The organism is Brevibacterium sp. K72 (genome assembly GCF_050562175.1).
Taxonomy (GTDB): domain Bacteria; phylum Actinomycetota; class Actinomycetes; order Actinomycetales; family Brevibacteriaceae; genus Brevibacterium; species Brevibacterium casei.
In genome coordinates, this window is record NZ_CP191582.1 from 228678 (window position 1) to 342340 (window position 113663).

At 68.3% G+C, this 113663-nt stretch carries 102 protein-coding genes, 2 tRNA genes and 1 pseudogene (1 of these 105 only partly in view); 48 read left to right on the plus strand and 57 right to left on the minus strand.

The genetic code is table 11. The features are described from left to right. The 4 genes from ACQ1RG_RS01055 to ACQ1RG_RS01070 form a co-directional block, all read right to left on the minus strand. Positions 1-663: the 5' portion of an enoyl-CoA hydratase-related protein gene (locus tag ACQ1RG_RS01055; protein WP_430600428.1), read on the minus strand. The gene continues 96 nt to the left of window position 1, outside the view; the window shows 663 of its 759 coding nt (coding positions 1-663); its start codon is at positions 661-663; its stop codon lies off the left edge, out of view. 139 nt (positions 664-802) lie between these two features. Further along, entirely contained in the window at positions 803-1375 is a 573-nt protein-coding gene (locus ACQ1RG_RS01060; RefSeq protein WP_009376393.1) for a GNAT family N-acetyltransferase, read from the minus strand. Continuing rightward, positions 1368-2639, minus strand: a complete 1272-nt coding sequence (locus ACQ1RG_RS01065) for a trans-sulfuration enzyme family protein (protein ID WP_009376394.1) — start codon at positions 2637-2639, stop codon at positions 1368-1370. Before ACQ1RG_RS01065 ends, ACQ1RG_RS01060 begins: the two co-directional genes overlap by 8 nt. A 108-nt stretch (positions 2640-2747) precedes the next feature. Continuing rightward, on the minus strand, positions 2748-3668 hold the full coding sequence (locus tag ACQ1RG_RS01070) for a LysR substrate-binding domain-containing protein (protein WP_009376395.1): 921 nt from the start codon (positions 3666-3668) through the stop codon (positions 2748-2750). 86 nt (positions 3669-3754) lie between these two features. Here ACQ1RG_RS01070 and ACQ1RG_RS01075 point away from each other — a divergent pair, with 86 nt between their 5' ends. Then, positions 3755-4786: a YeiH family protein gene (locus ACQ1RG_RS01075; RefSeq protein WP_009376396.1), complete on the plus strand. Its 1032-nt coding sequence runs from the start codon at positions 3755-3757 to the stop codon at positions 4784-4786. A 137-nt stretch (positions 4787-4923) separates the two neighbouring features. After that, complete coding sequence (locus ACQ1RG_RS01080; RefSeq protein ID WP_009376397.1) at positions 4924-6330, plus strand: SLC13 family permease; 1407 nt, start codon at positions 4924-4926, stop codon at positions 6328-6330. 11 nt (positions 6331-6341) lie between these two features. Here the strand turns inward: ACQ1RG_RS01080 and ACQ1RG_RS01085 are convergent, their stop codons facing one another. Next, positions 6342-6929: a GNAT family N-acetyltransferase gene (locus ACQ1RG_RS01085; RefSeq protein WP_009376398.1), complete on the minus strand. Its 588-nt coding sequence runs from the start codon at positions 6927-6929 to the stop codon at positions 6342-6344. A gap of 123 nt (positions 6930-7052) precedes the next feature. Here ACQ1RG_RS01085 and ACQ1RG_RS01090 point away from each other — a divergent pair, with 123 nt between their 5' ends. The 3 genes from ACQ1RG_RS01090 to ACQ1RG_RS01100 all read left to right on the plus strand — a co-directional run bounded on the left by ACQ1RG_RS01090 (position 7053) and on the right by ACQ1RG_RS01100 (position 9846). Further along, on the plus strand, positions 7053-7373 hold the full coding sequence (locus ACQ1RG_RS01090; protein ID WP_009376399.1) for a GNAT family N-acetyltransferase: 321 nt from the start codon (positions 7053-7055) through the stop codon (positions 7371-7373). A 225-nt stretch (positions 7374-7598) separates the two neighbouring features. Beyond that, positions 7599-9056 (plus strand): NAD-dependent succinate-semialdehyde dehydrogenase, encoded by a 1458-nt coding sequence (locus tag ACQ1RG_RS01095; RefSeq protein ID WP_009376400.1) that lies wholly within the window; start codon positions 7599-7601, stop codon positions 9054-9056. Positions 9057-9336: 280 nt separating this feature from the next. Continuing rightward, a complete protein-coding gene (locus ACQ1RG_RS01100; protein WP_009376401.1) occupies positions 9337-9846 on the plus strand; it encodes a putative immunity protein in 510 nt (169 codons plus the stop codon). A 69-nt stretch (positions 9847-9915) separates the two neighbouring features. Here ACQ1RG_RS01100 and ACQ1RG_RS01105 read toward each other — a convergent pair whose 3' ends face one another. Then, complete coding sequence (locus tag ACQ1RG_RS01105) at positions 9916-10947, minus strand: Lrp/AsnC family transcriptional regulator (RefSeq protein WP_009376402.1); 1032 nt, start codon at positions 10945-10947, stop codon at positions 9916-9918. 106 nt (positions 10948-11053) lie between these two features. On the opposite strand from ACQ1RG_RS01105, the gene ACQ1RG_RS01110 reads away from it, so the two are divergent. Together ACQ1RG_RS01110 and ACQ1RG_RS01115 are read left to right on the plus strand one after the other, a co-directional pair. Further along, a complete protein-coding gene (locus tag ACQ1RG_RS01110) occupies positions 11054-12607 on the plus strand; it encodes an AbgT family transporter (RefSeq protein WP_430600430.1) in 1554 nt (517 codons plus the stop codon). Continuing rightward, on the plus strand, positions 12607-13839 hold the full coding sequence (locus tag ACQ1RG_RS01115) for a M20 family metallopeptidase (RefSeq protein WP_009376404.1): 1233 nt from the start codon (positions 12607-12609) through the stop codon (positions 13837-13839). Before ACQ1RG_RS01110 ends, ACQ1RG_RS01115 begins: the two co-directional genes overlap by 1 nt. A gap of 86 nt (positions 13840-13925) precedes the next feature. Here ACQ1RG_RS01115 and ACQ1RG_RS01120 read toward each other — a convergent pair whose 3' ends face one another. The 3 genes from ACQ1RG_RS01120 to galU all read right to left on the minus strand — a co-directional run bounded on the left by ACQ1RG_RS01120 (position 13926) and on the right by galU (position 17567). After that, the gene (locus tag ACQ1RG_RS01120) at positions 13926-15902 is read right to left on the minus strand and encodes a hypothetical protein (RefSeq protein ID WP_009376405.1); all 1977 of its coding nucleotides are present in this window, start codon (positions 15900-15902) and stop codon (positions 13926-13928) included. 74 nt (positions 15903-15976) lie between these two features. Beyond that, positions 15977-16615, minus strand: a complete 639-nt coding sequence (locus ACQ1RG_RS01125) for a GNAT family N-acetyltransferase (RefSeq protein ID WP_040341324.1) — start codon at positions 16613-16615, stop codon at positions 15977-15979. A gap of 49 nt (positions 16616-16664) precedes the next feature. Next, positions 16665-17567 (minus strand): UTP--glucose-1-phosphate uridylyltransferase GalU, encoded by a 903-nt coding sequence (gene galU / locus ACQ1RG_RS01130; protein ID WP_009376407.1) that lies wholly within the window; start codon positions 17565-17567, stop codon positions 16665-16667. Between the two features lie 46 nt (positions 17568-17613). Here galU and ACQ1RG_RS01135 point away from each other — a divergent pair, with 46 nt between their 5' ends. From ACQ1RG_RS01135 to mscL, 4 genes are all read left to right on the plus strand, one after another. Next, positions 17614-18339, plus strand: a complete 726-nt coding sequence (locus ACQ1RG_RS01135) for a 5-formyltetrahydrofolate cyclo-ligase (RefSeq protein ID WP_430600432.1) — start codon at positions 17614-17616, stop codon at positions 18337-18339. 231 nt (positions 18340-18570) lie between these two features. Further along, positions 18571-18891 (plus strand): FmdB family zinc ribbon protein, encoded by a 321-nt coding sequence (locus ACQ1RG_RS01140; protein WP_009376409.1) that lies wholly within the window; start codon positions 18571-18573, stop codon positions 18889-18891. 144 nt (positions 18892-19035) lie between these two features. Further along, positions 19036-19674 carry an SAF domain-containing protein gene (locus ACQ1RG_RS01145; RefSeq protein WP_063248869.1) on the plus strand — a complete coding sequence of 213 codons (639 nt, stop codon included), beginning with the start codon at positions 19036-19038 and terminating at the stop codon, positions 19672-19674. Between the two features lie 171 nt (positions 19675-19845). Beyond that, positions 19846-20310, plus strand: coding sequence for a large conductance mechanosensitive channel protein MscL (gene mscL, locus ACQ1RG_RS01150; RefSeq protein WP_009376411.1), 465 nt, complete (start codon positions 19846-19848; stop codon positions 20308-20310). Between the two features lie 111 nt (positions 20311-20421). Here mscL and ACQ1RG_RS01155 read toward each other — a convergent pair whose 3' ends face one another. Both ACQ1RG_RS01155 and ACQ1RG_RS01160 read right to left on the minus strand, forming a co-directional pair. Continuing rightward, on the minus strand, positions 20422-20754 hold the full coding sequence (locus tag ACQ1RG_RS01155) for a hypothetical protein (protein ID WP_009376412.1): 333 nt from the start codon (positions 20752-20754) through the stop codon (positions 20422-20424). Position 20755: 1 nt separating this feature from the next. Continuing rightward, a complete protein-coding gene (locus tag ACQ1RG_RS01160) occupies positions 20756-25885 on the minus strand; it encodes a DUF4011 domain-containing protein (RefSeq protein ID WP_430600433.1) in 5130 nt (1709 codons plus the stop codon). A 107-nt stretch (positions 25886-25992) separates the two neighbouring features. On the opposite strand from ACQ1RG_RS01160, the gene ACQ1RG_RS01165 reads away from it, so the two are divergent. After that, positions 25993-26068 (plus strand) — tRNA-Arg (locus tag ACQ1RG_RS01165). Between the two features lie 44 nt (positions 26069-26112). Here ACQ1RG_RS01165 and ACQ1RG_RS01170 read toward each other — a convergent pair. The 7 genes from ACQ1RG_RS01170 to pdxH all read right to left on the minus strand — a co-directional run bounded on the left by ACQ1RG_RS01170 (position 26113) and on the right by pdxH (position 33796). After that, positions 26113-27189, minus strand: a complete 1077-nt coding sequence (locus ACQ1RG_RS01170) for a permease (protein WP_009376414.1) — start codon at positions 27187-27189, stop codon at positions 26113-26115. 4 nt (positions 27190-27193) lie between these two features. Continuing rightward, positions 27194-28258 carry a universal stress protein gene (locus ACQ1RG_RS01175; protein WP_009376415.1) on the minus strand — a complete coding sequence of 355 codons (1065 nt, stop codon included), beginning with the start codon at positions 28256-28258 and terminating at the stop codon, positions 27194-27196. A 178-nt stretch (positions 28259-28436) separates the two neighbouring features. Further along, positions 28437-28937, minus strand: coding sequence for an HNH endonuclease (locus ACQ1RG_RS01180; RefSeq protein ID WP_009376416.1), 501 nt, complete (start codon positions 28935-28937; stop codon positions 28437-28439). Positions 28938-29418: 481 nt separating this feature from the next. Continuing rightward, positions 29419-30252 (minus strand): C40 family peptidase, encoded by an 834-nt coding sequence (locus tag ACQ1RG_RS01185; RefSeq protein WP_009376417.1) that lies wholly within the window; start codon positions 30250-30252, stop codon positions 29419-29421. A 368-nt stretch (positions 30253-30620) separates the two neighbouring features. Next, positions 30621-31307: a metal-dependent transcriptional regulator gene (locus ACQ1RG_RS01190; protein WP_009376418.1), complete on the minus strand. Its 687-nt coding sequence runs from the start codon at positions 31305-31307 to the stop codon at positions 30621-30623. Between the two features lie 145 nt (positions 31308-31452). After that, the gene (locus ACQ1RG_RS01195) at positions 31453-32934 is read right to left on the minus strand and encodes an aldehyde dehydrogenase family protein (protein WP_009376419.1); all 1482 of its coding nucleotides are present in this window, start codon (positions 32932-32934) and stop codon (positions 31453-31455) included. A 190-nt stretch (positions 32935-33124) separates the two neighbouring features. Beyond that, positions 33125-33796 (minus strand): pyridoxamine 5'-phosphate oxidase, encoded by a 672-nt coding sequence (pdxH, locus tag ACQ1RG_RS01200; RefSeq protein WP_009376420.1) that lies wholly within the window; start codon positions 33794-33796, stop codon positions 33125-33127. 153 nt (positions 33797-33949) lie between these two features. On the opposite strand from pdxH, the gene serC reads away from it, so the two are divergent. Continuing rightward, positions 33950-35110, plus strand: coding sequence for a phosphoserine transaminase (gene serC / locus ACQ1RG_RS01205; protein ID WP_009376421.1), 1161 nt, complete (start codon positions 33950-33952; stop codon positions 35108-35110). Between the two features lie 435 nt (positions 35111-35545). Here the strand turns inward: serC and ACQ1RG_RS01210 are convergent, their stop codons facing one another. From ACQ1RG_RS01210 to ACQ1RG_RS01230, 5 genes are all read right to left on the minus strand, one after another. Then, complete coding sequence (locus tag ACQ1RG_RS01210) at positions 35546-36043, minus strand: DUF456 domain-containing protein (protein ID WP_009376422.1); 498 nt, start codon at positions 36041-36043, stop codon at positions 35546-35548. A gap of 288 nt (positions 36044-36331) precedes the next feature. Then, positions 36332-37591 (minus strand): MFS transporter, encoded by a 1260-nt coding sequence (locus tag ACQ1RG_RS01215; protein ID WP_009376423.1) that lies wholly within the window; start codon positions 37589-37591, stop codon positions 36332-36334. A gap of 8 nt (positions 37592-37599) precedes the next feature. Continuing rightward, entirely contained in the window at positions 37600-38571 is a 972-nt protein-coding gene (locus ACQ1RG_RS01220) for a DUF3027 domain-containing protein (RefSeq protein WP_040341243.1), read from the minus strand. Continuing rightward, a complete protein-coding gene (locus ACQ1RG_RS01225; protein WP_009376425.1) occupies positions 38571-38951 on the minus strand; it encodes a cold-shock protein in 381 nt (126 codons plus the stop codon). Before ACQ1RG_RS01225 ends, ACQ1RG_RS01220 begins: the two co-directional genes overlap by 1 nt. A 425-nt stretch (positions 38952-39376) precedes the next feature. Beyond that, on the minus strand, positions 39377-39607 hold the full coding sequence (locus tag ACQ1RG_RS01230) for a hypothetical protein (protein ID WP_009376426.1): 231 nt from the start codon (positions 39605-39607) through the stop codon (positions 39377-39379). A gap of 71 nt (positions 39608-39678) precedes the next feature. Here ACQ1RG_RS01230 and ACQ1RG_RS01235 point away from each other — a divergent pair, with 71 nt between their 5' ends. Then, complete coding sequence (locus tag ACQ1RG_RS01235; RefSeq protein WP_009376427.1) at positions 39679-41871, plus strand: helicase-associated domain-containing protein; 2193 nt, start codon at positions 39679-39681, stop codon at positions 41869-41871. Positions 41872-41903: 32 nt separating this feature from the next. Next, positions 41904-43538 carry a DNA repair helicase XPB gene (locus ACQ1RG_RS01240; protein WP_009376428.1) on the plus strand — a complete coding sequence of 545 codons (1635 nt, stop codon included), beginning with the start codon at positions 41904-41906 and terminating at the stop codon, positions 43536-43538. Positions 43539-43595: 57 nt separating this feature from the next. On the opposite strand, the gene ACQ1RG_RS01245 is transcribed toward ACQ1RG_RS01240, so the two are convergent. Together ACQ1RG_RS01245 and ACQ1RG_RS01250 are read right to left on the minus strand one after the other, a co-directional pair. After that, on the minus strand, positions 43596-45275 hold the full coding sequence (locus ACQ1RG_RS01245) for an ABC-F family ATP-binding cassette domain-containing protein (protein WP_009376429.1): 1680 nt from the start codon (positions 45273-45275) through the stop codon (positions 43596-43598). 64 nt (positions 45276-45339) lie between these two features. Continuing rightward, positions 45340-46299, minus strand: a complete 960-nt coding sequence (locus ACQ1RG_RS01250; RefSeq protein WP_227007167.1) for an EamA family transporter — start codon at positions 46297-46299, stop codon at positions 45340-45342. Positions 46300-46536: 237 nt separating this feature from the next. Between ACQ1RG_RS01250 and ACQ1RG_RS01255 the strand changes: the two genes are divergently transcribed. The 9 genes from ACQ1RG_RS01255 (at position 46537) to pspAB (ending at position 55771) form a co-directional block, all read left to right on the plus strand. Then, positions 46537-47139, plus strand: a complete 603-nt coding sequence (locus ACQ1RG_RS01255) for a CGNR zinc finger domain-containing protein (protein ID WP_040341326.1) — start codon at positions 46537-46539, stop codon at positions 47137-47139. A 247-nt stretch (positions 47140-47386) separates the two neighbouring features. Then, positions 47387-48142 (plus strand): response regulator transcription factor, encoded by a 756-nt coding sequence (locus ACQ1RG_RS01260; protein WP_009376432.1) that lies wholly within the window; start codon positions 47387-47389, stop codon positions 48140-48142. A gap of 30 nt (positions 48143-48172) precedes the next feature. Continuing rightward, on the plus strand, positions 48173-49960 hold the full coding sequence (locus tag ACQ1RG_RS01265; RefSeq protein ID WP_009376433.1) for a sensor histidine kinase: 1788 nt from the start codon (positions 48173-48175) through the stop codon (positions 49958-49960). After that, on the plus strand, positions 49957-52131 hold the full coding sequence (locus tag ACQ1RG_RS01270) for a S1C family serine protease (protein WP_009376434.1): 2175 nt from the start codon (positions 49957-49959) through the stop codon (positions 52129-52131). The genes ACQ1RG_RS01265 and ACQ1RG_RS01270 overlap by 4 nt, the downstream gene beginning before the upstream one ends. Before the next feature lie 290 nt (positions 52132-52421). Continuing rightward, positions 52422-52709, plus strand: coding sequence for a WXG100 family type VII secretion target (locus tag ACQ1RG_RS01275; RefSeq protein ID WP_009376435.1), 288 nt, complete (start codon positions 52422-52424; stop codon positions 52707-52709). 314 nt (positions 52710-53023) lie between these two features. Then, positions 53024-53767 carry a PspA/IM30 family protein gene (locus tag ACQ1RG_RS01280; protein WP_009376436.1) on the plus strand — a complete coding sequence of 248 codons (744 nt, stop codon included), beginning with the start codon at positions 53024-53026 and terminating at the stop codon, positions 53765-53767. Beyond that, positions 53767-54051 carry a PspA-associated protein PspAA gene (pspAA, locus tag ACQ1RG_RS01285; RefSeq protein ID WP_009376437.1) on the plus strand — a complete coding sequence of 95 codons (285 nt, stop codon included), beginning with the start codon at positions 53767-53769 and terminating at the stop codon, positions 54049-54051. Before ACQ1RG_RS01280 ends, pspAA begins: the two co-directional genes overlap by 1 nt. A 145-nt stretch (positions 54052-54196) precedes the next feature. Next, positions 54197-55108, plus strand: a complete 912-nt coding sequence (gene htpX / locus ACQ1RG_RS01290; RefSeq protein WP_009376438.1) for a zinc metalloprotease HtpX — start codon at positions 54197-54199, stop codon at positions 55106-55108. 66 nt (positions 55109-55174) lie between these two features. Then, positions 55175-55771, plus strand: coding sequence for a PspA-associated protein PspAB (gene pspAB, locus ACQ1RG_RS01295; protein ID WP_009376439.1), 597 nt, complete (start codon positions 55175-55177; stop codon positions 55769-55771). 6 nt (positions 55772-55777) lie between these two features. On the opposite strand, the gene ACQ1RG_RS01300 is transcribed toward pspAB, so the two are convergent. From ACQ1RG_RS01300 to ACQ1RG_RS01315, 4 genes are all read right to left on the minus strand, one after another. Beyond that, positions 55778-56416, minus strand: coding sequence for a M23 family metallopeptidase (locus tag ACQ1RG_RS01300; protein WP_009376440.1), 639 nt, complete (start codon positions 56414-56416; stop codon positions 55778-55780). A 49-nt stretch (positions 56417-56465) separates the two neighbouring features. Continuing rightward, the gene (locus ACQ1RG_RS01305; protein ID WP_009376441.1) at positions 56466-56684 is read right to left on the minus strand and encodes an RNA-binding S4 domain-containing protein; all 219 of its coding nucleotides are present in this window, start codon (positions 56682-56684) and stop codon (positions 56466-56468) included. Continuing rightward, entirely contained in the window at positions 56684-57526 is an 843-nt protein-coding gene (locus ACQ1RG_RS01310; protein ID WP_009376442.1) for an OadG family protein, read from the minus strand. Before ACQ1RG_RS01310 ends, ACQ1RG_RS01305 begins: the two co-directional genes overlap by 1 nt. Before the next feature lie 141 nt (positions 57527-57667). After that, positions 57668-58417 (minus strand): sulfite exporter TauE/SafE family protein, encoded by a 750-nt coding sequence (locus ACQ1RG_RS01315; protein ID WP_009376443.1) that lies wholly within the window; start codon positions 58415-58417, stop codon positions 57668-57670. 112 nt (positions 58418-58529) lie between these two features. Here ACQ1RG_RS01315 and ACQ1RG_RS01320 point away from each other — a divergent pair, with 112 nt between their 5' ends. Next, entirely contained in the window at positions 58530-59300 is a 771-nt protein-coding gene (locus ACQ1RG_RS01320; RefSeq protein WP_009376444.1) for a DUF1707 SHOCT-like domain-containing protein, read from the plus strand. A 195-nt stretch (positions 59301-59495) separates the two neighbouring features. Here ACQ1RG_RS01320 and groL read toward each other — a convergent pair whose 3' ends face one another. From groL to ACQ1RG_RS01345, 5 genes are all read right to left on the minus strand, one after another. After that, positions 59496-61133 carry a chaperonin GroEL gene (gene groL / locus ACQ1RG_RS01325; protein WP_009376445.1) on the minus strand — a complete coding sequence of 546 codons (1638 nt, stop codon included), beginning with the start codon at positions 61131-61133 and terminating at the stop codon, positions 59496-59498. Positions 61134-61736: 603 nt separating this feature from the next. Continuing rightward, positions 61737-61940 (minus strand): cold-shock protein, encoded by a 204-nt coding sequence (locus ACQ1RG_RS01330; RefSeq protein WP_009376446.1) that lies wholly within the window; start codon positions 61938-61940, stop codon positions 61737-61739. A 278-nt stretch (positions 61941-62218) separates the two neighbouring features. Further along, complete coding sequence (locus ACQ1RG_RS01335; RefSeq protein ID WP_009376447.1) at positions 62219-62872, minus strand: LytR C-terminal domain-containing protein; 654 nt, start codon at positions 62870-62872, stop codon at positions 62219-62221. Between the two features lie 2 nt (positions 62873-62874). Continuing rightward, positions 62875-63141, minus strand: coding sequence for a DUF3263 domain-containing protein (locus tag ACQ1RG_RS01340; RefSeq protein WP_009376448.1), 267 nt, complete (start codon positions 63139-63141; stop codon positions 62875-62877). Positions 63142-63490: 349 nt separating this feature from the next. Further along, positions 63491-64957: an aldehyde dehydrogenase family protein gene (locus tag ACQ1RG_RS01345; protein ID WP_009376449.1), complete on the minus strand. Its 1467-nt coding sequence runs from the start codon at positions 64955-64957 to the stop codon at positions 63491-63493. Between the two features lie 159 nt (positions 64958-65116). On the opposite strand from ACQ1RG_RS01345, the gene ACQ1RG_RS01350 reads away from it, so the two are divergent. Beyond that, entirely contained in the window at positions 65117-65818 is a 702-nt protein-coding gene (locus ACQ1RG_RS01350) for a uracil-DNA glycosylase (RefSeq protein WP_009376450.1), read from the plus strand. Positions 65819-65827: 9 nt separating this feature from the next. Here the strand turns inward: ACQ1RG_RS01350 and ACQ1RG_RS01355 are convergent, their stop codons facing one another. After that, positions 65828-67624: a threonine/serine ThrE exporter family protein gene (locus ACQ1RG_RS01355; protein WP_223289915.1), complete on the minus strand. Its 1797-nt coding sequence runs from the start codon at positions 67622-67624 to the stop codon at positions 65828-65830. After that, complete coding sequence (locus ACQ1RG_RS01360) at positions 67621-68892, minus strand: amidohydrolase (RefSeq protein ID WP_009376452.1); 1272 nt, start codon at positions 68890-68892, stop codon at positions 67621-67623. The genes ACQ1RG_RS01355 and ACQ1RG_RS01360 overlap by 4 nt, the downstream gene beginning before the upstream one ends. Before the next feature lie 256 nt (positions 68893-69148). On the opposite strand from ACQ1RG_RS01360, the gene ACQ1RG_RS01365 reads away from it, so the two are divergent. Together ACQ1RG_RS01365 and ACQ1RG_RS01370 are read left to right on the plus strand one after the other, a co-directional pair. Further along, positions 69149-70147 (plus strand): SGNH/GDSL hydrolase family protein, encoded by a 999-nt coding sequence (locus ACQ1RG_RS01365; RefSeq protein ID WP_009376453.1) that lies wholly within the window; start codon positions 69149-69151, stop codon positions 70145-70147. Next, the gene (locus ACQ1RG_RS01370; protein WP_009376455.1) at positions 70140-70934 is read left to right on the plus strand and encodes an alpha/beta hydrolase; all 795 of its coding nucleotides are present in this window, start codon (positions 70140-70142) and stop codon (positions 70932-70934) included. The genes ACQ1RG_RS01365 and ACQ1RG_RS01370 overlap by 8 nt, the downstream gene beginning before the upstream one ends. A gap of 82 nt (positions 70935-71016) precedes the next feature. Here the strand turns inward: ACQ1RG_RS01370 and ACQ1RG_RS01375 are convergent, their stop codons facing one another. The 3 genes from ACQ1RG_RS01375 to ACQ1RG_RS01385 form a co-directional block, all read right to left on the minus strand. Further along, positions 71017-71916 carry a tryptophan 2,3-dioxygenase gene (locus ACQ1RG_RS01375; RefSeq protein ID WP_009376457.1) on the minus strand — a complete coding sequence of 300 codons (900 nt, stop codon included), beginning with the start codon at positions 71914-71916 and terminating at the stop codon, positions 71017-71019. A 129-nt stretch (positions 71917-72045) separates the two neighbouring features. Beyond that, on the minus strand, positions 72046-72432 hold the full coding sequence (locus ACQ1RG_RS01380; protein WP_009376458.1) for a hypothetical protein: 387 nt from the start codon (positions 72430-72432) through the stop codon (positions 72046-72048). Then, a complete protein-coding gene (locus tag ACQ1RG_RS01385; protein ID WP_040341247.1) occupies positions 72429-73541 on the minus strand; it encodes a M4 family metallopeptidase in 1113 nt (370 codons plus the stop codon). Before ACQ1RG_RS01385 ends, ACQ1RG_RS01380 begins: the two co-directional genes overlap by 4 nt. A 127-nt stretch (positions 73542-73668) precedes the next feature. On the opposite strand from ACQ1RG_RS01385, the gene ACQ1RG_RS01390 reads away from it, so the two are divergent. Beyond that, positions 73669-75180 (plus strand): MFS transporter, encoded by a 1512-nt coding sequence (locus ACQ1RG_RS01390; RefSeq protein WP_009376460.1) that lies wholly within the window; start codon positions 73669-73671, stop codon positions 75178-75180. 38 nt (positions 75181-75218) lie between these two features. On the opposite strand, the gene ACQ1RG_RS01395 is transcribed toward ACQ1RG_RS01390, so the two are convergent. The 3 genes from ACQ1RG_RS01395 to ACQ1RG_RS01405 form a co-directional block, all read right to left on the minus strand. Beyond that, positions 75219-75294 (minus strand) — tRNA-Thr (locus tag ACQ1RG_RS01395). 375 nt (positions 75295-75669) lie between these two features. Further along, on the minus strand, positions 75670-76530 hold the full coding sequence (locus ACQ1RG_RS01400) for a DsbA family protein (protein WP_063248839.1): 861 nt from the start codon (positions 76528-76530) through the stop codon (positions 75670-75672). Between the two features lie 330 nt (positions 76531-76860). Continuing rightward, on the minus strand, positions 76861-79014 hold the full coding sequence (locus ACQ1RG_RS01405) for a serine/threonine-protein kinase (RefSeq protein WP_063248838.1): 2154 nt from the start codon (positions 79012-79014) through the stop codon (positions 76861-76863). 65 nt (positions 79015-79079) lie between these two features. Here ACQ1RG_RS01405 and ACQ1RG_RS01410 point away from each other — a divergent pair, with 65 nt between their 5' ends. Together ACQ1RG_RS01410 and ACQ1RG_RS01415 are read left to right on the plus strand one after the other, a co-directional pair. Next, positions 79080-80810, plus strand: coding sequence for a trehalose-6-phosphate synthase (locus ACQ1RG_RS01410; RefSeq protein WP_190246972.1), 1731 nt, complete (start codon positions 79080-79082; stop codon positions 80808-80810). 83 nt (positions 80811-80893) lie between these two features. Then, positions 80894-81754: a trehalose-phosphatase gene (locus ACQ1RG_RS01415; RefSeq protein WP_180960563.1), complete on the plus strand. Its 861-nt coding sequence runs from the start codon at positions 80894-80896 to the stop codon at positions 81752-81754. A gap of 224 nt (positions 81755-81978) precedes the next feature. Here ACQ1RG_RS01415 and ACQ1RG_RS01420 read toward each other — a convergent pair whose 3' ends face one another. Both ACQ1RG_RS01420 and ACQ1RG_RS01425 read right to left on the minus strand, forming a co-directional pair. After that, a complete protein-coding gene (locus ACQ1RG_RS01420; protein WP_342474236.1) occupies positions 81979-83028 on the minus strand; it encodes a LacI family DNA-binding transcriptional regulator in 1050 nt (349 codons plus the stop codon). Then, positions 83028-84008 (minus strand): LacI family DNA-binding transcriptional regulator, encoded by a 981-nt coding sequence (locus ACQ1RG_RS01425; protein WP_197932065.1) that lies wholly within the window; start codon positions 84006-84008, stop codon positions 83028-83030. The genes ACQ1RG_RS01420 and ACQ1RG_RS01425 overlap by 1 nt, the downstream gene beginning before the upstream one ends. Before the next feature lie 301 nt (positions 84009-84309). Here ACQ1RG_RS01425 and ACQ1RG_RS01430 point away from each other — a divergent pair, with 301 nt between their 5' ends. The 4 genes from ACQ1RG_RS01430 to ACQ1RG_RS01445 all read left to right on the plus strand — a co-directional run bounded on the left by ACQ1RG_RS01430 (position 84310) and on the right by ACQ1RG_RS01445 (position 89154). Then, positions 84310-85017, plus strand: coding sequence for an ABC transporter ATP-binding protein (locus ACQ1RG_RS01430; protein ID WP_223289914.1), 708 nt, complete (start codon positions 84310-84312; stop codon positions 85015-85017). Positions 85018-85020: 3 nt separating this feature from the next. After that, positions 85021-86310, plus strand: a complete 1290-nt coding sequence (locus ACQ1RG_RS01435) for a DUF4032 domain-containing protein (protein ID WP_009376470.1) — start codon at positions 85021-85023, stop codon at positions 86308-86310. Between the two features lie 301 nt (positions 86311-86611). After that, on the plus strand, positions 86612-87607 hold the full coding sequence (locus ACQ1RG_RS01440) for an SDR family NAD(P)-dependent oxidoreductase (RefSeq protein ID WP_227007164.1): 996 nt from the start codon (positions 86612-86614) through the stop codon (positions 87605-87607). A gap of 56 nt (positions 87608-87663) precedes the next feature. Beyond that, on the plus strand, positions 87664-89154 hold the full coding sequence (locus ACQ1RG_RS01445; protein ID WP_131247966.1) for an amino acid permease: 1491 nt from the start codon (positions 87664-87666) through the stop codon (positions 89152-89154). 102 nt (positions 89155-89256) lie between these two features. On the opposite strand, the gene rlmB is transcribed toward ACQ1RG_RS01445, so the two are convergent. Together rlmB and cysS are read right to left on the minus strand one after the other, a co-directional pair. After that, positions 89257-90198 (minus strand): 23S rRNA (guanosine(2251)-2'-O)-methyltransferase RlmB, encoded by a 942-nt coding sequence (gene rlmB / locus ACQ1RG_RS01450; RefSeq protein ID WP_009376476.1) that lies wholly within the window; start codon positions 90196-90198, stop codon positions 89257-89259. A gap of 62 nt (positions 90199-90260) precedes the next feature. Then, on the minus strand, positions 90261-91712 hold the full coding sequence (cysS, locus tag ACQ1RG_RS01455; RefSeq protein WP_009376480.1) for a cysteine--tRNA ligase: 1452 nt from the start codon (positions 91710-91712) through the stop codon (positions 90261-90263). 285 nt (positions 91713-91997) lie between these two features. Here cysS and ACQ1RG_RS01460 point away from each other — a divergent pair, with 285 nt between their 5' ends. The 7 genes and pseudogenes from ACQ1RG_RS01460 to ACQ1RG_RS01490 all read left to right on the plus strand — a co-directional run bounded on the left by ACQ1RG_RS01460 (position 91998) and on the right by ACQ1RG_RS01490 (position 97945). Then, complete coding sequence (locus ACQ1RG_RS01460) at positions 91998-93584, plus strand: sodium-dependent transporter (protein ID WP_009376482.1); 1587 nt, start codon at positions 91998-92000, stop codon at positions 93582-93584. Beyond that, positions 93584-93694, plus strand: a complete 111-nt coding sequence (locus tag ACQ1RG_RS01465; RefSeq protein WP_009376483.1) for a methionine/alanine import family NSS transporter small subunit — start codon at positions 93584-93586, stop codon at positions 93692-93694. The genes ACQ1RG_RS01460 and ACQ1RG_RS01465 overlap by 1 nt, the downstream gene beginning before the upstream one ends. 317 nt (positions 93695-94011) lie before the next feature. Continuing rightward, positions 94012-95103 carry an S-(hydroxymethyl)mycothiol dehydrogenase gene (locus ACQ1RG_RS01470; RefSeq protein WP_063248829.1) on the plus strand — a complete coding sequence of 364 codons (1092 nt, stop codon included), beginning with the start codon at positions 94012-94014 and terminating at the stop codon, positions 95101-95103. Beyond that, positions 95103-95774, plus strand: a complete 672-nt coding sequence (locus tag ACQ1RG_RS01475) for an MBL fold metallo-hydrolase (protein ID WP_063248828.1) — start codon at positions 95103-95105, stop codon at positions 95772-95774. The genes ACQ1RG_RS01470 and ACQ1RG_RS01475 overlap by 1 nt, the downstream gene beginning before the upstream one ends. A 206-nt stretch (positions 95775-95980) precedes the next feature. Next, on the plus strand, positions 95981-96310 hold the full coding sequence (locus tag ACQ1RG_RS01480; protein WP_063248827.1) for a hypothetical protein: 330 nt from the start codon (positions 95981-95983) through the stop codon (positions 96308-96310). Further along, positions 96280-96624, plus strand: a pseudogene (locus ACQ1RG_RS01485) (MBL fold metallo-hydrolase); the annotation flags it as partial. The gene ACQ1RG_RS01480 and the pseudogene ACQ1RG_RS01485, both read left to right, overlap by 31 nt. A 463-nt stretch (positions 96625-97087) precedes the next feature. Next, on the plus strand, positions 97088-97945 hold the full coding sequence (locus tag ACQ1RG_RS01490) for a hypothetical protein (RefSeq protein ID WP_278373352.1): 858 nt from the start codon (positions 97088-97090) through the stop codon (positions 97943-97945). A gap of 706 nt (positions 97946-98651) precedes the next feature. On the opposite strand, the gene ACQ1RG_RS01495 is transcribed toward ACQ1RG_RS01490, so the two are convergent. Both ACQ1RG_RS01495 and ACQ1RG_RS01500 read right to left on the minus strand, forming a co-directional pair. Further along, positions 98652-99341 (minus strand): IS3 family transposase, encoded by a 690-nt coding sequence (locus tag ACQ1RG_RS01495; protein ID WP_259821657.1) that lies wholly within the window; start codon positions 99339-99341, stop codon positions 98652-98654. A 50-nt stretch (positions 99342-99391) separates the two neighbouring features. Next, positions 99392-99559: a hypothetical protein gene (locus tag ACQ1RG_RS01500; RefSeq protein WP_430600435.1), complete on the minus strand. Its 168-nt coding sequence runs from the start codon at positions 99557-99559 to the stop codon at positions 99392-99394. 177 nt (positions 99560-99736) lie between these two features. On the opposite strand from ACQ1RG_RS01500, the gene ACQ1RG_RS01505 reads away from it, so the two are divergent. Further along, on the plus strand, positions 99737-100771 hold the full coding sequence (locus ACQ1RG_RS01505; protein ID WP_009381402.1) for an IS30 family transposase: 1035 nt from the start codon (positions 99737-99739) through the stop codon (positions 100769-100771). 73 nt (positions 100772-100844) lie between these two features. Here ACQ1RG_RS01505 and ACQ1RG_RS01510 read toward each other — a convergent pair whose 3' ends face one another. Continuing rightward, positions 100845-101714 (minus strand): integrase catalytic domain-containing protein, encoded by an 870-nt coding sequence (locus tag ACQ1RG_RS01510; RefSeq protein WP_119296952.1) that lies wholly within the window; start codon positions 101712-101714, stop codon positions 100845-100847. A gap of 142 nt (positions 101715-101856) precedes the next feature. On the opposite strand from ACQ1RG_RS01510, the gene ACQ1RG_RS01515 reads away from it, so the two are divergent. Both ACQ1RG_RS01515 and ACQ1RG_RS01520 read left to right on the plus strand, forming a co-directional pair. Then, positions 101857-102222, plus strand: a complete 366-nt coding sequence (locus ACQ1RG_RS01515) for a VOC family protein (RefSeq protein ID WP_009380501.1) — start codon at positions 101857-101859, stop codon at positions 102220-102222. 235 nt (positions 102223-102457) lie between these two features. Continuing rightward, positions 102458-103855, plus strand: a complete 1398-nt coding sequence (locus tag ACQ1RG_RS01520; protein WP_193338840.1) for an amino acid permease — start codon at positions 102458-102460, stop codon at positions 103853-103855. Between the two features lie 69 nt (positions 103856-103924). Here ACQ1RG_RS01520 and ACQ1RG_RS01525 read toward each other — a convergent pair whose 3' ends face one another. The 4 genes from ACQ1RG_RS01525 to ACQ1RG_RS01540 all read right to left on the minus strand — a co-directional run bounded on the left by ACQ1RG_RS01525 (position 103925) and on the right by ACQ1RG_RS01540 (position 106777). Then, entirely contained in the window at positions 103925-104965 is a 1041-nt protein-coding gene (locus ACQ1RG_RS01525; protein ID WP_009380499.1) for a hypothetical protein, read from the minus strand. Further along, positions 104962-105441 (minus strand): 2-C-methyl-D-erythritol 2,4-cyclodiphosphate synthase, encoded by a 480-nt coding sequence (gene ispF, locus ACQ1RG_RS01530; protein ID WP_095376234.1) that lies wholly within the window; start codon positions 105439-105441, stop codon positions 104962-104964. Before ispF ends, ACQ1RG_RS01525 begins: the two co-directional genes overlap by 4 nt. An 83-nt stretch (positions 105442-105524) precedes the next feature. Beyond that, positions 105525-106253 (minus strand): IspD/TarI family cytidylyltransferase, encoded by a 729-nt coding sequence (locus tag ACQ1RG_RS01535; protein ID WP_009380497.1) that lies wholly within the window; start codon positions 106251-106253, stop codon positions 105525-105527. A gap of 41 nt (positions 106254-106294) precedes the next feature. Further along, a complete protein-coding gene (locus tag ACQ1RG_RS01540; protein WP_009380496.1) occupies positions 106295-106777 on the minus strand; it encodes a CarD family transcriptional regulator in 483 nt (160 codons plus the stop codon). A gap of 227 nt (positions 106778-107004) precedes the next feature. Between ACQ1RG_RS01540 and ACQ1RG_RS01545 the strand changes: the two genes are divergently transcribed. Further along, on the plus strand, positions 107005-107628 hold the full coding sequence (locus ACQ1RG_RS01545) for a hypothetical protein (protein WP_009380495.1): 624 nt from the start codon (positions 107005-107007) through the stop codon (positions 107626-107628). 59 nt (positions 107629-107687) lie between these two features. Here ACQ1RG_RS01545 and ACQ1RG_RS01550 read toward each other — a convergent pair whose 3' ends face one another. Together ACQ1RG_RS01550 and ACQ1RG_RS01555 are read right to left on the minus strand one after the other, a co-directional pair. Further along, positions 107688-108368: a response regulator transcription factor gene (locus tag ACQ1RG_RS01550; RefSeq protein WP_009380494.1), complete on the minus strand. Its 681-nt coding sequence runs from the start codon at positions 108366-108368 to the stop codon at positions 107688-107690. Next, on the minus strand, positions 108365-109696 hold the full coding sequence (locus ACQ1RG_RS01555; protein WP_051995626.1) for a sensor histidine kinase: 1332 nt from the start codon (positions 109694-109696) through the stop codon (positions 108365-108367). Before ACQ1RG_RS01555 ends, ACQ1RG_RS01550 begins: the two co-directional genes overlap by 4 nt. 240 nt (positions 109697-109936) lie before the next feature. Here ACQ1RG_RS01555 and phoU point away from each other — a divergent pair, with 240 nt between their 5' ends. Beyond that, entirely contained in the window at positions 109937-110599 is a 663-nt protein-coding gene (gene phoU, locus ACQ1RG_RS01560) for a phosphate signaling complex protein PhoU (RefSeq protein WP_009380492.1), read from the plus strand. Between the two features lie 196 nt (positions 110600-110795). Here the strand turns inward: phoU and ACQ1RG_RS01565 are convergent, their stop codons facing one another. Then, positions 110796-111830, minus strand: coding sequence for an EamA family transporter (locus ACQ1RG_RS01565; protein WP_009380491.1), 1035 nt, complete (start codon positions 111828-111830; stop codon positions 110796-110798). A 71-nt stretch (positions 111831-111901) separates the two neighbouring features. On the opposite strand from ACQ1RG_RS01565, the gene ACQ1RG_RS01570 reads away from it, so the two are divergent. Further along, positions 111902-112819 carry a LysR family transcriptional regulator gene (locus tag ACQ1RG_RS01570; RefSeq protein WP_009380490.1) on the plus strand — a complete coding sequence of 306 codons (918 nt, stop codon included), beginning with the start codon at positions 111902-111904 and terminating at the stop codon, positions 112817-112819. Positions 112820-112831: 12 nt separating this feature from the next. On the opposite strand, the gene ACQ1RG_RS01575 is transcribed toward ACQ1RG_RS01570, so the two are convergent. Then, positions 112832-113575, minus strand: coding sequence for a phosphoglyceromutase (locus ACQ1RG_RS01575; RefSeq protein WP_009380489.1), 744 nt, complete (start codon positions 113573-113575; stop codon positions 112832-112834). Between the last annotated feature and the right edge of the window lie 88 nt (positions 113576-113663).

Consider the following 113663-nt stretch of genomic DNA (forward strand, 5'->3'; position numbering starts at 1 on the left):
TTCGCGGGCGAAGGCGTCGTCGAGGGCGGTCAGACTCGCCTGGTTGATCGCCGCCTTCGAGCGGGAGAAGGCGAGCGGCGCACCCTGCGCCCACTGGCCGGCGAGCTCCTCGGCTCGGCGCAGCTGGGTGCTGGCGGGGACGACCTCGCTCGCCAGTCCCCAGTCGAGGGCCTCGGGCGCCCACACCTTCTGCGCGGTCAGCGCCATCTTCATCGCCTGATGCCGGCCCGCCGAGGCGGCGACGAGGGCCGTCGCCCCGCCGTCGGGCATGAGGCCGATCTTCGCGAAGGCGAGCATGAGATAGGACTCCTCGCTCATGATGACGTAGTCGCACGCGAGCGCGAGCGAGCAGCCGATTCCGGCGGCCGGGCCCGAGACCGCGGCGATCGTGGGGACGCTGACGTCGATGAGCGAGCGGATGATCGCGTTCGCATCGTCAAGGTCGAGGCTGACGTCGTCCGTGCCGGACTGGAGGTCCGCGCCCGAGCTGAACGCCCGGTCGCTGCCGGTGAGCACGATGGCCCTGGCCGATCCCGCCGCCTCGGCGACGGCGTCGCGCAGGGCGAGGAACGTCTCGCCGGTGAGCGCGTTGAGGGATTCGGGACGGTTGAACGCGATGGTCGCGACACCCTCGCTGTGATCGACGAGGACACTCGGAGGCACGGCGGCTCCTTCTGCTGCAGACGACGGATTCCCTGCTCTCAGCTTAACGCACGTTAAGTTGATCTGGGTCACACTTCGATCACTCCTGCTCCGTCGGCCGGGCAGTTCGGGTGAAGTCGTGCGGGAAACGGTGTCCGCGCTACCGCAGGGTCGCCGCCAGCTGCGCGGGCGTGAGCTCCCGATCGGCGAAGACGAGTCGCACGGCCGCGGGATCGGGGTTGCCGGCGTCCGGAGCGCGGTGTCGGAGCCGCAGGCCGACCTTCTCGGCGACCCTGGCCGAGGCCATGTTGTGCTCGAGGAGGTAGGCGACGACCGGAAGCTCGGGGTCGACCTCCCGCGCGCGGTCGATGGCCAGCAGCGAGACGGCTGTGGCCAGGCCCCTCCCCTGCGCTTCGGGGGAGAACCGGTAGCCGAGGTTCCAGAAGGAGTCGGGTCCTTTCGGCTCCGCCTCTGTGCCCCCGCGCAGGCTGCACCCGCAGAAGCCGATGATCGGACCCGACGCCCTCTCACGGACCATCCACATCTCGAGGCCGTCGCGCTCCCACCGACGGATGCGCCGCCCCAGGGTCGCAGCGGCGTCCGCGCGTCGGGTCACCCGTCCGGACGGGAAGTGCGTCCACACCCGCGGGTCACGCTCGATCGCGAAGATCTCGTCGACGTCGTCGAGGGTCGGCCGGTCGAGCACGAAGTCCGCGGTGACGATCTCAGGCATTGGCCTGTGCATCCCGGTGGGACGACGATTCCGCCCCGGTCCCAGGGCTCGCGGCCTTGGTCCCGGTCGCAGCTGTGATCGCGGTATCGAGGTCGGCCCAGAGGTCGTCGACGTGCTCGATGCCGACGCTGAGCCGGAGCAGGCCCTCGGGCACCGTCTCCGGCTCCGAGGCGTGCCGACGCCTGCGTTCGATGAGCGATTCGACGCCGCCCAGGGAGGTCGCGGGCGTCCACAGGCGCACCGCCTCGGCGATGGCGGTCGCGGTCTGCGCGGAGTCGACGGTGAAGGCGACGATCGCCCCGAACCCGGACATCTGCGCGGCCGCGCGCGCATGGCCGGGATCGGTCGGCAGCCCGGGGTAGCGGACCTCGAGGACAGCAGCGCGCTCGCTCAGCCGCTCGGCGATGGTCTGCGCGTTGGCCTGCGCGCGGTCGAGTCGGACGGAGAGCGTGCGCATTCCGCGCAGGGCGAGCCACACCTCGAAGGGACCCGCGATCGCTCCGCGCATCGCCCGCTCGGCGAGCAGCGTCTCCCGCAGGCCCGGGTCGCTGACGAGCACCGCGCCGAGGACGACATCGGAATGCCCGGCGAGGTACTTCGTCACCGAATGGACGACGATGTCGGCGCCGAGGTCGAGCGGGGTCTGCAGGAGGGGTGTCGCGAAGGTGTTGTCGCAGGCCGTCAGGACACCCCGCTGCCGCGCCGCGGCGATGAGCGCGGGGACGTCGGCGACTTCGAGCATCGGGTTCGTCGGCGATTCGATCCACACCATCGCCGAGGCGGCCGCCGGGTCGGTCGCGGCCGCTGGGTCGGTCGCGGTCGTGGGGTCGAACCCAGTTGCTGTGTCGAGGGCGGCGATGACGGCCTCGGTGTCGGCGATGTCGACGCTGAGGACGGTGAACCCGCAGCGTGCGGCGAGTTCGTCGGCGGACTGGAGGGAGCCCTGGTAGGCGTGGCGGGGGATGATGAGCGTGCCGCCTGCCGGGACGAGGCTGAGGACGGCGGCGATCGCCGCCAGTCCCGAGCCGAAGACGAGTCCCGGCACCGGGGCGTGCTCGAGTTCGGCCAGCGCCTCCTCGAACGGGGTCCATGCCGGGGTGTCGAGGCGCCCGTATCCGAAGGGGGCATCGCCCATCCCTGTGGTGCCGATGAACGTCGAGGAGAGTTCGATGGGCGGGTTGACCGAAGCGCCGGGCACCCGCGGCGGGCGCGCGGCTTCGACGAGGACGGTCTCCGGGGAGTAGGCGGGCTCACGAGTCGTCATGTGCCCAATATAGGACGTGGAGCGCTCGGTGAGTCTGCACGTCTCGGACTGTCGGCACCGGCGCTCGACCTGCTCCGGCAACGAGGCCCGCCCCGGAAACGGGGCCCGTCACCTCACCTGCGCGCTCGTCATGTGGTCGAGCAGGGCCCGCGCCCCGTGTGAGAGCCGGCGTTTCGGCGACCACAGGGCGTGGAGCCTGCGATCGAGGTCGATCGACTCGGCGACCGGCAGCGGCACGAGCCGTGCGGAGCGGAAGTCGTCGCGCAGGGCGAGTTCGGAGAGGACGACCGGGGCGACACCGGTGGCGGCGGCGACCCGCAGCGCCGAGTTCGACCCGTACTCCCCCGCGACCGAGACGCCCCCGAACTCCGCGAGTGCGGTGTCGACGGCCTCCCGAGTCCCCGACCCCACCTCACGGACGAGCAGCGGCGTCGCGGCGAGCGCCTCGGCGGTGATCGGCTCCGTCCACGCGGCGGCGAACGACGGGGCGGCGGCGATCATCAGCCGGTCCCGGCCGATGACTGCGGTGGGGAATCCGCTCGGCAGGGACACCGATTCGACGAGTCCGAGATCGCAGCGCAGCGCCCGGACCTCGGCGACGACGGCCGCGGAGTTCTCGACGCCGAGCCCGACGTCGACGTCCGGATGCGCCGAGGTGAAGGTCGCGAGGTACCCCGGCAGCAGGTACTCGGCGACCGTGAGGGAGGCGCACACGCGCACCGTGCCCGCCCGGGCGTCCCGGATCGCCTGGGTGCCCGCATTGAGGGCACGGTAGGCGTCGACGACCTGGGCCGCCCACTCGGCGACGGCCTGCCCCTCAGCGGTGAGGGAGGTCCCCCGCGGAGAACGCCGCAGCAGCGGGACGCCGAGATCGCGTTCGAGGTTGCGCAGGCTCCGGGAGGCGTTGGGCTGGGCGAGTCCGACCGCCTCGGCGGCCTGACCGATCGACCCCGCTCCCCCGCTCAGGGCGACAAGGAGGCCGAGGGCCCGCAGCTCCGGCCACCGGTGCATGTCCGAGACATCGCGCATGAGCACATCATGTCATATCAGTTTCATATGGACTGCGCCGTTTTCGCCGTCTACCGCGGCACTCGCCGAGGCGGAAGACTGGAGGCATGCACCGCATCGTCCCCCTCCTGCCCGGCCTCGGACTCGCCGCGCTCGCCGCCGCGATCGCGTGGCCCGTCTCAGCCCTCGTCCCCGTCGTCTCCCCACTGCTCGTCGCGATCGTCCTCGGCATCGTCCTCGGCAATGCCGTACCGACCCTGCCGGCGAGGTTCCGCCCGGGACTCGACTTCGCAGCGAAACCCCTCCTGCGTCTGGGCATCGTCGCCCTCGGCGCGCAGGTCGTCCTCGGCGACATCCTCGACCTCGGCTGGCCGGTCCTCGTCCTCGCCGCCGTCGTCGTCGCCGTCGGCATCGCCACGAGCATGCTCGTGGCACGCCTCACCCGTGTCGACGGCGACCTCGCCCTCCTCATCGGGTGCGGGTTCGGCATCTGCGGGGCCGCGGCCGTCGCCGGAATAGAATCGACGATGCGGGCGAAGAAGGAGGACGTCGCCGCCGCGATCGGCCTCGTCGTCCTCTTCGGCACGGCGATGATCGCTGTGGTCCCCCTGACGAGCAGCGGTCTCGGTCTCGACGAGGCGACCGCCGGCATGTGGGCGGGCGCCTCGACCCACGAGGTCGCCCAGGTCGTCGCGATCGGCGGCATCATCGGGCCGGCCGCACTCGAGGTCGCGGTCCTCGTCAAGCTCGCCCGGGTCATCATGCTCGCCCCGACCGTCGCGATCCTCGAACTCGTGATGCGCCGTTCCGAGGCGAGGGTGCGCACTGCCTCCGCCGAGGCTGGGGATGAGAGCGCCGTGCCCGCGCCGGCCGGACAGCGTCCCCCGATCGTCCCCCTCTTCGTCATCGGGTTCCTCCTCATGGCCGGGCTGCGCACGTTCGGGCTCCTGCCCGAGATGGCCGTGACCGGGCTGGGCATCGTCCAGACCGTGTGCCTGTCGATGGCGATGTTCGCGCTCGGTCGGGGTGTGCAGTGGCGCGCGCTGCGGAGCCTCGGCGGTGGGCCGATCGCCTTGGCGACGATGACGACGATCGTCGTCGCCCTCGTCGCCCTCGGCGGTGCCCTGCTCCTGACGTGAGCGGGCCATCGCACGGTGCGGTGCCGACAATCGGGAAGTCGCCCTCCCCCGGCATGGTGCTGCCGGGACATGTCCGCACCGGCTGGTAGTCTCTCACCGATCGCACTCAGAGTCTGCTCAGCTACCTCAAGGACGACATGCTTGCCCAGCTCATCGCATTAGGTGTCTTCATCGCCCTCTTCGCCATCGGGGCCGTCCGCGGGGTGCACATCGGCGTGCTCATGCTCGTCGGCGCGGCCGGGACCGGTCTCCTGCTCACCGACATGACCGTCGAGGACATCATCGCCGGGTTCCCCCTCTCCATCATGGTCCTCCTCGCCGGTGTCACCTACTTCTTCGCCATTGCGCAGGAGAACGGCACCGTCGACAGGATCATCGATTGGGCGCTCGAGAAGGTCGGTTCCTCCGCGGTGCTTCTGCCGCTCGTCTTCTTCGTCATCACCGCGGGCATCGCCTCGATGGGTGCGCCGCTGGCCGGTCTCGTGATGATGCCCGTGGGCATGCAGGTCGCCCGGAAGTACGGGGTCGACTATGCGCTCATGGGTCTGGCGATCTGCTTCGCGATCGGTGCCGGCGGCTTCGCCCCGACCAGCCTCTACGGCATCGTCACCTACAGCACCGCCGACGACGCCGGCATCGGCCTCTCCCCGTTCCTTCTCTTCGGCATCGCCGTCATCGTCTATCTGCTCATGCTCACCGTCGCCTACCTCATGTTCGGCAGGCGGCTGTTCGCCGGGCGGAAGACGGCCGCGGTCTCCTCCCGCGGGGGCGGCGCGGCGGACTCGAACAGCACCGCCGCCTCAGCAGCGGCTGAGCCGAGGATCTCCCGCGGCGGCGCCTCGGCGACGAAGGTCGCCTTCGGAGAGGACGACGAGGACGAGGCCCTCTTCGATGCCGGCGCTGCCTCGGCGGACTCCGGTACGAGGCCGTTCACCGGGGTGCAGATCCTCACCGTCGTGCTCATGGTCGGCCTCATCGGCTCCGTCGTCGTGCTTGCCGCCCTCGGTCAGGAGCCCGACATCGGCCTGCTCTGCTTCCTCTTCGGAGCGATCCTCGCTCTCGTCGATCCCGCGACGGGCAAGGCCGCGCTCCCGAAGATCGACTGGTCGACGGTCCTCCTCGTCGGCGGCATCATCACCTTCGTCGGCGTGCTCCAGGAGATGGGGGCCGTCGACCTCCTCGGGGACGGAGCGAAGGCGATCGGATCCCCGCTTCTCGCTGCCTTCGTCCTCTGCGTCGTCGGGGGTCTCGTCTCGGCGTTCGCCTCGACGACGGGCATCCTCGCCGCGCTCGTCCCCCTCGCCCTGCCGCTCATCGAGGCCGGCGGCGTTCCCGGGTGGGCGCTCATCGCCGCGCTCGGCATCTGCTCGGCCGTCGTCGACGTCTCCCCGTTCTCGACACTCGGTGCCACCGTCGTCGCGACTGCCCCAGGTGAGGAGAAGCCGCGGCTCACCCGCATCCTCGTCAAGTTCGGGATGTCGATGGTCATCATCGGACCGATCGTCCTCGTCGGCGGGCTCGTTCTCCCGGCGATGCTCTTCTGAGCGTCCGGCCCTCAGGCGAGCTGTTTGACGAGGGTGACGAACTCGAGGTCGTCGACCATCGGCACGCCGAAGCGCTCGTCGCCGTAGGGGAAGGGCTCGGTCTCCCCGGTGCGTTCGTAGCCGCGCCGTTCGTAGTAGGCGATGAGCTCGGAGCGCTTGCTGATCACACTCATCGACAGCGCGCGGGCACCCCAGCGTTCGACCACCCACGCCTCGGCGAGGTTGATGAGCGCCGAGCCCACCCCCTGCCCCTGGCCGAGGGGCGAGACGGCGAGGACGCCGAGGTAGGCGACGGAGTCAACGGGTTCACGCAGGTAGACGCTTGCGACAGCGGGACCGTCGACGGAGCGGACGAGGATCATCGTCGACTCCGCCTCGGCGAGCATCTCCCTGGCCATCGCCGCATCGAGACGCTGCCCGCTGAGCAGGTCCGCCTCGGTCGTCCACCCCTTCTTCGAGTCCTCCCCGCGGTACGCGGAGGCGACGAGTGCGACGTAGTCGTCGATGTCGGTCTCGGTGAGCACGCTGACGACGTAGCCGGACTCCTGGAGGATGAGCTCGTGGGCGTCAACGAGCGTGGCCGGGGGCTGCGAGGTCATATGGGCGGCTCCTAGGGACGGCGGCAGGATCGGTGCCCGCCGCAGACTTCAACACTCCTTCCAAGATTAGTGGGTAGGCTCGGACTCGAGCACAGCGACCTCACCCTGCGGACAGGAGCAGCCATGGACATCGACATCGACGGTCAGACCTACACCCTCGCCGAGGATCCCGAGCAGAACCGCTTCACCGTCTCCCACGACGGGAGGGTCATCGGGCTCATCGACTACGTCGACACCGCTGACGGCGCCGGCGACGTCCCCACCGCGCGGACCTTCACCCACACCGAGGTCTCCCCCGAGTACGGCGGTCGGGGGATCGCCGCGAAGCTCGTGCGCTTCGCCCTCGAAACCACCACCGAGGCGGGTCTGCGGTTCCGCACGACCTGCTCGTACGTCATGGGATTCCTCGAGAAGAACCACGAATTCGACGAGTACGTCGCCTGAGGTCAGCGTTCTCACCGCCTCACCCGCCGCACCGCCGGCCGGACGGGCTCACACCTAAGCCCCCTTCGTACGGATACCGTCCGCTCGGACGGTTCGGACGACGATGACCACCCGGAAGGGCGCTCTCACAGTGCGAAATCCGCATCGTCTGCGGCCGCACGGCCCCTTACACTGAACCTGGCGCTAGCTCAGCCGCCTCGACTCGACAACCAAGGAGGATCAGCCGTGGACATCACGCCGATCATCAACAAGCTCAACACCGGACTGTTCATCAACGGGCAGTGGCGTGATGCCGAGGGCGGGAAGACCATCGATGTCATCAACCCCGCGACCGGTGACGTCATCACCACCGTCGCCGACGGCTCCGCCGCCGATGCGGAAGCCGCGATCAAGGCCGCCGGCGACGCGCAGGCCGATTGGGCGGTCACCGCCCCGCGCGACCGCGCCGAGATCCTGCGCCGCGCCTTCGAGCTCCTCATCGAACGCTCCGACGACATCGCGGCCGTGATGACCGCCGAGATGGGCAAGCCCTTCGCCGAATCCAAGGGAGAGGTCGCCTACGGCGCCGAGTTCTTCCGCTGGTTCTCCGAGGAGGCCGTGCGCATCAGCGGCGACTACACCCTGTCCACCGACGGCAAGAACCGCCTGATGATCTCGCGTGAGCCCGTCGGCCCGTGTGTGCTCATCACCCCGTGGAACTTCCCGCTGGCGATGGGCACCCGCAAGATCGGCCCGGCGATCGCCGCCGGCTGCACGATGGTCTTCAAGCCCGCGAAGCTCACCCCGCTCACCTCACTCATGCTCGTCGACGTCCTCAAGGAGGCCGGTCTGCCCGACGGCGTCCTCAACGTCGTCACCTCGGAGTCGGCGCGTCGGGTCGTCACCCCGTGGATGGAGTCGGGCATCGCCCGCAAGGTCACCTTCACCGGGTCGACCGAGGTCGGCGTCAACCTCCTCAAGCAGGCCGCCGACAACGTCATGAAGTCCTCGATGGAGCTCGGCGGCAACGCCCCGTTCGTCGTCTGCGAGGACGCCGACATCGACAAGGCCGTCGAGGGCGCGGTGCTCGCGAAGATGCGCAACGGCGGCGAGGCGTGCACCGCCGCGAACCGTCTCTTCGTCCACTCTTCGATCGCCGACGAGTTCTCCCAGAAGCTCGCCGAGCGCATCGGCTCGATGAAGGTCGGCAACGGCCTCCACGACGGCACCGAGGTGGGTCCCCTCGTCGACCAGGAGTCGCTCGACAAGGTCGCAGCCCTCGTCGACGATGCCGTGTCGGGTGGTGCCACCGTGCTCACCGGCGGCGGGAAGATCGACGGCCCCGGGTTCTTCTTCGACCCGACCGTCATCACGAACGTCCCCGCCGGATCCGAGATCCGCACCACGGAGATCTTCGGTCCCGTCGCCCCGATCGTCACCTTCGACACCGACGAGGAGGCGATCGCCCTGGCGAACGAGACCGAGTACGGCCTTGCCGGCTACCTCTTCAGCGAGAACATCAACCGGGCGCTCAGCCTCGCCGAGAAGCTCGAAGTCGGGATGATCGGCCTCAACACCGGTCTCGTCTCGAACCCGGCCGCTCCCTTCGGCGGCGTGAAGATGTCGGGTCTCGGCCGTGAGGGCGGACGTGTCGGCATCGACGAGTACCTCGAGCTCAAGTACGTGGCCACGCCCCGCAGCTGAGGCAGCGAGCCCGGTCGACCGCAGCCGGTCGCTCCCACCTGATCGATCCGGCTGAGCGAGACCTCGCCGAGGCGGTCGGCACCCGAGAGGGTGTCGGCCGCCTTTCGCGTCCCCGTGGTCCTGTTCCCGGGGTCCTGTTCCCGGGTGCTGCTGCGCCCGCCGAGTTGGTGGACCGTTGACCTCCACCGGTGAGCGCCTAGACTCGAGGACTGTCCATGATTGCCCACCAACGAGTCGAGGCATCACCGTCGGCTCCTGGTGCACCTGAGGAGGCACGCCGATGATCCTCTCGACCGAACGGGATCCGCGGATGATCACGATCCGCCGAGGCGGCACCCTCACCGACGAGCACCACCAGCTCCTCGCGCTGTGGGCCGCCGAGTGCGCCGAACACGTGCTGCCCCTCTTCACCGCCGTCGCCCCGGACGACCCGCGACCGGCTGAGGCCGTCGCCGCCGCGCGGGCATGGGCGCGCGGCGAGATGCCGATGATGGCCGCGCGCGCCCTCGGCGGTCATGCGATGGGAGCGGCGCGGCCCCTGACCGGTGCCCCGCGCTTCGCGGCGTACGCAGCGGGACAGGCCGCATGCGTCGGGCACGTCGCCGAACACGACCTCGGTGCCGCAGCCTATGCGATCAAGGCGGCGGCCGCCGCCCGACCCGACGACTCCGACGCCGGGCGCAGGGAACGCGCATGGCAGCGGAAGCTGCTGTCCGATCCGGTGCGTGCCCTCGTCCTCGACGATCAGCGGCGACGCAGCAGCATCTGCTGGAACGTCTTCTCGGACTGAGGTGAGCCGGATCGCTCATCACGGCACCGCCGATGAGGGCAGAGTGCGACCCTCAGCCTCGGCGCGACGTCACCCCTCGGATGCGCGGTCGCCGGCAAGTGGGGGCAGTTCAGACGACGGCACCAGCCTCCCATCGGGGAGGACCGCATTCCAGTTGCGTTTGACGGTGACGAGGTTGGTCGAGAGGCGGACGTCGGTGATGCCGTCGATCCCGCCGAGGTCCGCAGTGACGAACTCATAGAGGGCGGTCTCGCTCGCGACGTTCGCCTGCACGGCGACGGCCACCGAACCGGCCGTCATCGCCGCGGTCCGAACGTTCGGATGCTTGCCGAGTTCGACGACGAGATCGGCGATCGCGGACGGCGCGCAGCTGATCTGAGCGAAGACCTCGACCGGATAGCCCAGATGCCGGGGTTCGATATCGATGCGCGGTCGCACCAGCCCGCTCCCCAGCACCGACTCCAGCGCGCGAGCGGCGGTCACTCGGGTGATTCCGAGCTCCTCGGCGATCTGCACCGCCGTGGCTCTCCCGTTGCCGACGAGCAGGTCGACGACCCCGAGTTCGGTCGGCCGCAGCTGCGGCGGCGTCTCAGCCCCGCCGGGGGCGCGTGCCTCGGCGAGCAGCGCGACCTGATCGGCATCGAGCACTCCGGGAACCATCCAATCGGCGCTACGCGCGGAACTCGCGAGGATGCCGTTCGAGGAGATCCGCTCGACACCGGGGATCTGCGGGATGACGTCGAGGACGAACCCGGCGACTGTGCCATCGGCCGGCGGATGGAGCAGGCAGCGGATCGTCGAGTCACCGGTGACGATGTAGACGGATTGGGCCTCGGGCAGGTCTGCGAGCGCGGCCGCCACGCTTCTCGTCAGCTCCGGCCGGGTGTCGATCCAGAGGACCGTCGGATGCCCCGTCCCTCGCAGGGACCAGTTCACGGAGGAGGTGATCCGCATGAGCTGGTCGTCGAGGAGTCGCGACAGCCTGCGGCTGACCGTGCTCGCCGAGGTCTCCATGACGTCGGCGAGGACGGTGAGCGGTGCGCGGGGCGCATGCTGGAGCGCGGCAACGAGGGTGAGGTCGAGGGAGTCGAGCTGTTCCACCCACCCAATATATCTGTTTCCATAATCCCCACACTCTTGCCAGAGGTGATACATATCGTGCACACTGGATTCTGCCATTGAACATAATCACAATTTGGAGATGAAGATGTCCACACTTTCACCGCCGAGCGTCACAAAGGAGTCGCGCTTCTCGGCGGGAGTGCTCACCGTGCTCGAAACCGTCGATCGGGTGGGGAATAAGCTTCCGCACCCGTTCTGGATCTTCGTCGGCCTCGCCGTCGTCGTCGCCGTCCTCAGCGCCGTGCTCTCGACCCTCGGAGTGTCTGCAACGAATCCCGCCGACGGTGAGACCGTCACCGTCCAGAACCTCCTCTCCTTCGACGGTGTCCAGATGATGCTCGGTGATGCGATCACCAACTTCGTCACCTTCCCGCCTCTGGGCCTCATCGTCGTCGTCGCCCTCGGCGTCTCGATCGCCGACGCCACGGGCCTCCTCCAGGCGCTCATGAGGGGAATGCTCTCGCGAGTCTCCCCTCGCTATGTGACGTTCACGATCGCCATCACCGCCATGGTCGCCCAGGTCGCCTCCGACGCCGCATTCGCCGTCATGATCCCCTTGGCGATGATCGCCTATCGCGCCGTCGGTCGCAGCCCCATCATCGGCGCGGTCGTCGCCTATGTCTCCGTCGGCGGCGCGAGCAGCATCGGCCTGCTTCCCACCGGCAGCGATGCGGTCTTCGCCGGGATCTCGACCGCTGCCGCCCAGACGATCGATCCGAGCTACTCGGTGAGTCCTCTGGCCAACTACTACTTCTCCGCGGCGTCGTCACTCGTCCTCGCCGTGAGCATCACCGTCGTCGTCGAACTCGTCGTCGCCAAGCGCGTGGCAGCCCTGGAGGCCGAGGAGCCCTCGGTCGACGCCGAACCCCTGCCCAGCATGAAGCTCAACCCCGCAGAGCGCCGGGGTCTGGTCTCAGCCGGCATCGGAGCCCTCGTCTTCTGCGCCCTCGTGGTCCTCGCAGTCCTCCCCTCGGGCTCACCGCTGCGCGGTGAGAACGGTTCGGTCCTCGACTCTCCCCTCATGGACAACATGGCCGTGTTCATGATGCTCTTCTTCGCCGTCGTCGGCATCTGCTACGGCGTCGCCGAAGGCACCATCACCTCCGTGAGCCAGATCCCCACGCTCATGATCCCCGGAGTGCGCGAACTCGTCCCCGTCATCGTCCTCTTCTTCGCCGCCTCCCAGTTCCTCGCGTACTTCAAATGGACGAACATCGGCGCCGTCCTCTCCATCGAGGGCGCCGGACTCCTCGACTCACTCGGCGCCTCCCCAGTGCCGATCTTCATCGCTGCAGTCCTCCTCATCAGCTGCATGAACCTCGTGCTCACAAGCGGTTCGGCCATGTACGCCTTCGTCGCTCCCGTCCTCGTCCCGATGCTCATGCTCCTCGACATCGCGCCCGAGACCACTCAGGCTGTCTTCCGCATCGCCGACGCCCCGACGAATAGCCTCACCCCCATGAGCCCGTACTTCGTCATGGCGCTCGGATTCCTCCGCACGCACAGACCCACGGCGGGCATCGGCACGCTCATGTCCCTCGTGCTCCCGATCGCCGTAGTCAACCTCGTCGTCTGGCTCGGACTCTTCATCATCTGGTACCTGCTCGGGTTGCCGCTGGGACCGGGGGTGGGGGTCTGATGCGCACGTTCGCCAGTGCCCTGCCCGCCCTCCTCGCCGAGGTGGCTGCGGAGCATGAGGAGACCCTGAGCGATCTCCGCTGCCTCGTGGAGATGGAGACTCCAAGCACCGACCTGCCCTCGCTACACCGGTGCGCCGATCATCTGCACTCCTGGCTCGACAGGCAGATCGGACCGCTCGACCGCGTCGACCGCATCGACCACGAAGTCCACGGTCCGACCCTCGTCGCCGAGATCCGCGGCGACCTCCCCGGTCGCGTCCTCATCGTCGGTCACTACGACACGGTCTGGCCGCTCGGCACCCTCGAGTCGATTCCGTTCACCGTCACCGACGGGATCATCCGCGGTCCCGGCGTCCTCGATATGAAGGCTGGGCTCGTCACAGGTGTCCACGCGGTCCGCCTCGCACGGCGCACCGGATTGGCCCTGCCGACGATTACGTTCGTCCTCAACGGCGACGAAGAGCTCGGGAGCCGGTCCTCTCGACCGATCATCGAGCGCGAGGCCGCCGGAGCCATCGCAGGATTCGTCCTCGAACCCGGAGTCGGGTGGGATCTCAAGACCGAACGCAAGGGCGTGGGCGTCTTCACCATCGGCACCACCGGGATCGAGTCGCATGCGGGCAACGACCCGAAAGGCGGAGCCAGCGCCGTCGTCGCGCTGTCCGAGCTCATCCTCCAGGTCGCCCAGGGCACCGACCTCGAAGCCGGAACCAGCGTCAACGTCGGGATCATCAGGGGCGGGAGTGCCCGCAATGTCATCGCCGGCACAGCCGAAGCAGAGGTCGACGTCCGAGTCACGACCCGCTCCGAAGCCGAGCGGATCCATCGCCTTCTCACGACGCTCACTGCCTCAGATCCCCGCGTCTCGGTCTCGGTCACCGGTGGATGGAACCGCCCGCCCATGCAGCTGACGGCAGGCAGTCACGCCCTCGTCGACCGGGTGCAGGCCGTCGCCGCGCTCGTGCGATCGGAACTGGGTCTGCGATCGGTCGGCGGCGGCAGCGACGGCAACTTCCTCGCAGCACTCGGCCTGCCGGTCCTCGACGGTCTCGGAGCAAGCGGGAACGGTCCCCATGCTCGGGATGAGCACGTCATGGAGTCCGACATCGACGATCGCATCGTCCTCTTCGCCGGCATCCTCGCCGAGGCGTGCGCTCCCAAGGCGCTCACCTCGGACACCGATGCCCCTGAGCCGATGACGACGACAGCCCGGGAGACGGCGGCCGTCTGACGCCGCACCCAGACGCCAGAGTCCCTGTCGACCAGTGGTCGACAGGGACTCTCGCTGTTGTCCGACGGATGCAGACCGTCCGACGCTCAGGCGCGGCGGCGGGCGAGGACGTCGTTGACGGCGTCGAGCGCCGGGGCCCGATCGGCGCGGATGGCCTTGCGGCCGTGCTCGAGCGGGCTGTCGTCGCGGGAGGAGTCGGAGAGTTCGGCCCGGTAGCCGAGCTCCTCGGCGAACTGCGCGGCGATGTCCTCACGGCTGCGGGCCTCGGTCTCGTACGAGCTCGCGTCGGCGGCCTTCGGCGTCGGGACGGCGTGGTCGGCCTCGGCGGCGTCGACGTAGCTCGGGACCGGCAGCGGGGTCGGCGACCAGCCGTCGCGGGTCCGCAGCCGCTGCTGGAAAGGGTCGCTGACGCGAGGGGCACCGGCAGCAGACTGGTCTTCGGTGCGCGAGGCGGCCTGCGGAACGGTGTCGGCGAGGTCGGCGGCGACCGCGTTCGCCGAGGTGTCGGCAGAGGTGGCGGACTCGACGTCCGCATCCGTCGTCGCCGCGGACGTCGACGCCTCGTCCGTCGACCCTGCCGGAGCGGTCTCCGCGGTCGTCTGAGCCTCCGGAGTCGTCTGAGCCTCCGGGGTCGCCGGAGCCTCAGCGGTCGTCTTCTCGTCGATGACGGGGATCGGCCCGGTGAGGAGGACCTGCCGGGTCGTGTGGCCGGCGGCTGCCTCGTTGCGGATGCGCACGACGGGGATCTCGCCGGTCACGGCTTCCTCGCGGGCGTACTTCGCCGTCGCGCTGCGCTGCTGGAGTGCGCGCTCCCGAGCCGCCGAGGTCGACCGCGTATCCGTCGACTTCGCAGCCGCGGACTTTCCTGCGTCTGAATTCCCACCCTCAGGCTTCGCAACGGCGGTCGACTTCGCGGCGGTTCTCGTCGCGGTGCGCTGGGCGTGGGCGGCGGCCTTCGACGCCGCAGACTTCGGTGCCGCGGAGCTCCGCTCGGTCGCCGACTCCTGTGTCGTCGCCGTCGGGGCCGACGGACGGGCGAGCGACTTCGCAGCGCCCGCCCCCGAGTCGGAGACGTCCTGCGATCCCCTCGTGGGAACAGGCTCTGCGGTCACAGCACCGTGGTCCGCGATCCGGCGGAGGCGCTTCTTCAGCTCGCGCTTGCGGAGGTTGAGCGTGCGGACGATGAACAGGGAGACCACGGCGAGCCCGGCGAAGACGCCGATGAGAGCGGGGTGGACGACGGAGAGGAGCGCGAGCACCCCGGTGACGAGGACGCCGAGCACCGACCCGAGGAACGTGAGCGCGAACCCGCGGACCAGGGTTCCGATCGAACGCAGGGACTCACGCAGCGGGGCGGCACTCTCGGTCATCGTCGGATCCTCATCGGGTCGGGAAGTGGGGGCGGTTGTCGGGGAGTGCACCTCGCCGAGGCGGTCGCGGGGCGCGCTCGGATGTGCGGGTCGGCCGGTGGACACCGCCTGCTGCCGACCGGCTCCGAGGCGGCCCGCCGCATCGACCCCGGCAGGGGACGATCCGCGCTGGGCGGAGGGATCACCGGTCTGCGCGAACACGGCGTGCACGGCCGGGTGGAGGGCTCGGACGTTGCCACCGACCGCCTCGGCGGGAGCGTGAACGCCTCCACCGGCGGGATCATGGTCGCCGACGAGGAAAGCCGCGCGGGTCTCTCCCACGGCCACGGGCAGCGGGGCGACGGCGGACTCGGGCTGGGACTCCGCGGTCGCCTCGGCGGAGGTCTGCGCCTCACCGTCGATGACGGAGAGCTCGGGGCTGCCGGCGGAGAGGCGGAGGCTCGGGGCCTGACCGGAGGCGGTCCGGTCGGCGCTCGGCACGGAGGGCTCGATCGCCTCGGCGCGGAAGACGGTGACCCGCTCGCCGAGGTCACGGCAGGGATTCTGGGATTCGGACCGGACGACCTCGGCATCGTCCGGGAGCCGGTCGAGGTCGACGCGGGAGAGTTCGGTGGCGGACCGGCGGATCATCGAGGGCACGACGACGACGAAGGCCACGACGATGGCGATGACGACGATGATGCTGGTGTCCACACTCCAGAGCCTAGAGGTCACGGTTGCGCAACGACGTGAACGGCGGTGGTGTGTCGGTCAATCCGACACGAAGTTCACACGGTGGGGTGACGGTCCCCGTCGAAGCCGCCGGTCCCCGGGCGTCCCCCGAGGCTGTGACGGTAGGCGGAGAGGATGCCGTGGGGAACGTCCTCGACGGTGAGCGCGAACGTCCGGTGATCGCTCCACCGGCCGTCGATGTGCATGTAGTTCCTCCGCAGGCCCTCGTCGCGGAAGCCGAGCTTCTCGACCACGCGCAGGCTCGCGGTGTTCTCGGGACGGATGTTGATCTCGATCCGGTGGAGTCCGAGGGTGAAGAGGCAGTGGTCGGTCGCCATCGCCACCGCGAGCGGCGTGATGCCGCGTCCGGCCACCCGGGCGTCGATCCAGTACCCGATCTGCCCGCTGAGGATCGACCCCCAGGTGATGCCGGAGACCGTGAGCTGACCACGGAACTCACCGTCGACCTCGATCGCGAAGGGCACGGTCTGTCCGCGTCTGGCCTGTTTGTCGTACATCCGCACCATGGCGCGGAAGCTCGGGGTCGCCTGCTCGGGCATCGGCAGGGTCGCGTCCCACGGTCGCAGCCAGTCCCGGTTGCGACCCCGGACCTCCCGCCACGCGGATTCGTCGCCGCGTCGCAGGGGTCGCAGGGTCACTCCCGCGGTGGCGTCGCGCAGTTCGATCGGCCACATCGGCCCGCTGCCGATCACCGGCACCTCCCCAGGTCAGGAACCCCGGAGGTCAGTCGAGTTCGGACACGTACTCTTTGAGCCATCCCTTGAGATCCTCGCCGAGGTCGTCGCGCGAGCACGCGATCTGCACGACGGCCTTGAGATAGTCGAGCTTGTCGCCCGTGTCGTAGCGGTCGCCGCTGAAGACGACGCCGTAGACGCCGTGGCTGGACTCGTCCTCGGCGAGCGTCTGGAGAGCGTCGGTGAGCTGGATCTCGTTGCCGCGGCCGGGTGCGGTCGTCTCGAGGACGTCGAAGATCTCCGGTGCGAGCACATACCGTCCAATGATCGCGAGGTTCGACGGCGCCTCCTCCTGGGAGGGCTTCTCGACGAGTCCGGTGATCCTCACGACGCCGTCCTCACTCGTCTCCTCGACCGCTGCGCAGCCGTAGAGGTGGATGGACTCGGGCGGGACCTCCATGAGCGCGACGACGCTGCCGCCGGTGGCCTCGGTGACGTCGATCATCTTCGGCAGGATCGGGCTGCGTTCGTCGATGAGGTCATCACCGAGGAGGACGGCGAAGGGTTCGTCGCCGACGTGCTGGCGGCCCTTGAGCACTGCATGGCCGAGCCCCTTCGGGTCGCCCTGGCGGACGTAGTGGATGTCGGCGAGCTCCGAGGAATGGCGCACTGCAGCGAGCTTCTTGTCGTCGCCCTTCTTCGCCAGCGCCGCCTCGAGGCCGTCGACACGGTCGAAGTGGTCCTCGAGCGGGCGCTTGTTGCGTCCGGTGATCATGAGGATGTCCTGCAGGCCTGCCGACACCGCCTCTTCGACGACGTACTGGATGGCGGGTTTGTCGACGACCGGAAGCATCTCCTTCGGCGTCGCCTTGGTCGCGGGGAGGAATCGAGTTCCCAGGCCGGCTACGGGGATCACGGCCTTGCGAACTGTGCTGCGAGATTGATCGTTCATGACCTTCATCATAGTCATGACCGTGTCACCGGTTACGCTGAAGGGCGTGGATCGAGAGTCGTCGAAGGCGCAGCTGCGTGCCCGCATCCGGGCACAGCGGTCGGCCCGCTCACGCGCCGTCGCCGTCTCGCCCCCTCCCGCCGAGGCGACCGCCGCCTCCCGCACCCCGGCCCGTGCCGCACTCGCCTGGCTGGCCGAGATCTGGCCGAGCCACGACCTCACCGGGCGCGTCGTCGTCGCCTACGCAGCGCTTCCCGGCGAACCGGACGTCGATGCGGTCGTCGACGGGATCCGGGCCCGCGGAGCCCGTGTCTTCCTCCCCGTCGTCACGCGCGTCGGCCGTGCCCTCGAGTTCGGTGAGGTGACCGGGCCGATGTCCGACCTCACCCCGCACGGCAGGTGGGGCATCCGCGAACCGCAGGCCTCACTGTCCGCGAGCGCACTCATCGCCGAGGCGGCCCCTGACCTCCTCCTCGTCCCTGCCCTCGGGTTCGGTGCCGGTGGGGCCAGGCTGGGCAACGGCGGCGGCTTCTACGACCGCACCTTCGGCCCGTTCGGAGAGGTGCCGCTGGGACGCCGCTGCGACGCCGCGGTCCCGTCTGCGGCGGGCGAACCGGCAACCGGCGGCCGGGACCCGGACGGTCAGGGAGCGGGTCCGCGCGTGGTCGGGGTGTGCTTCGCCGAGGAGGTCGACCTGTCCGGGCTCGCTGTCGAACCCTGGGATCTGCGCATCCCCGAGGCGATCACCGAAGACGGTCTGCGTCGGCTCTGAGCCCACCCGCACAGGTGACTGTGCCGGCTCCTGCACGTGACCGGCCCGGGCTCCGGCACGGACTCCGGCACGGACTCCTGCACGCGGCCCGTGCGGAGAAATAAAGACCCACTCATCCGTGTTCACCTGTGGAAGAACAGCGCAGGACCCTCGGGACCCTGGCAGCACCGCGAGACCACGGGACGGTGCGGGCCTGTGCACTATACTCTTCACGTTGAGGAAAGGTTCTCTATGCCCGTCTATTCGTACGCATGCAAGAGCTGCGGCCACAAGTTCGACGTCCACCAGGACTTCAGCGACGACTCGCTGACGGTCTGCCCGGAATGCCAGGGCCAGCTGAAGAAGGTCTTCGGCACCGTCGGCATCAGCTTCAAGGGGTCGGGCTTCTATGCCACCGACTCCCGCAAGAGCACCTCGAGCTCAGTGGCACCCGCATCGTCGAAGGACTCCTCCTCGTCCGACTCGTCGCAGTCGAAGGATTCTTCGTCGTCGAGCCCCTCGGCGACGAGTTCGTCATCGACGGCCAAAGCCGGAGCGTCGACCGCGAGCTGACTCCCGAGCGCACTCGACTCGTGCGCACCGGCCTGGGGAGGCAAACCCCACTTGTGCTCATCTCCCCTGTGGACGCGCAGACGCTGTCCACAGGGGATCTCCCATCTCTGGCCGACCGCGGTCACCCACGCGCATCCTGAGGGCATGAAGCTCATCGACCGTCTTTCGGCCGGAATCGCAGGAAGCCGACTCGCTGCACGCACCTCCCGGGTGAGTCCGCGCCGGATCCTCGCCGCGGTGTGCATCGCCCTCGCCTGCGCGCTCCTGGCATGGCTGCTCACCCCGGACCAGGGGGACACACCGATCGTCGTCGCCGCTGACGATCTCGCCCCCGGAGCCGAGATCACGCGCGGCGACCTCACCGTCGTCGACTATCCCCGACAGTTCGTTCCGGAGAAGACGTTCAGCGCCGTCGACGAAGCCCTCGGCCGGCGCACATCGGCGGGGATCTCGAAGGGCACGCCGGTCACCCGCGCCGCCGTGCTCGACGAGCAGGCCCTGCCGGAGGGAAGCACCGATCTCATCATGCCCGTGCGCCTCGCCGACGACGCGTCGGCGGGCCTGCTCGCTCCCGGACAGAGGATCAGGCTCTTCAGCTCGCTGCCGGAAGGTGGATCCGAGGTCGTCGTCGAGGAGGTGACCATCGCACGGATCATCGAGAAAGGCGACAGCATCACAAATGAATCAGGGCAACTTGTCTCAGTAATGCTCTCCTCCGACGATGCGGGAAGGATAGCGGAATTCGCGGGACTGCCGATCAGCTTCGCGATCCTGCCGCAATGATCGCGCATTCGCCGTGATCACCGCGATCTTTCCAGCCCCCTTGTCGCGAAAGCACGCCCTGCGGATTTCGCATGTCAATGGTGTTGAGATGTGAAGATGGTGTGTACTATGTAACCGTCATTGCACAATCAGAATCGCATTACTGCTCACACCACTCAAAGGGTGCCGCTAATGCTCAAGGGTTTCAGGGACTTCATTCTCCAGGGGAATGTCGTCGAATTGGCGACCGCTGTGATCATCGGCAGCGCGTTCACTGCCATCGTCACGGCGTTCTCGGACAAGATCATCAACCCCCTCATCGCTGCCGTCGGCGGCGCCGAAGGCCCCGCTCTCGCGTTCCGCATCAAGCCGAACGTGCCGGAGACGACCATCGACATCGGTGCGGTCATCACCGCAGCGATCAACTTCCTCATCGTCGCAGCGATCGTCTACTTCATCATCATCGTCCCGATGAACAAGCTCAACGAGCTGCGCAAGCGCGGAGTGCCCGAGTCCGAGGTGCCCCCGACCGCTGAGGACCTCCTCGGCGACATCCGCGAGATCCTGCGCAACCAGGCCGCGGCCAACGCCGGTCCCGCCGGCGGCAACCCGGGCCAGGGCGGCTACATCGACCCGAACGAGCCCCCGCGCCACTGATCAGCCTGTGCCGGGCAGCCACCGCGCTGCTTCGCACTTAAAGGCCCGCTCCCCCGTCAGGGGAAGCGGGCCTTCGTCGTGTGGTCCCCGGTCACCGCGGACTGCACACAGTCACCAGTGGGGAGGCTTCTGCGAGCGGTAGTGCTCGGCGCTGAAGCCCGACGCATCCGACTCGGCCTCATTGCGCAGGGTGGCGCGGTACCGACGCAGCGCCCGTTCGAGGCGCTCCTGCTTCTCGCGGTCATCGGCAGCGGTCGCCCGTCGGCGGGTCTCGCTCGGCTCGTTCGTCGCGGCGGACGTCGTCGGGCTGTCAGTGGGCGACAGTGACTCGGCTGCCGGAGACTCGGACGACGGCCCCGTCCTCGGCGAATCGTGTGCGGAGGACTCGGCTGCGTCGGGTTCGCCGGGCCCGTCGCTATGCGACTCTGATCCTCGAGCACTCATCTCAGGACTGTTCGTCGGTGTTCTCCGCCGACTCTGAGCGCTTCCCCTCGGTGCGCTCATCCGTCTGTGCGCGACTCCCGTCGGCGCCCTCTGTCGACCGTGAGCGCGTTTCGTCCGCTTCCGAGCGCGTCTGCCCGGCGTCCGCGCGGCGCTCGGCAGTCTCGGTTCGCGTCTCACGCTCGCTCGAACCCGGCCGTGCACCGGATTCGCCGGAAACCGACTTCGACGCCGACGAGGACTCGGCCTCACCGTCTCCCGGGGAACCGCCCTGACCGCGTCCTTCGGCATCGTCGATGAGGCCGGCGTCGCGCAGCGACTCGGCGCGGATCTGATCGGTGTCGAAGGTCGGGATGACCTCGCCCTCGACGGGACCGCGCGCATCGGCGGCAGGGATGAACACCTCGGCGCCGGTGACCTTCTTCGCCTGCGCATGGCGCTGGCGGTACCGGTCGACGGCGGCCTGGAGCTGAGTCTCCCCGCGCGGGGTGCTGCTCTTCTGCGCGAGCGCGGTGCGCAACAGCTCCTTGATCTCCCCGTCGCCGCGGACGACGGCATCGGACTGGATCCAGTCGATCATCGCGTCGAGGCCCTCATCGGAGTACTTGTGCATCGGCAGTCCCGGCACCAGCTTGGGACGGCTGCCGGTGCGTCCGACGACGACTGAGGCGGCCCGGGCGGCATTGAGGATGGCCTGCGGGCTCATCGTCTCGACGGTGGACTTCCACGCGTCGAAGATCTTCTCCGTCTCGGCCTGCGGGTCGACGAAGGCGTCGGTCGACCACACGCGCATGAACTTCCACCCTCGGCGTTCGAGCTGCTCGGGAACGACGCGGTCACGCTGGCGCAGGCTGCGGATCGACGCGTAGTCGGGGCCGTCGCCGGAGACGGCGATGATCATCCCGTGCTCGTCCTCGGCGGAGTTCGCCACCGCGAGGTCGATGCCGTTGTAGTGCTCATGGGCGACGACGCCGAGCTGGAGGAGACGGTCGGCGATGTCGTTGAACAGCGGGTCGTAGACCTCACCGTGCGGGCCCGGCTGCCGGACGCCGCCGCCTGCGATCTCCTCGAACAGGCGCGGCAGCAGCTGTGCTCCCCCGCTGAGCTTCGCCCGGTCGAAGTCCTCGGACTCGATGCTCGAGACCACGGTGAGGCGCTTGCGGGCGCGGGTGACGACGGCTGCGAGGATGCGGTCGCCGTCGGGTCCCGACAGCGGCCCGAAGTCGTTGATGACCCGGCCGTGGACGGTGCGGCCGTAGCCGAGGGAGAAGATCACGGCGTCCCGCGACATCCCCTGCACGCGTTCGGCGTCGGTGACGACGAAGGGCTCCTTCGCGGGATCGTTGAAGAACGCCGCGACATAGGGCAGGTCCTTCATCGCCCGCGAGATCGCCGTGGCGATGCGCTGAGCGTGGTGCGGGGTGAGTGCGACGACGGCCAGGGACTCCCGCGACCGGGTCCGCGCGTGCTTGAGCACGAGTTCGACGACCCGCTTGACCTCGGCGTCAGGGCTCTCCACCCGACCGGTGCCGATGTCGGTGGGCCCGCGGCCCTCGGCGACGTAGGAGAACTCGAGTCCCGTCCCCTCGCCGGTGTGCGCGGTCGGCAGCGTCGAGATCGTCGAATCGTAGAAGTGCCGGTTGGCGAGGTCGATGAGTCCGACCGGGGAGAGCCGGTACGAGTTCGACAGGCGCATCCGCGGGAGGAACTCGCCGAGGCGGTCCTGCACCGAGTCCGGATGCTCACCCTCATCGGGCCCCCACCGGTCGACGGCGACCGAGAACGGCCGCGGGCCGAGCAGTCGGGAGTCGCCGAGCGAGATGACCTGACGGGCACGGGTGATGCCGGGCACGACGTCGGCGATCGAGAGCCGCCCGCCGTCGGCGATGACGACGGCGTCGAAGAGCGGAAGCGCGGCGAACAGCTCCGGCACCGTGTACGGACTGGCCATCCACACCGGCGCGAGCGTCGTGAGCAGGTCGGGAGCCTTCGTCGACATCCGCTGGACGGAGGTGTGCGGTGAGAGCAGCTCCTGCTTGATGACGCCGGCGGCGATCGGGTCGGCGTCGATGCCGCGCTTCCACGTGTGCGCATGGTTGTAGCGCAGTCGTCCGGCACCGGCGGCGACGAACGCGCGGTCGTTCTCGCGGAAGCCCTCGGCCACCGCGTGGAGGGCGGCGCCGTCATGGCGGCCGATCTTCGGATCCTCACCGGCCATCGACTGGAGCACCGACGCCCAGTAGGCGAGGTCGAACTCCGGTCCGACGAGGTGGTTCTCGACCTTGCGGCGGCGCAGGTCGGTCATGAGGTCGGAGAGTCCTTCGGCGGCGAGCTCGCGCTGGAGGCGGGACCGCTCGGGCAGGTCGGCGAGGTTCTCCGAATCCCCGCCCATCGCCTCGGTCCTCGCCTGGAGCTCCTCGATGAGCATCGCTCCGAGGTCGCCGCCGTCGGGCGTCGACTCGAGGACCGGGGAGAGCTTGGCGACGTCGGCCTCGACGCTCTGGAGGATCTCGTCGGCCTCGAGGACGCCTCGCGGGATCTGGGGACGCCCGTCGTGTCCGGCGAGGTCGCGGAGGATGACGCGCTGGGAGCGGACGTCGATGAGCGCGGAGTGGAGGTCGGCGACGTCGGCTCCGGGCCGGAGGAACTCCTGCGCCGACTTCTTCAGCCGCTTGCGCTGGAGCATGCCCATCTCCACGCCGAGCTCGGCCCGGTACTCGGAGCTGCCGGTCGCCGCGATGAGGTCATCGAGGCGGTGGTCGTAGACGTCGGGGGCGAAGCTGTCGAGGGTGGTGCGCACACGCAGGAGCACCTTGATCGCCCGCGACCAGTCGTCGAGGTTGCGCCGGGGGTTGAGCTTCGCCTTCGCGAGCACCGGCTCGACGGCGGTGACGAGGTCGGGCAGGGTGCGGCCGAGGCGTTCGGCGACGGTGCGCGCGGCTTCGGCCTCGTCGACGGATTTGAGGTCGGCGCCGAACCACACGGTGTCCTCGACGTCGAGGGTGAAGGCCCCGAGGGCTGCGAGTTCGCCGAGCTTGCCGCGCAGGGCGCGGCGGCGGTCGTCGCTGGCCTCGAGGATGTCGCCGCCGAAGCGCACTCCGGTCTGTGGGGAGTCATCGCCGGAGGTGAGCTCCGCGAGGTGCTGCATCGTCTCGTAGACGGAGACATCCCACGGCTGGCGTCGGCGGTGGAGCGAGGAGACGTGGTCGGCCAGCATCGCCCGCTGGTCGTTGAGCTCGCCGAGCAGCCCGGCGAGGTCCGGGCGTTCGGCCCGTTCGGCTGATCCGATGAGATCGATGAGCTGGCGTTTGATGTGCTCGGAACCATCGCGGGTGTCGACGGCGAAGTCGGCCAGCCCCACCTCGGCGAGGCGGGCGGAGAAGTCATCGAGCGCGTCCGAGGTCTGGGCGAGGAAGAGCACGCTCTTGCCGGTGTGCGCAAGCGTCGTCGCGACGGCGACGGCGACCTGGGTGGCGCCGGTCCCCGGTGGGGTGTCGACGACGACCGAGCGTCCGGACACGGCGGCATCGACGACGGCCTGCTGGTCGCCGTCGACGTCGATGACGAGGAACTCCTCCTGCGGCTTGCGATCCGGAAGCGGCGTCACCGGTTCCTTGAGTGCCGCCGGGACGAAGTCCTCGTCGGCAGCGGCCTCGCGTGCCTGCGTCACCCCTGGATCCTCGGTGCGCTCGGCCCCGGTGCCCGACTTCGCCGAGGCAGTCCCACCGTCGGCTGTGCGCGCCGTGTCCGCTGTCGTGCCGTCGACCGGGCGAGTCCGGTCTGCCGCAGCCGTGCTGTCAGTCGCCGTGCCGTCAGTCGCCGCGCTGTCGGCCGGTGCATCGTCCGAGACCGGGCCGCTGGCCGCCGCGTCGACCTTCGTCGAGCTGCTGGCCGCCGCGTCGACGTTCGTCGAGCTGCTGGCTGCTGTGCCGTCGGTCGCGGAGGCGGACCCAGTCGCTGAGTCGGTCCTCGTCGCCGGGGCACCGTCGGTTGCCGATGCGTCATCGTCTGCCGAGGTGATCGGCACCGTCGGCTCGCTGAGTTCGTCCTCGTCGGTCGCAGCGCTCGCGCTCTCGGTGCCGGTGTTCCTGCGGGCATCCGGCGGTGCCGTCGTCTCACCGGAGCTGGTCTTCTCACCAGCTTCATCCTTCGCGCCAGCGTCGGACTTGGTGCCCGTCGTGGTCTGAGCGCCGGTCTTCTCACGAGGATCGGCTTTCGTCCCGGAGCCCTCATCCTGGCCGGACTTCTCCGTCGGTTCCACGACGCCAGTGGGCTTCTCCGCGGAAGCGGGCTGCTTCACGCCGTCGCGTGATTCGCGGCGCGTCGCCTCATCCCCGTCGCGGGCACTCTCAGCCTTCTCCCCTGAGGCACGAGGCGTGCGGCAGGGCGCGGTCGATCCGCCGCCGAACTGCCGGCGGACACCGTCGTCGCCGGCGAGCGCACGGAGGATCGGATGCTGGGTGGGCAGGTAGTCCCCGGTGAACGAGCTCGCGATGTTCGCGAACGTCGAGACGATGAAACGGTGGTTGATGCGCAGTCCCGGCACGGCCTGCGCGAGGTCGCGGAGACGGTCGAGGGCGGGTCCCGGGTCGAAGCCGTGGGGGCCGCCGGTGGCGTCGACCCATTCGTCGACGGGCACCTCGAGGTCGTACGCCTCGGCGAGGTGCCGGACGAGGGCCGGGTTGATGGTGATCTCGTTGCCGAGGACGATCTCGTAGTCCTCGACTCGCGAACCGCGTGGAACGAGGGTGATGTGGCGCAGGACGACGGGAGCGTTGAACTTGAACTTCGAGTCCTTCTCCGTCCACGACGCGAAGCCGATCGCGAGGTGGGCGGTGCGGATGCCGCGTTCGTTGTCGAGCTGCTCGGCCTTCGACCGGATCGAGCGCGCACGGCGACGCGCGTCGGCGAGGATCTCGTGGTCGCGGATCAGGCTCGACAGGCGCGTGGGGCGACCGGCGAGCAGTTGGGCGAGCCCGGACGGGTGGGCTCCTGAGAGGTCGATGCTGCCATCGCGAGAGTCCCGGAAATGGAGCATGGTGTCGCGACCGCCGAGGTGGGCGGCCTGCTCTTTCCACTCGGCGAACGCGCCCCCGAGCTCTGGGTACTGATCGTCAACAACGGAATCTGGCACAGTTCGACCCTAACGAGAAACTTCCCATAACAGGTGCTGGCACACCGTGGAACGTCGAGGTTTCTTCTACGCTACACTGGGTGATCGTGGTTGACGACAGCCACATCGCCCCCGTAGCTCAGGGGATAGAGCACCGCTCTCCTAAAGCGGGTGTCGCGCGTTCGAATCGCGCCGGGGGCGCCACCATCCGACAGCCGTACGGGACCCCTCCCCGCTCGAGCAGACGCTCACGTCAGCGCAAGGACGATGAGTCCGGCGAGCACCGATCCGATGACCACTGCGATCCCCATCGCCGCGGTCGCCTTCCAGCCCATCGCTTTGCCGACCATGACCATCGAGGGGATCGACAGCGCGGGCAGGGCGATGAGCAGAGCACCGGTCGTGCCTGCTCCGACACCGGCGGCGAGGAGCGTGACGATGATGGGGATCTCTCCCCCGGTCGGGATGACGAGGAGGGCACCCACGCAGGCTGCGACGACGATCGCCAGCGCCCCGAGCTGCGCGTCGAGGCCGTAGAGGCCGGTCAGCCAAGGACTGACGAGTCCGATGACGAAGACGAGTGCGAGGTGCTCGGGGACGAGGATGAGCGCGAACCGTGACAGCGACCTGAGGTAGCGCCGAGGCAGATCCCCGAGTCGCACCGGTCCGTCCGGTTCCGGTGCGGGAGCGTCCGTGACGCGCCCTGAGAGCCATGCCCCGATGAGCGCACTCGCCCCGACGGTGATGAGCAGGCCGACGACGATGCGGGTGCCGAGGTACTGCCACGGCAGAACGAGTGCAAGGAAGATGAGCACCGCCGGGTTGAGCATCGGGTTGCCGACCCAGTACGCCAGAGCCGCGCTGCGGGTGACCCCGCTGCCGCGAAGGCCGGCGGCGACAGGTGCCGCACAGCACGTGCACATCATCGACGGCAGCGACAGGGTCGCCCCGACGAGGGACTGCGTGGCCAGATGTCGCCGGTTCATCACCCGCAGCAGCCAGTCGCGCGGCACGAGCGCGTCGACGGCAGCGGCGACGAGGAGGGCGACGAGAAGCGCCTTCCACACCGCGAGGACGTACGCGAGCGTGAAGTCCCATGCCCCGGACAGCGACATCGTATCCCCGGCGACGGCGAAGAGCGGTGCCCCGTCCCAGATCGACGTCTCCGTCAGCGTCTGCGTCTTGTCCCAGTAGGGCAGCCATTTCGACCAGGTGAGGCCGACGCCGAGGAGGAGGATGAGGATGCCGAGTCCGACCCAGTCGCTCGGGCCCAGGCGTCGTGTCCGCGGAGCCCGAGCCGGCGCCCGCTGTGTCGTCGATGCCACCGATTCAGAGTCCCGGTTCGGGGATCTCTCCGTCCTCACGGCGCTTGTCGGGGTCGCGGGAGACGCGGACGACCATCGTCGGGCACTGCGAGTACGGCAGGACGGACTGCGAGGTCGAGCCGAGGAGGAGTCCGGCGAAGCCGCCGCGGCCCCGGGACCCGATGACGAGGACCTCAGCGGTGTCCGAGGCGCGCACGAGCACCTCGGCGGGCTGGCCGTCGAAGAGCGTCCACGTGACGTCGAGGTCGGGGAACTCGGTCTGCACCCGCTGTTTGGCGACGACGAGCTTGTCCGCGCCCTCGTTGATGAGGCGTTCGAGATCAGCGGTGCTCGGCAGCCATTCGGGGCCGATCACCGTCGTCGTGATGACTGCGACGATGTGCAGCGGCGAGCCGCGGCGCACCGCGAGCCGTGCCGCCTTCCACAGCGCCGGGGACTCGGCGCCGAGGGAGTCGACTCCGACGACGACCTTGCCGTCGAAGCGCAGGCCTTCGATCGCCTCGGCGTCGGGATCGGTCTGCTCGACCTCGAAGCCGTCCTGCCGGATCGGCCGCGAGGACGTGGGGTGGGCGGGTTTCTCCGTCTCCGCCTGCCACGACGCCGGGACGACGACCGTCGGGCAGGCCGAGTGGGCGGGCAGGGCGCTCGAGACGGTGCCGAGGAGGCGTCCGGCGAAGCCGCCGCGACCGCGGGAGCCGACGACGGCGAGGCACGACGTCTTCGACTCCTCGATGAGGACGCCGGCGGCATCGCCGACCTCGATGACGGCCTCGACAGGCACACCGGCGGCCTTGACCTCGGCGGCGGCCTCCTTGAGGATCGTCGTCACCGAGGCGCGGATCGCGGAGTCGTCGATGGGGACATAGGAGACGTCGATCGCGGCAGCGGCGACGCTGGGAATGGTGTACGCCCCGACGAGTCGGATCGGCATGCCCAGCGAACGCGCTTCCTGGATGGCCCAGTGGAGCGCATTCCTGCTCGGGGGTGACCCGTCGATGCCGACGACCACCGCTTCGGGCTCACCGGCAGGCGACGACGCGGCATCGTGACTGCGGTCCTGCTCTGACATCGCACGCTCCTCATGTCGCAGCGAATTTCTCTGAGTCCACCCTAGATCACAAAGCCGTGCGAACGACGCCCGATGTCACATCGTTATCCGATTCCGGCCACACTGCGGACAGCGTTCTCACCGGTGAGACGCTTACAGGCCCGAGCGCCGCGGCCACCGTGCCGAGTCGCTGCAGGCCTCAGGCGGCGTGGTTCATCTCAAGGAAGGGCCGCCACTGCTCGACGGGCTTGTCGATCCCGCGCATCCAGAACTGTCCCAGCCGAGGCTCCTGAGGGCGGAACCCGAGCTTCCAGCCGATCTCGGACAGGGTGCGGTCGCCTTTGCGGTTGTTGCAGTCACGGCAGCACGCCACGAGGTTCTCCCACGTGTTGCCGCCGCCGCGGGAGCGGGGGACGACGTGGTCGACGGTGCTCGCGGGCCGGGTGCAGTACGCGCAGCGGTGGTTGTCACGGCGCAGGACGCCGCGCCGGGACAGGGACACCCTGCGGTCACGCGGGGGTCTGACGTAGCGGGTGAGGAGGATGACCGAAGGCTGGTCGAGGCTCACGTGCTGCGATCTCACCGGCGCGTCCTCCGCTGCCAGCACTGTGGCCTTGCCCGTGAGCACGAGCACGACCGCTCTCGTGAACGGCACGACCGACAGCGGTTCGTATCCGGCGTTGAGCACGAGAGTCTTCATATCCCGCCCCCTCTTCTGCTCGGCGATGGGAAACCGAGGAGTGTGTCTGACCCGCTCGCTGTGGCCTGTGCCGGGAGGGCACCGCGCCCAGGGAACGCAAAAGGCGTCGTGCACCAGCACAACGCCTTGGAATCGGACACAGACACAGATATGTACTCCGCACCAGAACCTGGAGCGGTCGTCCGGAATATTCGACTATGTCCCATCGGATTTCCCATCGCTTACGGAACTCAATCTTCTCAAGGGTAACCCCGATTGCCGCTGTGACCGAATTCATACCCCGCACGACACGAAGACTTCCTCGGCCGTTCACCTCGCGACCCGAGATCAGCGCTCCGTCACAGTCTCTCCCTCTCGCACCGGCCACCGTGAGCGGCGCACCGCCCACTCCATCCACCGATTACCGCGCCCGGGAATGCAAGAACTCCCCGCCGCACTCGAGGACCGTCGAGTGCAGCGGGGAGTTCTCCTGCAGAGGTGATCAGAGGACGCGGATGAACTTCGCGCCGCCGTCGATCATCCAGTCGATGCTGCGGTAGCTGGTGTCGACGCGGGGGTTGCCGGCGTCGTACATCATGCCGTTGCCGGCGTAGATGCCGATGTGTCCCGGCTTCCAGATGAGGTCGCCCGGCTTGGCCTCGGACTTGGAGACCGTGGTGCCGGCCTGACCCTGCGCACCCGAGGTGCGGGGCAGGTTGACGCCGACCTTGGCGTAGACGAAGGAGGTGTAGCCGGAGCAGTCCCAGCCGCTGGGCGAGGTGCCGCCGGAGACGTAGGGGGTGCCGACGTACTGCTTGGCGATGGCGAGGACCTGCTCGGCCTTCGAGCCGTCGGGGATCTTGACGTCGCCCGAACCGGAGTCCTTCGACTCACCCTTGTCGCTCTTCGACTTCGACTTGGAATCAGACGAGTCCGAGGACGACGCGGAGGAGGAGTTGTCGTTCGAGGGGGCGGCGGAGCGCTCGGGCTTCGGCTCCGGCTTGGGGGCCGGCTTCGCGGTGACGGTCTGGACGTCGACGCTGAACGACGAGTCGTCCTTCTTGTCCTTGGACTGGCCGTCGGCGACGACGGTGGCGGCCTGGTTCTCGAACTCGGCGACCTGGGTCTTCGACTCGGCGGAGACAGCGACGTTGTCGTCTCCTGCCTGACCGGCTGCCGGGAGGACGGCTGCGGTGAGCAGTCCACCGCTGGCGGCGACGACGGCCGCGCGGCGTCCGAAGACGGCGGAGTTCTGGTTGAGGAGTTCGGTCAGTTCGGTCAGCGGAGTCTTGACCTTGGTCTCTGCGGCGCGGCGGCCATGGTGCTTACTTGCCACGTTTTCCTCTCGTCACCTATCGGATCGCTCCGACCGCCACTCTCGGTCCTTGGGTGTCTTTCGCATCGGGCGTGGCGTGCGGTTCCCGCTGCGAAGCCGCCGCTTTCGCGGACGACCTCAACAACTGTAACCAATCGGTGATCAATTGTCACGTTTCTGTCACAACCGGGGTGGGGAAACCCCGCGGTTTTCCATAGACGCCCAGGTGAGAGAGGTGGATGAGATTCATGTCTCCGTAACATTCGCTGTTACGAAACCGGGTTCGGAGAGTCGGTCAGGACTCTCCGAACCCGGTTCGGTCAAGGTTTCGTTACACAGCTTCCGTCGCCCGGCTGACGGAACCCGTCGCGCTCAGCCGCGGGCCCTGGTCACCGCTTGTGGGCGAAGACGTGCGAGGCCGTCTCGACGGGCAGGTCGAGGACATCCTCGGCGCCGGGGACCTGGACGGTGATGTACTCGCCGTTGCGGGTGATCTCGACGTCGGTGCCGGGCATGACGCCGGCGACCTGGAACTGCTGGAGGAGATGGATGTCGACCTGCAGGGGTTCGGCCAGCCAGGCGATCGTCAGGCTCGTCGCTCCGTCCCGGGCGACGGCGGTGGCGAGATCGACGACCTCGGTGCCGGGGTTCGCCTCCGCCCCGATGACGTCGAGGCCGGGGATCGGGTTGCCGTACGGGCCGGAGCTCGTGTCGGGCAGCAGGGCGACGAGCTTGCGCTCGACCTGCTCGCTCATCACGTGCTCCCACCGGCAGGCCTCGTCGTGGACGAGCTCCCATTCGAGGCCGACGACGTCGGCGAGCAGACGCTCGGCCAGGCGGTGCTTGCGCATCACCTCGGTGGCGATGCGGCGGCCCTCGGGGGTGAGTTCGAGGTGGCGGTCGTTGCTCACGTGGAGCAGACCGTCGCGCTCCATCCGGGCCACGGTCTGGGAGACGGTCGGACCGGAGTGGTCCAGGCGCTCAGCGATCCGGGCGCGCAGCGGGACGATCGACTGCTCTTCGAGCTCGATGATCGATTTGAGGTACATTTCGGTTGTATCGACGAGGTCGTTCACTTAAGACCAGCCACTCCACTCTTCGTCTTCAGGTCACGTAGGCGTTCTCACACTTCAGAGGTCTTGCGACCCTGCGTCGGCCGCGACAGCCCGCGGCCTCTGCGATCCTGACCGATTCTATCCCGGCAGGCCGCACCGGCGCGTCTCAGCCCGCGTTGACGTACGCCGTCTTCTGCACGGTGTAGAACTCACGCGCCGCCCGCGCCTGTTCCCGGGGTCCGTAGCTCGAGCCCTTCCTGCCCCCGAACGAGACGTGGTAGTCGACTCCTGCGGTCGGTGCGTTGACCATCACCATGCCGGCTTGGGCGTAACGCTTGAAGTGCGTCGAATATTTCAGCGAGGTCGTGTAGATGCCCGCGGAGAGGCCGAACGCGGTGTCGTTGGCCACGGCGAGGGCTTCGTCGTAGTCGGCGACCCGGATCACCGAGGCGACCGGACCGAAGACCTCCTCGACGTTGATCGTGTCGGCCGGCTTCGTGCCGGTCACGAGCGCCGGGGCGAGGAAGTAGCCGTCGGTCGCAGCCTCGACGCGGTCGCCGCCGGTGACCTCGCCGCCTTCGTCGCGGGCGATCCCGATGTAGCGCAGGTCCTGCTCGAGCTGCGTCTCGGAGACGACGGGTCCGATGTCGGTGCCCTCGGCGCGGGCGTCGCCGACGGTGAGGGCCGCCATCCGCTCCTTGAGGAGCGCGACGAACTCGTCGTGGACGTCGTCGGTGACGATGAGCCGGGATGAGGCTGTGCAGCGCTGGCCGGTGGAGAAGAACGCACCGTTGATCGCGGCGTCGGCGGCGGCTTCGAGGTCGGCGTCGCCGAGGACGACGAGGGGGTTCTTCCCGCCCATCTCCGCCTGCACGCGGATGCCGTGCTCGGAGGCCGCGGCGATGACTCCGCGCCCGACCGCGACGGATCCGGTGAAGGTGATGGCATCGACGTCCGCCGAGGTGGTGAGGACTTCGCCGACGACGCGGCCGGGTCCCATGACGAGGTTGATCACACCATCGGGCAGTCCCGCCTCGACGAGGATGTCGACGAGGGCCGCGGCGGACCCGGGGACGAGCTCGGCAGGCTTGAAGACGACGGTGTTGCCGTAGGCGAGAGCCGGCGCGATCTTCCACGCGGGGATCGCGATGGGGAAGTTCCACGGCGTGATGATTCCGACGACGCCGATGGGCTCATGGGTCATCTCCGCGGTGAGGCCCGGACGCACCGAGTCGATGATCTCTCCGGTGTTGCGGATCGTCTCTCCGGCGAAGAACTTGAAGATCTGTGAGGCGCGGAGGACCTCACCGCGGGATTCGCCGAGCTGTTTGCCCTCTTCGCGGGCGAGGAGGTCGGCGAGTTCGTCGGCGCGCTCGGCGATGAGGGAACCCGCCCGGTCGAGGATGCCGAAGCGCTGCTGGGCGGGGAAGTCGGCCCATTCGGGGGCCGCGGCGTTCGCTGCGGCGATCGCGTCGCGGACCGCCTGCTCGTCGGCGCGGGCGAAGCTGCCGATGACATCGGCCGGATCGGAGGGGTTGCGGTTGAGCGTGCGGTCGTCCGATCCGCGGCGCTTCCCGCCGATGAGATTGTCGACGAGGTTGTCCTCACCGCTGTCGGCGGTGGCTGCGCTCTGCTGTGGCTGGGTCATCGGGGCTCCTTCGCTGTGATGGGGCGGGTCCCGGGCGGAGCGCTCACGACGGTGCGAGCAGACCCTCGCCGCTGCGGATCCTCTCCCTTCGACTCTAACCGGAGGGACCGACCCGAGGACAGGCGGGTCCGCCAGGCGGCTGGTGCCCCCACGCAAGGGCAGCCGGGCCGGTGGTCAGCGGAGGCGACAGTCAGGGGTAGAGGCGGACGAGGTCCCACGCCTCGGCGGCAGCGAGGTCGGCAGGGTCGTGGCTGCCGTCGGCGGGTCGGAAGACCCACCGGTCGTGGAAGCGGTTGGGCTGTCCCTGCCAGAACTCGATCTCGAAGGGACGGATGCGGAACCCGCCCCAATGATCGGGCCTCGGGACATCACGGCCGGCCAGCTCCGCCTCGGCGCGGGAGTACTCGTCCTCCATCTGCTCCCGGCCGCTGACCGGCTGGGACTGCTTCGACACGCTCGCGGCGATCTGCGAGCCACGGGGGCGGACGGCGAAGTAGGCATCCGATTCGGCGGGGGCGACCTCCTCGGCGAGGCCCCGGATCCGGATCTGACGGTGCATGTCCTGCCAGGGGAAGCTCGCCGCGATCCGCGGATCGGTCCGCAGCTGTCGGCCCTTCGCGGAGTCGTAGTCGGTGAAGAAGACGAAGCCTCCGGCGTCGACGCCTTTGAGGAGGACGATGCGCGCGACCGGACCCCACTCGTCGAGAGTGGACACGGTCATCGCATTGGGTTCGCGGACCTGGCCGGCAGCCTCGTCGTACCAGGTGCGGAACAGCTCGAGGGGGGAGACCTCCGGGCGGTCGAAGGTGGGCGAGAGGTACGAGGCCCTGGTCTGGGCCAGACGGTCGACAGGCTCACTCATGCCTCCACTCTACGGGGCGCGGTGAGTGGCTCTGCGGGGCACTGCATCGACGAGGGGAGGACCACCGCCATCGCCCGGCGACGTCGCAGGGCGCTCTCACGCATGGTGAGACGGCCGGCAAATGCGCGGGGGCCTGCCCATAGAATGGCGAGCGTGACTGCTGCGAACCTGACGATCCCAGACGAACTCCTGCCCGCCGACGGCCGCTTCGGATCGGGCCCTGCCCGCATCCGCGCCGCCCAGATCGAGGCGCTCGACGCGGCAGCGGCGACTGTGCTCGGCACGAGCCACCGGCAGCCGCCGGTCAAGAGCCTCGTGGGACGCATCCGCACCGGGCTCGCCGAGCTCTTCGACCTCCCGGCCGGCTACGAGGTCGTCCTCGGCAACGGCGGGTCGACGACTTTCTGGGACGTCGCCGCCTTCGGTCTCGTGCGTGAGCGCGCGGCCCACGGCACCTTCGGCGAGTTCGGTCAGAAGTTCGCGAAGGCCACCGACACCGCTCCGCACCTGGAGCGCTCGCTCATCCTCGCAGCGGAGCCGGGCACCTCGGCGATCCCCTCCCCCGCCGCGCTTGAGGCGGCCGGTCTCGGCGACGGCGACGTCAGCGCCGATGTCTACGCCTGGCCGCACAACGAGACGTCGACCGGCGTAGCGACGACGATCGCCCGTCCCGACGGCATCGACGAGGATGCGCTCGTCGTCATCGACGCGACCTCGGGCGCCGGCGGGCTGCCCGTCGACATCGCCGAGACCGACGTCTACTACTTCGCTCCGCAGAAGAACATGGGCTCCGACGGCGGACTGTGGGTGGCGATCCTCTCCCCGAAGGCCGTCGCCCGGGCGCAGGAGATCAAGGACTCCGGCAGGTGGATCCCCGCCTCGCTCGACCTCGTCACCGCGATCGAAAACTCCCGCAAGGACCAGACGTACAACACCCCCGCGGTGGCGACGCTGCTCCTCCTCGCCGAGCAGATCGAGTGGATCAACGGCAACGGCGGCCTGGCGTGGGCGAGCGAACGCACCCGTGAGACCTCAGGATTCGTCTACGACTGGGCCGATGCCGCCGAGGTGGCCCGCCCGTTTGTCGCCGACCCCGCGGATCGCTCGTCCGTCGTCGCCACCGTCGACTTCGACGATTCGGTCGATGCCGCTCGCGTGGCCTCGGTGCTGCGTGCCAACGGCATCGTCGACGTCGAACCCTATCGGAAGCTCGGACGCAACCAGCTGCGGATCGCGACCTTCGTCTCCGTCGACCCGGCCGACGTCAAAGCGCTCCTGCGCTGCCTCGACTTCGTCATCGACGCCCTCGCCTGAGCCGTGGTGCTCTCACGGCGAGCGGCTGGGTGCACGGCCAGCCGGCGAGGCAGCACCGCGTTCGCCCCGCACCCTTACCCGCAGAACCACCCCATGCACCGCTCGGATTCGGCGCTGAGGGTATGACGTGCGGAGCCCGCTGGAGGATTCAGCGCTCAGGGCAGGACGTAGCGCTGGGGGTTCGACGCGACTCTGCGGGTGTGAGATCCGGCGGTCACGCGTGCGCCTTTGCTCACCCCTCACCCATACCCACAAAACCTCCACGTGCCCCGCTCGGATTCGGCGCTGAGGGTATGACGTGCGGAGCCCGCTGGAGGATTCAGCGCTAGGGGTATGACGTGATGCTTCGGGTGGGACGAAGCGGTTCCGGTGGGCGTGCCTCAGCGTTTCAGGCGCTCGTGTGGACGGCCGTCAGACGAAGAAGCAGTCGGGCTGTCAGACGAAGAAGTGGAGGAGCACCCCGACGCCGAAGGCGATCGCGGCGAGCAGAGCGAGGATGAACTCGATCGCGGTGCCGATGCCGATCGCCTTGATCGACCCCCAGCTCGACGCCCACGCCGTCTTCGCATCATGGAGACGCCCGAGCTCGGAGAGGAAGAGCCCGAGGACGAAGCCGATCGGCAGCCCGAGCACGGGGATGACGAAGAAGCCGACGATGCCGAGCACCCCGCCGAGGACGACCGACCGATTCGGCACCTCCATCGCCTTGAGCTGACGGCCGGTGAGGACGAACGAGGCGCTCATACCGGCGATCACGAGCAGCGCGACGATCGCGAAGACGATCCACGCCGTCGGAGTGCCGATGACGAACGCCCAGATGAGAACGCCGATGCCGATGAGGATCGAGCCGGGCAGCACGGGCACGACGATGCCGATGCAGCCGACGAGGATGCCGAGGGCGACGAGCACCGAGGTGACGATCTCCGCATTCACCGGATGGTCCTTCCCTTCACGTGGTTCCGCACGATCTCAACTCACTCGAATTGTTGCGACTCGCCGGAGCTGTCTCAACTCAATCGAACCGTCTCAACACACTCGAACGGTCTCAGGGGACCGGTCTCATCTCCGATCCTATGCGACCGCACCCGCTCACCGCCGCGACCCGCATGGCACTCGCTCACTGCCGCGACCGGCATGGCGCCGCTCTCTGCCCCGACGCGCATGGCACCCGCTCGCCCCGCGGGGCCCCGGGCTGCCGTGAGACGACCGGGACCCCGATGCTCACGGATGCCCGTGGTAGCTGACGTGGAGCCGGATGCGGGACGTCGGGTCGAAGCTGAGCCGCAGGTTCTTCGCGACGACCATCCACACCAGCCCCACGGCGAACGCGAGCACCCCTGAGGCCACACCGACGCCCATCGCCATCCGCGGACCGAAGGTGTCGGCGACCCAGCCGGCCAGCGGCGCTCCGATCGGGGTGCCGCCCATGACGACGGCGGCGTAGATCGCCATCACACGACCGCGGTAGGACGCCGGTGTCGTCGTCTGCACGTACGCGTTCGCCGAGGTCATCATCGTCAGCGAGGAGAAGCCGACGAGGATGAGGGCGAATGCGAAGAGGAAGTAGTCCGTGATCAGAGACGCGAGTCCGACCGAGAGGCCGAACCCGCCGGCGGCCCCGAAGATGAAGCGCAGCCGCGGCTTCTCCCGCTTCGCCGAGGCGAGGGCACCCGCCACCGAGCCGATCGCCATGACGGAGTTGAGGAGTCCGAAGCCGCTCGCATCCTTGTCGAATTCGATCCGCGCCATCGTCGCCGTGTAGATGTTGAAGTTGAAGCCGAAGGTCGCGACGATGAAGAGGACGACGAGGACGATCGTCACATCCGGCCGCGTGCGCAGATAGCGGAACCCGCCGAGGACTCCCCCACCGCCTCGGCGACCTGCCGGGTGCAGCCTGGCGCGGTCGAGGCGGATGAGCACGGTGAGGGTCGCGGCGAAGCCGAGCCCGCTGATGAGGAAGACGGGACCGGCGCCGACGAGGGCGGTGATGACACCGGCGACGGCCGGTCCGATCATCCGGGCACCGTTGAACGACGCCGAGTTGAGGCTCACCGCGTTCGGCAGCAGCCGCTCCCCGACGAGCTCGGAGACGAACGCCTGCCGGGCCGGGGTGTCGAGCGTGGCGAGGAGGCCGAGGACGAGCGCGAGCACGTAGACGTGCCAGAGCTCGATCGTGTCGGTGACGACGAGAACGAAGAGGAGCAGCCCCACGGCACCGAGCGCCGCCTGCGTGACCATGAGGAGCATCCGCTTCGAGAACCGGTCGGCGAGAGCGCCCGCGAACGGGAACATGATGAGCTGCGGGCCCATCTGCAGGGCCATCGTGATGCCGAGGGCGGAGGCGTTGTTGTTCGTGAGATACGTGAGGACGAGCCAGTCCTGCGCTGTCCTCTGCATCCACGTTCCGGTGTTCGAGATGAGCGCGCCGGCGAACCAGTGTCGGTAGTTCGGTTCGGCCAGCGACCGGAACGTGTGCGCCATCGAGTGCTTCAGCCCTCCTGGAGCTCGAGTTCGCCGCGGGCGTAGTCGTCGACGACCGCCTCGGCGGGGCTCGTGTCGGGACGTCTCACGTCCGTCTCCGAATGTGCCCCGCACCCGGAGTCGAGTTGGACCACGCGACCGTCGAAGGGCGACCATGCGTTCGCACAGACCCCGAAACTCTCCCGCATCGAACCGGCGATCGGCATGAGGTAGCCGCAGCTGCCGCAGTGCGCAGAGGCGCGGGCGGCGAATTCGCCGTCGGCCCCCGCCTCGGAGTCCGCCCACCGCTGCGCAGCGGCGTTGAGTCCCTCGGGTGAGAGGACCCGTTCACGGCCGATGCCGAACTCGTAGTTGGCGATCTGGTCGATGTTCTCCGCCGAGTTGTCCTCGGTCTGCTGGTAGCCGGGCTGCAGGTTGGGGTCGTTGTCGAGCTTCGGCAGGGTGTCCCGGGGCGTGAGGTCCCCGGGTTCGAGCCGCTGATCCCACGGCACCCATTCGGGGGCGACGAGAGCGTCGGGACCCGGCAGCAGCGCCGTCTCGCAGACGGTGACCTTCTTCGACCGCGGAGCCCGGGCGAGGACGGCGACCCAGCGCCAGCCCCGGTAGCTCGGGTCCGTGCACACGAAGTGGTGGGTGACGAGCCTGGTGCCCTCGGCAGTGGCGCCGAGGTGCTCACCGATGACGGCACTGCCGGCCACCTCGGCGATGGCCGAGCGGGCGACGTCGATCGCCGCGGCCAGCTGTGCGTCGAGGACGACCGTGCGCGCAGGCTTCTGCGCAGGAGCGCTCGGCGCTCCGGCCCCAGAGGGTGCCGCGACCTCGGCCTCAGCCGTGCCCGAGCCCGCCGCGACCTCGGCCCCAGCCGTGCCCGAGCCAGCCGTGCCCGACCCAGCCGCCTCGGCGACATCCGACGCCGGCGCCGGCTCGGCGGCCGACTGCGACCGCAGATCGGTCAGCCACGTCGTGAAGAGAGAGGACATCATGACTCCAAATCGTCGGCGATCGCCCGCAGCAGCGAGGCGACCTTGTTCCCGTGGTCACGGTCGGGGTAGCGGCCGTGCTGCAGACCGTTGCCCAGGTCATCGAGGACCTTGATGACGTCTTCCACCATAACCGCCATGTCCTCGGTCGAGCGCCGCCGAGCCTTCGGGACCTTCGCCGGTGCCGTGAGCACCCGGGCCTTGAGGACCTGCGCACCGCGGCGGGAGTCGACGACGTCGTACTCGAGGCGGGTGCCCTTGGTGACGTCCGTGCCCTCGGGCAGGACGGAGGAGTGGAGGAAGGCCTGGGAGCCGTCTTCGGCGACGACGAAGCCGTAGCCCTTGTCGGCGTCGAACCATTTCACGCGTCCGGTTGGCATGGTGTCCTTTCGTACTGGTGCAGTCTGTCTGTCGTGCAGTGTGTCTGTCGTGCTCTGTGTCTGTGGTCTCCGGTTCCGGAGTCCTGTTCTCGTGCCGGGCGGACCCGACGATGGTCGTCGTGTGATCGTGTGTCGAGAGGGTTCCCATCTCGCCGAGGCGGTTCCCCGTCTTCCCGCCGATCCGGTCCTCGATCCGCGTCGTCCCCGTGGATCCTCGCCGAGGAGGTGCCGCCTTCTCCCCGCATCCCGGGCCGGACGTCCGGCCCGGGATCGGATCCCTCCGACGTTCCGCGGTTCCCAGCGGCCCGCGTGCGGGCCCGGCGCCGGTTCCTGTGGGGCGCACTCAGTCGGCCCCGCGCGGGGGTCCGGCCGGCAGGGCGAGCGTCACCGAGAGTCGGTGCGGCCCCGGTCTCGGCGCGGTCCGCTCAGCTCGGACCCGCCGCGGTCTGCCGGCGTCGCAGCACCGCGCGGATCACAGCCGCGGCGGCGAGGGCGAAGGCGACCGGGAGGAGGATCATCGGCAGGTATGTCAGCAGATGCGAGGGGGTGTACCCCATCCACGCCTGACCCAGAACGCCGAGGAGTGCGGCGGCTCCGATGACGGCTGCTGCGACGGCCACGACGACGATGGCCGTGTCGACACGCTTGGCTGACAATGCTCGTCCCTCCCGAGGGAATGTGCTTTCCTGACCCCACCATCATACCCCTGGGGATACACTGAACGGCGATGTCAACGACCTTCAGCGCCTGGCTCGCCCACAGCTCCGATGCGGACTTCGAGTCCTTCGCCCGGAGCCGCCGGGACCTGCTCCAGCCCGAGTCGCCGACGATCGGGGCGCTGGCCGCGGCCGCGTCCTCGCGCATCGGGGTCTCCCGCGGCATCGAGGCGCTCACCGCGTCCGAGCTCGACCTCCTCATCGACCTCGCCACCGCGGCCCGCACGAGCCCCGACATCGACATCGACTCCCTCACGCCCACCCCCGCCGAGGCGGAGCTCACCCGCCTGCGCGACCTCGGTCTCGCGTGGCCGACGTCGACGCCGGGCTCCTGGAGGATCCAGTCGGAGGCGATCACCCTGCTGCCGACGTCGGCGGCCGAAGCCGCCCGGCCCCGCCCATGGCAGACCTCCGCCGAGGCGGCGATCGATGAGTCTGAGACCGCGATCCCGCAGGCGCTCATCCACAACAGCGAACAGGCCGCCGTCGCCGAGGTGATCTCCTCCCTGCGCGGGCTCGTCGACGATCTCGACTCCGCACCGGTGTCCCGGCTGACCAGCGGCGGCATCTCGAAGCGCGACGTCGGTCGGCTCGCCCGCAGCCTCGAGCTCGAGAGCACCCACACGATCACCCTGCTGCTCGCGGCGAAGGCGCTCGGACTCATCGGCGTCCTCGACGACCCGCTCGACCCGCAGTGGACGGCGAGCGACACAGCACGCGAGGTCCTCTCCGGCGACCGCGCCGATACGTGGGCGGCACTCGTCACCGCCTGGCTGCGCGAATCCCAGGAGGTCACCCAGCTCGTCGCCGGGGCGAGTGCGAACGAACGCCTCACCGTGCTCGCGACGCCGAAGAGGTCCCTGTTCAAGGGCTTCGCCCAATCCGTGCCGACGATGCCGCTGCTGCGGTCCACGGTGCTCTCCGTCCTCCACGGCATCGGCCTCGGCTCCTCACGCTCGGCGGCCTGGATCCACCGGGAGGTGCTCCGCACCCATCCCCTCCTGCCCGCCCACGAGGCGGCGATCACCGAGGAGGTCCTGCGGACGACGGTCATGCTCGGTCTCGCGACGACCCCGCTCCAGCAGCCGAACCACTTCGGACCGAGCCGGTTCGGGTCGATGCTCGCCGCCGGCCTCGAGCGGGCGATGGCCGCTGAGGCCCGCCGTGACCCCTCCATCGCTCCCCTGGGTCTGAGCGTGGCCGCACTGGCGGTGCCTGCCGAGGTCACCGCCGAGGTCCGAGACGGTCTCGTCCCCGAGGTCGAGACCGTGCTCATCCAATCCGATCTCACGGCCGTGGCGACAGGACCTATCGACCCGCGGGTCCACCACATCCTCCGCCGCTTCGCCGTCGTCGAGGCCCGCGGTCAGGGCACCGTCTACCGGATCGATGCGGACACAGTCGAGGCGAGCATGCAGACGGGCATCGACTCAGCCGAGGTGCTCTCCCAGCTGCGGGAGATCAGCGCCGAGGAGCTGCCCTCGACGCTCGAGTTCCTTGTCACCAACACGGCGGCGAAGCTGCGCCGCGTCCGCGTCGCAGGCGCCCGCGCCGTCCTCGTCGTCGACGACCCCGTCGACCTCGACGTCATCCTCGCCGACCAGATCATGGTGCCCGCGAACCTCGAACGGCTGGCCCCGACCGTGGCGATCAGCCAGCTCGGTCCCGAACGCACCATGCACCTCCTCGAATCCGGGGACCACCATGCGCTCCTCCACTCCCCCGCCGGTCCCGTGCGACGCCGCTCGGTGATCACGCAGACCGAACCCGAGGTGACGACGAGGAGGCGGGCCCGGGTGAGCGACGAGCGCCTCGACGAGTATCTGCGGATCCTCCGCTCACCGGCGGGTGCCGCGAGCGCTCAGACGGCCAGCGACGAACCGCTCGGACACCTCGACCGGCTGCGGGAGGCTGCGGCGACGAAATCGCTCGTGACGATCCGGCTCGCCGATTCCCACGGGAACGAACGGGTGGTGCGGATGCAGCCGACGACAGTCAACGGGGGTCGGGTGCGCGGGACGGTGGTCACGACCGGCGCCGAGGCGTCCCTGTCGATCGCGCGCATCGTCAGCGTCGACCCGGTGCCGGACCCGGCAGCGCAGGCATCGGCGGACGGAGCCGACGGCACAGCCGGTACCGACGACACGGGCGGCCCCGACGACGCGGACGGGGCCGGGGAACAATCGGGACCGCGCGGGCGTTGACCACCTCGTTGTCACCTCGGCGAAGGAAGTGAATGAACGGACCCCTCATCGTCCAGTCCGACCGGACCGTGCTCCTCGAATCGGGCCATCCCCTGGCCGTCGAGGCGGCCGTGGCGATCGCCCCGTTCGCGCAGCTCGCGCGCACCCCGGAGTACATCCACACGTACACGATCACCCCGCTGGGACTGTGGAACGCGCGTGCGAGCGGGCATGACGCGGAGTCGGTCGTCGACGTCCTCCTCGAGTTCGCGAAGTACCCGGTGCCCCACGAGCTGCTCGTCGACATCGTCGACATCATGGACCGGTTCGGGGTGCTCACGCTCATCGACCATCCCCTCCACGGGCTCACCCTGACGTCGACGGAGACCGAGCTGCTCGACCGGCTCGTCGGCCAGCCCGACCTCGTCGGCAAGTTCGGCAGGCGCCTCGATGCCGAATCCGTCCTCGTCCACCCCTCCGAGCGCGGGGAGCTCAAGCATGCGCTCCTCCAGCTCGGGCACCCGGTCTCCGACCATGCCGGCTACGTCGACGGCGAAGCCCACGACATCGCGCTCAGCGATGACGCCCACGGCGGGCAGTGGCATCTGCGCGACTACCAGCGCGAGGCGATCGACCAGTCACTGGCCGGGGAGTCCGGGGTCGTCGTCCTCCCCTGCGGGGCGGGCAAGACCGTCGTCGGGGTCGCGACGATGTCGCGGGTGCAGACGACGACGCTCATCCTCGTGACGAACTCGGTCTCGGCGAAGCAGTGGAAGGATGAGATCCTCGCGCGCACCACCCTGACCGAGGACGAGATCGGCGAGTACTCGGGCTCGGTCAAGGAGATCCGGCCGATCACGATCGCCACCTATCAGGTGCTCACGACGCGGCGGAAGGGCTCGTATCTCCATCTCGAACTCCTCGACGCCAAGGACTGGGGGCTCGTCATCTATGACGAGGTCCACCTCCTTCCGGCCCCGATCTTCCGGCTCACCGCGTCCCTGCAGGCGAGGCGGAGGCTGGGGCTGACGGCGACCCTCGTGCGCGAGGACGGCCGGGAGGACGAGGTGTTCTCCCTCATCGGGCCGAAGCAGTACGAGGTGCCGTGGAAGGAGCTCGAACGTCTCGGGTTCATCGCCACCGCCGCCTGCCATGAGGTGCGCGTGCGCCTCGACGGGGGCACCCGGACCGCGTACGCCCGCGCCGACGGGGAGGACCGCTACCGGTTGGCCGCGACCTCGGATGCGAAGCTGCCGATCGTCCGCAGCCTCGTCGCCGAGCACCCGGACGCGCAGATCCTCGTCATCGGCCAGTACCTCGACCAGCTCGAGGAGATCGGTGCGGAGCTCGACGCGCCCGTGCTCACCGGCCAGACCCCGGAGTCGCAGCGCCAGCAGCTCTTCCGCGACTTCCGCTCCGGCGCCATCCGCGTCCTCGTCGTCTCCAAGGTCGCGAACTTCTCCGTCGACCTGCCCGCCGCCTCGGTGGCGATCCAGGTCTCCGGGGCGTTCGGGTCCCGGCAGGAGGAGGCGCAGCGCCTCGGCCGCATCCTCCGCCCGAAGGAGGATGCGGGGTCGGCGACGTTCTACACCGTCGTCGCCGCCGACACCGTCGACGAGCACTTCGCCGCCCAACGCCGCCGGTTCCTCACCGAGCAGGGCTACAGCTACGACATCGAAGTCCGGTAGCCCTCGCGCGGCGGTTTCACCCGGTGACGCGGGGATCTCACCCGCGGGCATGGGATCTCACCCGCGGGCGCGGACGACGCGGCCCTCATCCCAGACCGGCTCGCTCGACTCGTAGACCTCGCCGTCGGAGCCGAACACGAGGAACCGGCCGAAGTCCCGGGCGAACCAGCGGTCGTGGGTGACGGCGAGCACCGTCCCGTCGAAGGCGGCGAGTGCATCCTGGAGCGCCTCGGCGGAGACGAGGTCGAGGTTGTCCGTCGGCTCGTCGAGGAGGAGCAGGGTGGCCCCGGCGAGTTCGAGGAGGAGGATCTGGAACCTCGCCTGCTGCCCGCCGGAGAGCGAGTCGAAGGTCTGCTCGGCCGCCCCGGCGAGCTCGTAGCGGGCGAGCGCCCGCGACGCGGGTTCACGCGGCAGACCGCTGCGGTGCTCGTCGCCGCGGTGAAGGATCTCAAGCAGGCTGCGCCCACTCAGGTCGGGCCGGCCGTGCGTCTGCGCGAACCACCCCGGGCGCACCCTCGCACCGAGCCGCACCCGTCCCTCGTGGTCGACGGCGGGGATGTCGATGTCGCTGACCGGCCGGTGCTCGGCCTCCGGGTCGGTGCCGCCGGCGGCGAGAAGGCGGAGGAAGTGGGACTTCCCCGACCCGTTCGACCCGAGCACCGCGACCCGGTCCCCGTAGTGGACCTCGAGGCCGAAGGGCAGCATGAGGCCGGTGAGCTCAAGACCGTCGGCGACGATCGCGATCTTCCCGGTCCGTCCCCCGCCGAGGCGGATGCCGAGGTTCTGCTCGCGCGGGATCGCCTCGGGCGGGCCTGCGGTCTCGAACCGTTCGAGCCGTGTCTGCGCGGCCCGGTACCGTGAGGTCATGTCCGAGTTGTAGGCGGCCTTCTGCTTGTACATCTGGACGAGAGCGCGGAGCTTCACGTGCTCTTCGTCCCAGCGCCTGCGCAGCTCCTCGAGCCGTTCGAAGCGGGCGGCGCGCGCCTCATGGTAGGTGCCGAACCCGCCGGGATGGACCCATGCGGAATTCCCTGCCGCGGAGAGTTCGAGCGTGATGATCTCCGTTGCCGCCTGTGCGAGCAGCTCCCTATCGTGGGAGACGAAGAGGACGCTCTTGTCCGTCTCCCGCAGCTGGGCCTCGAGCCACCGTTTGCCCGGCACGTCGAGGAAGTTGTCGGGCTCATCGAGGATGAGGACCTCGTCGGTGCCGCGCAGCAGCGCCTCGAGGACGAGCTTCTTCTGCTCCCCGCCCGACAGCGTCGAGACGGCGCGGTCGCGGCACTTCTCGAACGGGACCCCGAGCGCCGAGGTGGTGCACGTGTCCCAGAGGACCTCGGCGTCGTAGCCGCCGGCGTCCGCCCATTCGCTCAGGGTGTTCGCGTAGGCCATCTGCACCTCGGTGGTCTCTCCGTCGGGTCCAAGCAGCCGCTGCTCGGCCCGGCGGACGACGTCCGCCGCTGTGCGGATCCGCTTCGGCGCCAACTCCTCGAGCGCCTCGGCGACGGTGTCAGCGGTGATGAACTGGCGCATGAGACCGACGGATCCGGTCCGGGAGACCGACCCGGACTCCGGGACGAGCTCACCGATGAGGATCCGCAGCAGCGTCGTTTTCCCCGCGCCGTTGGCACCGATGAGAGCGGCCTTCGCCCCGTCGCCGGCGCGGAAGTTCACTCCCGAGAGCAGGGGACGGCCGTCGGCCAGGGTGAACGAGACGTCGCTGACTTCGATGTGGCCCATGCCCTCAAGCTATCAGCTGCGGTCTCAGCCACCGTCCGGGCGCTGAGATCGACGCGGAATCGCCTCACACCTCGGCGAAGGCCTCCGAGCGGGCGACGACCTCACGGCTGCGGACCCGGCGGGCCAGCCGGGACTCGCCCCATTTGATGAAGACGACTCCGCCGAGGATGAAGACGCCGCCGAAGAGCTGGATCGGGGCGGGCATCTCGGCGAGGAGGAGCCACGCGACGGCGACGGAGAACGGGACCTCGATGAGGTTGACGAAGGACCCGACGGTCGCGCCGATGTAGCGCAGGCCGAGGATGCCGGTGATGTAGGCCCCGGCGGTGAAGAGGACGATGAGCGCCATCGGCAGCACCCACGAGGCCTGGACGCCGCCGAAGTCGACGTCGTGGACCGTCGCACCCCACGGCATGACGCCGATGAGGACGACGACGCCCATGACGAGGGCACCCACGCCCATGCCGAGCCCGGTCAGCGCCACCGGCGGCACGGTGATCGTGTCCTTGGCCGAGACGAGGAAGTACGAGGCGAGGCAGACCGCGGCGGCGAGCGCCATGACGACGCCGAGGATGCTGATCGAGGCGCCACGGAGGTTGAGGACGAGGAGGAGGCCGATCATCGAGATGACGACTCCGATGAACGTCACGGTCGCCGGGCGGGTGCGGGTGCGCGCCCAGATCCAGAAGACGATGAGCATCGGCGCGGTCATCTCGAGCAGCAGGGCGACGGCGACGGTGAGGTGCTCGACGGCGACGAAGTAGAAGCCCTGCACCCCGGCCATCGAGACGAGTCCGTAGATGAGGACGGTGCGCCAGCTGCTGCGCACCTCCGCCCAGCGTCCGCGCAGCGCGATGAGGCTGGGGACGAGGAGGAGCAGGGCGGCGCCGACGAGGCGGATGAGCACGACGGCTCCGGGCGTCCACCCGACCGCGTACATCGTCTTCGCGATCGGTCCCGAGACCGCGAAGAAGAACGCCGAGGCGAGAGTGAGGACGAACCCCAGAATCACTGTGCGACTCATTCCTGACCTCCTGAAGTGTGTGTTCGCCGAGGCGGCTGACCGTTCCGTCGCAACGGATCGTCGACGGCGACTGACCGTTCCGACGTGCCGGACTGTCCCGCCGTGACGGGCGTCACTGCGGGTCAGGGACGCATTCAGCGGTGAGTGCGAGCCCCTGTGCTGCCAGTATTCCGCAGCCGAATGAAATGAGTCAAGTGCATTTTGCTCCTTACAGGCTGTGGCACAATGGTCACCATCATGACTTTTGCCTACGACATCCGCTCGAACCTCACGATGCTCGTCGACCTCCTCAACACAGCAGGGACCATCGCCGAGGCGGGCGATGAGCTGACGACGACGGCGAACCTCCACGACTTCGCCTCCCGACACGACTTCTCGGGACCGCTGCGGGCGACGAAGAGCGACGTCGAGGAGACCCGGCGACTGCGCGACCGGTTCGATGCCGCCTTTGCGGCCGGACTCGACCCAGAGGTCGACAGCGACCGCGAGGCGCTCGAAGAGCGCATCGTCGCCGAGGTCAACCTCACCCTGCGCGAGACCGACGCCCTGCCGCAGCTCGTCCGCCACGACGACTGGGACTGGCACCTCCACGCGGTCGGCTCGAGTGCGAGCCTCGCCGATCGGGTCGCCGCCGACGTCGCGCTCGTCCTCATCGACCTCATCCGCTCCGGCGACCTCGACCGGCTCGGTCGCTGCGCGGCCGAAGACTGCCGGGCCTACCTCGCCGACCTCAGCCGCAACCGCTCGAAGCGCTTCTGCGACACCGGCAACTGCGCGAACCGCACCCACGTCGCGGCCTTCCGTGCCAGGCAGAGCGACGCCGAGCACGCGAACGGCTGAGAACCCCGCCCGCCGGGATCTCACAGCAGGACTCGACGCGGATGCGGAAGCGACGCTCGCGCCCCTCTTTCTGTGTCCGGCTTGCGCGGAGGCTGAGATTCCCCGCAATTCGCCCCTCGGTTCCTGAGAGCCTGAGAGCCGAAAGGGCCCTCAGACGACTTTCCTGGGAATTTTTCAGTGATCGAGGTCACATTCGCGTTCAGCTGACGTTCACTTGACTCTCAGGGTAGCTCTCCACACTGGACGCATGAGCACACAGAATGACACCGACATCGAAGCGACCCTCCTCGTTGTCGACGATGAGCCCAACATCCGCGAACTCCTCTCGACGAGCCTGCGCTTCGCCGGCTTCGACGTCGTCTCCGCCGCCAACGGAGCCGAGGCCCTGCGACTGGCCGAGCAGACCAACCCCGACCTCCTCGTCCTCGACGTCATGCTGCCCGACATGGACGGCTTCACCGTCACCCGGCGCCTGCGCCAGATCGGCATGAACGCTCCCGTCGTCTTCCTCACCGCCCGCGACGACACCTCGGACAAGATCACGGGGCTGACCGTCGGCGGTGACGATTACGTGACGAAGCCCTTCAGCCTCGAAGAGGTCGTCGCCCGCATCCGCGCGGTGCTCCGCCGCACCCGCAGCCTCGAAGAGGAGGAGAACGCCGTCATCGTGGCAGGCGATCTCGAACTCGACGACGACACCCATGAGGTGCGCCGTTCGGGCATCCTCATCGACCTCTCCCCCACCGAGTTCAAACTGCTGCACTACCTCATGCTCAACGCCAACCGCGTGCTCTCGAAGTCGCAGATCCTCGATCACGTCTGGGAGTACGACTTCGGCGGCGACACGGGCATCGTCGAGTCCTACATCTCCTACCTCCGACGCAAGATCGACGTCACCCCGGAGACCGACGCCGCAGGCCACCCTGTGGAAATGGAGTGGACGCCGATGATCCAGACCAAGCGCGGTGTCGGTTACATGCTGCGCACACCGGAATCCAAGTAGTCCCCCAAGCGCGGACGCTAGATTACTCACGTGGCACAACAATCCCGTCCCTCCCGACCGAGCTTCTGGGAGGAGTGGTCTCTGACCACCAAACTCCTCGGCATCATGATGCTCCTCATGCTCCTCGTCCTCTCCGGGACGAGCGCGTGGGTGCTGGAGAACCTCCGCGACAGTCTCATCGAACGCACTGACGAACGTCTCATCAGCGCCTCGGAGACGCTGGCGAAGCAGGCGTACCAGGACGTGTTCCAGCCGGCGCAGCTGCAGTCGACGGAGGACGGCAAGGGCGGGACCTCGGCGCCGACGACGATCGACTCGGATTCGTGGCGCCAGCTCAAGGATCTGCTCCCGGGCGGGTTCTACGTCCAGTTCTTCGACACCAAGGGCAACCCGATCAGCGACCCGGTCGCCCCGTCGCCGAAGAACCACCCGATCCTTCCCAAGGTCACCGAGGCCGACGTCTACGAGAAGGCCGGTGAGCCGTTCACGGTCGCCGGAACGAACTCGCAGTGGCGGGCACGGGCGATGAAGGTGCAGAACACCCAGGTGCTCGTGACGATCGCGGTCCCCTTCGATCGCGAGATCGACAACATCAACGAGCGCGCCCGGAACACGATGATCGGCATCGGCCTGCTCGCACTCGCGATGGTCGCCGGCATCGGGTACTGGGCGATCAACAACACCTTCCGACCGTTGCGTGACATCGAGAAGACCGCGTCCCGGATCGCCGGCGGCGATCTCAGCCAGCGCGTGCCGACCTTCCCCCGCAACACGGAGCTCGGTCGGCTCTCGGCAGCGCTCAACACCATGCTCGGACGGATCGAGGATTCGTTCGACGGCCAGACCCGCTCCGAGAAGCGGATCCGGCAGTTCGTCTCCGACGCCTCGCACGAGCTGCGCACCCCGCTCGTGACGATCCGCGGGTATGCCGAGCTCTACCGGCAGGGCGCGATCACGAAGCCTGAGGACATCGGCCAGGCCATGGAGCGGATGGAGTCGGAGGCGAAGCGGATGGGCGTGCTCGTCGACGACCTCGTCGTCCTCGCCCGCCTCGACGAGCAGCGACCGGCGGAGATCGGACCGATCGACCTGTTCAAGGTCGTCCGCGACGCCGCCGCCGACGCCGCAGCCCAGGCCCCGGACCGGGACATCAGCTTCATCGGACTCGACGGATCCGATGCGCAGCCGGTGCCGCTCATCCGCGGCTCGGAGTCCAAGATCCGCCAGGTCATCGTCAACCTCGCCGGCAACGCCGTGCGGCACACGCCCGAGCAGGCGGCGATCGAATTCGCCGTCGGCGTCGTCGGTCTGCCGGATGACGCTGAGCGCAGGTCCAACGGCGGCGGGGACGACTCGGGCAAGCCGGGGGCGAAGGAGAAGTCCCGTGAGCGCGGTTTCGTCACCGGCGGAGTCCGCATCTTCCGCCGAGGCGACTCGAGCGGTGCCGATGCGGCCGACGCGCAGGAACCGGCGGGGATCGTCCCCAACGTCACGGCCGCAGGAACCCTGGCCGTCGACGATTCCCTGCGGGGGTTCCCCAACGGTCGGGTCCGCTTCGAGGTCCGCGACCACGGCGAGGGCATCGATCCGGAGATGGTCCCGCGGATCTTCGAGCGGTTCTACCGCCTCGACGTCTCCCGCACCCGGGACACCGGCGGATCGGGCCTCGGTCTCTCGATCGTCAAGGCGATCGTCGAGAACCATCACGGAGTCATCTCCGTCCACGAAACGCCAGGGGGCGGCGCGACCTTCCGCGTCGACCTGCCGATACCAGAGAACGAAGACAGTGCTCCAGACGCGCGAAAGGACGAGCGATGAGCAGCAACGACGGTAACACTTCCCGGAACCGGGGCAGGCACGGAGACGACGACTACCGCACGTTCCCTCGTCGCTCCTCCGAGGTCCCCCGCACCTTCCCCAGCGATTCGGCTGCCGACCGGTCGGACTCGACCTCGCCGAGGCGGGACTCCGATCCGTCGGGACCCGACACGTCCCAGCCGGGCCAGGGCTCGGGCCAGCCGACCCAGGGCCAGTCGGGTCAGGGGTCGGGGTCGTCGAGCTCCGGCTACGGCCAGGGTTCCGGACAGGCGGGCCCTCGATCCGATGAGTCGACCCGCAGCTACCCGGCGACGACCGGTTTCGGCGCCTCGGGTGGAGACGACCGGACCCGCGTCCAGCCGACCTATGCTCAGAACCCTGTGGACGGCAACGGCCGGGGCAGCGGCGCCTCCACCGGTCAGGGCGGCACGTACGGATCGAATCAGGGTGGCACGCACAACCCGTCCAGCGGCTACGGTCAGACCGGCGGCTACGGTCAGTCGGGCAACTCCAGCCAGTCGGGCTACGGTCAATCGCGCGGCTACGACTCGAGCGCGCAGGGCAGCGCCACCGGCGGACACCCCTCCCCCGGCACCCCGTCGGACTCCCAGGGCCGGTCGTCGAACGCACCGGGTCAGTCATCGATCGCCCCGGGTCGGTCGTCGAACGCTTCGGGCGGCGCAGCAGCTGCGGGCTTCGGTGCCGCCGCCGGCTACGCGGCCGGACACCAGGGCTCCGGCGCCACCGGTCAGCAGGGCTCAGCCGCATACGGAGCGCCTGGTCCCCACGGCTCCCAGCCGGGATCGTCCAGCGGCTACCCCGGTGCCGGAGCCTCCGGTCAGCCGGGCGCCGCAGCCGGTCAGTACGGATCCGCCGGTTCCGGTCAGTACGGATCATCGACCGGGTCCTACGGCTCGGGCGGCCAGTACGACACGAGTGGTCAGGGCCAGTACGGCGCCTCCGGGCAGGGCCAGTATGCCTCGGCGGGCGCCAGCCCCTACGCCACCGACTCCTACGGCTCCGGAGGTCAGGGTCCGTACGGAGGCGGTCAGCAGCCTCGGCGGGAGAAGCGCGGACCGGGGTGGGGCGCGACGATCGCCATCGCCCTCATCGCCGCCCTCCTCGGCGGGGGTGCGGCGTTCGGCGGCAGCTATGCGGTGAGCGCGATGCAGGAGGGCACCGAGTCGAGGAAGGTCGCCGAGCAGACGATCGAGACGCCGGACTGGACCGAGGTCGCGAAGTCCGCATCCGAAAGCGTCGTCTCGATCCAAGCCGCCGCGAACGGTCGCGTCGTCGCCCTCGGATCGGGCTCCCTCTACGACGATCAGGGCCACGTCATCACGAACAACCACGTCGTCGCCCCCTCGGACACTCCGGGCGGCGAGCTCACGGTGACGATGAAGAACGGTGCGACGATGAAGGCCGAGATCGTCGGCCGGGATCCCTCGACCGACATCGCGATCATCAAGCTCGACCAGGTTCCCGAAGGCGTCAAGCCCCTGCCGATCGGCGATTCGAAGGCGCTGAGCGTCGGCGATCCGGTGATGGCGCTCGGCAATCCGCTGGGACTCGCCGACTCGGTGACGACCGGCATCGTCTCGGCCCTCGACCGACCCGTGACCACGGAGAACATCGGCGATGACGCGTCCTCGCAGCAGAAGGAGCTGACGATCACCAACGCGATCCAGACGGACGCGGCGATCAATCCCGGCAACTCGGGCGGCCCGCTCGTCGACGGCAACGGCAACTTCATCGGCGTCAACTCCGCTGCGGCGTCGCTCGGCCAGGGTGAGGAAGGTCAGCAGTCGGGGTCGATCGGCATCGGCTTCGCCATCCCCGCCTCGCAGGCGGTGATGATCGCCGATCAGCTCATCGCCACCGGCAAGGCTCAGCACCCGTTCCTCGGCGTCCGGCTCACCGACGGACAGATCAACACCGGTGGGATCACCCGCGCCAGCGCCAAGGTGCAGGCCGTCGAGCCGGGTTCTCCTGCCGCCAAGGCAGGGTTCCAGGACGGTGACGACGTCATCGCAGTGGGCGACACGAAGGTGACGAGCGCGATCTCGCTCCAGGCCCTCGTCCGCGCACAGCCGGTGAACACCCCCGTCGAGTTCACCATCGTCCGCGGAGGTCAGGAGCAGAAGCTCTCGGTCTCGCTCATCCTCCAGTGAGGGCTCATCCTCCAGTGAGGGCTCATCCTCCCCTGAGGAGAGCGGCCAGGGTGTGAGTCGGGTGCTCGGGTGAGGCCGGGAAGCGGGTGAGGCGGACGGGTGCGATCACCTGTGTGCCAGCGCCTGGGGACAGATCCGGCACTCATGTGCTGGAAGGGTGTGGACGGTCAGGGACCGTCCACACCCTTCGTCGTCCCCCTTGCCCGCGGACGCGGGTCAGGCAACGCTGGACCCTGCCCCCACGACCATCGCCTCTCGCGGTGGCGACCATCGCAGGAGAAGGAGAAGCCATGAGTTTCGAAGTCGACGCCGAGCGCGTCTCGTCCGCAGCCACCGCCACCGCCGCCTCGTCGCAGGCCCTCGTAACGGAGTCGAACACGATGCTGCGCAACCTGCTCACGCTGCAGGAGTGCTGGAAGGGCAGCGCGGCACAGAACTTCCAGGCGGTCATCAACCAGTGGGAGGGCGCGCAGAAGCAGCTCTTCGAGTCGCTCAACTCCATCCACGGTGCCCTCGGCACCGCGGCGGCCCAGTACTCGGAGGTGGAGGCGGCGAACTCGCGGCTCTTCGCTCCGTGAGTCAGCCCACCGATCGGTGCCGGCCCCGCCGAGCGACCCCGGCCGGATGCTCCTCGGCGCACCCGGTTGCGGTCGTCCCGGGGCCCGCCCGCCCACGCTTCCTGCGCACTCTCGAGCACCGTCGCCGGAGTCTGCGCCAGGCGCGACACGCGGACCGATCTGTCCCTGTTTCCTCGTCTGCATCTGGGAAACTATCAGCCTTTATGAGTAGGCTGAAGGCGATAAGTTCACGGCGATCGAGGCCGGGAGACTCCTGGATGGGAGGTTTCCGTTCCGCGCTCGCCGGATCAGGACCAGAGCAGGAGTCGACAACGGTGAGCATCTTCCAACGAATCGCGACGATCTTCGGAGCGAAGGCGAACAAGGCCCTCGACAAGGCCGAGAACCCCAACGAAACCCTCGACTACTCGTACCAGAAGCAGCTCGAACTGCTGCAGAAGGTGCGCCGCGGCGTTGCCGACGTCGCGACCAGCCGCAAGCGCCTCGAACTGCAGATCAACCAGCTCGAGCAGCAGCAGAACAAGCTCTCCGGCCAGGCGCAGAAGGCGATGGAGATCGGACGTGAGGACCTTGCGCGCGAAGCGCTCACCCGCAAGTCCGGGCTGAGCCAGCAGATCACCGATCTCCAGACCCAGCATGAGGGTCTCCAGGGCGAGGAGCAGAAGCTCACGCTGGCCTCCCAGCGCCTCCAGGCGAAGGTCGATGCGTTCCGCACGCGCAAGGAGACCATCAAGGCGACGTACACCGCCGCCGAGGCGCAGTCGAAGATCGGCGAGGCGTTCTCCGGCATCTCCGAAGAGCTCGGCGATGTCGGCCTCGCCGTGCAGCGGGCGGAGGACAAGACCGCGGCCCTGCAGGCCCGGGCCGGTGCCGTCGACGAGCTCATCGCCTCCGGCGCCCTCGATGACGTCACCGGGACGCGGAAGGACGACATCAGCGCCCAGCTCGATGCGCTCTCGAGCGAGAACGACGTCGAGATGGAGCTCGCCCGCATGCGCGAGTCTCTTCCGGCCGGCGAGAAGAAGGACCAGAAGTCGCTCGAAGGCGAGGGCCAGTGATGATCATCCGGATCATGGGCGAGGGTCAGTTCGACGTCGCCGACGTCGATCAGGCGCTTCTGCAGAAGTACGACAACCAGGTCGAGCACGCTGTCGAATCCGGTGACACGGAGGAGGCCCGCACCGCACTGCAGGAGCTCCACGACTACGTCGTCAGCCACGGCAAGCCCGTCTCCGACGACTTCCTCGGCACGAGCGACGTCGTCGTCCCCTTCGTCGACGCCACCCTCGAGGAGATCTCCGAGCTGCTCACCGGCGAGGGGTTCATCCCCGACCCTGCCTGAGTCCGGTCCGCCCAACCGCCGAGGCTGCACTCCGGATCTCCGCCCCGCAGCCTCCCGGTCCATCCGACCTCGACTCCACGATTTCCGGCCCGTCGCCTGATGCCAGGTGATGGGCCGGATGCGCACAACCCAGAGAGGACCCACGATGTCGAACCGCTTCGTCAAGGACAACGGACTCACCATGCGGATGGGGTGGACGATCTTCCTCAACGGGCTCATCTACGTCGTGCTCATCCTCGCTGTCTGGTGGATGCTCGGCGGCAGCACGACCGGTGTCATCATCGCCGTGCTCGTGAGCATCGGGGCGTTCTTCTTCCAGTGGTACTTCTCCGACTCGATCGCGATGAAGGCGATGGGCGCCAGAGAGGTCACCCCCGAGGAGGCACCTGAGCTCCACACGATGATCGACCGACTCACGCAGCTCTCGGATTCGACGAAGCCGCGGGTGGCCGTGTCCAACTCGGCCGTGCCCAACGCCTTCGCCACCGGGCGCTCCCCCAAACGCTCGGTCGTCTGCGTGACCCGAGGCCTGCTCGAGAAGCTCGACCGAGAGGAGGTCGAGGTCGTCCTCGCCCACGAGCTCTCCCACGTCGCCCACCGTGACGTCACCGTGATGACGGTTGCCGGTGTCACCGGCGTCGTCGCCGCCCTGATGATGCGCGCCGGCTACTACATGACCCTCGGCGGACGCCGCGACAACAACGGCGGCATCCCCATCCAGCTGCTCTTCATCCTCGTCGGCGCCGTCGTCTACGGTCTCTCGTTCCTCCTCATCCGCAGCCTCTCCCGCTACCGCGAGCTCGCAGCCGATCGGGCCGCGGCCCTCCTCACGGGTCGACCCTCGGTGCTGGCCTCGGCGCTGACGAAGCTGAGCGGGGACATGAACAGGATCCCGGAGAAGGACCTGCGCGAGACCGCCTCGGCGAACCATCTCGCCCTCATCCCCGCCGCACATGGCAGCTCGGGATTCGGGGAGCTCTTCTCCACCCACCCCTCGCTCGACAAGCGGCTCGCCCAGCTGGCGAAGATCTCCGCGCAGCTCTCGAAGCCGGAATGACCGACCGCGCCCGGCTCGGGCCGCTGTCGGCTCCGGGCACCGCCACCGACACTCTCTAGGAGACCCATGGGCTTCTTCGACGCCATCCTCGGCCGCTCCAAGCCGAAGCGCGCCAACCTCGACGACCTCTTCGCTCTGCCGCCTGCGGCACTCACCCTGCAGGCGGCCACCGGTTTCGTCCCCACCGGTGTCGGTGCGGTCGTGTTCCGCCAGGTCGAAGGTGCGGCCTTCGATTCCGCCGAGGCAGAGAGCGTCGCGCTCATCAGCTCCGACCCGGCCGCCAGCGTGCGGCAGACGAACGACGGCTTCGGCTACACCTGGCAGGTCGTCACCGATTCCGACGCCGAGGTGGTCAACCTCGTGACGAACCTCCACGCCGTCAACGCGGCGCTGGTCAACCAGGGCTTCGACACGATGCTCCTGTGCTCGACCGTGTACTTCGCGCACCCGGACGGGAGGCGGCTGGCGCTCGTCTACCAGTACAAGCGCGGCACGTTCTACCCCTTCGCGCCGACCGGCCCGCGGCAACGGGACAACGCGCTCGAGATCCAGGTCAAGGGCGTCCTCTCCGGTGAGCTGCCCTTCGAGGACGACATGTCGCGCTGGTCCCCGCTCTGGGACGCGCCCGGACTCGACGAGACTCCCCGCGCCCTCGAGGGCTGAGCATACTCACACGGAGATGATCTCGCCGCTTCGCGGCATTCCCCCGTCGAAGCTCATCGGCACCGGCTGCGCGTTGTCGAAGTCGAGCCGATCGACAGCCTGCACGTGCACATGGGGTTCGGTGCTGTTTCCGGAGTTGCCGACCCTGGCCACCGGCACACCGGGGGTCACGGACTGCCCGGGCACCACCATGGCGCTGTGCTGCTGCAGGTGGCAGAGGACGACGAAGGCCGAGCCGACGGCGATGACGATGTGATTGCCTGCCAGTTCCCGCCACCCGCCGGCCAACCTGGTGCGCTGGGAGGCTGCGTAGAGCAGCGAGGGGAACCCGCGATGGGTCCGGTGATCGACGAGGCTGTCCTCGACGACGATGATCGCCCCGTGCGCCGGTGAGCAGAGCCTGCGACCGAAGCCGGGGAAGTGCTCAGGAACCTCCGTGCGCAACAGCGCGGCGACGGTGAAGGGAGCGGATCGCCCGCCCGCATCGACGGGGACGAAGTCGATCGCATGTGCGCTGCCGAAGAGCGTGGTGCCGTGGCTGGGCACACGGTCGGCAGGGCTGTTCTGGACCAGCCACCGACCCTGGAACGGGTAGACGCAGTCGATCGCCGCACCCGACCGGTCCGACGAGGACTCAGCAGGCACGGCGATCGACTCGCTGTGCTCAGTTCGGTGCGGACGGGACCGACATTCCTCAGTCCGTCTCTGCTCGGACCTCGAAGACCTCGCCGAGCGCCTCGACACGGTCACCGGGACGGATGGTCGCTCCTCGGCGGGTCTCGACCTCGCCGTTGACGAAGACGTCACCGGCGGCGATGAGATCCTTGGCCATCGCACCGTGTTCGGCGACGCCGTGGAGTTTGAGGAGCTGGCCGAGCCTGATCGACTCGTCACGGATCGGAACGACGTCCATCAGAAGTCGAAGCCTCCGAAGTCGCCGAAGAGTCCTCCGCCGTCGCCACCGTCGCCGCCGCCGAAGAATCCGCCGCCGTCACCACCGCCGACATCGCCGCCGCCGGCGTCTCCGCCGTCGGCACCCATGCCGTCCTGGTAGCCCTCGGCGTACGAGCCGTCCCAGCCGCCGCCCATGCCGCCGAAGAGCATGGCGCCCATGAGGACACCTGGCAGCAGGCCGGAGCCGGCGTAGGAGTTGAAGTAGCCGCGGTTGTACTCGGCGTAGGCCGGGCCGGCCTCCCAGTAGGCGCGACGCGTGTGACCGTCACCGGTGACGACCTTGCGGACCGCGGGTTCGGCGCCGACGGCGACGCGCTCGGCATCAGCGGCGCACACCGGGACCGGGCGCAGCTGACCGCCGGCGGGAGCCCAGTCGATGTCCTCGACCGAAGGTCCGTGCTGCGGGTTGAAGAAGCATGGCGGGCGCCTCACGGGAAGCGGCTTGCCCTCGACGCGGGCACGCACGCACTTCGCGGCGTAGCGGCCGTCTTCGAGCGCCTCAGTGACATGACGGATGTCAGTGGGCTCCTCGACCTTCTCGAGGGTCTCCTTCGCCACATCGTAGGAATCGAGCGCCTGCTTGTAGTCCTGCGATCCGCCGGTGTCGAGTTCGACCCCGGACGTGAGGATGTCGAGTTCGGCGACCTCTTCGCCGAATTCGGTGACGTCCTCTTCCGCAGCCTTCTTCACCTGCGCGAGCTCCGCGGCGTGGAGCTCCTTCTGACGTTTCTTCTCCTTGCGGTGGCCGATGAAGAAGATGGCCCCGAGGACGATGAGTATGAACAGGAAAACTGTTCCCACGATCTCTGCCTCCCAGATGGACGGAACACTGCCCAGTATGCCCGATGAAACTGGCAAGCGACTGAGCCGCGCCCCTGTGCGCCCTCAGTCCCAGCCGCCCTTTGCCTGCGCGTGCCCGTCTCGATTCCCCGCCGAGGCGGTTCACCCGAACAACCCCAGCCCCTTGGCCAGAGTCGCCGCTCCCCCACCGAAGGCGAGGACGATCATCGCGATCCTCGCCGTCGTCGGCGGCAGCCTCCGCGCCAGCAGATCCCCGCCGAGGAGGCCGGCGACGAGCACGATTCCGATCCCCACCCAGATCGTCGGGTCGAGCCGCGGCCAGGCACCCTCGTCGAGGAGGGCCTTCGCGAGGATCGCCGACCCGGTGCCGACGACGAGGAACGGCTGCAGGGTCGCGGCGAACTGCCGCTGCTCCCACCGGGTGAGCACCGCATAGGCGCTCACCGCGGGTCCGCCGGCACCGGCGGCCGCCGACATCGTCCCGGAGACGAACCCCGAGGTGAACTGCGTCCCGAAGTTCGCAGGGATCGTCGCGCCGAAGCGGCCGATGATGAGGGAGACGGCGAGCGAGGCGATGATGAGCGCTCCGATGAGGATCTGCAGCGGCGCCGTCAGCAGGGCGGTCGTCAGGAGCGCTCCGGGCACGGTCCCGGCCACGGTGCCCACGGCCAGCTTCCAGAACACCGGCCACTCGACCTCGCGCCACGTCCGCGCGAAGACCGTGCCGCTGGCGATGATCCCGCAGAGGTTGACGAGGATGACGCCGGAGACCGGGTCGAGAAGGAGGACGAGGAACGGTCCGCTGACCAGCCCGAACCCCATCCCCGTCACCCGCTGTGAGAGTGCTCCGACGAAGACTGCGGCGAGGATGAGCACGACGACGGGTTCCACCAGAGAGAGTCTAGTGGCCGTTCAGGCCCCGTTCAGGGATGTCCGGGAGCGCGTCGGATTCGGCGCGAGATCCCAGGAACCGGGCCGCTCGTGCGGGGTTACAGTAAGAGGCATGGAAAGTCGTCCCCTCTGGTCCCGCTTCAGCGCAGACCCGCGCGCCTACGGCCAGGTCAGGGCTTCCGACGCCGATCGGGCCGTCGTCACCGACGTGCTCTCCGAGGCCTACGCCCTCGGGCAGATCGACGCCGGCGAGTTCGACGAGCGGATGGAGACGGCAGGACGCGTCAAGACTCTCGGCGAGATCCCCGACCTCGTCTCGGACCTCGTCGTCGCCGACGCTGAGGAGATCGACCCCGACCACCTCGACGAGGCTTCCCGCAAACGAGCTCTCGCACAGCTCGACGACGAGCGGATCCCCATCACTCCGACCCAGATCCAAGCCGCCGCCGAGAAGTACTACCGCGACCGCGTCCGCCGCGCCCTGCTCGGCATGGTCGCCGGTCCTGTCGGTTTCACGCTCCTCATCTGGGCGGTCTCCTCGATCGCGACAGGCGCCTTCATCTTCTTCTGGCCGATCTTCATCATCCTTCCGACGTTCTTCGGCGCGGTCTCCCAGATCACCGGCAAAGACGAGATCATCCGTCGGCGGAAGAAGGAGCTGACGAAACGGGCCAGGGCCCACCTCGGCGATGAGGAGGCCAAACGTCAGCTCGAGGCGCCCCAGCGCGACGTCGAGGACGACGACGTGGCCTTCGGCCACGGACTCCAGCCCCCGCACCCTCCGATGCCGCCGTACGGGCCGGGCCAGATCGATCCTCGCGACGACGAGCTGCGCAGGCGGCGCGAAGAGCGCCGCCACCGCCGCGAGAACCCCTGGGACTGAGTTGCCCGCGGTCGGCACCCCACCGTCCGGCCACCTCGGCGAGAGCTCGTGAGACAGCCTCGGCGAGGGCCCGTGAGACCGCCTCGCGGTGACAACGAGTAGTGACAACGAGTAGCGACAACGAGAAGCGACAACGAGAAGAGCCGTGCCGGCGTCCTTGCGGACACCGGCACGGCTCGTCGAGCGCTGGGCTGATCAGAAGCCCATGCCGCCCATTCCGTCCATACCGGCAGCGGCTGCGTCAGCACCCGGTGCGGCCTTCTCGGGCTTGTCGGCGACGACCGACTCGGTGGTGAGGAACAGACCGGCGATCGACGCGGCGTTCTGCAGAGCCGAACGGGTCACCTTGACCGGGTCGTTGATGCCTGCGGCGAGCAGGTCCTCGTACTCACCGGTGGCGGCGTTGAGGCCCCAGCCCGGCTCGAGGTTCGCGACCTTGTCGGCGACGACACCGGCTTCGAGACCGGCGTTCGTGGCGATCTGCTTGAGCGGAGCCTCGATGCCGACCTTGACGATGTTGGCACCCGTGGCCTCGTCGCCGGTGAGCGAGAGGTCGTCGAAGGCGGCCTTGCCGGCCTGGATGAGGGCGACGCCGCCGCCGGCGACGATTCCCTCTTCCACAGCGGCCTTGGCGTTGCGCACGGCGTCTTCGATGCGGTGCTTCGTCTCCTTGAGCTCGACCTCGGTCGCGGCTCCGGCCTTGATGACGGCAACACCGCCGGCCAGCTTGGCCAGGCGCTCCTGCAGCTTCTCACGGTCGTAATCGGAGTCCGAGTTCTCGATCTCGGCGCGGATCTGGGCCACGCGACCGGCGATCTCGTCGGCGTCTCCAGCACCTTCGATGATCGTCGTCTCGTCCTTCGTGACGACGACCTTGCGGGCGGTGCCGAGCAGGTCGAGGGTGACGTTGTCGAGCTTGAGCCCGACTTCCTCGGACACGACCTGGCCACCGGTGAGGATGGCGATGTCGGCGAGCTGGGCCTTGCGACGGTCACCGAAGCCCGGAGCCTTGACGGCCACGGACTTGAAGGTGCCGCGGATCTTGTTGAGCACGAGGACGGCGAGTGCTTCGCCCTCGACGTCCTCGGCGATGATCAGGAGCGGCTTGTTGGTCTGCTGGACCTTCTCGAGGACGGGCAGCAGATCCTTGACGTTCGAGATCTTCGAGTTGACGATGAGGATGTAGGGATCCTCGAGGACGGCTTCCTGGCGGTCGGTGTCGGTGACGAAGTAACCGGAGATGTAGCCCTTGTCGAAGCGCATGCCCTCGGTCAGTTCGAGCTCGAGTCCGAAGGTGTTGGACTCCTCGACGGTGACGACGCCTTCCTTGCCGACCTTGTCGATCGCCTCGGCGATGAGCTCACCGATCGCAGGGTCACCGGCGGAGATTCCGGCGGTGGCAGCGATCTGCTCCTTCGTCTCGATCTCGATGGCGTTGTCGAGCAGGACCTCGGTCACTGCGGCGACAGCCTTCTCGATTCCGCGCTTGAGGCTGAGCGGGTCAGCACCGGCCGCGACGTTGCGCAGACCCTCGCGGACGAGCGCCTGAGCGAGCACGGTGGCGGTGGTGGTGCCGTCGCCGGCGACGTCGTCAGTCTTCTTGGCGACTTCCTTGACGAGTTCGGCACCGATCTTCTCGTAGGGATCCTCGAGCTCGATCTCCTTGGCGATGGACACGCCGTCGTTGGTGATCGTGGGTGCGCCCCACTGCTTTTCGAGCACGACGTTGCGGCCGCGCGGTCCGAGCGTCACCTTGACCGCGTCCGCAAGCTGGTTGAGACCGGCTTCGAGTCCCCGACGAGCTTCTTCGTCGAATGCAATCATCTTTGCCATAGTGGCTTAGATCCTCCCTGATGGAGTGGACTGGAATCCCAGAGCAGTCGTCAGCGCCCGCGACGGCAGAGAGTGTGTCCGCATGTTCCATTCCACACGGGGACCACGCTCTCGAGACGACTGATGCGATCCCGTGGTTTTCACCACCACTAGATTTAGCACTCTCAGGGGGAGAGTGCAAACGAAATCCTCGCGAAGCCAGGAATTCCGGGGAGTCTCTGAGGAACGATGACGAGAAGCGACCGACGGCAGGTCGACGCGAACGGTCAGGCCTGGGGCGGCGACCGTAGGCGACGGACGAGTCGCACCACCAGGGGGCGCGGTGAACGTCCGCCAGCAGTGCCCCACCGACCGACAGCGCGCGACCGGAGGACGGCGCCCCACCGACCGGCGTCGCCGCGATACCGCGGGGTGAGCCCCGCGCAAAATGCAGAGGCGCCGAGTCGTCATCGACTCGGCGCCTCGTCGCTCGATGTCCGCAGAGCCGACCGTCAGACGGCCATCGCAGCGGACCGATGACGCCGGCAGCGAAAACCGCGGCCCCGCGATCTGCGGAGATCGCGGGGCACGGTCGCGCACGGCTTCACGCCGGCGACATCAGACTCAGAGGAGGGTGACGGATTCCGCCTGGGGACCCTTCTGACCTTCTCCGACCTCGAACTCAACCTGCTGGCCCTCTTCGAGGGAGCGGTAGCCGTCCATCTGGATCGCGCTCCAGTGGACGAACACGTCCTGGCCGTCGCCTTCGAGGGTGATGAATCCGTAGCCCTTTTCGGCGTTGAACCACTTGACGGTGCCTTGTGCCATTACTTCTCCATAGAATGCAGTGTCATTTGAAATCCGCTTCCGACACAACGCAGTGCCGGAATCCGAACGCTAGTAAACCTCAACAGACCCCGCGATTTCTCTCATTGACCTCTGGAGATTGATCTCGGTGAAGCACGATCAGAACACAAGGTGCAGTGCTTGCCTAGCTGGTAAAACTCTACCCCAGGGCCGGGCGGGCCAGAGGTTCGCTCAACACTGTTATCAATTCGTTACATTTGATTTCAGGCGGCATTCATCCTGTGAATTCGCGTGAACTCTCAGCCCTCACCGAGGCCGGTGCCCTCAGACTGTCCGCCTTCGGATCCAGCACTGCCGGCGCCCGAGCCGGTCCCTTCGGATTCAGCACTTCCCGAACCCGAATCCGTGCCGCTCGACGACGGTCCGCGCTGGGCGATGTCCGAGCACACGACGACGGTGAGGTCGGCGGTGAAGTCGTCCGACTGCTCCGTGGCCTCGATGCCGAGGGCGTCGGCGACGAGCTTCGCCTGCGCGGCCGAGCCCTTGTCCTTGTAGTAGACGACCGAGTCGCTGCGGGCAGTCGAGTAGTTGCCGACCTTGCCGATGGTCCAGCCCTTCTCCTCGACCGCGTCGGAGAACCTCTTCGCGACGCCGGAGACTCCCGAGCCATTGAGCACGTCGACCGTGAGCGAGGAGTCGACGACGCTGACTTCGCTCTCCGAGGGGCTCGGCGTCGCCGGCGCCGAGGTCTCCGGGGCGGGTTCGCCGACGGTCGTCTCGGGGTCGCGCATGGACGAGGTGATGATGTTGATCGCCGCGACGACGAGGAGGACCGCGACGAGCGCGAGGACGATGACCAGCGTGATCGCCCCGAGGTTCGACGAGGCCGCGGAGTCCTGCCGATGGGCTCCACTGCGGCGGCCTGGCTCGATGGAGTCGAATTCGTCAGTCATGGCTACCTCGAGACGCGGGCCTGCGCACGTTCGCTCTGTCGCGTCGTGCGGATCCGGCGCAGCCGCTTGACGAGCATCGGATCGCTCGCGAGGGCCGCCGGATTGTCGAGCAGGGAGTTGAGTATCTGGAAGTAGCTCGTCGCCGACATGTCGAAGCGCTCGCGGATCGCGTGGTCCTTCGCACCGCCGTACTTCCACCAGCGCCGCTCGAATTCCAGAACGGACACCTCGAGCTCACTCAGTTCAGGGGTGCCCTCGTTCTGCGGCATAGACGGTGTGCTCCTTCGGGTGTGTACTCTGAAGCTTATGCTATCGCCAGAATGACACGGCTGTCATTCCCGCCGCGCCAGCTCGCCCCTCCGAGACCCGCAGGGACGGCGGACTCGGCTCTGCACCGGGGATTCCCCCTCGCCGAGGCGACCGCCGGGTCCCGCCGGGCGTGACCGTCACCGTTGCGGAAGTCACAGTCGGTCCCGGCCTATGGAACCTGCACGGCCCGAGCGGGGCAGAGCACGACCCGCGCACAGCGGGGCTGTGCACGACCGGGAGCAGGGGCCGATGCCCCTGCCCCCGGTCGGGAGACCGTCACCCCGCCGCGGGTGCGCTGCGGCTCCTCCCTCAGCGGATGCGGATGTTGACCTGTTTGATCTGGGTGAAGCCCTCGAGCATGCCCTCGAGGGAGGCCTCACGTCCGAAGCCCGAGTTCTTCATGCCGCCGTAGGCCTGTCCTGCCAGCTGACCGCCGCCCTGGTTGACCTGGATCCATCCGGACTCGATCCGGTCGGCCATCGTCAGAGCCGAGTCGAGGTCCTTCGTGAACACGTAGGCGGCGAGTCCGTACTCGTTCGTGTTCGCCATGCCGATGACCTCGTCGACGGTCTTCCAGGGGATGACCGAGAGGACGGGACCGAAGATCTCCTCCTGGCTCGTCTGCCAGTCGTTCTGGGCCTTCGAGAAGATCACCGGAGCATGGTAGAAGCCGGGTTCGCCGACATTGAGCTCACCGTGGCCGTCGTAGGCGATCTCGACGCCGTCCATCGACTTGCCCATCTCGATGTAGTCAGCGACCTGGTCGTACTGCTTCTCGTTGATGATCGCGCCGATGTCCGTCTCCTCGTCACGCGGATCGCCGACCTTCATCTTCTTCACCGCGGCGACGAGCTTGGCGAGGAACGAGTCGTAGATGTCCTCATGGAGGAAGAGGCGCGAGCCCATCGTGCATGACTGCCCCTGGCGGGCGAAGCGCGTCGAGAGGAGGACCTGCTCGACCGTGTCCTCGTCGTCGGAGTCGGGGAAGATGATGTTCGGGCTCTTGCCCCCGAGCTCCATCGACGAGTGCGCCAGACGCCTGCCGGCCACCTCGGCGACGTGCCGACCGACGTTCGTCGACCCGGTGAACGAGAGCTTATCGACATCGGGATGGACGTTGAGGGCCTCGCCGATGACCGAGCCCTTGCCGGTGACGACGTTGAGGACGCCGGGCGGAAGGATCCCGTCGAGGAGCTCGGCCATCTTGAGGATCGTCAGCGGAGCGTCCTCGGCCGACTTGAGGACGATCGTGTTGCCGGCGGCGAGCGCGGCAGGGGTCTTGAACGCCGCGATCATCAGCGGCGAGTTCCACGGGAGGATGCCGGCGACGACGCCCAGCGGCACCCGCTTCGTGTACTGGAGCTGCCTGTCTCCGGCCGGCAGGGTCGTGCCCTTGACCTCACCGGCGACGCCGCCCATGTAGCGGAAGAGATCGGCGAGGATGACGGTCTCGGGCCTCGCCTGCGTGCGGATCGCGTTGCCGGTGTCGAGCGCGGTGAGCTCAGCGAGCTCCTCCGAACCGGCTTCGAGCGCGTCGGCGCACTTGATGAGCAGCTTCTGCCGCTCCTTGAACGGCAGTCCTGCCCATTCGGGGAAGGCGGCGCGAGCGGCCTTGACCGCCCGGTCTGCGTCGGCCTCCTTGCCCTCGGGCACCGTGGCGATGACGACGTTGCGGTCGATCGGGGTGATGACGTCATGGGTCTCCCCGTCGAGGGCGTCGACCCATTCTCCGCCGATGTACATCTTCCAGGGTGTGGCGTCGGGAAATTCCGTCATTGGGGTACTCTCACCTTCCAGGTTCTCCGATGAACTCGTTCTCCCGAGCATAGCCCCTGGCCCCTGCCGATCTGAACGCCGGAGGGCTGGGCGATCATGCACACCTCGTCTGCGCTCGGAGCACACGGCGGCCGACGCGTGCTCGATAGAATCACCGGCATGACCTCGAATGCGCAGCTGAGCACGATCATGTCCCCCGACTGGGCCGAGGCGCTCGCCGACTCCGAAGCCGACATCCACCTCATGGGCGACTTCCTCCGAGCGGAGAACGCCGCCGGACGCTCCTACCTGCCGGCGGGCGAGGCGGTCTTCCGCGCCTTCGCCGAGCCCCTGTCCGAGGTCAGGGTCCTCATCGTCGGCCAGGACCCCTACCCGACCCCGGGTCATCCGATCGGCCTCTCCTTCGCCGTCGACCCCGAGGTCAGGCCGCTGCCGCGGTCCCTGACGAACATCTACAAGGAGCTCGCCGACGACCTCGGGATCCCTCCTGCCGCCCACGGCGACCTGCGCGCGTGGTCCCGGCAGGGAGTCATGCTCCTCAACCGCGTCCTCACCGTCAGCCCCGGCTCCCCGGCCTCCCACCGCGGGAAGGGCTGGGAGGCGATCACCGAGCGGGCCATCCGGGCGCTGATCAGCCGTGACCGTCCCCTCGTCGCGATCCTCTGGGGTCGGGATGCGCGGAACCTCGCCCCGCTGCTCACCTCCGGCCCCGCCGAGGTGGCCATCATCGAATCCGCGCACCCCTCCCCGCTGTCCGCGTCGCGGGGCTTCTTCGGCTCGCGGCCGTTCTCACGGACGAACGAGCTGCTCGCGCAGAAGGGCATCGCCCCGATCGACTGGCAGCTTCCCGCCCGGGAGTGAACGCAGACCTCAGCCCTGCACGTCCTTCGGCGGTGCCTCCCCTGAGCGCACGGAATCGGCGACGGATTCCGCTTTGCGGCCCTTGAGCGGGCGGGCGAGGTAGCTGCCGAGGACCGCGCCGACGGCGAGTGCGGCGTTGGCGAGGATCGCGGTGAAGAGCGCAGAGAGGCCCTCGGCGAAGGTCGTCGTCTCCGTCTCCGCGACGATCCGGTAGACCGCGGTGAAGATCGAGAGTCCCTGGAGCAGGGTGTAGATCGCAGGGATCGTCAGCACGATCGCCGGTGCTCCCAGCCGCAGTGCCAGGGGCCGGGCGAGGAAGCCGGCGACGGTGGCCGAGAGAAGGCTCGCGAGCACGTTGTCCATCCCGAGCAGGGACAGCGACATCATCGTGATGAATGAGGCGAGGCCGACGACCGCGGCGGGGAGGATGAACCGCCTCGAGGCCTGCATGCCTACGGCACCGGCCATCGCGACGACCGCTGCCGCACCGAGCGAGACGATCATCGCAACGACGTGGACGCCGGAGCGGGGCACGAGGATCTCGATGGGATCCATGCCGAGCGCCTGCCCGCACGCGACGCCGAATGCCAGTCCGGAGACGATGCCCGCGAAGGAGAGGAACACCCCGACGAGCCGCCCGGCTGCGGTGAGCGGGAAGTTCGTCAGCGCATCCTGGACGGAGGAGTAGAGCGACTGTGTCGGCAGCAGGAGGACGATGGCCGCGGCGACGAGGTACTGCGGGGAGTCGATGAGCCCGAAGTTGCCCGCCGCCATCGCCACGAGAGTGCCGATCGCCGCCTGGAGCGCGGTGATGAAGAACGACGGCAGGCTCGTGCGGCCGATGAGCTTGCCGAGCTGGAAGATGAACACGGCCATCGCAATGCCGAGGACGATCGCGATCGGTCCACCGCCGAGGAGGAGGACGAGGGAGCCGACCATGAGCCCCCACGCACCGGTGACGAACCACTCCTTGAAGGGCCGACGCTGCGAGCGGATCGCATCGAGACGGCTCCGGGCGTCCATGAACCCGATGCGGCCGTCGACGAGGTCGGAGACGAGCTTGTGGACGGAGGCGAGCTTCGCGTAGTGGGTCGACTCCCCGCGGTTGACGCGCATCACCGTCATCAGCCGCCCGTCCGAGGTCGAGTAGTGGACGACGAGCGTGCTCGAGGTGAGGTCGACCTCGGCGGTGGAGAGTCCGCACGCCGTGCACGCGGCAATGACGGAGACCTCGATGTCGTTCGTGCCCGCCCCCGCGCGCATCATGATCGCGGCGATGTCGGCGGCGAGGTCGAGGATCATCCGCGCCTCGTCCTCGCTCGGTTCGCTCGCCTGCACGGGCGCCTGGTACGGGGTGCCCTTGAGGACGGTGATGATCGGCACCGGCTGGGTGTTCACCGAGGTGCCGGTGACGAGCCTGCCGACGGTGCGGCGGGCCACGCGCTGGGCGACCCGCTGGGAGGCGCCGAGGTGGTCGGTGCGCGGCTTGGCCTGCTTCTGCGTCCGGGCTCTGCCGTTGCCGGTGCGCTGGGGCTGGGACTGGAGTTCGGCCAGGCGCTGCGCTCGGGTGCGTTCGAGCAGTTCGCGCAGGGCCTGCGACCCGGCCTCGGACCTCTCCCGGCCCCGCACGGGACCGGTCTCGGCATCCTGGTCGCGGACCACCTCGGCGGGGGCCCGGTCGACGGGGATGTCAGCGGTCGTCGCATCCTCGGTCACCGCACCGTCGAGGGGGATGTCGGCGGTGGTCGCCTCGTCGGAGTCGATCCCGGCTCCGGTCACGGCGTCGTCTGGGGGCCTCTGGGTCACGGCTCGCTGATGAGAGTCGGACCGTACGGGTCGGCCACCTCGGCGGTGCCGGTCTCCTGGTCGAAGGAGTAGACCAGGCGTCCGTCGACGAAGACCTCCTCGGCGCGGGAGTCGAGGTCGAGCGGATCGCCGGACCAGATCGCGAGGTCGGCGTCCTTGCCGGGGGCGAGCGAGCCGAGCCAGTCGTCGAGGCCGAAGATCGCCGCCGGATTGATCGTCAGCGCCTCGAGCGCGACGACGGGATCGAGGCCCTCCTTGACGGCGAGCGAGGCCTCGTGGATGAGGAAGTTGATGGGGATGACCGGATGGTCGGTGGTCAGCGCGATCCGCACACCCGCCTCGGCGAGCGCTGCGGCGGTGGCAAGGGTCCGGTCACGGAGTTCGACCTTCGACCGGCTCGTCATCAGGGGGCCGAGGATGACGTCGATGCCCTTCTCGGCGATGAAGTCGGCGATCTTGTGGCCTTCGGTGCCGTGGTTGATGACCAGCCGGTACCCGAACTCCTCGGAGAGCCGGATCGCGGTGGCGATGTCGTCGGCCCGGTGGCAGTGCTGGTCCCATGCGAGGGTCCCGTCGAGCACCTCGGCGAGCGTCTCCTTGACGAGGTCGCGTTCGAAGGGGGTGCCCTCAGCCTCGGCGTGGTCGCGCTTGGCCCGGTAGTTCTGTGCCTCGACGAAGGCGTCGCGGATGATCTTCGCGGTGCCCATCCGGGTCGAAGGCGTGACCTTCTTGTCCCCGTAGACCCGCTTCGGGTTCTCCCCGAGCGCGGACTTGACCGAGAGGTCCTGCGTCACGAGCATCTCGTCGACGACCCGGCCCCAGGTCTTGACGAAGGCGGTGCGCCCGCCGATGGGGTTGCCCGATCCGGGTTTGATGAGCGCCGAGGTGACGCCTCCGCGCAGGGCATCCTTGAATCCCAGCTCGGCCGGGTCGATCCCGTCGAGGGCGCGCAGGCCCGCCCCGTTGGGGTCGGTCATCTCGTTCGTGTCGTCGCCCGACCAGCCTTCTCCGTCCTCATGCACGCCGAGGTGGCCGTGGGCTTCGATGAAGCCGGGGACCACCCAGCGGCCCGCGGCGTCGATGACCTCGGTGCCCTCGGGCACCTCGGTCTCCGGTCCGCCGACGGCGGCGATGCGGCCGTCGGCGAGGACGATCGTGCCCGACTCGATGGGTTCGGCACGCTCACCCTGCGCATCGGCGATCGGCAGGATCCTCGCATTGACAATGGCGACGTCGTGGCGTGCGGGGACGGGGACCGATCGATACATCGTGCTCCTTCAGATGCGTGTGCTGGGTGCTCTTCGCTCAAGGTGCGCGGCTGCTGTGCCGCGGTGTCGAGTCTACGCCACGGGGGTGCCCGTTCAAGGCTCTCACCACGCGGTCGAGGCACCTCTGGGGCATCTCCCGCCGACGACTCAGCGGGTGTGGCGCGCATGCACAGATCAGGCGGTCGGGCATGGGAGCGGCATGGGGACTGTGGGTATAGGTTGGAGAGAGCGGACGAACGATCAGAAGGAGCTGAGGATGCTCGAAACCATCACTTCCTACGTCGCGATCGGCGACTCCTTCAGCGAGGGCCTCATGGACCCCGACCCCGACGGCACCCCCGACCGCTTCCGGGGGTGGACCGACCGGCTGGCCGAACTCCTTGTCGACTCTCCCGCCGGTGGACCCGAGCTCCTCTACGCGAACTTCGCGATCCGCGGCCGCCTCCTCCAGGGTGTCATCGACGAGCAGGTGCCGAAGGTCCTCGACCTCAAACCGGACCTCGTGAGCTTCTGTGCCGGCGGCAACGACTGCCTGCGCCCGCGCACCGACATCGACGGGCTGGCGAACCAGTTCGAGCGCGCCGTCATCGCGATGCGCGACGAGGGCATCGAGGTCGTCATGGCCAACGGCTTCGACACGGAGACGATGTCGCCGCTGCTGCGCGCGGTGCGCCCGCGCGTCGGCGTCTACAACGCGCACCTGTGGACGATCGCGCAGCGCCACGGCTGCCACATGGTCGACGTCTGGGGTCTGCGCCCCCTCTACGCCGAGGACATGTGGGCCGAGGACAAGATCCACCTCTCCCCTGACGGCCACGACCTCGTCGCCCGGCAGGCGCTCGCGACCCTCGAATCCGGTCATTCGCTGCCGACGACGGGCTTCGGGATGCCGCCGCGCACGACCCGGGCGATCCGCGACGTCGTCGTCGAGGAGTCGAAGTGGGCGCGCGAGCATCTCGCGCCGTGGGTGGGCAGGCGGCTGCGCGGCCAGTCCTCCGGCGACCTGCTCAGCCCCAAGGTCCCCGACCTCTCCCCGGTGAGGAAGATCGCGGTCGACGACGAGGTCGACGTCACCGCCGCCGCTCACGAGCCCGGGTTCTCCGGCGGGGGCCCCTCTGATGGCGAGGGCTCCGGGTCCGCCGAGGCCGCCGGCGAACGGACAGGGGTCGACGTCGAGACCGCACAGCTGATCAGCGACGACGGCCGGGTGGCGGTCGACGGCAGGCGAATCGTCAAGGAGGACGAAGATGAGTGAGACACACGGATCGACCGAGGATGCGCGCAGCGAGGCACTCGACGCGCTCGGGCAGCGGCTCGGTGCTGAGCCGAACATCGTCCGCCACCCCTACGGGGACGATCCCGACCAGTTCGTCGAGGTCCACGGGGACCCGGCGACCGCCTCGGCGGTGGTGGTCTTCGTCCACGGCGGATACTTCCGCCCGAGCATCGACTTCGTCCACGCCAGGCCGCTCGCCCAGGCGCTCGCCGAGACCGGGGTGCTCTGCGTCCTCGTCGAGTACGGACGCATCGGCGGGCAGCCGCGCTGCCTCGACGACGTCACCGCGGCGATCGGCTTCTCCCTCGATTCGCTCGAGGCGTGGGGTGTGGCCGCCGAGGCCCGGGACCGGCCCGTCGTCGCCGGGCATTCCGCGGGAGGGTGCCTCGTGCTCGCGTGGGCGAGCCACCTCGATGCGGACGGTCCTGACTTCCGGCTGCGTCCGCTCGCTCCGATCTCGGATCTGCTCCGGGAGGTCAATGACGGACTCGCCGACGGTGCCGTGCTCGACTACATGGGCGCGCCTCCGCAGGAGGACCTCGCCGCGTACCTGTGGGAGGACCCGCGGTCGCGGGCGGTGCTCATCCCCGAGCGCGCCGATGCCCACATCATTCATGGCGACGCCGACGGGATCGTCGACGTGTCGTTCTCGCAGAACTTCCCGGCACCGCTGACTGTTCTGCCCGGCGCCGATCACATGGACCTCGTCGAGCCGACCTCGCCGTACTTCCCGCAGGTCGTCGAGCTCCTCTTCGGCGACCGCTGAGCACACGCCGCCGACCGCTTTAATCAACCCGTCCGGGCGCTGAGCAACCCTGCACCGGGTTGCTCAGCGCCCGGACGGGTGCTCAGTGCTTCGGGGCCGCCTGCGTCCCGGGGCCGTTCTCGATGCCGGTGCGGATGTCGAAGAGCTCGGGGAAGAACGTGAGGTCGAGGGCCTTCTGGAGGAATCCGACGCCGCTCGAGCCGCCGGTGCCGCGCTTCATGCCGATGATCCGCAGGACCGTGCGCATGTGGCGGTAGCGCCAGAACTGGAAGTTCTCCTCGAGGTCGACGAGCTCCTCACAGCTCTCGTACTCGAGCCAGTACTCCTCGGGGTTCTCGTAGATGATGCGGAAGGTCTCGAGCAGCTCCTCGTCGAAGGTGTGCGAGACGGAGACGTCGCGGTCGAGGATGCGCTGCGGGACGGGCAGACCGCGGCGGGAGAGGAACCGGAGGAACTCGTCGTAGACGCTCGGCTCCTCGAGGTAGCGCCGCAGCTGCGCCTGTGCTTCGGGTTCGGCGTCGAAGACGGCGAGCATGCCCTTGTTCTTGTTGCCGAGGAGGAACTCGACGGCCCGGTACTGCCAGGACTGGAAGCCGGAGGACTGACCGAGTTCATCGCGGAAGCCGACGTACTCGCTCGGGGTGAGCGTCGCGAGAACCGACCACTGTTCGGTGAGGGTCTTCTGGATGTGCTTGACGCGGGCGATGCGCTTGAGCGCGAGCTGCAGCTGATCGGCGGCGATGAGGCGGCGGGCGTCGAGGAGTTCGTGAATGACGAGTTTGAACCACAGCTCGGTCGTCTGGTGCTGGATGATGAAGAGCAGCTCGTCATGGTGCTCGGGATCGCTCACCGGATGCTGCGAGGTGAGCAGCCGATCGAGGTCGAGGTACGACCCGTAGGTCATCTGCTCCCGCAGGTCGGTGTGGATCTCGTCCTCGAGGGCGCGCTCGTTCTTCTCGGCTGTCGACGTGTCATGAGTCATGGGACAAGGATGTCATGGCCGCATCACCGCCCTGTTCAGACAGCCGGTGCCCACCCCCTCGCCGAGGCGGTCGATCGCCGCCGAGGCGGGCGCTCGGTCTGTGCCTCCACCTCAGCCGGTACGGTCGGCTCAGTCGGCGCCGGGGCGGCGGCGTTCGGGTTCGGCGACGTCGCGGACGTGGTCGACGAGCTCCTTCCACTCCCCCGTGAGCTCTTTCTCCCCGAACCGGGCGTGCCCGAAGCGGCTCTCGATGAGGTAGACGTAGCGATCGGCTGAGGAGACCGAACCGGCCGGAGCGGCGCCGGTTGTCGCCGCCTGCCCGCCGGCACCCGATGCTCCAGCGTGCCCGTCGCCTCGGCTCGGCCACGGGAGGTCGGCGACGCGTTCGCCGAGCTCCTCACGGTGTTTGCTCGTGTCGATGTCGAGATCCCACACGAGGAGGAATCCGCCGATCCCTCCGCTGCGCTCGACGAGGAGGTGACCGAACTCCCGGTCACCGGATCCTGCGGTGCTCACCAGCTGCTCCCTCGGTTTCCCCGGGCTGCGGGCCCGGTGACGACGCCGACGGTCGTCCATCCTTCGACGACCGCGTCGTGGACGTCGGATCCCTCACCGAACTGGTCGGCCGCCTCGGCGATGGTGAGATCTGCGAACTGCGCGAAGTCAGTCGTCGTCGTGATCTCGGATCCGGTGAGGACGCCGTACCAGACCTGCCCGACGGTCTCCCACGCGGGACCGCCGACGGTCGTCGCCGCGACCGCGAACGCGCGGTTGGGGATGCCGGAGTTGAGGTGGACGCCGCCGTTGTCGGATTCGGTGCGGACGAAGCCGTCCATGTGGTCCGGCTGCGGGTCCTTGCCGAGGACGTCGTCGTCGTACGCGGTGCCCGGGGCGATCATCGAGCGCAGGGCCTTGCCGGTGACCGCCTCGGTGAAGATTCCGGCGCCGATGAGCCAGGTCGCGTCCTCGGCGTTCTGCCCGGCGGAATGCTGTTCGGTCAGCGCCCCGAAGACGTCGGCGCAGTGCTCGTTGAGGGCGCCGGACTGGTCGAAGTACTCGAGGTCGGCGGTGTGGGTGATGACGCCGTGGCTGAGTTCGTGGCCGATGATCGACAGGGAGCCGGTGAAGCCTGTGAACACCTCACCGTCGCCGTCGCCGAAGACGAGGAGGCGACCGTCCCAGAAGGCGTTGTCGTAGTCCTGGCCGTAGTGGACGCTTGCGAGCAGGGGTCCGCCCTGACCGTCGAGGGAGTTCCGGTCGAAGGCCTCGGCGAAGAGGGCATACGACGCGCCGAGGCCGTCGTAGGCTTCGTTGACCGCGTCGTCGGCGACGGGTTCCTCCCCCTCGCTGCGGACGAGGACGCCGGGTAGGTCCTCCTTGTTCTGCGCGTCGTGGATCTGGCGGTTCGGACCCGTCGCCTCACCCGCCTGGGCGCTGCGGGTCCGGGCAGTCGCCGAGGAGCCGTCGGGTGCTGCGCGCAGGCCTTCGGCGCGCAGCTGACGCACTCGGGCGTCGGCTCTCAGGCCCGTGCGGGCGGCGTCGGCGGCGCGGGGGAACCGCTCGCCGCCGTTGTCGGCGAGGTTGCTGAGCAGGTACGGCGGGACCACTGTGTTCGCTGTTCTCATGTGACCACGCTCTCATCTTCGCCCGAGTGTTCGATGGGAGCGGCGTCACAGCGGTCGGAGAAGACGCCCGCACACCGCTCTGCGGACGCCTCGGTCGGCCCATGGGCACCCTCCATAGACTGGTGATGTGCTCAAACCCATCCTGTGGCCGGTGCTCATCCCCTCGCTGCTCTTCGCGGCGGGACTGGGAGCGATCCTGCCCGTCCTCGTCCTCGGTGCGCTCTCGCTCGGGGCGAGTTCGGCGTTCGCGGCCGCGATCGTCGGCATCATGGGAGCGGTCTCCCTGCTTGCGACGGTGCCGGCGGGAATCCTCATCGACCGCCTCGGCGATCTTCGCGCCATGGTCGTCGCGACGGTCACCGCGATCGTCGTCCTCGCAGCGATCGTGGTCGCGTTCCTCTGGGACTCGGCGGGATCGATCGTCGTCTACACGATCGCACTCATGCTCTTCGCGCCGGTGTCCGATGTGTGGAACCTCGCCCGGCAGGCCGTCGTCGCCGAGGTGATGCCCTCTGCCCATCTGGCCAAGGCGATGACGGCGCTCGGCGGGAGCATGCGGGTGGGCAACCTCGTCGGGCCGATCATCGGCGCCGGCCTCATGCTCGTCTTCCCGATCTGGTCGGTCTTCGTCTTCGCCGGCGTCGCCGGGCTGCTCGCGATCCTCGTCCTCGCCCTGCCGATCGCACGGATCCCCGACTACGGTCAGACCTCGGGAGACGCGGCGACGGGAACGGCGTCGGCGCATTCGGACCACCGTGAGACTGCCCGAGGTCGAGCCGACGCGGCCGACGCCACCACCGTGACGACGGCCCCACGCGATTCCCAAGCCGCCGCCGACTCAGCGCAGCATCCGGTCCCAGGTGACACTCACGCTCAGGGGGCGTCTGCAATTGCCGCACCACCTCGGCGAGCCCGCCTCGATGTGCGCTGGAACGCCGTCATCCTCGTCGGGATCTCGATCATCACGCTCACCGTGGCGCGGTCGGCACAGCCGGTCGTCATCCAGCTGTGGGGTGTCTCGATCGGACTGCACGAGTCGCAGATCTCGCTGCTCATCGCCTTCGGAGCGGGGCTCGAACTCGTCTTCATGTTCCTCGGCGCCTACATCAAGGACCATCTGGGCCGGGTCGCCACTCTCGTCGCCTGCCTGACGATCTTCGGGGCCGGGTTCATCGCGATGGTGACGATGCCCACCCTCGTGGGCATGATCGTCGCGGTCGGGATCATGGCCGTGGGCAACGGCCTCGGCGCGGGGGTGAACATGACGATCGGCGCGGACCTCTCGCCTGCCATCGGGCGGGCCCGGTTCCTCGGGATCTGGGCGATCTTCAACAACGGCGGCAAGCTCGCGGGCCCCTCGGTCATCGCCCTCGTCATCGCGATCGCCTCGCTGCAGTTCGGCGTCCTCTTCACCGGGCTCTTCGCGATCGCCGGTGCCGTCTGGGTGCTCGTGTGGGCGAAGAGGATCGGCCTCCCGGGGCGGAACGCGGGACAGGAGCGCCCGTCAGCCGGGGCGGAGCCTCAGGGCGCCGGGCGCACCGGCCGGTCGAACGAGGCAGGGAGCCGACCCACCGACAAGGATCAGACCGGACAGTCCCCCTCCGAGTGGTCATCGGCCGACCACCCGAGCCGGAGATGACGATCGGGCCCGGCAGCAGACTGCCGGACCCGATTCGGTGGAGCCCCCTGTCAGACTCGAACTGACGACCTTCGCTTTACAAGAGCGGTGCTCTACCAACTGAGCTAAGGAGGCGCGGGCGCGGTTCTCCCGCGCTCAATGCCTACACGATAGTAGTCCATCGGGCACTCGGGCGACAAAAGCCGGAGCTCTGAGAGCGTCGGGCAACTCGGCCGCTGCGGCGGATGATGGCCAGGGCTCATTCGGGGTGATCCTGCGGATTCTCCGGTCACTGCCCCGAGGTCCGGAGGATTGACTGGTCACTCCGCCGAGGCGACCGGGCCGGGATTCACCCGCCGACCACGCCCCTTTGACCACCAAATCGCCGGTTGCGGTCGAAAAACCGAGGGAAATCAGCCGGATCGGCCAATTTCCCTCGGTTTTTCGACCGCAAACAGTGGGAGGGCTCAGAACCTCAGCGCACTCAGCGCCTCAGCGCAGCAGACTACCTCAGTTCTGGACCTCGCCGGTGGCCTTGAGGATCTCGATGGCCAGCGACTGCGGGTCACCGGTCTGCTCGGTCTGCTTGCCGTTGATGAGGACCCACGGGGTGGCGTCGACACCCGAATCGAGAGCCTCCTGGGTGGAGTTCGTGACGTACTTCTTGAAGGACTGGTCGGTCACGCAGCTCTCGACGGTCTGCTCCGGATCGGAGTTGAGCGCCTTCGACGTGTCGACGCCGGCGTCCGAGGCGACCTTGAGCAGCTCCTCGTCGGTGCGTCCGCTGGTGCCCTCCTCGGGCTGCTGAGCGAAGAGCGCCTCGAAGAGCGCTCCGGCCTTCTCCGGCTGGGAGTCGACGACGCATGCGGCGAGGTTGGCGGCGCGCGTCGAGTACTCGTTGCCGTTGGAGAAGCGGTCAAGGATGGCAATCGGCTTGTATTCGAGGACGATCGTGCCCTCTTCGACGAGCTTATTCAGCGTCGACGCGTTGGTCTCCTCGAACGCCCGGCACGCGGGGCACTGGAAGTCGATGAAGACGGTGACGGTGGCGGCATTCTCCTTGACACCGGCCTCGGCCGGCGTCGGCAGCGACGACTCCTCGCCCTCGGGCATGTTCATCGGCTGGACCACGGTTCCGCCCTTGGCGAGGCTGACGCCCCCGGCGACGTAGTTCGCCGGCGGGTTCGCGGGCCTGGCCGACTGGACGACGAGGAGGGTGACGATGACGGCCACCGCGACGACGACCACGCCGATCCCCGAGTAGAGGATGATCTTGGCGGTCTTCTCCTTCTTCGCCTGAGCTGCTGCGATCTGACGGGCATTCTCGCGTGCCCGATTCCGCTTCTCCGCCGCGGAGTTGTCTTTCGCCATGGTTCCTCACGTTGTCGATCGTCCGACTGGGGGGCGGTCCCGGTCGGCGCGAACCGACATCAGACCCGTCGGGCGGTGCTCCGCCCCGACGCTCCCACTGTACCGAAATCGCCTGTCACGCGACTCCCAGTGAAATTCAAGGTTCAATCATCGCAATCGTCGCCCATGCGCGGGGCTCGACCCCTTCCCCTGCGCGGGGCTCGACCCCCTCCCGTGCGCAGTGCTCAACCGCCTTCCACGGCCGGGTCCTCCGGTGCGATCATCCCCGCCGAGGCCACCCCTCGTTCCGTACGGCCCATGCCCTCCGTCCCGCAAACGCCGGGGAGACTCTCAGACAGGTCCCGGCAGCCACGCAAACGGGCTTTCGGGCAGAGGCCACCAGTTCATCGCGGCACCGGAGGTGATGACCATGATCGCGAGCACAATGAGTACGGCGATGACGCCGAGGGCGATGAGCCTGCCCAGGCCATTGCGGGTCGCCCCGGAGACGATGAGCCGCGAACCGTAGCGCAGGCTCGCAGCCCCCGGACCGACCCAGAGGACGAGGCCGCCGGCAGCCGCTGCCGCCCATACCGACCACTGCTCGGAGAGCTCGCCGGGGACGATGCCTGCGACGTCGAGCCTGGTGAGCACGAGCATCGCTACCCCCGCGATCGCGGGAAGGAGGAACGTCGCCACCGAGGTGAGCACGGATGCCAGCAGCGCTCCCGGCGCCGAGGCGACCGACCGCAGCGTTCCGCCGCCGTCCTCGCCACGCTCATAGCGGTAGCGCTGGACCTTGCGGTCGAGACGGGTGGCCGTGCGCGCGAGCACCGACCAGGCGAAGGAGAACGCGGTGATGACGAGCGGACTGAGCGGCATGATCACCGCCGCGAAGACGACGAGGGCGAAGACGACCCATCCGCCCGTGCGGATGGAGCGGTAGGTCAGCGGCGCCCACTGCTCGCCGGGCTGGATTCCTGGACCGCCGCCCTCATGCCCGACGGGGCCGATGCCGACGGGACCACGACCGGCATGTCCGCCCTGGCCCGACCACCCGCCTGCCGTGACATCGCCTGGCCCGTAGCCGCGGCTGCCGAGGTCGGCACCGGCGAGCGCCGAGCCCGGCGCGGCCTGGATGGCGCCGTTGGGATTGCGCACGGGACCCGCCGTGGCCTGGCGCATCGTCCCGCCGCGGGGGTCGAAGCCCGACTGGCCGGCCCCCGGATGGAGGGAGGTCGGGCGCATCGGCGCCTGCCCGGCGGACGGGCCCTGGGCGAAGCGCTGGCCCTGGGACGACTCCCCCGGGAACGGACGCTGCCCCGGATGCTGCTGTCCCGGCGCCGAGGAACCCGGCTGACCTGCGAAGTTCGTCGTCCCGGGAGACTGCGCCGGAGCGTACCCGCGGCCCGGCATCATGTCCTGACCGCCTCGCGGACCCGCAGCGGCATGGCCAGCAGCGGCCTGACCCGCAGCGGCATTCCCGCCGCCGGACATCCCCGCAGCCATCGCACCGCCGACGGCAGCCCCGCCCATGGCAGCTCCCCCGACCACGGCGCCCCCGTGCGGATCCTGTCCCGGATATCCCCCGCGCAGCACTCCCCGGCCATCGGCCGAGTCTCCGCCGCCGGGCGCCCCGGACCGCGATTCGTCGACGGCCGGCATGACGGCGGTGCGCTGGACCCCGGGGCCCGATCCGGAGCCGAGCTGCGGCATGCGCCCCGATTCGATGTCGACGAGCGCATCGAGGATCATCTGCCCGCTCGGGCGCCTCTCCGGCTTCGGGTCGAGGCAGGCCTTGAGCAGGGGGACGAAGTTGCGTGGGGTATCAGCGAGGTCGAACTTGCCGAGCGCCACTCGGCCGAGCACCGCTTCGAGCGGTCCCGCGCCGTAGGGGTTGCGGCCGGTCGCCGCGAACGCCATCGTCGCAGCCCAGCCCCACCAGTCGGTCTTCTCCGACGACGACTTGCCGTCGGCGATCTCCGGGGAGAGGTAGCCGGGCGTGCCCATGACCAGCCCCGTCGCGGTCACCCGCACCTCGTCGGCGACCTGGGCGATGCCGAAGTCGATGACCATCGGCTCCCCGTCCATGATCATGACGTTCGCCGGTTTGAGGTCGCGGTGGATGACACCGGAGTCATGGACGGCACCGAGAGCGTCGAGGAGGGCATGACCGAAATGGACGAGCTCGTCCTCGGCGAAGGGACCGTTGTCCCGGACGTCGTCGGAGAGCGTCTGACCGTCGACGAACTCGGTGATGATGAAGGGCTGCGCGGAGTCGAGCTCGGCGTCGAGCACCTCGGCGATGCGGGGATGGCGGATCCGCCGCAGCGTCCTCACCTCCCTGGCCAGACGCTTGCGCGCGGTCTCGTCGCTGGCGATGTGCGGGTGGAGGACCTTGACGGCGACAGGATTGTTGCCGCCGTCGACACCGAGGTAGACGACACCCATGCCGCCCGAGCCGAGCTCCTCGATGAGGCGGTAGCCTCCCAGATCCTGAACCATCACGGTCACAAGGGTAGTCGAGCGAGTAGAGTTCGTTCCAAGCAACGAGACTTGAGGAGGCGCAGATGAGCACCGTCGACGCCGCTGGATCCGAGACTGCGGAACCGTTCGGCGAGAGTGATTTCGTCGTCGTCGCGAACCGACTCCCCGTCGATCGCGACGCATCCGATCCCGATCGCGAATGGCGTACCTCACCTGGGGGTTTGGTCACCGCAGTCGCCCCGGTCATGAAAGCGCAGGAGGGGGCGTGGATCGGCTGGACGGGTGTCGCCGACGTCGACTTCGACCCCTTCACCATCGATGGGATGCATCTCATCCCGGTGACCCTGACAAATGAGGATGTCCTCAGGTACTACGAAGGGTTCTCCAACGCCACCCTGTGGCCGCTCTACCACGACGTCATCGCCCCGCCCGAGTACCACCGGACGTGGTGGGACGCGTATGTACGGGTGAATGAGCGCTTCGCGCAGAAGGTCGCCGAGGTGGCCGCCGAGTCCGCGACCGTGTGGGTCCACGACTACCAGCTCCAGCTCGTCCCGCAGCTCGTCCGCCGGATGCGCCCGGATCTGCGGATCGGCTTCTTCAACCACATCCCCTTCCCGCCGTTCGAACTCTTCGCGCAGCTGCCGTGGCGCGACGAGATCCTCCGCGGCCTCCTCGGCGCCGACCTCATCGGCTTCCAGCGCCCCGCGGACGCCGCGAACTTCCGTCGGGCCGTGCGCGGTCGGCTCGGCTTCACGACGAAGGGCTCGACGGTCACCGTCCCCGCCGACGGCGACCTTCCCGGTCACCTCGTGCGCGCCGAGGCGTTCCCCATCTCCATCGACACCCCCTACCTCGAAGAGCTCGCCGCCGACCCGAAGATCATCGAACGGGCCGCGCAGATCCGCGAGGAGGTCGGCAATCCCAAGGTGATCATGCTCGGCGTCGACCGGATGGACTACACGAAGGGCATCCGGCACCGGCTCAAGGCGTTCGGCGAGCTCCTCGCCGAAGGCAGACTCGACGTCGAGGACATCGTCCTCATCCAGATCGCCACCCCGTCCAGGGAGCGGCTCGAGCAGTACAAGCTCATCCGCCACGACGTCGAGCTCGCAGTGGGACGGATCAACGGCGAGCAGGCCGACATCGGCTCGATCGCCGTCCACTACCTCCACCACTCGTACCCGCGCGATGAGATGACGGCGTTCTTCATCGCCGCCGACGTCATGCTCGTCACCGCCCTGCGCGACGGGATGAACCTCGTGGCCAAGGAGTACGTCGCCTGCCGCCTCCACGACGACGGTGCGCTCGTCCTCTCGGAGTTCGCCGGAGCCGCCGAGCAGCTGGCCGGCGCGGTGCTCGTCAACCCGCACGACATCGGCAACCTCAAGGCCGGCATCCTCGAGGCCGTGAACATGGATCCGAAGACGCGCAGCCGGCGGATGCGGCAGATGCGCAAGAAAGTGCGGACCGACACCGTGAGCGCGTGGTCGAAGAAGTTCCTCGCCGAGCTCGATGCGATCCGCGACACCCCCGAGGCCGTCGTCCCCGACCGTCCCGCCCCGCAGGGCCGTCCCGCTGCCCAGCCGGCCGCCCCCGAACAGGCACCGTCGACTCCAGCCCAGGAGACGGCTCCAGCCCAGGACACGACTCCCGGCCAGGAGACGACTCCAGCGCCCGAATCGGCTCCGGTGCCCGAGCGCTCGCCGGTCGCCCCGGTGCCGTCTGCGACGCCCGCGGCCGCACCCTCGTCCTCCACGCCTGCGTCGACCGACGGCGCGCAGTCCACTCCCGACACCCGTTCAGCGACCTAGGAGCCGCCGTGACCTCGGACTCGACCTCGATGCCGCCTGCCGTTTCCGATTCCCTCACTCCTCCGCTCAGCGACCCCGCTGACGTGGATCTGCACCCCCTCGCCGAGGCGGACGACCTCCTCGTCGCCCTCGACTTCGACGGCGTGCTCGCCCCCTTGCAGGACGACCCCTCCCTCAGTCGGGTCCTGCCCGCCTCGGCGGAGGCGATCGCGAGGATCGCGACCCTGCCGAACACGCAGCTCGCGCTCGTCTCCGGACGGGACGTCGCGACCCTGCGCGGGCTCGCCGATCCTCCGGCCTCGGCGATGATCGTCGGCTCCCACGGGGCGGAGATCGACCTCGGCCCGGGGCAGGACGCCTCGGGGACGGAGTCCGCAGCGACCGCCTCGGGGACGGAGTCCGCGGCGACCGCCTCGGCGCCGGACCCGACCGAGGCGAACGCCGTGACGAACGACGAGGAAGAACTGCTCGCGGCGATCGATGACCACCTCGCCGAGCTGACGACGCTCAGCGACCGCGAGGGCTTCGACCTGCGGATCGAACGCAAACCCTACTCCCGCACCGTGCACACGCGAGGAATGGCACCCGGACTCGCCGCGTCCCTGCGCGAGCACGTCGTCTCGGTCCAGGCCGAACACGGCGGCATCCGCGTCATCGAGGGACACGACATCACCGAACTCGCCGTGAGCCAGGCGACGAAGGGCACCGGCATCCGGGCGCTGGTCGCCGAGGTGCACCCGACCGCGGCCCTCTACCTCGGCGACGACATCACCGACGAGGACGCCTTCGCCGAACTCGCGGAGATGCGGCCCGAGGTCACCGGGGTCGGCATCAAGGTCGGATCGGCACCGACGCAGGCCGAGCTGCGCATCGCCGACCCCGACGCCGTCGCGACGCTCCTCACCCGCCTCGCCGACGAGCGCGCGGAGTTCACTGCCTCCTGACGCGGACGCCGCCTGGGCAGGATTTGCTGGTCGCTCCGCCGAGGCCTGCAGGATTTGCTGGTCGCTCCGCCGAGGCCTGCAGGATTTGCTGGTCACTCCGCCGAGGTCGATCAGCTCGATTCGGCCCGCCAGCCTCGGCGCAGTGACCAGCAAATCGCAGGCGCACGGGCGACGACACCATGTGCGGGCAACTCCGCAGGGCATCGAGGTCCAGGCCCCGCGCCCTACCTCCGCTGCGGGGGCACGGCGCTGGCGCGGAGGACGAGGTCGGGAGTGACCGAGTAGTCGACCCGTCTCGCTCGCGTCGGGGCGGCGATCATCGCCTCCACTTCGTCGAGCGCGGAGGCCGCGACCGTCTCCCAGTCGTAGCTGACCTGGGAGAGCGGTGGGGCGATGACATCGGCGTCAGGCATATCGCCGACCGTGAGCAGCGAGAGGTCCCGGGGGACGTCGAGGCGAGCGCGCGCCGCGGCCTCGAGGATGCCGAAGGAGAGCGAGGGGGCGCACGCGATGACCGCGGTGCACCCGAGGTCGAGGAGCTCCTCGGCAGCCGCGACCCCTGCCATCGGTCCGCCCGCGGCCTCGACGACGGGGGCCTGATCGCGGGTCGCGGGAATGTGGAGGACGCTTGCCATCGACCGGCGGAACCCGGCGATCCGGGCGGCCGCGGCCGTGTCTCTGAGCACGGCGAGACCGATGCGCCGGTGCCCCAGGTGGACGAGGTGCTGGACGGCGGTGGCGATGCCGTCGGAGGCGTCGAGGACGATGCGGGAGATCCCGTCGTCGTGGCGGGCGTTCGAGACGCGGATGAGCGGCAGCCCGCGCTCGGAGAGTCTGGCCGCGAGCGCCCCGGCCGCTCCCCCGCCGAGGACGATCGCTCCGGCGATCCGCGGACCCGAGGATTCGCCTCCGTGCTCGGCGACCGGGCCGAGCAGGGAATCGGCGATCGCCTCGGTGCGCTCGAGTTCGGCTTCGACGTGGACGACGGCGATGCCCTGGGCGAACATCCGGTTGGTGAGGATCTCGAAGAGGTTCGTGTACGGGTCGACGTTGCCGGCGGGGGCGGACGGGCGGACGAGGGCGATGAGGGGGATGCCGGACGGGTTCACCGCCGGGGTCTCGATGCCGAGGACGGACAGCGCTTGGCGCACCTTCTCCGCCGAGGCGGCCGAGACCGCTCCCGGGTCCCGCAGCGCACGGGAGACCGTGGCCGTCGAGACCCCGGCGAGGTCGGCGATCTCGGCCAGGCGCACCTGCTTCGAGGAGGTGCCCATCACTGCCTCGCCGCCGCGGTCGAGCCCCTCGCGAAGAGGCGCGGGCGGAAGACCGGCGGGACGGTGGCAGGACCCCCGGGGGTGATCCGCAGGGTGCTCAGCGTGGCCTCGATGAGCGCCTGGGAGAGACCGTCGACGTCGATGCCGAGCACGGTCGCCGGCGGCCCGGTGAAGCGCATCGTCGGCGAGTCGCCGAAGCCGACGAGCGACATGTCCCGCGGCACCTGGAGGCGACGGTTCCGCAGTCCGTGCAGCGCCCCGTGGAGCTGGAGCGCGGACTGGACGATGACGGCCGTGCACGTGGCGTCCTTGAGTTCGAGGATCGCCCGGGAGCCGCCCGAGAAGGACTTCGGGACCGGGGCGATCCAGTCCTCGAGCGGCAGTCCGTAGGACCGTGCGGGATGCTCGGCGAGGAAGCGCTGGATCAGCTGGGTCGCGAGCTCCCCGGTGTCGTTGCAGATGAGACCGATGCGACGGTGTCCGATCGCGCGCAGATGCTCGAACGCCGTCGTCATCCCCCCGCCGAGGTCGAGGCGGGCGGCGATGATGTCGCCGGTCCCGCCCTCGGCCAGGCTCGCCGACTGCTCGTCGACGCGGATGCACGGGATGGAGGTGTGCAGGGAGGTCAGAGTCGGGGTGACGAGCGCGACGGCACCGGCTTCGATCGCGATGTCGAGCGGCGCGGAGTCGGTCTCGACGGGCGGGCGGGTGATGAGCAGCCCCTGGTCCTGGAGGGTGGTGGCCACGCGGGTGCACACCTGCGTCTGCCAGTACTCGGGGTTGCCGGGGGCTCCGACGGCGACGAGGCGGCGCGGAGACTCGGGCAGCAGGGTCGAGCGGGTGTAGCCGAGTTCGTCCATCGCGGTGAGCACGGCGGCCCGCGTCGTCTCGGCGACGGCTCCGCGGCGTCCGATCACCCGGGACACGGTCGCCAGGGACACACCTGCGCGTGCGGCGACCTCCTCGAGCGTGACCCTCATGGTCCCGAGTCTACTGATCGGCTCTGCTGGTCGGCTCTGCCGATCGGTTCTGCTGGTCGGCTCTGCTGGTCGGCCTCACTGGTCGGCCACGGTCGACGGATCCCGTCGGCCGCCTCGGCGAGGTTCGACTCAGCCCGCGTTCAGGCCCGTGCACATGCGCTGTCACAGTGCTGAGAATCACTCTACGCTGTGTCGAAGTCCCTATCTCCGGGCGGCGGCGACCGCATAGGATGAAGGGGACTGAGCATCCCTGCAGGTCACCGACGACCTGCTGCTCACGGCCGACGGAGAAGGAGCTGACATGTCAACAGTGTCGTTGAATGGCCTCAGCCACGCGTACGAGAACACGGTGTCCCCTTCGGTCCATCCGTTCAATCTCTTCATCGACGACGGCGAGTTCCTCGTCCTCTACGGCCCCTCAGGATCGGGCAAGTCGACGATCCTGCGCATGCTCCACGGACTTGAGGCTCCGAGGTCGGGGACGATCCTCATCGACGGCGTCGACGTCACCCACGCCGCCGTCAACGACCGCGATGTCACGCTCGCGCTCGAGTCCTACGCCCTCTACCCGCACATGAGCGTGCGCGACAACCTCGGCTTCGCACTGCGCATCGACGGTCTGCCCGCCGAGGAGATCGCTTCCCGAGTCGAGTCCGTGGCCGAGAAGATCGGACTGAGCTCGATCCTCGACTCCGTGCCCGGGGACCTCTCTCCCCTGCAGCGACAGACGATCGCCCTGGCCCGGGCGATCGTGCGCGAGCCCAAGGTCCTCATCATGGACGAACCCGTCGTCAACCTCGTGCCCGAGCACCAGGCCGACACCGTCCGCCTCATCAAGGACCTCCAGCAGGACTTCGGGCTCACCACCCTCTATGCGACGTCGAACCTCGAGGATGCGAAGATCCTCGCCGACCGCATCGCCTTCCTCGACCACGGCCGGCTCATCGGAGTCGAGGAGCCGGAGGTCGCCGAGGCGCTCGTCGCCTCGATCGCCGACACGGACAGCTGACCAGTGCCCGGCTCCGCAGGGGCCGAGACCACGACCTCGGGCCCCACGATCCACACCGTCGACCCCGCCGACCGGGCGATGTTGGCGCAGCTGCCATGGGATCTTCCGCTCGCCGACTGGCCGACAGACCTCATGGGCGGACTCCCCCGCGGCATCTCCCGCCATATCGTGCGGTTCATCGAGAACGGCGACGAGCTGCTCGCGATCAAGGAGACCGAGGACCGGCAGGCGCTGCGGGAGTTCGACATCCTCGGCGTGCTCGAGAACCTCGACGTCCCCTCCGTCGAACCCCGGGCCTACATCACGGGACGGCGCACCGCCGACGGGCAGGAGCTGCCGGGAGCGCTCGTGACCACGCACCTCGACTTCTCCCTGCCCTACCGAGCGCTCTTCTCGCGTGCGCTCGCCGAGGACACGGCCGGCCGCCTCGTCGACGCCCTCGCCGTCCTGCTCGCCCGCCTCCACCTCGTCGGCTTCTACTGGGGGGACGTGTCCCTGTCGAACACGCTCTTCCGCCGTGACGCCGACGCCTATGCCGCCTACGTCGTCGACGCGGAGACCGGGGAGCTCCACGACTCCCTGTCGGACGGGCAGCGAGAGATGGACCTGCGGATCGCACGGACGAACATCGCCGGGGACTTCCTCGACCTTCAGGCCGCCGGCCTCGTCGAACCCGACGTCGACCCGCTCGCCGCCGGGGACCGCCTCTTCGAGGCCTACAACGGGCTGTGGGCCGAGCTCACCCGGGTCGAGGAGTTCTCCGTCAACGAACGCTGGCGCATCGACGAGCGCATCCGCCGGCTCAACGATCTCGGCTTCGACCTCGGCGAGCTCACGGTCACGACCGACCTCGACGGGGTCAGCCTCCTCGTCGAGCCGAAGGTCGTCGAACCCAACCACCATTCGAGGCGTCTGCTGCGCCTGACGGGAATCGGGGCGAACGAGAACCAGGCGCGCGCGATGCTCAACGACCTCGACTCCTACCGGACGGCGCCCGGGTTCACCGGCGGCGCGCACGGATCCGGTGAGATGCCGGTCGAACTGAGCGAGGAGGAGGCAGCGAGGATCTGGCTCGACGAGGTCTACAAGCCGCTCATCGGCGGGATCCCTGAGAGCCTGATGAACAAGCTCGAACCCGGGCAGATCTTCTACGAGTTCGTCGAGCACCGCCGGGTCATGGCCCAGGCGCGGCAGCGCGACATCCCCCTGCGCGAGGCGATCGCCTACTTCATCATGGACGACCTCGCGAAGCTGCCCGACGAATCCCGGTACGTCCAACCCCCGCCGAGGTGACGGCCGGGTCGCAGCGGTCCCGCCGGGTTGGCGTGGACTGGCGTCCAGCCCCCGCCGAGGTGACGGCCGGGTCGCCGGAGTCCTGTGCGGTTGGGCTGGACCGGCGTCCGTCCCCCGCCGAGGCGAGGGTCGGCGCGGGTGACAGCCGGGTCGCAGCGTCCACGACGTGGACATCGGTGGCCGGGGCCGCCTCGGCGGGCATAGCTTGGGCTCAACGCCCCACTTCCGGTGCTCGGATCTGCAACGATGCAGCGCGCACCCCGTTCTGCCCGGCCGCGTAAGCCGGGAGGAAGGACCTCCGATGACGCAGGACCCGACTGAGCCCACTCCGACGGCTGCCCCTGCGCCGCCCCCACCTCCCGCATCCGCTGCGACGACCGCGCCATCGGCCCCCTCTGCCGCCGCGGTGCCGACGAACGAGGGCAATCCCTCGATCCCCTCTCTCTTCGACCTCACGGGGCGCACCGCCATCGTCGTCGGGGCCGGGTCGGGGCTCGGGCAGGCCTCGGCGATCGGGCTCGCCGATGCCGGTGCCCACGTCATCGCCGCGGACCTCAATGCCGCCGGTGCCGAGGAGACCGTGCGCATCATCACCGAGCGCGCGCAGGGCGGGACGGGGTCGCATGCGGAACCGGAAACGGGGGCCGGGTCGCGCTCGGGACAGGGGCCGGACTCGGACGTCGTCTCGAGCCCGGGCCCGGCGACGGCCGCGGTCGTCGACATCACCGACTCGGACTCCGTCACCGCCCTCGTCGCCGTCCACCCCGACGCGGAGATCCTCGTCGTCACGCCCGGGGCCAACGTCCGCAAGCGCCTGACCGCGACGACCGACGACGAGTTCGACCGCGTCATCGACATCAACCTCAAGGGCACGTACCGGCTGATGCGCGGCTTCGGCGCCGAGATGGCCGAGCGCGGACGCGGATCGATCGTCACCTTCGCCTCGTTCCGGGCGATCACCGTCGAACCCGGACAGGGCATCTACGCCGCGGCCAAGGCCGGGGTCGTCCAGCTGACGAAGACGCTCGCGAGCGAACTCGGTCCAGACGGAGTGCGCGTCAACGCGATCCTCCCCGGCCCCTTCGACACCCCGCTCACCCAGCAGATCAAGGCCGACGAGCAGTGGTGGGACGCGTACGCGGACAAGACCGCGCTCGGCCGGTGGGGCCGGCTCCACGAGATCGCCGGACCGGTGCTCTTCCTCGCCTCCGACGCTTCGACGTACGTGACGGGCACGTCGCAGCTCGTCGACGGCGGGTGGATGGCCCACGACGGACGGTTCACTCCGCGGGTGTGAGCCAGTGCCGGGACCTCCGTGACGGGGGTCTCCCGGGCACATGTGACAATGGCTCAATGAGTTCTCCGCAGAGCACGCCTGCACCACCGTCGGGGCAGCGCCCAGGAATCGTCCGTCAGCTCGGACGCCGCAAGTCGATCACCAGCATGATCAAGGACACCGAGGACGCGAATTCGCAGGAACTGCGGCGCACGTTCGGAGTCTTCCAGCTCACCATGATCAGCGTCGGTGCGACCCTGGGAACGGGCATCCTCGTCATCCTCGGCGAGGCGGTGCCGATCGCCGGTCCCGGAGTGTGGATCGCGTTCATCCTCGCCGGCATCACGGCACTGCTCTCGGCGGTGAGCTATGCGGAGATGGCGGGCATGGTGCCGGTGTCCGGGTCGAGCTACTCGTACACGTATGCGACCCTCGGTGAGGGTGTGGCCTGGGTCTGCGGCTGGTGCCTTGTCCTCGAGTACGCGGTCTCGGTCGCCGCTGTCGCCGTCGGTGCCGCGGACTACGTCAACGAGACGCTGCGGATCTTCGGCGTCGAACTGCCGCCGGCGCTCGCATCGGGTCCCGAGCAGCCGGGCGGGGTCATCAACCTCTCGGCTCTCATCGTCGTCGCTCTCGCGACGATCCTCCTCATGCGCGGGGCGAAGGAGTCCGGCGTCGTCAACACGATCATCGTCTTCGTCAAGATCGGCATCCTCGTCTTCTTCTCGATCGTCGCGTTCACCGCGTTCAAGGCCGGCAACTTCGAACCGCTCCTGCCGATGGGTGCCGCCGGAGTCACCGCGGCCGCCTCGATCGTCTTCTTCTCCTACATCGGCTTCGATGCCGCCTCGACCGCCGGCGAGGAGGCGAAGAACCCCAAGCGCGATCTGCCGCGGGCGATCATCCTCTCAATGGTCATCGTCACCTCGATGTACGTCCTCGTCGCCGTCACTGCGATCGGCGCTCGGGACTGGGAGTGGTTCGGCCTCGAGACGACGACAGCTCCGCTCGTGCAGATCGTCCACGAGATCACGCAGTCGAACTTCGCGGTCTTCCTCTTCGCAGCGTCCTCGGTGCTCGCGATCTTCTCCGTCGTCATCACCGTCCTCTACGGCCAGTCGCGCATCCTGCTGACGATGTCGCGTGACGGCATGGTCCCGCGCTTCTTCGGCATCGTCTCCCCGCGCACGGGAACGCCGCTCATCGGCACGCTCGTGACCGGCACGCTCGTGGCGATCACTGCGGCCCTCATCCCCCTCGGCGAGCTCGCGAACGCGACGAGCATCGGCACGCTCTTCGCGTTCTGCCTCGTCAACGTCGCCGTCATCTACCTGCGGGTGACGAAGCCGGAACTCGAACGCTCCTTCAAGGCGCCGCTCGGGTACACGATCCCCGTCCTCGGGGCGCTCGCATGCGCATTCCTCATGCTCAACCTCGGCGGGGTCACCTGGACGGTCTTCGGGATCTGGATGCTCGTCGGGTTCCTCATCTACTTCGGCTACAGCCGCCGCCACTCACGCGTGGGCACGATGAGCGACGCCGCCTACCGGGAGAGCCTCGACGCCTGAGCGCGCGGGCTCCCCTCCTCAGAGCCACCATCCCAGCAACCCTCCGGGCGCTGGGCAACCCCGCGCCGGGTTGCTCAGCGCCCGGACGGTGGCTGAGACCGCTCAGTCGCGGCGGGCGCGGGCGACCTCGTAGAGGCTGACGGCGGCGGCGATGCCGGCGTTGAGCGACTCGGTGGTCGCGGCGATCGGGATCGAGACGATCTGGTCGCACTTGTCGGCGATGAGGCGGGAGAGCCCCTTGCCCTCGGAGCCGACGACGATGCACAGCGGATCCCGGCTGAACGTGAGCTCGGGCAGGTCGACCTCGCCGTCCATGTCGAGGCCGACGACGAAGACGCCCTGCTTCTTGAGCTCGTCGATCGCGCGGGCGAGGTTGACGACCTGGGCGACCTTGATCCGCGAGGCGGCACCGGCGGAGGTCTTCCACGCGGCCGCCGTCATCGAGGCGGCACGGCGTTCGGGGATGATGACCCCGTGACCGCCGAAGGCCGCGACGGAGCGGACGATCGCGCCGAGGTTGCGCGGGTCGGTCACCCCGTCGAGGGCGACGATGAGCGGGGTCTCGGCCCGTTCGGCGGCGAACTCGAGGAGGTCGCGGGGGTCGGCGTACTCGTACGGCGGGATCTGCAGGGCGATGCCCTGGTGGATCGCATCATCGGTGAGCCGGTCGAGATCGGCGCGACTGGCCTCGAGCATCGAGATGCCCCGCCCGGCAGCGAGCGAGATCGCCTCCTTGACCCGGTCGTCGGAGTCGATGCGGCTGGCGACGTAGAGCGCGGTCGCCGGCACGTCCTCGCGCAGGGCCTCGAGCACGGAGTTGCGCCCGGCGACCATGTTCGGCCCGAGCTCCTTCTTCTTCCGCTTCGCCTGCGCCGAGGCGTTCGCAGCCCGCTTGGCCTGCGCGGCCTTGTGCGCCTTGTGGTAGACGCGGTCCTCGGCCTTGGGGGTCGGGCCCTTGCCCTGGAGTCCGCGTCGGTTCTTGCCGCCGGATCCCTTCGGCGGCCCCTTCTTCTTCGACCCGCCGGAGCGTGGGTTCGATGCCATGTCAGTCCTCTTGGTTCGTCGGTGCCGTCCTGCCCGTCCCGGTCCGACCGGGACGAGCGTGATCAGCTGTTCTTGAGATGGTAGCGGTAGCCGTCGGCGGTGTCCTCGATCGCGATGCCCGCAGCGGAGAGTTCGTCGCGGATCGCATCGGCGGTCGCGAAGTCCTTCTCGGCCTTCGCCTCGATCCTCTTCTGCGCGAGTTCGGCCACGAGGGAATCGAGGGCGGCCGCGGCCGGGGCGTTCGCGTTCGCACCGCCCCACACCTCGGCGCTGGGGTTGACGCCGAGGATGTCGAGCATGAGCTCCACCTCGGCGACGATCCGGGCCAGACCCGGCTTGTCCGCACCGGAGTCGAGGAGCTTCGCCCCTTCTGTGACCCGGGCGAAGACGACGGAGAGCGCACGGGGCACGCCGAGGTCGTCGTCGAGGGCGAGCGCGAAATCCTCCGGTACGTCCACGCTCCGGTCGGCGTAGGCGGCCTCGACGTTCGGCAGCGCGGGAGCCTCGTCGCCGAGGGCCTGCCGGGCCCGGTCGAGGAAGTTCGAGAGCCGCTCGAGCGAGGCGGTCTGGCGCGCCATTGCCTCGGGTGAGTACTCGAGGACGGAGCGGTAGCTTGCGCTCGTGAGGAAGTACCGGACGGCGATGGGGCTGAACTGGGCGAAGAGGTCGGAGGCGAAGATCGAGTTGCCGAGCGACTTCGACATCTTGTCACCCCCCACATTGAGCAGCCCGGAGTGCATCCACACGTTCGTGAACGCATCGCCGGCCGCACGGGACTGGGCGAGTTCGTTCTCGTGATGCGGGAAGCGCAGGTCGAGTCCGCCGCCGTGGATGTCGAAGTGGGGGCCCAAGTACTTCGTCGACATCGCCGAGCACTCGATGTGCCAGCCGGGTCGGCCGCGACCCCACGGGGACGGCCACGAGGCCGTCTCGGGTTCGCCGGGCTTGTGGGCCTTCCACAGCGCGAAGTCCCGGGGATCCTTCTTCCCCCGCATGTCCGAGTCCTCGGCCGGCTCCATGTCCTCGAGGCGCTGGTTCGTCAGCTCCCCGTAGTCCGGCCATGAGGTCGTCGAGAAGTAGACGTCACCGCTGGCGTCGAGCGCAGGGTATGCGTGGCCGGCGTCGATGAGGCGCGCGATGAGCTCGTGCATCTCCGTGATGTGGCCGGTCGCGCGCGGCTCGTAGCTCGGCGGCATGATGTCGAGGGCATCGTAGGCGGCGGTGAAGGCCCGTTCGTAGAGGAAGGCGTGGGCGAACCACGGCCTGCCCTCCTCGACGGACTTCGAGAGGATCTTGTCGTCGATGTCGGTGACGTTGCGGATGAGCGTGACACTGTAGCCGCGGTAGAGCAGCCAGCGGCGGAGCACGTCGAAGACCGACGCCGAACGCAGGTGCCCGATGTGTGGTTCGCCCTGCACGGTCGCCCCACAGACGTAGATCCCCACGTGGCCGTCGATGACGGGCCGCAGTTCGGAGGTCCGGCGGGTGGCGGTGTTGTACAGAGCGATAGTCACCCGCCCAAGTCTACCGGCCATCTCCGCCGAGGTGATCCTGGTCAGACGCCGGATTCCGCCGAGGTGGTGCCGCCGTCTCCCGCCGTCGTCACCGGGGTCGTCACCCCCGCGTCCGAGAGACATCGTCCTTGTCTCGACGACGGAGTTCGGATCGGTGCCGAATTGTGACCCACGACACGTGATGTGGGGCACTGTTCTCAAGCAACTCCCAGTAAGCTGGTGGGCAATCATCCGCGTGCATGCGGCACCGATGCCCATGAGGCGGCGTGAAAACGAAAGGTCATCATGTCAACCACCACATCCCAGAGGGAGGTCTTCGCCACCCGCGGCGCGTTCATCTTCGCAGCCATCGGTTCGGCAGTCGGCCTCGGCAACATCTGGCGCTTCCCGTATGTCACGTATGAGAACGGCGGCGGCGCCTTCATCATCCCCTACCTCGTCGCGCTGCTGACGGCGGGCATCCCGCTGCTCTTCTTCGACTACGCGATGGGCCATCGTGCGCGCGGATCCGCTCCGCTCTCCTTCCGCATGGCGACGAAGGTGGCCGAACCGATCGGCTGGTTCCAGACCGGTGTCGCCATCGTCATCGGCATCTACTACGCCGCGATCATCGGCTGGGCGGGCGCCTACATGATCTTCTCGCTCAACCAGGCGTGGGGCGACGATGCGGAGACCTACTTCTTCGGCAGCTTCCTCAAGATGGGCGACCCCGGGGTCTCCATGGAGTTCGTGCCGAGCATCCTCATCCTCGTCATCATCGTCTGGGTGATCACGCTCGGAGTGCTCCTCGGCGGCGTCCAGGCCGGCATCGCCCGCTTCTCGAAGATCTTCATCCCGCTGCTCATCATCCTCTTCCTCATCCTCGTCATCCGCGCGCTGTTCCTGCCCGGTGCGGCCGCGGGTCTCGATGCGCTCTTCACCCCGGACTTCGCGGCCCTGGCCGACCCGAAGGTGTGGATCGCGGCCTACGGTCAGATCTTCTTCTCGCTCTCGATCGCGTTCGGCATCATGATCACCTACGCGTCGTACCTCAAGCGGAAGACGAACCTCACCGGTTCGGGCCTCGTCGTCGCCTTCTCGAACTCCGGTTTCGAAATCCTCGCCGGCATCGGCGTCTTCGCCGCTCTCGGCTTCATGGCCTCGGCGTCGGGAGCAGCGGTCTCCGATGTCGCGACCAGCGGCATCGGCCTGGCGTTCGTCGCCTTCCCGACGCTCATCTCCGAGATGCCGGGAGGCAATCTCTTCGGCTTCGCGTTCTTCGCGTGCCTCGTCTTCGCGGGACTGACCTCGCTCATCTCGATCGTCCAGGTGCCGATCCAGGCGCTGCGCGAGAAGTTCGGGGTCGGCAACAAGGCCTCGATCCTCCTCGTCGGCGGCGGCATGGCGATCATCTCGATCCTGCTCATGTCGACGGTCACCGCGCTCTACGTGCTCGACACGATGGACGCCTTCGCCAACAACATCGGCATCGTCGGTGCGGCCGTCGTCGGCCTCATCGTCGTCGGCTGGTTCGCGCGCAAGCTGCCCGCGCTCCGGGATCACCTCAACGCGATCTCGAGCTTCAAGGTGGGCTGGTTCTGGATGATCATCCTCGGCGGAGTCACCACCCTGGTGCTCCTCTACATGCTCATCACGCAGATCATCACCTATGCGACCGAAGGCTACGGCGAGTACCCGGCGCTGCTCATCGGCGTCTTCGGCTGGGGCATGATCGGACTGCTCATCGTCGCGGCGATCGTGCTCTCGCTCATCAGGTGGCCGAGGCGCACGATCGAGGAAGCCGATGAGGCGATCGCCGATTCCGTGGCCGAGGAGATCAAGCGTCCCGCCGGACGCCACTCGGCCGACGACACCATCCGAGGAGGGAACTGATGGGCACTTCAGCCATCGTCATGATGATCATCGCCATGGTCACCGTGTGGGGCGGGCTGGCAGCTGCGATCGTGCATCTGCGCAAGCACCCGGACACGGACGTCGACTGACCCTCGCGGTCACACGAGTCAGGCGGGGCGTCTCCTTCGGGAGACGCCCCGCTTCGCTGTTCCCGGTGCCAACCCCGCCGAGGTGGTGGTGCGTCCGGAACCCCACCCCAACCTCGGCGAGGGCATCCAGGAACCCCGCCCCCGCCTCGGCGAGGACATACCGGAACCGCGCCCCCGCCTCGGCGGGACGATCCGTGACAGATGCCGGACACGCTGGCTGAGGACTCGTCGCCTGGTTAGGGTGGACGTGTCCGAACTCTCTGTCGGCGCAGCGGAGCGACCCAGCTGACCTGCGCCGATCATCCCTAGGAGGCGCAATGCCACAGACCGTCAAGGGCGTCATCGCCCGGAGCAAGGGTGCGCCGGTCGAGCTCACCGACATCGTCATCCCCGACCCGGGACCGGGCGAGGTCGTCGTCGACGTCAAGTCCTGCGGCGTCTGCCACACGGACTTCCACTACCGCGAGGGCGGGATCTCCGATGACTTCCCGTTCCTCCTCGGCCACGAGTCGGCCGGCGTCGTCGCCGAGGTGGGCGAGGGCGTGACGAACGTCGAGGTCGGCGATTTCGTCATCCTCAACTGGCGCGCGGTCTGCGGCGAATGCCGGGCATGCAAGCGCGGCGAGCCGTGGTACTGCTTCAACACGCACAACGCCGAGCAGAAGATGACGCTCACCGACGGCACCGAGCTCACACCGGCGCTCGGCATCGGATCGTTCGCGGAGAAGACGCTCGTCGCCGCGGGACAGTGCACGAAGGTCGACGAGTCGGATCCGGCTGTCGTCGGACTCCTCGGCTGCGGGATCATGGCCGGCATCGGCTCGGCCATCAACACCGGTGAGGTCACGCGCGGGAAGTCCGTGGCCGTCATCGGCTGCGGCGGTGTGGGCTGTGCGGCCATCGCCGGGTCGCGCCTGGCCGGGGCCGGGACGATCATCGCCCTCGACATCGACGATGCGAAGCTCGAGTGGGCGAAGGACCTCGGCGCCACCGACACGATCAACACCCGCGGCATGAGCGAGGACGAGGTCGTCGCCGCGATCCAGGAGCGGACGAACGGCTTCGGCGCCGACGTCGTCATCGACGCGGTCGGCCGCCCGGAGACCTGGCGGCAGGCGTTCTACGGCCGCGACCTCGCCGGCACCGTCGTCCTCGTCGGCGTGCCCACCCCGGAGATGGAGCTGAGCGTGCCGCTGCTCGACGTCTTCGGTCGCGGTGGGAAGCTCAAGTCGTCGTGGTACGGCGACTGTCTGCCCGAGCGCGACTTCCCGATGCTCGTCGACCTCTACGAGCAGGGTCGCCTGCCGCTGGAGAAGTTCGTCACCGAGCGCATCGGCATCGGCGACGTCGAGGAGGCGTTTGAGAAGATGGGCGAAGGCAAGGTCCTGCGATCGGTGGTGGTGCTCTGATGGCTGCGATCGAGCATGTCGTCACGTCCGGAACGTTCTCCCTCGACGGCGGGACGTGGGACGTCGACAACAACGTGTGGATCGTCGGGGACGGCACCGAGGTCATCGTCATCGATCCCGCCCATGATGTCGATGCCATCGCCGAGGCGGTCGGATCGAGAGAGGTCAAGGCCGTTCTCCTCACCCATGGTCATGACGACCACGTCGGCGTCGTGCGCGAGTTCGCGCAGCGGGTGGGCAATCCGCCCGTCTACCTCAATCCCGAGGACTACGTCCTCTGGGACATGACGTACGAGGACTACCGTCCCGAGGGGCAGATCGCCGACGGTGACACGTGGACCGTCGGAGGGGTGACCCTGCGGGCGCTGCACACCCCGGGCCACTCCCCCGGGTCGACGAGCTTCTTCATCGAGACCGGGCTGCCCATCCCCGCCTCGGCGGGCGCGGGCCATGCGGTCGGTCCCGTGCTCTTCTCCGGGGACACGCTCTTCAACGGCGGCCCCGGCGCCACGGGTCGTTCGCACTCGAGCTTCGAGACGATCATCGAGTCGATCAGGGACCGACTCTTCACCCTGCCCGATCCCACCGTCGTCCTCACCGGCCACGGCGACTCGACGTCGATCGAGGCCGAGAAGCCGTCGCTCGAGGAATGGATCAAGCGCGGGCACTGAGACGCAGCGATCGAGCGCCTCAGCCCGACGAGCGCCGCGATGCCCGAGATCCGGCGTCGCGGCGCTTCGTCGTCTTTGCCGTCGACCGATGGGCGCACACCCCTGTACACCCGACACCGATACGCGCACTTCGTGAAAACAAGTGTTGGCAACCCACACACTCGGCGCCCCCGATGAGACGATGAAAGCGAAAGGCGGTGGCAACGATGCAGCTCTACAAGATCAAGGCAAGCCCCGAGAGCACAGGCTACGGGCTCATGGCCCGCGACGCCGAAGGCTACTGCTACGTGTACTCCGCCAACACCGGACTGTGGCACCGCAACGGTGGTCGTGAGATCGACTTCGACTTCGATCATGAAGCCGTCTACCAACCGGTCACTGGTACTGAGGCTGCCGAGCTCCTCTCCGGAGTGAGGCCCGCTGATCCCCAGAGCATGGGCTGGTATGTCACGGAGTTGGAAGAACAGGCAGCCCAGTGGAAGAAGACGTCCGCCGAAGTCGGTGTGACGGACGGGAGTGGACCGTCGGCGGCGTGACCCTGCGGGCGTTGCACACCCCGGGCCACTCCCCCGGGTCGACGAGCTTCTTCATCGAGACCGGGCTGCCCATCCCCGCCTCGGCTGGTGCCGGCCATGCGGTCGGTCCCGTGCTCTTCTCCGGGGACACGCTCTTCAACGGCGGCCCCGGCGCCACGGGTCGTTCGCACTCGAGCTTCGAGACGATCATCGAGTCGATCAGGGACCGACTCTTCACCCTGCCCGATCCCACCGTCGTCCTCACCGGCCACGGCGACTCGACGTCGATCGAGGCCGAGAAGCCGTCGCTCGAGGAATGGATCAAGCGCGGGCACCAATTGAAGAAGTGGGAGCGTTGCCAAATTGTCAATCCCCCACCATTCGCCGAGTACATCTCGAAAAATTCTTGATGACGAAATCTCACTTTTACACGATCTCGCTTGATATTATCTGCAAATGATGAGTGAATTGCGGCGACCAGACGCCATCCTCGATTTGAGCCCAACAGAGGAATTCTTGTGCAAGCTTTTTCGAACTGAGAGTCGAGTATCTTCAGCTCGCAGTATTGCAGACACACGAGTTTCACTATTCAGAGGCTCTATCCTTGACCGCGCAGTCTCCGCACTATTTATTACGATCATATTTGGCTGCCTTGTACCGCTATCAACGTTGATAGCAATCACAAATTTTCCCGCAGGCCCGTCCTCGACCGTCCAGCTACTCGAACAGATCTATTTATTTGCATCAAGATGGATCTTTGATGACATCTCGAGTTACATTAGTCTATCTCTAGCTCTCATGACAGCAGGCCTCACCGCAACGGTGACCGTCGCTGCAATGGACCGCTCAAGATACAACGCTGACCTAGAAAACAAAACATACATCGGGAAATTTTCTCAGTTCTTCAACCTCACGATTTCTACCTTTTTCTCAGCGCACCTCCTCCTCTGCCTTGGATGGTTCTTCTGGCGCGAAGAAGACGGCGGAAACATCTCCATATTCGCCCCAGAAGTTTCAGCAATCGGCTGGATAGTCACCGTTTTACTGGCCAGCATTTCCATCGTAGATGTCAGTGTACTGAAAACGAGGCGGGACAGCCTATATCGCGAACTCGGCAACTTGAACAGAGGCATTGATCGGCGTCTTGAGTATCGGCCACTTCCTCTATTTAACATAATCAATCTTGCCGCATTCCTCAGCGTGCTCATAGTACTCGTTTCTGACTCAGCATTGATTCTCACGGTAGCCCCACCGATCCGCGAATCCGGGCTAATATTCACGGCGCGTCACATGGTTGCCGCGTTAATTGCCTCTTACGCCACGGCTTACGTCTACTTCACGCTGACCAGAATGAAATCTCCACAGGTAGGCGGTAGACGGATCGCAACCTATTCAGCAAATGCGCTGTATATTATACTAGCGTTGGCCTGCGGCGCCTTGTCGGCGAGCTCCTGGGGCTCGAGCTACGCTTACCTCATTGCCCTCCCGGTTCAAATTCTCACCTTAGCGCTTGTGCCGGTCCTTGTTAAACGCTCCAAGGTTGGAAGACAACGATTACACCTTAGCAACAATAACTTTCTCTTAGAAAGAAGAGCTGATTTGAAACGCGCAATTGACCGCGTCAACGATCAAATCACCGAAATAGATCCTAAGTAAAATCTGCCGAACTCGCATATCCATCATTTGCCTACGAATTTATCCACCCCCGTAGTTCCTCATGTCAATACGCCCGCGAAAATCACCCGGCCTTGACCCGTACTCCCTTGCGCACATCCGGCAATGCCGACGGGAACGATGCCAGATACAGCTGCTCCGTCTTCTCCCTTGAGAGCACCAACAACCTGTCCTGGACCCTGGCGATTTCAGCAGCGATCTTCGCTGGGTTAAGGCTGTCTCGATGTGCGTTCATCTCCACCACCTGCTTCGGGGACAGCACATTCGCGGCCAGGAGCCTGTCGAAGGGAGTCCGTGGGGCATCGTAGAGACGTTTACGACGTCAATTCCTCGTCGACGAATACCCGATGGGTTTGATCGTGGGCATCAGGTAGTTCACCCGATCATAGACCAGGCGCCATAGCCGGTTCAGTGCCCGTCTCTCCAGGTAGGTGTCGTACCGGTAGTAGAACCCGTACCGCCGCACTGTCAAGCCCCGGGTTTCGTAGAGGCTCCCTTTCTTGGTTTCCTATGCAGCCGCAACCTCTGTCATGGGCTGGTTGACCCAGTCAGAATGGACCTCGAGCGGCGGTCGGTAACCGATCGCCGAGTGCAACCTGGACTCGTTGTACCAGGCCACTCACGCCGACTTCTCCGCCAACACCTCGATCAACCCCGACCACACCTTACGGTCCATCAACTCAGCCTTCTACACCGAGTTCAGTGCCTCAGCCATCGCGTCATCGTACGAATCCCCACGCGATCCCACAGACGCGACGATCTCTGACTCCGCGAGGGCCTCACCATAGCGAATCGACCGGAATTGAACCCCGCGGTCGCTGTGATGCACCAGCCCGGACACGTCTTCACCAACCCGATACTTCGCCGCCAACGCCATCGTCAAAGCGTCTCTGGCCAGAGACTCCCGCATATGGTTCGTCACCTGCCAGCGCACGATCTCCCGATGGAACACATCAAGAATGAACGTCGTGTACACCCACCCAGCCTGAGTCGGGACGTACGTGATGTCGGCGACCCAGACGCGGTTCGGGCCCGGTGCTGTGAACTCACGCTCAACGAGATCGTCCGGACACTCCTCAGCCCGGGCCGAGACCGTCTTCGGACGCTTGCGCTTCCTCCGGACCCCGTCGATGCCCAGCCGGCGCATCAACCGCTCCACCGTACAGCGGGCCACCGCACCGAAACGGTCGGCGTAGCCGCGGTTGATCGCCTTCCACATCTTCCGTACCCCGTAGCAGGAATAGTTGGCCTCATAGACATCGCGGATGACCACCACCAGAGCCTGGTCCCGACGGGCTCTGGCCGAGGGTGGGCGCTTCTTGTTCGCGTAATACGAGCTCACAGCAATCCGTGCAGCAGTCCCTTTCAGGGCGCGCACGATCGGCTCGACTCCGAACTCGTGACGATTGTCGTCGATGAAGGCGACGACTACTTGGATGGGCGGCCTGGCTCCGCCGCGAAGAAAACCGAGGCCCGGCGCAGGATCTCGTTGGCTCGTTTCGCTTCGGCCAGCTCAGCCCGCAGCCGGCGGTTTTCCGCTTCCAGGTCGACTGACTCAGTCGGCGTGGATTTGCCGGAGTCCTTGTGCTTGCGCACCCAAACCCACAGGTGCTCTTTGCTCAGGCCGAGTTCCTTCGCGACGCGGGTGATGGCTCCGTTCGCAGTGTCGGGATCGGCCTGGGCATGGATGACGAGCTCAACAGCGCGAGGGTGGTGTCATAGCGTCGAAGCAACACTCCCGGTCGGCGGGGGTCTGATCGGTGGAGTGTGCAGATGGCGCGGGTGGGGTTGTCGTTCAGCGACAGGTCGGAGATCTCGGCGGCCTCGAAAGCGGGCTGGTCGGTGCGGAGGATCGCCCGTCACCTGGGGCGTTGCCCGTCGGTGATCTCGCGGGAGCTTCACCGGAACTCGACGAAGACCCGCGGCTACCAGGCCGTGACCGCAGACGTCAGAGCGCAGCGTCGGCGAGCTCGCCCGCAGCAGCGGAAGGTCGCGGGGGATCCGGTGCTGCAGGCGAGGGTGGACGCCGACCTGGCCGCGTCCTGGACGCCGAACGAGATAGCGGGCCGGTTGCGTCTGGAGGCGACAGACCCGACCGTTGAACGCATGGCGAACTCTCCTGACGCACGCGGCCGAACCGTCTCCGGTGAGGCTATCTACCAGTACATCTACGCAATCCCGAAGGGTGAGCTCGCCCGCAAGGGCATCTTCCTGCAGTCCAAGCGGACCAAGCGCCGACCACGTACGACCGGGCGGACGCGCGGTGGCCCAATCGTAGGTATGGTCCCGATCGCGGAGCGAGGTGAGGACGCCGCCCAGCGTCGGGTGCCGGGGCACTGGGAGGGTGACCTGATCATCGGGAAGAACGGCACCTCGTGCGCGGCGACGCTGGTGGAGCGGATGAGCGGGTTCACCGGGCTGCTGGCCCTGCCCTCGAAACACGCCGAGCCAACCGCTGACGCGGTCATCGAGTTTTTCAACGACCTGCCCGAGATGATGAAGGCATCGTTGGCGTGGGACCAGGGCAGCGAGATGGCCCAGCACGCGAAGGTCTCCCTGGCCACGGCGATGCCGGTCTACTTCGCCGATCCCCACTCGCCCTGGCAGAGGCCCAGCAACGAGAACACGAACCGGCTCTACCGGGAGTATCTGCCCAAGGGCACGGTGATCCCCGATCACCAGCCCTACCTCACCACCATCGCCGAGGAGATCAACAATCGACCCCGCCGCCGACTGGGCTATCTCACGCCCACCGAGGCATTCGCTCGACTGCTCGCCGGCGAGCCCCATGTTGCTTCGACGCCTTGACATCGCCGAGCCCTGAGTTCGTCGGTGTATTTCACTGGCAAGAGAGAAACTCCTTCTTCCAATCTCCCTGCCTCTATTCTCCCCGGGGCATGACATTGTTCTTCGAATCGATCGTGGCTTGATCGTTCTTCTTATACGGCCGCGATCTTGTGAAATAGATGTCCCTGGATCCGGCCCATTCGATAACGTGCTGGTTGAGGAACTCCGACCCGTTGTCGAAATCCAGACCGGTGATCTGGAATGGGATCTCACGAGCGGCGGTCTTGAGGCCTACCAGGATGTTCGTGTGGGCGTTGTTGCGCACGGTGCGGGTGAATGTCCACCCGGTATGGAAGTCAGTGAGGTTGAGTGTGCGCGCGAATTCTCCGGACTCGACGGGCCCGCAGTGAGCGACGGTATCACCTTCGAAGAAGCCGGGTTCGTCTTCGACCTCGTCACCTGCCCGACGGATCGTGATCGCTGAGCGCAGCAGACTTCCCGGTTGCGTCGTGGAGTGTCCGTTTATCGCGTCTTTGGCTCGGATAGGTTTGAGGTATCGGTCGATCGTTGCGGGGCTCATCGTCAACAGTTCCTTACGGACCTTGCGGGTGTAGCGTCCTTGGCCGATCACGAGCTCGCCATGGGCCTCGAGGAGGTCGAGGAGGATCCGCATCACCGTCGCAAGGTATTTGCCGCACTGGCCGCCAGAGATTGCCCACACGCGTTGGAGGGTCTTCGTCGCGTCGTAGGAGTATTTCCTGGCACGGGGCTTCCGCGGTGCTTTCGCGACTTGCCGACCGGGACCCGGCGGGTGGTGCGCGGCTTGGGTCAGGCGCCGGCGGGCGTTATCGCGAGACCATCCGGTCACAGCAATGACCTCGTTGAGGATGGCGCTCTTGGTCTTCTTCGGTGCCTTCGTGTACGTCTTGGCGTATTTCGTGGTGATCTCGGCTCGTGTCGTCATCGACAGTTCACTCCCCATGGTGTTCGAGGGTCCACCATTTCGCGGGCAAAAGTATGTGAGGCATCGGGTGCGGTTCGCGGACTGATTATCTGAGTCTGGTCGACCCCTGTACACCCGACACCGATACGCGCACACTGAACCTATGGCCAAGACGAACAGAATCATCAGCGTCTCCGTCCCCGTCAGCGACCTCGACGAGGCAACCCGCTTCTACACCGAGGTCCTCGGGTGCTCGGTCAGCTACGACGGCGAGCCGATGCCCGGCAACCGCATCGTCGAGGTGGCCCCGCCGGGATCGGACGTCGCGATCGTCCTCATCCCCAAGGGCAGTGAGATCCCCGTTGCCGTCCGCCTCGAGACCTCGGACGCCGAGGAGGCTCACGAACGGATCTCGGCCGCCGGCGTGACGATCCACAACGACGAGGTGCTGCGGTGGCCCGGGGTGCCGCCGATGTTCTCGTTCACCGACCCCGACGGCAACGGGCTCGTCTACCTCCAGGACGACTGAGCCCCGCCGGTTGAACCAAGCCGACCTGACCCCACCGTCGACCGGGCCATCCCGCCACCTGACCGTGGACGAACTGCCGCCTCGGCGGGGGTCAAACGGACGAATATCCTCCTCGACGGGGACCGACGGGACAACCATCCCATCCTCATGTTGAACCGACCACCTCCTGAGATCGAGGTCACCCCATGGGCGTTAGACTGCTCTGGTGCCTGAACCACGAACATCGCAGTCGCCAGTGACCGCCGACTCCGCGAACGCCAGCCCCCAGCCCACTCCCGACGGCCCCGGCCTCAAGGCCGGGATGAAGCCGCGCCACCTCGTGATGATGAGCCTCGGTTCAGCGATCGGCGCCGGACTCTTCGTCGGATCGGGTGCCGGAGTGCAGGCCGCCGGGCCGGCCGTGCTCATCTCCTATGTCGTCGCCGGTCTCATCGTCATCTTCGTCATGCGGGCGCTCGGCGAACTCGTCGCCGCCGACCCCAACCCAGGCGCGTTCTCCCACTACGCCGGCAAGGCGATGGGCCCGGCCGCGGCCTTCGCGGTCGGTGCCCTGTGGTGGGTGCAGCTGTGCCTCGTCGTCGCCGCCGAGGCGACCGCAGCCGCGCAGATCGCCGCGAGCTACATCCCGTCGGTCCCGCAGTGGGTGCTCGCGCTCATCATCATGATCGTCTTCACCGCGATCAACCTCACGACCTCGGGCAGCTTCGGTGAATTCGAGTTCTGGTTCTCCCTCATCAAGGTCGCCTTCGTCGCCCTCTTCGTCATCCTCGGCGTCGCCTACCTCGCAGGCTGGACCCCGGCGACCCCGCCGGCGGAGATCTTCACCGACGGCTTCATGCCCACCGACATCCCCGGCGTCGCCGCCGGCCTCCTCGTCGTCGCCTTCGCCTTCGGCGGCATCGAGATCGTTGCCGTCGCCGCCGCTGAGACCTCCGACCCCAGCCGCTCGGTGAGCAAGGCGATCAAGACGATCGTCTGGCGCATCCTCTTCCTCTACATCGGCTCGGTGGCGATCATCGTCCTCGTCCTCGACTGGACCGACCCGCGCCTGGCCGAATCGCCGTTCGTCGCCGTCCTCGAGACCGCCGGCCTGCCGTTCATCGCCTCCCTGCTCGCCGGCGTCATCGTCATCGCCCTGCTCTCGTCGATGAACGCGAACATCTACGGCGCCTCCCGCATGGCGTTCTCGATGTCGCGCCGCTCGATGCTCCCTGCCGGCCTCGGCACGACGAACCGACGCGGCGTGCCCGTGGCCGCCGTCCTCGCGACCTCGGTCTTCGGCTTCATCGCCGTGGCACTCAACTACTTCTGGGCCGCCGAGGTGCTCGGAGTCCTCCTCAACATCGTCGGCTCGACGCTCATCGTCACCTGGGTCGTCACCCTGGTCTCCCAGCTCATCCTCCGCCGCCGCGCCGAGGCCGCCGGCACACCCCTGCCGCTGAAGATGTGGCTGTTCCCGGGCCTGACCTACCTCACGCTCGCCGGCATCGCCGCCATCATCATCCTCGGCCTCACCGTCGAATCCGTGCGCTTCCAGATCATCGGCACCCTGATCTTCTCCGTCGCGCTCTACTTCATCGGCATGGCCGTCACCCGCCGTCAGAAGGCGAAGGGGATCGTCGCCGAGGTGTGACCCGCCGAGGTGGTCCTCGCCGGCCCCCGTCCCGCGCACTCCGCGCGGGGCGGGGGCCGACGCGTACGCTCAGTAGGCGAGTTTTGCTCGCAGTCCGTCCGCGATCTCAGTCAGCGCCGCATGCTCCGGCGCCCGTGCTATCCACCCGTCGAGCATCGCAAGCGTCTGCCCCTCGTGCCGGGAGAAGTGCAGTCCGGCGTACTCGCGCATCGGGATCGGCGACACCCGCTCGGCGAGCTCGAGGACGGCCCGCGCCACTGCGGGCAGAATCGGCACCGGCACACCCGTGACCGCGCGGACCGCCTCGGCGGCGGCGTCGCTCGGACGACGGAGATGAGTGAGGAGCTCATCCCATTCCCCGCCGTCGATGCTCAGTTCGGCGACGAAGGGCATGAAGACCGCGGGCGGCACGAGCAGTGCCTCGAGCGGCACAGGGAGGACGAGTGACCCGAGCGCACGGGTGAGACGACGCACGGGCTCGGCTGGGCCGGCGACGAAGAAGGCCGTTGCGCCCAGCGGCGTCCAGAACCGCACGGTGTGCGAGGTCGTGCGTTCGGAGAGGAATGCGGGACCGAAGACGACGACCTCGGCGCCGGGGAAGAGTGACCGGGCGACTTCGAGGTCCCCGTCGACCTGGCTCGTGATCGCCACCCACCGAGGAGCGACCGCTCGCACCGCCGCGGCGACATCCTCATCGAGGTCGCCCGGCCGCGTCGTGAGCACGACGAGATCCCACGAGTCCTGGACGCGCCGGTCACGGGCTCTGCGGCTCCTGCCGCGCTGCCAGTGCCGTCGCGCCTCCGCGACAGAGACCCCTGTGCCGTCGGCTGCCGCAGTCTCACTGCCGGGCTTGAGCCGGAACCCTCCGGCCTCCTCGATGCCGGCCCAATCGGTGATCGTCACCCGTCGCGTCGATGCGGCGTCTCGGGCAGCGTCGACTCCCGACGCGCCATCGTGGGCGAGCTCGTCGAACCATCCGACGCACTGCGGGCAGGCGGCCACCGGGTTCGGCGTCGGCGTGCGCGTGACGACGACGGTCTCATGCCGGTCGCCGAACAGCGCGGCACCGGCGATGCCGATCGCCCCGGCGCCCTGGAAGAGGATCCTCATGGCCGGTGCACCAGCGCATTCGCGATCGCCGCGACCCCGTCGCCGCGCCCGGTCAGCCCGAGTCCGTCGGTCGTCGTCCCCGACACGGACACCTCCGCACCGACGGCCCGCGACAGCGCCTCCTGCGCCTCAGCCCGGCGGGTGCCGATCTTCGGCCGGTTCCCGATGACCTGGACGGAGATGTTGCCGATCGCGAATCCGGCTTCGCGGACGAGACGGCCCGCCTCGGCGAGGAGTCTGACCCCGGACGCCCCGGCGAACTCCGGACGGTCGACGCCGAAATGCTCCCCGAGATCCCCGATCCCCGCCGCCGAGAAGAGCGCATCGCAGCACGCGTGCGCGGCGACATCGGAATCCGAGTGCCCCTCGAGGCCCCGTTCGCCGGGCCAGAGCAGTCCAGCCACCCAGAGCTCGCGTGACGGGTCGTCGGAGAACGCGTGGACATCGACGCCGATCCCCGTGCGCGGAATGGTCATCGCCTCACCCTTCATCGTCGCTTGGTCTGATTCGACGACGGAGCCCTGTCCGGACAGCAGTCGTCTACTGCCAGGGTAGTGGTTCAGCGGCCGCGCGTGCGGGCGATGTGCTCGGCGAGGACGAGGTCGAGGGGGTAGGTGATCTTCAGGGACTCCTCATCACCGGCGACGGCCACGACATCGACGCCGAGGCGCTCGACGAGCCCCGCATCGTCGGTGGCCTCACGAGCGTCCGCACCCTGAGTGCGCACCTCCTCACGGTAGGCATCGTGGGCCCTGCGGAGGATCTCAGCGGCGAACCCCTGCGGCGTCTGGACCCGCCGCAGACTCCCCCGGTCGAGGTCACCGCGCAGAACCTCGAAGTCGGCGTCTGCGGGGGCACCGTGGACCGCCTCCGCCCGCCGGACGGTGTCGATCATGGGCAGGACAGGGACGACCGCCTCGGCGCCGGAGGACACCGCATCGGCAACCCGACGGAAGACATCAGGCGGGGTGAGCGCCCGGGCGGCGTCGTGGACGAGGACGACGTCGTGCTCACCGGCGGCACGCAGTCCGGCGTCGACGGACTCGACGCGGTCGGCACCGCCGACGACGGCGACGATCTCGACGTCGGCTGCGCTGTCCGCCGCGTCATCCGCATCAAGCCGCCCGCGGACCTCGTCGATCTCGGCGCGGGCGAGAAGCAGAAACTCCTCGGGAGCCGCGACCACGATGGTGGTGGCGACTCCCGAGGAGATGATGGCCTCAAGACTGTGGGCGAGCAGCGTGCGCCCGTCCACGGAGACGAAAGCCTTCGGCTCGGGATGACCCAAGCGCGTTCCCGACCCTGCGGCCGGGACGATGACGCAGGTGCTCAGGACGCGAGCACTTCGTCGAGGAGGGCTTCGGCTTCGGACTCCTCTTTCTTCTCGGCGAGGGCGAGCTCGGAGACGAGGATCTGCCGCGCCTTGGACAGCATGCGCTTCTCACCGGTGGAGAGTCCGCGATCCTGCTCACGGCGCCAGAGGTCACGGACGACCTCGGCGACCTTGATGACGTCACCGGACTGGAGCTTCTCGAGGTTCGCCTTGTACCGGCGGGACCAGTTGGTCGGCTCTTCGACGAATTCCGCGCGGAGGACGGTGAAGACCTTCTCGACACCCTCTTCTCCGACGACGTCGCGGACACCCACGAGGTCGCAGTTCTCAGCCGGGACCTCGATCACGAGATCGCCGTGCGCGACCTGGAGCTTGAGATACAGTTTCTCCTCACCCTTGATGGTTCGTTGCCTGATTTCTTGGATTGTCGCTGCACCGTGATGTGGATAGACAACAGTGTCGCCGACCTGGAAACTCATATTCTCTTCAAACCCCTTTCGCGGAATCCCAGTTTACCATGAGGCGCGCCACAGAAATCGCCCAGGCGGCCGATTCTCCGTGCTAGGCTCAGCCTTTTTGCCCACTGTCCGCAGCGTGCTCGTCGGACAAGTGATCCTCCTCTCCGGGATCTCCCAGCCGGTTCTACGGAAGGTCAAAAACCGGGTAGTATACAGACGGATCTTGTATTGCCACTTCAAGGAGCACAATGAAACGGCACAACCGCGCGGCTCTCGCAGTTGCCGCAATCGCGCTCGTCCTCCCGGTCAGCGGGTGCGCCAGCCTGCTGTCGCCTCACCAGACCGCCGAGTACCAGTACAACGGCGGCGACGGAGCCTGGGGAACGGTCGGCGACGTCGAGGTGCGCGGTCTCCTGCTCATCATGGATGAGAGCGGCAAGGGCCCGGCCCAGCTGTTCTTCACGCTCGTCAACAAGGGCGATGCTCCTGCCGAGGTCTCCGTCGAGGTCTCCGGGAAGACCATCACCGAGACCGTTCCAGCCGGCGAGACCTTCGTCCAGGATCCGGAGAGCCCGGCGTCGTCGACGGACGAACCGGTCATCGTCGACAGCCTCCAGGCCAAGCCCGGCGACCTCGTCGACATCACCGTGGCCACCGGCGGCCAGGAGAAGACGATCCAGACCCAGGTCCTCTCCGATGTGCTCCCCTACTACGAGGAGTACGTCCCGACGCCGTCGCCGTCGGACATGCCGACCGACGAGCCCACCGGCAGCAGCGCCGGCGAGGAGACTTCCACGGGAAGCACGAGCACCGAGGGCGCGACCACCGAGAGCACCGCTCCTGCAGAGGGCACCGCGTCCGCCGACGGCTGACGCGCGCACAGCGAAGGGGCCGCTCACCACATGGTGAGCGGCCCCTTCGCTGTCTGCCCTCAGGCCTCGAACTTGTACCCGAGTCCGCGGACGGTCGTGAGCAGCTGCGGCTCCGAGGGGTTCTCCTCGACCTTCGCGCGCAGGCGCTTGACGTGGACGTCGAGGGTCTTCGTGTCCCCGACGTAGTCCTCGCCCCAGATCCGGTCGATGAGCTGACCGCGGGTCATCACGCGCCCGGAGTTGCGGACGAGGATCTCGAGGAGCTCGAACTCTTTGAGCGGCATCGACAGCTCTTCGCCGCGCACGGACACGACGTGGCGTTCGACGTCGATCCGGACCCCGCCGGCTTCGAGGATCGACTCGTCGAAGCTCTCGGCCTCGACGTTGCGGCGCAGCACCGCCCGGACCCGGGCAAGGAGCTCGCGCGAGGAGTACGGCTTCGTCACATAGTCGTCGGCGCCGAGCTCAAGCCCCACGACCTTGTCGATCTCCGAATCCTTGGCGGTGAGCATGATGATCGGCACATTCGACTTCGCGCGCAGCTCACGGCACACCTCGGTGCCCGAGGCACCGGGGAGCATGAGGTCGAGGAGCACCAGGTCGGCACCATTGCGATCGAACTCCGCGAGAGCCTTGAGTCCGTCATCGGCAACAGTCACCTCGTACCCCTCCTTGCCGAGCAGGTACGACAGCGGATCCGAGAACGAATCCTCGTCCTCAACAAGCAGAATTCGAGTCACGTCGTGAGCTTCCTTTGTTCGCTTCCAGTGGGCAAAACCTGGGCAGTCCCATTCTCCTCCGCGCCCTCGGCGTTGTCATGCGCCGAGGCTGCCGCCGGGTCAGCGTCGACCCGGTCGTCCGCAGTCCCGGAGTCGTCCCCGGCCTGCGCGGAGTGTTCGAGGAGGACTCCCGCCGGCGCGGACGAGGTCGCCTCGGCGACGGTCTGCGTCCCGGCGAGCGGGAGGACGATCGTGAACGTCGAGCCCTTCCCGAGTCGGCTCCACACGCGCACCTCACCGCCGTGGGTGGCGACGATGTGCTTGACGATGCTCAGGCCCAGGCCGGTGCCGCCGGTGATCCGGGAGCGGGCGGGGTCGACGCGGTAGAAGCGCTCGAAGACCCGCTCCGTGTCCTGCCGGGAAAGGCCGATGCCCTGATCGGTCACCGAGATCTCGACGCGCTCGTCGACGAGCTCGACCCCGACGCCCACGCGCGTGCCGTCGGGAGAGTAGTTGATCGCGTTGTCGATGAGGTTGCGCACCGCGTTGACGAGGAGTTCGTAGTTGCCCTCGACGAGGAGGGACGACGGTGGGGCGACCTCGATGTGGATCCGCTTCGCCTCGGCTCGGGTGTGGGCACGGTCGGCGGCATCCTCGACCACCTCGGCGGCGGAGATCTTCTCCGTCGTCGACGGAGCCGCATGGTCCTGGACCCGGGAGAGGTCGATGATCTCCTGGACGAGCTGGGTCAGGCGCTTCGACTCCCGCTGCATGCGTCCGCCGAAGCGCTCGACGGCGGCCGGGTCGTCGGAGAAGTCGGTGACCGCCTCGGCGAGGAGGGCCATCGCCCCGATCGGGGTCTTGAGCTCATGGGAGACGTTGGCGACGAAGTCCCGGCGCACGGCGTCGACGCGTTTGGACTCGGTCTGGTCGTCGCAGAGGACGAGGATGAACGCGGTGCCCAGCGGAGCGATGCGCGCGTGGAGGTAGCGGAGGACCGAGTCGGAGAGCTCGCGCTTCTGCTCGAGGTCGATCTCCTCGATGAGCCCGCGTGCGCGCACCCGTTCGACGACCTCGAGCATCTCCGGCGACGACAGGGAATGACCTCTGACCAGGCCGAACGTGTAGGCGGCGGGTGAGGCTTTGACGACGTCGTCACCGGCGTCGAGGACGATCGCAGCGGACGGGAGGACGGCGAGCACCTCGGCGATGCCCTCGGGCAGATCGTCTTCGGAATGCAGATCGGCAGCATCGCGGGAGCGTTCGCTGAAACGGAACGCGAGTATGCCCGCTATGCCGAGTCCCAGGCCGACGATGCCGGTCAGGACCGCTACAATCAAGAGATCCACGTGACCAAGCTTAGGCGCAGTCTGCTCGGCGGTCGCACCGGATTCACTCGCTGACAGGCCTTTTGGCGAGGAATTCACCGAACCGACAAGTCTCGTTCACACGGCGCTGGAAAGCTGGGGTCAGTGTGCCTGCCCGGATCCCCGAGCACGCGGCGATTCCGCCCGGGCCGCGGGCACGGCCGATCGACGAGAACTGCGCCACGCACTCTCACCTCGCACGAGATTAAGGAAACGCACTCAATGCGCGAAGTCTTCAGGAATGAGCTCGACGAACTGGCCACCCAGCTCGTCGACATGTCCACCAAGGTCCTCGACTCCATCCGCCTGGCCAACCAGGCCGTGCAGAACAACGATCTCGATCTCGCCGAACGGGTCATCGAGGCCGACGCGGACATCGACGCCATGCAGCACACTCTCGATCAGCAGGCCGCGGAGATCCTCGCCCTGCAGGCCCCCGTCGCCGCCGATCTGCGCGCTGTCATCGGTGCCCTGCGGATGAGCGCCTCACTCGAGCGGATGGGCGACCTCGCCCGCCACATCGCCCAGCAGGTCCGCATCCGCTACCCCGAGTCCGCGATCCCGCAGCACTTCTCCGGCACCTTCGCACGCATGGGCGATGCGGCAGAGAAGATCGCCGAGGCGACCGTCAACCTCCTGTCGAACCCGGGACTGTCGATGGTGCCGACGATCAACGCGATCGACGAGGAGCTCGACGAGCTCCACCTCTCCGTCTTCGCGAAGCTCGCCGACGCTCCCGCGGAGGACCTCGCGCCGCGCCACATCGCCGACGTCACGCTCCTCTCCCGCTACTACGAGCGCTTCGGCGACCACGCCGTCTCCGTCTCGCAGAAGGTCGAGTACCTGCTCACCGGCAACTGGGAGCCCTACCTCTCCCGCAAGTGAGCGCAGGCTCGCAGTCGTGCACACCGTCCCGGTCAGGGGCGTGAGCGCAGGCTCGCACCGCTGACAACGACGATCGCCGAGGTGGTTCCTCCACCTCGGCGATCGTCATTCACCTCCCGGACGACCCCGACCGGAGTGACCCATTCCCGGGTGCGGCCGTCCAGGTCCGCCCGAGTCGAGGTCACTCTGGTCAGATTCACCGCGCGATCTCCTGCCCATTCCGTCCTGAGGCCGCTGCTCCGAGTTCACTCTCGGCGCCGGCACCTGCGGTCTCAGGGTGCTCGCGGGCCACGACCGTGCGACGCCGCGGCCGCTCGCCTCGGCGGGGTCTCCCGCCTCGGCGCAGGACCACACGCCCGATGCCCCGCGCGACCGTCCGCAGCGCCCCCGTGGTCACGGCGACTCCGAGGATGAGGAGGCCGCCGCCGATGAGCTCGGGCACCGTGGGCCGATCCCCGAGGACGAGCCACGCTGCACCGACTCCCACGGGCGGGACGAGGAGTGTGAACGGGGCGACCTGCGAGGCGGGGAAGCGCGCGAGCAGGGAGTTCCAGATGACATACCCGATGAGCGAGGCGACGCCAGCGGTGTAGACGACGGATGCGAGCACACCCCAGGTCGGGTGCAGGACGGCGCGGGCCACCTCGGCGGGCCCGTCGATGAGGAGGGAGAGCCCGAGCATCGGCACGGGGACGACGAGACCCGACCACACGGTCATCTGCAGTCCGCTGATCCCCGGCTTGACCCCGCGGGCGATGACATTGCCGATCGCCCACGACAGGGCGGCGGCGAGGCAGACGACGAAGGCGGCGACGGGTGTCGAGGCCTCGAGGCTGAGCCCGATGACCGCGAGCCCGGTGAGGCCGATGAGGATGCCGATGACCTGTCGGCGGGTCGGGGTCTCGCGCAGCGCGAGGGCGGCGACGACGACGGTGAAGGCGGCTTGGATCTGGAGGATGATCGAGGACAGGCCCACCGGCAGGCCGAGGAAGAGCGAGGTGTAGAGGAGGCCGAACTGTCCGGCGGACATGAAAACGCCGATGAGGAGGATGCGCCCGAGGCTGCCGCGGGGGAAGCGCACGAAGAGGATCGCCGGGATGACGACCATGGTGAACCGCGCGGCGACGAGGAGCAGGGGCGGCCAATCGCGGAGTCCGAAGTCGATGAAGACGAAGTTGACGCCCCAGAGGACGACGACGAGAAGCGCGAGGAGCTGGTGGACGGGTCGCATGACCTCAGGATCCCAGCGCGCTGATCAAATTTCCATTGAAAGTCCTTACGCGGACTCATTACAGTAATTTGATGATCGACATCGTCGCCCTGCGCACCCTCGTCGCCCTCGACGCGCTCGGCTCCGTCACGGCCACGGCCGACTCCCTCGGCTACACCCCGGCCGCGGTGAGCCATCAGCTCCAGAAGCTCTCGCGCTACCTCGGCGCCCCGGTCACCGAGCGCTCCGGACGCGGCATCTCGCTCACCCCCATGGGCCGTGAGCTCAGCAGCCGGGGCGCGCAGATCCTCCACGACCTCGAGGGCATCGAGGCCGAGGCGCGGGCGCGTTCGGGCGAACCGCGCGGGCGCATCACGGTCGGCGGGTTCTCCACCGGCATCCGCGGTCTCCTCGTGCCGGCGCTGCCGAGACTGCGGGAGGCGGCGCCAGAACTCACGGTGACGAACGTCGAGTCCGATCCCGATGAGCTCGTCGAGATGGTCTCGGCGGGGCGGATCGACGCCGCGCTCATCTTCGACTGGAACAGCTCGGTCCTCCGCCTGCCCTCGACCCTGACCTCGGAGGTCATCGCCGTCGACCGGGCCGACATCGTCATGCACCGCGACCACCATCTCGCCTCGCGCGCCGAGGTGACCCGCACCGACCTCGTCGGCGAGGTCTTCGTCTCCGCCCCGCGCGGGGCGGTGTGCCATCGGTGGCTCGTTGCGCTCTTCGAGGATCTCAGCTCGGAGCCGCGCGTCGAGTACTGGGCCGTCGAGTACGACACCCAGGTCGAGTTCTGCCGGTCGATGCGGGCGCTGGCGCTCGTCCCCCGACTCGGGAGGCCGCACCTGCCGGCCGACGTCACCGCGGTGCCGCTCGACGATCCGACGATCGCCCGGTCGATCCACGTCGTGTGGCGCCGCTCGATGACGAACTCCCCGGCGATCGCCCTGCTCCGGGAGGAGCTCCAGGCGATCGCCGGGGAGTTCGAGACGGCGTGCGGCTGAAGCTGCCTGGCCTCAGCGGCCCTGGTTGGCGACCTTGCCGATCGCTTCCTTCGCGGCCTCGGGGTCGAGGTAGGTGCCGCCGGGGGTGACAGGCGTGAAGTCCTCGGTGAGCTCGTAGTGGAGCGGGATGCCGGTGGGGATGTTCAGCCCGGTGATGTCGGCGTCGGAGATCCCGTCGAGGTGCTTGACGAGCGCCCGCAGGGAGTTGCCGTGGGCGACGACGAGGACGGTGCGGCCGTCGGCGAGCTCGGGAACGAGGACGTCGTACCAGTACGGCAGGAGACGGTCGATGACGTCGGCGAGGCATTCGGTGCGCGGCACCGAGTCGCCGAGGTTGGCGTACCGCGGATCGTGGGCCTGGGAGAATTCGGAGGCATCGGAGAGCGCAGGGGGCGGGGTGTCAAAGGACCGACGCCACGTCATGAACTGCTCTTCGCCGAACTCGTCGCGGATCTCCTTCTTGTCCTTGCCCTGCAGCGCTCCGTAGTGGCGCTCGTTGAGGCGCCAGCTGCGGTGGGTGTCGAGCCAGGAGAGGTCGGCGGCTTCGAGTGCGAGGTTCGCCGTGAGGATCGCCCGCTTGAGGCGCGAGGTGTGGACGACGTCGGGGATGAGGTCGGCTTCGCGCAGCAGCTCGCCGGCGCGCTTGCCCTCGGCACGGCCCTTCTCGGTGAGGGTGACATCGACCCAGCCGGTGAAGAGGTTCTTCTGGTTCCATTCGCTTTCGCCGTGGCGCAGCAGGATGAGGTTATGCGTCATGGCCCCTATCTTCGCACGAGACCCCGCGCGGGTGCCCGCCGGTCCGCGGCCGGCTCCGCGCCCTCGACTTCCCGCCGGCGGTGGGACT

Bases quoted from the DNA above. Each gene is read 5' to 3' on its own strand.
- ACQ1RG_RS01465 (WP_009376483.1), top strand. From the start codon at position 93,584: ATGGGCACTTCAGCCATCGTCATGATGATCATCGCCATGGTCACCGTG.
- ACQ1RG_RS01225 (WP_009376425.1), bottom strand. From the start codon at position 38,951: ATGCCAACCGGACGCGTGAAATGGTTCGACGCCGACAAGGGCTACGGC.
- ACQ1RG_RS01085 (WP_009376398.1), bottom strand. From the start codon at position 6,929: ATGACCTCGCAGCCCCCGGCCACGCTCGTTGACGCCCACGAGCTCATC.
- ACQ1RG_RS01175 (WP_009376415.1), bottom strand. From the start codon at position 28,258: ATGTCAGAGCAGGACCGCAGTCACGATGCCGCGTCGTCGCCTGCCGGT.
- ACQ1RG_RS01425 (WP_197932065.1), bottom strand. From the start codon at position 84,008: ATGAGGGTCACGCTCGAGGAGGTCGCCGCACGCGCAGGTGTGTCCCTG.
- ACQ1RG_RS01220 (WP_040341243.1), bottom strand. From the start codon at position 38,571: ATGTCCTCTCTCTTCACGACGTGGCTGACCGATCTGCGGTCGCAGTCG.
- ACQ1RG_RS01480 (WP_063248827.1), top strand. From the start codon at position 95,981: ATGCAGCTCTACAAGATCAAGGCAAGCCCCGAGAGCACAGGCTACGGG.
- rlmB (WP_009376476.1), bottom strand. From the start codon at position 90,198: ATGGCATCGAACCCACGCTCCGGCGGGTCGAAGAAGAAGGGGCCGCCG.
- mscL (WP_009376411.1), top strand. From the start codon at position 19,846: ATGCTCAAGGGTTTCAGGGACTTCATTCTCCAGGGGAATGTCGTCGAA.
- ACQ1RG_RS01360 (WP_009376452.1), bottom strand. From the start codon at position 68,892: ATGTATCGATCGGTCCCCGTCCCCGCACGCCACGACGTCGCCATTGTC.
- ACQ1RG_RS01330 (WP_009376446.1), bottom strand. From the start codon at position 61,940: ATGGCACAAGGCACCGTCAAGTGGTTCAACGCCGAAAAGGGCTACGGA.
- phoU (WP_009380492.1), top strand. From the start codon at position 109,937: ATGCGCGAAGTCTTCAGGAATGAGCTCGACGAACTGGCCACCCAGCTC.
- ACQ1RG_RS01080 (WP_009376397.1), top strand. From the start codon at position 4,924: ATGCTTGCCCAGCTCATCGCATTAGGTGTCTTCATCGCCCTCTTCGCC.
- ACQ1RG_RS01215 (WP_009376423.1), bottom strand. From the start codon at position 37,591: ATGGCGCACACGTTCCGGTCGCTGGCCGAACCGAACTACCGACACTGG.
- ACQ1RG_RS01445 (WP_131247966.1), top strand. From the start codon at position 87,664: ATGAGTTCTCCGCAGAGCACGCCTGCACCACCGTCGGGGCAGCGCCCA.
- ACQ1RG_RS01155 (WP_009376412.1), bottom strand. From the start codon at position 20,754: ATGAGTGCTCGAGGATCAGAGTCGCATAGCGACGGGCCCGGCGAACCC.
- ACQ1RG_RS01235 (WP_009376427.1), top strand. From the start codon at position 39,679: ATGTCAACGACCTTCAGCGCCTGGCTCGCCCACAGCTCCGATGCGGAC.
- ACQ1RG_RS01470 (WP_063248829.1), top strand. From the start codon at position 94,012: ATGCCACAGACCGTCAAGGGCGTCATCGCCCGGAGCAAGGGTGCGCCG.
- htpX (WP_009376438.1), top strand. From the start codon at position 54,197: ATGTCGAACCGCTTCGTCAAGGACAACGGACTCACCATGCGGATGGGG.
- ACQ1RG_RS01505 (WP_009381402.1), top strand. From the start codon at position 99,737: ATGGCGCGGGTGGGGTTGTCGTTCAGCGACAGGTCGGAGATCTCGGCG.
- ACQ1RG_RS01180 (WP_009376416.1), bottom strand. From the start codon at position 28,937: ATGAAGACTCTCGTGCTCAACGCCGGATACGAACCGCTGTCGGTCGTG.
- ACQ1RG_RS01540 (WP_009380496.1), bottom strand. From the start codon at position 106,777: ATGAGTTTCCAGGTCGGCGACACTGTTGTCTATCCACATCACGGTGCA.
- ACQ1RG_RS01525 (WP_009380499.1), bottom strand. From the start codon at position 104,965: ATGAGGATCCTCTTCCAGGGCGCCGGGGCGATCGGCATCGCCGGTGCC.
- ACQ1RG_RS01100 (WP_009376401.1), top strand. From the start codon at position 9,337: ATGATCCTCTCGACCGAACGGGATCCGCGGATGATCACGATCCGCCGA.
- ACQ1RG_RS01335 (WP_009376447.1), bottom strand. From the start codon at position 62,872: ATGACTGACGAATTCGACTCCATCGAGCCAGGCCGCCGCAGTGGAGCC.
- ACQ1RG_RS01255 (WP_040341326.1), top strand. From the start codon at position 46,537: ATGACTTTTGCCTACGACATCCGCTCGAACCTCACGATGCTCGTCGAC.
- ACQ1RG_RS01350 (WP_009376450.1), top strand. From the start codon at position 65,117: ATGACCTCGAATGCGCAGCTGAGCACGATCATGTCCCCCGACTGGGCC.
- ACQ1RG_RS01345 (WP_009376449.1), bottom strand. From the start codon at position 64,957: ATGACGGAATTTCCCGACGCCACACCCTGGAAGATGTACATCGGCGGA.
- ACQ1RG_RS01570 (WP_009380490.1), top strand. From the start codon at position 111,902: ATGATCGACATCGTCGCCCTGCGCACCCTCGTCGCCCTCGACGCGCTC.
- ispF (WP_095376234.1), bottom strand. From the start codon at position 105,441: ATGACCATTCCGCGCACGGGGATCGGCGTCGATGTCCACGCGTTCTCC.
- ACQ1RG_RS01410 (WP_190246972.1), top strand. From the start codon at position 79,080: ATGAGCACCGTCGACGCCGCTGGATCCGAGACTGCGGAACCGTTCGGC.
- ACQ1RG_RS01070 (WP_009376395.1), bottom strand. From the start codon at position 3,668: ATGCGCGATGTCTCGGACATGCACCGGTGGCCGGAGCTGCGGGCCCTC.
- ACQ1RG_RS01430 (WP_223289914.1), top strand. From the start codon at position 84,310: ATGTCAACAGTGTCGTTGAATGGCCTCAGCCACGCGTACGAGAACACG.
- ACQ1RG_RS01260 (WP_009376432.1), top strand. From the start codon at position 47,387: ATGAGCACACAGAATGACACCGACATCGAAGCGACCCTCCTCGTTGTC.
- pspAB (WP_009376439.1), top strand. From the start codon at position 55,175: ATGGGCTTCTTCGACGCCATCCTCGGCCGCTCCAAGCCGAAGCGCGCC.
- ACQ1RG_RS01515 (WP_009380501.1), top strand. From the start codon at position 101,857: ATGGCCAAGACGAACAGAATCATCAGCGTCTCCGTCCCCGTCAGCGAC.
- ACQ1RG_RS01320 (WP_009376444.1), top strand. From the start codon at position 58,530: ATGGAAAGTCGTCCCCTCTGGTCCCGCTTCAGCGCAGACCCGCGCGCC.
- ACQ1RG_RS01125 (WP_040341324.1), bottom strand. From the start codon at position 16,615: ATGTGGCCGATCGAACTGCGCGACGCCACCGCGGGAGTGACCCTGCGA.
- galU (WP_009376407.1), bottom strand. From the start codon at position 17,567: ATGAACGATCAATCTCGCAGCACAGTTCGCAAGGCCGTGATCCCCGTA.
- ACQ1RG_RS01490 (WP_278373352.1), top strand. From the start codon at position 97,088: ATGACAGCAGGCCTCACCGCAACGGTGACCGTCGCTGCAATGGACCGC.
- ACQ1RG_RS01075 (WP_009376396.1), top strand. From the start codon at position 3,755: ATGCACCGCATCGTCCCCCTCCTGCCCGGCCTCGGACTCGCCGCGCTC.
- ACQ1RG_RS01110 (WP_430600430.1), top strand. From the start codon at position 11,054: ATGTCCACACTTTCACCGCCGAGCGTCACAAAGGAGTCGCGCTTCTCG.
- ACQ1RG_RS01245 (WP_009376429.1), bottom strand. From the start codon at position 45,275: ATGGGCCACATCGAAGTCAGCGACGTCTCGTTCACCCTGGCCGACGGC.
- ACQ1RG_RS01375 (WP_009376457.1), bottom strand. From the start codon at position 71,916: ATGACTCATGACACGTCGACAGCCGAGAAGAACGAGCGCGCCCTCGAG.
- ACQ1RG_RS01575 (WP_009380489.1), bottom strand. From the start codon at position 113,575: ATGACGCATAACCTCATCCTGCTGCGCCACGGCGAAAGCGAATGGAAC.
- ACQ1RG_RS01565 (WP_009380491.1), bottom strand. From the start codon at position 111,830: ATGCGACCCGTCCACCAGCTCCTCGCGCTTCTCGTCGTCGTCCTCTGG.
- ACQ1RG_RS01115 (WP_009376404.1), top strand. From the start codon at position 12,607: ATGCGCACGTTCGCCAGTGCCCTGCCCGCCCTCCTCGCCGAGGTGGCT.
- ACQ1RG_RS01370 (WP_009376455.1), top strand. From the start codon at position 70,140: ATGAGTGAGACACACGGATCGACCGAGGATGCGCGCAGCGAGGCACTC.
- ACQ1RG_RS01060 (WP_009376393.1), bottom strand. From the start codon at position 1,375: ATGCCTGAGATCGTCACCGCGGACTTCGTGCTCGACCGGCCGACCCTC.
- pspAA (WP_009376437.1), top strand. From the start codon at position 53,767: ATGATCATCCGGATCATGGGCGAGGGTCAGTTCGACGTCGCCGACGTC.
- groL (WP_009376445.1), bottom strand. From the start codon at position 61,133: ATGGCAAAGATGATTGCATTCGACGAAGAAGCTCGTCGGGGACTCGAA.
- pdxH (WP_009376420.1), bottom strand. From the start codon at position 33,796: ATGAGTGAGCCTGTCGACCGTCTGGCCCAGACCAGGGCCTCGTACCTC.
- ACQ1RG_RS01475 (WP_063248828.1), top strand. From the start codon at position 95,103: ATGGCTGCGATCGAGCATGTCGTCACGTCCGGAACGTTCTCCCTCGAC.
- ACQ1RG_RS01340 (WP_009376448.1), bottom strand. From the start codon at position 63,141: ATGCCGCAGAACGAGGGCACCCCTGAACTGAGTGAGCTCGAGGTGTCC.
- ACQ1RG_RS01065 (WP_009376394.1), bottom strand. From the start codon at position 2,639: ATGACGACTCGTGAGCCCGCCTACTCCCCGGAGACCGTCCTCGTCGAA.
- ACQ1RG_RS01240 (WP_009376428.1), top strand. From the start codon at position 41,904: ATGAACGGACCCCTCATCGTCCAGTCCGACCGGACCGTGCTCCTCGAA.
- ACQ1RG_RS01140 (WP_009376409.1), top strand. From the start codon at position 18,571: ATGCCCGTCTATTCGTACGCATGCAAGAGCTGCGGCCACAAGTTCGAC.
- ACQ1RG_RS01545 (WP_009380495.1), top strand. From the start codon at position 107,005: ATGAAACGGCACAACCGCGCGGCTCTCGCAGTTGCCGCAATCGCGCTC.
- ACQ1RG_RS01275 (WP_009376435.1), top strand. From the start codon at position 52,422: ATGAGTTTCGAAGTCGACGCCGAGCGCGTCTCGTCCGCAGCCACCGCC.
- ACQ1RG_RS01365 (WP_009376453.1), top strand. From the start codon at position 69,149: ATGCTCGAAACCATCACTTCCTACGTCGCGATCGGCGACTCCTTCAGC.
- ACQ1RG_RS01385 (WP_040341247.1), bottom strand. From the start codon at position 73,541: ATGAGAACAGCGAACACAGTGGTCCCGCCGTACCTGCTCAGCAACCTC.
- ACQ1RG_RS01400 (WP_063248839.1), bottom strand. From the start codon at position 76,530: ATGGCGAAAGACAACTCCGCGGCGGAGAAGCGGAATCGGGCACGCGAG.
- ACQ1RG_RS01305 (WP_009376441.1), bottom strand. From the start codon at position 56,684: ATGGACGTCGTTCCGATCCGTGACGAGTCGATCAGGCTCGGCCAGCTC.
- ACQ1RG_RS01195 (WP_009376419.1), bottom strand. From the start codon at position 32,934: ATGACCCAGCCACAGCAGAGCGCAGCCACCGCCGACAGCGGTGAGGAC.
- ACQ1RG_RS01460 (WP_009376482.1), top strand. From the start codon at position 91,998: ATGTCAACCACCACATCCCAGAGGGAGGTCTTCGCCACCCGCGGCGCG.
- ACQ1RG_RS01405 (WP_063248838.1), bottom strand. From the start codon at position 79,014: ATGGTTCAGGATCTGGGAGGCTACCGCCTCATCGAGGAGCTCGGCTCG.
- ACQ1RG_RS01270 (WP_009376434.1), top strand. From the start codon at position 49,957: ATGAGCAGCAACGACGGTAACACTTCCCGGAACCGGGGCAGGCACGGA.
- ACQ1RG_RS01510 (WP_119296952.1), bottom strand. From the start codon at position 101,714: ATGACGACACGAGCCGAGATCACCACGAAATACGCCAAGACGTACACG.
- ACQ1RG_RS01440 (WP_227007164.1), top strand. From the start codon at position 86,612: ATGACGCAGGACCCGACTGAGCCCACTCCGACGGCTGCCCCTGCGCCG.
- ACQ1RG_RS01420 (WP_342474236.1), bottom strand. From the start codon at position 83,028: ATGGGCACCTCCTCGAAGCAGGTGCGCCTGGCCGAGATCGCCGACCTC.
- ACQ1RG_RS01090 (WP_009376399.1), top strand. From the start codon at position 7,053: ATGGACATCGACATCGACGGTCAGACCTACACCCTCGCCGAGGATCCC.
- ACQ1RG_RS01145 (WP_063248869.1), top strand. From the start codon at position 19,036: ATGAAGCTCATCGACCGTCTTTCGGCCGGAATCGCAGGAAGCCGACTC.
- ACQ1RG_RS01250 (WP_227007167.1), bottom strand. From the start codon at position 46,299: ATGAGTCGCACAGTGATTCTGGGGTTCGTCCTCACTCTCGCCTCGGCG.